Below are 115,343 nucleotides of genomic sequence, written 5' to 3' on the forward strand. Positions count from 1 at the left end.
ACGATAAAGTAGGCGCTCAGGGAAGGTTGAATATTCTGGCCAGCGGGTCGGTGCATTTGCCGGTAAGTTATGAAGGCCGGCTAAGTTTCGGCCTGGCCGGCGGCGTAAGCCAGTATTCCATAGACGGCAGCATGCTGAAAACGGTAAACCCCAACGATCCGGCCATTCCGAATTCGAAGTTCTCCTCCCTCTTGCCCGATGCCCAGGCAGGAGTTTATTTCCATACCGAACAGTTTTATGCCGGTTTTTCCGGAGCGAATTTAATTGGCGCTAAAAGCGATTACGTGCTTACGCCGGAACGGCATTATTTTTTAACTTCCGGCTATGTTTTTAACCTGGGAAGCATGGTGAAGTTTAAACCGAGCTTTTTGCTGAAAAGTGATTTTAAAGCGCCTACCAACCTGGATCTGAATACCTTTGTGCTGTTTGCCGAACGCCTTTGGCTCGGAGCCTCGTACCGCACGGGCGTACACCTGCTGCCGGAAGCCTCTCTGGACAAAGACCTGGGAATGAAGAATGCCGTGGCGGGTATCGTGGAGCTTTACCTTACGAAGAAGATCAAGATCGGGTATGCGCATGATTTTACCCTGACCGGCCTGAGCGAATATGCCAGCCACGAATTTTCCCTGGGATATTATTTCCTTAAAAAAGATGATAGCCGGATGCTTACACCCCGCTACTTCTAACCTGATCGCTTTTTCTGCCTGCATCTTCCCATGAAACTGAAACCGCTTTTTTTATTTTTTACCCTACTGTTTTGCCTGCTCGGCAGCCAGCCTGGCCGGGCGCAGCTTCCGCTGAAAGCAGCCAACCGCCTGTACGAGGAAATGAAATATCCCCAGGCAATTGCCGCCTATAAAAAGCTGCTCGACGAAAAGGAGCCTTCTCTGGAAGTGCTGGAAGGTTTAGGGAACAGCTACCGGCAAATGAACAACAACAAGGAAGCCGAGTTCTGGTATGCCCAGACCATGAATTTCCCGAAGGTGAGCGTCGAAACCCAGTACAATTACGCCGAGGCGTTGCGACGGAACGAAAAATACGAACGCGCCAAAGAAGTATTTCAGCAGGTACTGGATAAAGATAAAACCAAAGCCGAACAGGTAAACCAGCTGATTACGGCTTGTGACCAGGCTTTGGCGTGGCAGGCCAATCCCAAAAGAATAGACATCAAAAAGGAGCATTTCAATTCCGAGAATTCCGATTTTAGCCCGGTTTTCTATAAAAAAGGCCTGGTGTTTTCCTCTGACCGCGACCGGAAAACCAAAATGGGCATGTATAGCTGGACGGGAAAACCTTACCTGCAACTCTACACCATTCAGCAGGATTCTACCGGAAACTGGAGCGCACCGGCGGCTTTGCCAAACCGGATAAACTCATCCTTTCATAATGCGGCAGCCACATTTTCGGCCTCCGGCGATACCATTTTCTTTACCCGTACCAACAAAGAGCCGGTGCGCCGCCGCAACGGCAACTCCGACCCTACGAGCTGGCAACCCGTTCCGGCCAAAGACCAGTTCCTGAACCGGCTGGAGATCTTCACTTCTGAATTTAAAGGCGATGCCTGGACTGCCGCCAAACCGTTTGCATATAATAACCACAAAGAATATTCGGTGGGGCACCCGGCGCTTTCTCCGGATGGCAAGCTGCTTTATTTTGTTTCGGATATGCCGGGCGGAAAAGGCCAGACCGATCTGTATTTCTGTGAACGGCAGGCCAATGGTTCCTGGAGCAAACCGGTTAATTGCGGGCCAACCGTAAATACTCCGGGTAAAGAAACATTTCCGGTAGTAGCAGCCGATGGCACTTTATACTTTTCTTCCGACGGACATGTAGGAATGGGCGGTTTGGATTTGTTTTCGGTGCAGGGTTCCCGCGACCAGTGGAATGAAGTAAAAAATATGGAGCCGCCATTTAATTCCGGAGCCGATGATTTCGGGATCGTTTTTGAACCGGGTACTGAAAAAGGATATTTCTCTTCGAACCGCAACAGCGAAACCGGGGTAGATAATATTTACAGCTTTAAGCCGGAACAACTGCCCTGTAAGCTCGATGGCCGGGTTATGGAGCAGCCGGTGGCGCAGCAATTGCAGGCCAAACCCAAACCTATTGCCGGAGTAATGCTTCGCCTTTATAAACCCGGCGATTCCATTCCTCAAACCACCTATTCCGACGCCGATGGTAACTTTACCTTCCCGATTACCGCTGGCATTGAATATACCATTAAGGGTGTGAAGTCGGGTTATTTAACCAAATCCTCTACCATTACGCCGGATTGCAAATCGGTGGTGGATATGATCAAAATCGATATGGCCATGAACAAGAATAAGATGAATTACTCTTACGTGGTGGAGAACATTTACTACGACCTGGACAAATTCGACATCCGGCCGGACGCAGCCAAAGAACTGGATAAAATGGTAGTGATGCTGAAAGACAACCCGAACATTAAGATAGAACTGAGTTCGCATACCGACAGCCGCCAGACGCAAGGGTATAATAAATTGCTGTCGCAGTTGCGCGCCGAGGCCGCCGTGAAATACATGATCCTGCAGGGGATCGATGCCCGCAGATTGAAAGCAAAAGGCTACGGCGAAACCAAACTCCGGAATCGTTGCAAAGACAACGTACAATGCTCGGAAGAAGAACACCAGCTTAACCGGAGAACCGAATTTAAGCTGATCCGGTAGCGGGTTTTTCAACCGAAAAGGCTACAGTTTTAGACAGAAAAAGTGCCCTAGATTATGAGCCTGTGCTGAAAGGCGCAGGCTCTTCTTGTTCCATTTCATTTCTGATTTATCATAGCCTGTTATCAACCTAGGGCATATCCACCTCTTTAATAACCAACATCACCTCGGTCTGTGCCCCCACAGACCGAAGCAGAGGCCTGAAAAATTAGCAATGGTTTTGTTATCTAAACTATGAAAGAGGCAAGAAATTCCGCCATTTCCGGGCAAAGCGTTTATTATGCATTAATGAGCAGGTAGCTTTTTAACTTTTAACTGCAGTGCTTCGGTCTGTGAGGGCGCAGACCGAGGTGAAAGGACAGCAACTAATCATAGCAGGTTTTTTCAACACTGCTAAGTCGGAATTTCTTCTTCAAATTCATCACGTTACCCATAGTTACCATCAGATTTTAACCAACTCTATAAAGCTTGCTTTATGGGAATTCATTGCCGTCTGCTTTAGCTGACGGAAAGCAGGATGTTTCATTAGAAGGCTTTAGCCAAACGATTCATTTGCAGAAAACATTTAGACTAAAGCCATGAATAAAGTTTGCCTGAAGTCCGTCAGCTAAAGCAGACGGCAATGAATTTCTAAGTTAAAGGCAGGCTTTGATGGAAGAAAAAAAACACGCTCTATCCATTCAATAAAATAAGAAGAACCCAGGGCCTTACTCCCGGAAATTTATCTCCGTATTATCCCCGATGTTCAGGCTATGGCTTAAACCTTTCAGGCTGGAATCGTTACCGATGATGGAATCGTGCATGACCGTATCGTGCAGTTCGCTGTATTCGCCGATAATGGAATCGCGAAGAATGGTATAGTCGATTACCGTATGCTGACCAATGGCTACGTTCGGGCCGATCACGGAATTGGAAATGCTGCAGTTCTTTCCGATGCTTACCGGCGGAATGATGATGGTATTGGGGAATTCGGGATAATGGGAGTTTTGAAATTCCGGGCGGTTCAGCAACACGGCGTTGGTGTGCAACAAGGTTTCTTTGCGGCCGCAATCGTACCAATGGTCCACCTCGCAGGTCGTGATTTTTTCGCCGTTCCGGATCAGGTCCATTAACGCATCAGTCAGGTGGTACTCGTTCTGGGTTTTAATGCCTTCCTGCACAAGGTACTCCAGGCTTTGGGCCAGCTTTTCCGGGTGCATCAGTTTATACAAGCCTACCAGCGCAAAGTTCGATTTCGGGATGCGCGGCTTTTCAATAACCTTGGTAATAAAGGAATCTTCGCCTATTTCAGTTACGCCGAAAAGGCTTGGCTGATCCACTTTTTTTACGCACAGCACCGAATGGGGCGAAGCCAGGATCTTTTCCAGGTCTACGTCCACAATGGCGTCGCCGAGCATGATCATGATGCTGTCTTCGTGGCGGAAATTCTCGCGGGCTACCCATAGGGCATGACCAAGGCCTTCGCGCGGTTCCTGAATCACGAATTCGGCGTGCAGTTGCGGGTAATTCTTCTTTACGTAGGCTTCAATTTTATTTCCCAGGTACCCGATAATAAAGACAAAATCCTGGATGCCGGCGTGTAAAAGCTTTTCGATGATGTGGCCCAGAATGGTATTCCCCGCCACCGGAATCAGCGACTTGGGTTGGGTGTGGGTGTGCGGGCGCAGCTTGGTGCCAATGCCGGCAACCGGAATTACAGCCTTCATACGTGCAGCATTTTAAGGCAAGGTAAGCATTTTAAGCATTCGGTAACCGGAAGCCGGCAGGTTTTACACATTCTTTACATTGCCTTGAGTTGTAGAAGCTTGTGCGGGTATTGGCTTTGCATTTCCGGCCAGAAAGTATACTTGCAAAGCATTGTTTTGGTTTTGCCGGAAAACTGTAAGCAAATTAATGCGTAGCTATGCGAGGCAGAAACCCGTTGGCCGAAACGCTATATTTTTGCCTTAAAAACCCCGGGTTTCTTTATATTGCCGGTTCTTACAATTTACATCACTTACAAACACTATGAAAAAATTATTGCTTTACTTTTTTGGTCTGGTAGTGCTGCTTTCGCAGACTTCCTGTGGTTACAACGAAATGGTGGCAAAGGATGAAAATGTGGCTGCTAAATGGGCGCAGGTACAAAACGCTTACCAGCGCCGCGCCGACCTGGTGCCGAACCTGGTGAATACCGTAAAAGGGGCCGCCAATTTCGAAAAAGAAACCCTGACTCAGGTAATCGAAGCGCGTTCCAAAGCCACCAGCATTCAGTTAAGCCCCGACCAGCTTACGCCGGAAAATATGCAGAAATTCCAGGAAGCCCAGGGACAGTTAAGCGGCGCCTTGTCGCGGTTAATGGTTACGGTGGAAAGATACCCGGAACTGAAAGCAAACCAGAACTTCCTGGAATTGCAGGCCCAGCTGGAAGGTACCGAAAACCGCATTTCCGTGGAACGCATGAAATACAACGAAGCCGTACAGGACTACAACACCTACGTGCGTTCGTTCCCGCGCAACATCATTGCCGGCTGGTTCGATTTCGAGCGTAAAACCCCATTCGCCGCCGATCCAAACGCCCAGCGCGCCCCAAGCGTACAATTTTAAATTGAATGATTAATGATTAATGATTAATGATTAATAACTCTGTCAAAAGAATGTTAACTGCTAGGAACCCTATAATCTTTGATCTGAAAAGCCTTGTTGGGATTTCGGTTAAAACGAATTATTAATCATTATTCATTAAACATTAATCATTAGAAGAAAAACATGCGCGACATCATTACCGAAGACCAGGAAAAGGAGATAATTGAAGCCATTGAGCAGGCCGAAGCCAATACGTCCGGCGAGATCCGCGTGCACATCGAGAACAAGTGCCAGATAGACCCGCTGGACCGGGCTGTGGAGGTTTTTGCGGCCCTGCACATGCACCAGACCAAATTGCGGAACGGCGTGCTGTTTTACGTAGCCCTGAAAAGCCACAAGTTTGCCGTGATCGGCGATGCGGGCATAAACGCGGTGGTGCCTCCTAATTTCTGGGACGATATAAAAACCAACGTGCTGGCGGCTTTCAAGAATGGCGATTACGGGAAAGGCCTTTCGAAAGGAATTTTAATGGCCGGGGAGCATTTGCGCACTTTCTTCCCCTTCGATGCCCAGACGGATACGAACGAACTGAAGAACGATATTTCCTTCGGCAAAGACGAAGACCATTAACCGGTTTGCTGGTTTAAACGCCCGGCTCTGCCTTTTTAATTGCTGCTTTGCCTGCCGGTCTCCGGCGGCGGAAACGCTATAATTTCTTTATGAAAAAGTACTTTCTTTTAATCTGTTTCAGTTTCCTGACCTTTCTGGCTTTCGCCCAGGAGGCTTCGGATATTCCGCCGCGCCCCAATCCGCCGCGGCTGGTAAACGACCTGGCCGATATGTTGCGCCCGGAAGAAGAACAGGCCCTGGAACAGAAACTGGTAAACTACAACGATACTACTTCTACCCAGATCGCTATTGTAACCATTACTTCTTTGGGGCCTTATGAAATTGCTTCCTATGCTTACCGGATCGGCGAAACCTGGGGCATTGGCGGCAAAGGTAAGAACAACGGCATTCTGATACTGGTATCGAAAAACGAGCGGAAAGTAAACATTTCTACCGGTTATGGCCTGGAGCACGTAGTGCCCGATGCCTATGCCAAACGCATCATCGAGCAGATCATTAAACCAGCTTTCCGGCAAAACGATTTTTACGGCGGCCTCAACAGCGCTACCGATCAGCTCATACTCCTGGCCAGTGGCGAGTACCAGGCCGAACCTAAAAATTACCAGGACGGCGGCGATTCGCCTTTACTTTTCTGGCTCATTATTGGTTTGCTGGCCCTGTTTATTATCTCCCGTATTTTCCGGGGCGGTGGTGGCCGGAGGGGCGGCGGCATGCGCACGCTCATGAACCCATACGGTGGCTTTGGTACCTTCGGCGATTTTTCGGGCGGTCGTGGCCCGTTTGGTGGAGGCGGCTTTGGTGGTGGTGGTGGAGGTTTCGGCGGTTTTGGCGGCGGCAGCTTCGGCGGCGGCGGCGCCAGCGGCGACTGGTAACCCTATACCCGTAAGCCTGATCAAGCATTCTTTAAAAACACCTGTCAGACCAGCAGGTGTTTTTTTATGCCCGGCAGTTATGCCGGAATCCAGGAATCAGCGGCTTTGGTTTACTTATGCTGAAAAAGCGGAAGAGCTTAAAACTTCTTTGCCCTGCTGTGGTTATCAGTTTATGTTTTTAACCGGTGAGCCTGGCAATGTAAAGGAACGAACCCTGGAGCAGCTTGCCGGAACTTTCAGCTTGTATTAATGTAAATCTTCGCCTATGAAAAAGCACCATTTTTCAGTTCTTTTTGCGCTTGGTATAATCTTATTGCTGCTGGCATATTCCTGCTCCGATTCCAAAGGACCAAATAAAGACTACGGCCAAACAAGCGCTACCGAAGAAAATAAACCACAATTAGCCGGAGAGGAAGCCACAACCTTAAGTCCGGAAGAGCTCAGAACCAAAGGCGAGCATTTAGTAGCCTCGGTAGGTTGCGACGACTGCCATTCTCCCAAGAAGCTGGGCGGCCCCATACCCGAAGTGGACAAAGATTTGCGCCTTTCCGGCCACCCGGCCAATATGAAACTTGCTCCCTATAATCAGGAAGCCCTGAAAAACGGCTATGTACTGGCTAACCCGCATTTTACCGCCTGGATCGGCCCCTGGGGCATTTCCTACGCCTCTAATTTAACCCCCGACAAAGAAACCGGCATCGGGAACTGGCAGGAAGAACAATTTACACGCGCTCTTAAAGAAGGGAAATACCACGGCCTGGAAAATTCCCGCACGCTGCTGCCGCCCATGCCTTGGCCTAATTATAAGAACTTTACCGACGAAGAACTCCGCGCCATTTTTACCTACCTGAAATCCATAAAGCCGGTTAAGAATGTGGTGCCAGCTTCCGAACCAAAGGGGGCTTGAGGGTTTGGGGACAGACCTCACCCCAGCCCTCTCCTAAAAACAGGAGAGGGAGCTTTTTGTCTGAATCAGGATTTTCAGGATTATAGAATTTTCAGGACAATTGTCTGAAATCAGAATTTGCAGAATTATGAAATTAGCAGAATTTCCCTTTAAAGCTGATTTTACACATATCGCCAGCGCAGCGTCGCGCGAGCCTACAATATCTGATTTTACATCTGAAGAGAAGAGTCAGATCGGAGGAATGCTGATCCCAGTTTTTGTGAGAGCGGCCTCCTATTCATACGGTGCCGGAGGCAGGCCGCTAGGCCAGTTTGAATAGAAGACGCGAACGCAAAAACGAAGCCACCCGGCTTGAGGGAGAAAGCTAATTAGGAGTTAAAAGTTAAAAGTTTAGAGTTGAATCTAATAGAAAGCAATATTGTCAGAACAAGATTTTAAAGATTAAAAGGATATTCAGGATTTAATTTCTAAAAAAACTGAAGTCGAGTTTTGTAATTTTTCCTACACAACTGCCTTAAATTACAGGCTAAACCAATTCCAGAAGTATCTTAATCGCAACAAGCCAACAAGGCTTTTCATTACCAACAGGAATGAAAAAGAAAAAGACTCAAAGAATATCCAACTAAAGCTTCAGGTACTTTTTCACCTCAAAACCTACCCTTTCCAGTGCCAATTTCTAATTCGTAATTTCTAATTTCTAATTAGAAGAATTACCTTTGGAAATGGCACGTAAAAAACTCTTCCTGCTGGATGCCATGGCCCTGATTTACCGGGCCCATTTCGCATTCAGCAAAAATCCGCGCATCAATTCCAAGGGCATGAACACGGGCGCCGCGCTCGGTTTTACCAACACCCTGGTAGACGTTCTGAACCGCGAAAAGCCCGACCACATTGCCGTAGCCTTCGATGGTCCGGAGAAAACTTTCCGCCACGACAATTTTGTGGAATATAAAGCCAACCGCCAGGCCATGCCTGAAGATATTTCGGTGGCCATTCCGTACGTAAAAAAACTGGTGGAGGCCTTCAATATTCCCATGCTCATCATGCCCGGTTTCGAAGCTGACGACATCATTGGAACGCTAAGCTGCAAGGCCGAAAAAGCCGGCTACGACGTGTACATGATGACGCCGGATAAAGATTACTACCAGCTCGTGACCGAACACGTTTTCGTTTACAAACCCGCTTTCCTGGGCAATGCCATCGATATTATAGACGTGCCCAAGGTGCTGGAAAAATGGGAAATTTCGGATGTAAAACAGGTAATCGATATTCTGGGTTTACAGGGCGATGCGGTCGATAATATTCCCGGCATTCCTGGTATCGGTGAGAAAACGGCCAAGACCTTAATTCAGAAATATGGCTCCGTAGAAAACCTGATCGCGCACGCGCACGAGCTCAAAGGCAAGCAGCAGGAAAACGTGATGAAGTACGCCGAGCAAGGCCTGATGTCGAAAGAGCTGGCTACCATTCATTTAGATGTTCCCATTCATTTCGACGAAGAAAAGTTTGAATACAATGGCCCGGACGAAGAAAAATTGAAAGCCCTTTTCGATGAACTGGAATTCCGAACGCTTGCGCAACGCATTTTCGGAAACGCTACGGTTGCCACGCCAAAAGCCCCGAAAGCTGCGCCTCCGACCATGGTCAAGGGCAAAAAATCCGATCAGCAAACTTCGCTTTTCGACGACCTCGATGACCTGGCCAATGTACCGGATTCCGGCGAATCCCTGGCAGGTTTCCGCCGCAACATTACCAATTCACCGCACGATTACCATTTAATAAATACCCCGGAATTACGCCAAAGCCTGATCCAATATTTAAAACAGCAAACCGAAATTTCCTGGGATACCGAAACCGACAGCATCGATCCGATCACGGCGCTTCTGGTAGGTATGTCGTTCAGTTATATTCCCGGCGAAGCGTATTACGTAGCCATTCCGGAAGATGAAAGAGAGGCCCAAAAAGTAGTGGAGGAATTCCGGGAAATTCTGGAAAGCGAAACAATCTTAAAGATCGGGCAGAACATTAAGTACGACATCCTGGTACTGAAACAGTACGGAATTTCGGTGAAAAAGCCGATCTTCGATACCATGATCGCGCACTACCTGCTCGAGCCGGATATGCGTCACAACATGGATCTGCTTTCGGAAACCTACCTGAACTACACCCCTATTTCCATCACCGAACTTATCGGCAAGAAAGGCAAAAAGCAGGTAACCATGGCCGATCTTGCGCCAGAAGAAATTTCGGATTATGCCTGTGAAGACGCCGACGTAACCCTAAAGCTGAAACAATACTTCGAGCCGCTGCTGGTAAAGAATAACCTGAAAAAACTCTTCGACGAAGTGGAAATGCCGCTCATAACGGTATTAGCCGAAGTCGAAAAAGAGGGCATCGCCATCGATTCCAAAGCCATGGCCGAAAGCTCGAAAGAACTGCAGGGCTACATCGAAGAAATTGAAAAGCGCATTTATGCATTGGCCGGTCAGGAATTCAACATCGGCTCCCCGAAACAGTTAGGCGAGATCCTGTTCGATAAAATGGGGCTGGGCGGCGCAAAATTGAAGAAAACCAAAACCGGTCAGCACGCCACCGGCGAAGAAGTGCTTTCGAAGCTCGCTGCCGAACACGAAATTGCGCAGCTTATTTTAGATTACCGCCAGCTTTCCAAGCTGAAATCCACGTACATCGATGCGCTGCCACAACTGGTTTGCAAACGCGATGGCCGGGTGCATACTTCTTTCAACCAGGCCGTGGCGGCCACCGGGCGTTTAAGCTCCACCAACCCGAACCTGCAGAACATCCCGATCCGGACCGATAAAGGCAAAGAGATCCGTAAAGCGTTCGTGCCGCGCGACAAAGACCACGTGCTGCTTTCCGCGGATTATTCCCAGATCGAGCTCCGCATCATTGCGCATTTCTCCGGCGATGCTACCATGAAAGAAGCCTTCCGCACAGGTATGGACATTCACACCAGTACGGCTGCCAAAGTGTACCACGTGAAACCTGCGGAAGTAGATTCGGAAATGCGCCGCAAAGCCAAAACCATCAACTTCGGCATCATCTATGGTATTTCCGCTTTCGGTCTGGCTGAACGCCTGAAGATTTCGCGCCGCGAAGCCGCCGACATCATTGAAGCCTATTTCCAGGAATTCCCTGCCATTAAGGAATACATGGATGAAGTGATAAACCAGGCCCGCGAACAGGAATACGTGGAAACCGTTTTAGGCCGCAGAAGATACTTGCGCGACATCAATTCCCGGAACCAGACCGTGCGCGGGTACGCCGAACGCAACGCCATTAACGCGCCAATTCAGGGAACCGCCGCCGATATTATTAAAATTGCCATGATCAACATCCAGGACTGGCTCGACAAAGAAAAGCTGCAAACCCGCATGATCCTGCAGGTGCACGACGAATTGGTGTTCGACGTACCGCTGAACGAAGTGGAAATAGTAGCGCCCAAAGTGGAAGAGCTCATGAAAAACGCCCTGCCGCTGAGCGTACCTATGGAGATCGGCATCGGTACCGGCTCCAACTGGCTCGAAGCCCATTAAAAAAGTAGGGACAGGTCGCGACCCAATGCTGTCAACTTAAGAAAAGTAACGTCATTTCGAGCGAAGCCGAGAAAACTTATGGGAATTACAATGGGCTGGCGAGCGTAGCAAGACAGGCCTTACAATAAAATCTATCTGGAATGGCCCCATAAGCTCCCTCAACTTCGTTCGGGATGACGCAATATTTCAATTCATTTTTTCTTAAGTTGACGGCATTGGGTCGCGACCTGTCCGCAAACGCCGTGACCCGATGCAAAACGCCCTGAGCAGCCCGTAAAACAGTAGGTTTTATGCTGAAAAAGTAAACGTATGAATTTTAAACACGTCTTTAAGATTTCCCTGTTGCTATTGCTGGGCTTTATGTATCTGGGTTTTAAACCGGCTGCTAGGGAGAAAGCTAAAACCGACGAACAGGTTTTGATCGAGCTTATCCTGCACCGGGGCTTGGTGGAGCGGGATAAAGTAGCAGATTACCGTTTATTCAAAAACAAAAAGAAGTTCTATATCAGCCGCCGCGTTTATGAATCCGTTTTTAGTGAGCTGGATGCTGACTTTGTGTTTGCGGATTATGCAGCGGAACGTTTCCCTAAGAGAGTTGGTAAAATAAAAATAGCAGCCCTCACAGAAGAAGAGTTGCAGAAAAAAGCTGATAAAAAAGGCGATTTCCTGTATCTGAGTATCAGCGATATTAAAATTGAAGGCGATCGTGCCCAGATCGGATTATCTTTAAACTGGAAGGTTTCTAAAAATACCAAAGGTATTATCCATATGAGTGGTGGAGGCTATATCCTGGAATATGTAAAGGAAAACGGCCAATGGAAGTTTAACCGGGAACTCCGGAACTGGATTTCCTGAAGTTATATCAACGATTTACAATTAAGAAAACAGTACGGGTTTGATCAGGAAAACCGCACAAAAAAGCGAAGGCTAAAACCTTCGCTTTTTTTATAGGAAGCAAACGGATGATTATGGCTGAGGCGTAAAGATGTAATCTCAATTACAGAAACAGGGAAACCATTAATGGTATCTTTCTCGGCCATGGAAAGAACCAACCTGGTGCTTCATAACTCAGCAAGTTTGAAATCACGATGCTCCCCATCTGCCATTAATCAAATCATCGATTCATTGTTTTGAAAGTTTTAAGCTTGTTTCTGCGGCAGCCCAAATCCCCTGCAGCGGGCGAATGCCTCCGGCCTTACTGCGCACTAAAAGTAGCTACGAACTTGTTAGTGCTGGTGCCGGCGGTTTGAGTACGGCTCAGCACCATGGTAGTAGCGCTTAAAGATTCAACATCGAAGTCGCCGGAGATCAGAGAAAGCGTAGGAGTAGGAATTACCAGGTTTATCTTAGTCTCGTTCTCTTTAAATTCCCAGGTTCCCTGCGAGGCGCCGGGTTGCGAACAAGTCATGGGGCCTTCTTCTACCGTAACCGTACTATCAGCATTGAATTTGTAAAGATCGTCTTTATTGCAGGCCGGAAACAAAGGGTTGCTCAGAAAGTCGTTTCCATTATTGGTTAACGAAGCTAGTTTCCATTTTTTACCCGTCAGCATTTGGGTTTTGGCCGATGGCTCCGGCGCGGTTGGCTGGGGCTTATTATTATCATCATCGTCGTCTTTGCTGCACGAAGTAAAGCCCAGGCAGGTACCCAGCACCAGCAGCAGTAAATATCTTTTCATAAAGGATTTCTTTTAGTTTTTGCCTAAATATACAAAATTTCAAAGGCTTTGTTAAAAACTTTGCGAAGCTTGTTGCGGAGCCAAAAGAAAATTTGCAGGTCAATAAAAAAAGCTACCCCTAAAGGTAGCTTTTTCTGAGGTTTATAAAGGTCAAAGCCTACGGGAATAGAACAGTGTTGTAATTTGTTTCATTAACCGTTGGAATGCTGGACTTATATTTCTCGTTTATCGCTTTAATGAATTCATTTGCTACGATAGCATTTCCACGAGGTGAGAAATGGAGGCCATCAAGGCTGAAAATGTTTCCGGTTACCAGTGCCGTGTTGTAAGTAACCTGATTTCTGCTGATTCCGCCAGCTATCTCGTTAAGGATAGAATAAGCATCCACGAAGGCCAGGCTATTCGGTTTTGCAGCATTTGCATTATCAACCAGCCTTTTAAGTGCTTCATTGTAATCCGCAACTGCATTTCTAATGGCATCAATCTCAGGTTTGGAGAGCACCAGGTTATCCGGGATTGGAGTTCTGGAGCCAAGTCCCTGACATTTAATAGCTGACGAAGCTGGTAAAAGAATTAACTCTTCCGAGGTTATTGGTCTTACCGTTCCATCTTCCACAACCATAAATGGATTTTGGCCAACTTTAAAGTTAACAGCACCGCGGTAAGCTGCTTTAAGCGAATCGGCTTGGCCTTGGCGCTTCAGCACTAAGCCATTATAAGGAACTGTTGTGAAAAAGGGAGCTTTAGTCAGGTCCGGAATATTAGCAATTACACCTTTAACATTTTTTAATGCCATGGCATTAATTATCTGATTAATTGCAAATTCGAAATTGGCTTTTGGAGTAATAATCTCATCACCGTCTCCCCCTTGAGTAGCATACCCGAGCACATCATTATTCCCGATCCATAGTGAAAGGAAAGTAGGGTTTTGTGCCATTGCCTGTTCTAGAATTGTTACTGAGGGCGATGCAGCGAATCGAACAAAGAATGGGTTAGCTGTACGAGGATTTGCAAATATCCCCATAGGGTCACCATAATTCGGAGCAATCAGGTGAAAAGATTTAGCTCCCGGAACACCCAAATTATTATATGGGCCTTGATTAGTTGGGGCAAATTTTACAAATAACTCTTGGGCGGTATAGGTAGTTGACCCGGAAACCACCGGGCTTAAAGAAGTACCCATGCAGTCGGTTACAGAGGCTAATTTAAGTCGGTGGTCAAGTATGATGTTGCTCCCGTTAATTTTGGGAGAACTGGCTTCTACAGCCTCTGCCAGTAATGGCTGCCGGAATTCCCCGCCCCCGACCAGTTTAAATTGTTGCGCTAAGATGTTTGGATAGGAAACCTCCTGGCCTCCCCGGTACAATGCACCATCGGCAAAGCCTGCTGTCAAAGAGTTACCTAAAGAGACGTAACGCTCAAAATTTGCTTCCCCGGCACTTGCTTTCGGCGCATCTATTTCGGGTTTGCAGCTGCTTAAGAAAGCGGCCAAAGCCAGTGCCGCCAGTCCTGATTTGTATAAAAACTTATTCATGGTCTTTTCTGGAATTAAAATTTATAACTAAGCGCTAAACCCGGAATGTAAACATTGGTTTTGTAAGTGCCCGCAATGCCGCCGGATTTATCGGCCTCATCGAAACGTTCTTCCTTGGTAATGTACAGGAACGAAGCATCTACCTGGAACTTGTCGCTGAACTTGTAGCCCAGGCCGCCGGAAATTCCGATCGCATTTGCATCCGGCGTTTCCGGGGTCAGGTAGCCGGCCTGCACCGGGGTATTGTCGTAGTAACCACCGGCCCGCAAAGCAAAAGCATCGGTAACCTGGTATTGTGCGCCTAAGCGGTAAATGTAAACGTCTTCGTAATTCCGGGCGCTTTCGGTAAAATTATTGCCGCCCACGGCTTCCTTAAAATCAAAGCGTAACTTTTCGTAAGCGCTCCAGTTTACCCGCTGCACATCGGCGGCAAGGGTAAGTTTTTCGGTCGGCTTAAATCCTAGTCCTAAAGTAATGTTGCTGGGCAGTGGTAAGGTGGCGTCAAATTCCGTATTCGGGAACCGGTTTGCCAAACTCGGAGCCACTTTGTTGGTTACATCGCCGCCCTCTACCTCCATTTCTACTTTAGAACGGTAAGTAACGCCCACCGAAAGCTTCTCGGTTGGCTGAAAGAAGATACCGGCATTAAAACCGAAGCCGCTGGCCCGGCCGTCCAGCTCTATGCTGCCTTCTTCGCCTTGCCCGTTCTGCACCGGCAGGTTTCGCTTCAGGTTTACCATGCCGGTAGAGTACACAAAGCCGGCGCCAATACCAACTTTATCGCCGATCTTATAACTTACCGTCGGCTGAATAAAGATGGCCTGCAACGTAAGCTCATTCAAGCCAAACCGGCCGATCCATTGGTTGCCCCATTTTACGCTGCTGCCGAAAGGCGTATAAACCCCCAGTCCGAATTTCAGCGGGCTTTCGTCTTTTCCATAAACGCCGTAGCCGGCAAAGGGCGTCCCCAGCGGGTTGTCGCTCTCGGCGGTGGCATTTCCGGGGGCTTTCTCGAGGTAGGCAATTTTAGAAATAATGCCGCTTACCCCAATCTGGAAGCCATTTTCCCGAAGGTGGCTCATGGCGCCGGGGTTAAAGAAAACGCTTGCTTCATCCAGGGCCAGGCCTGTGCCGGTGTGCCCCATTCCGATTTGCTTCTGCCCCTGCAGGTTCACCTGGAAACCGCCGGCCTGCGCTGCTCCGGAAAGCAATACGCTACCCAGCACAGCCATTAATTTACGTTTCATAGTTTTAGAAAAAGTTATATGCTCACCGGCTAAAGTAAAAAATAATTTCAGATAAAACAGAGTTTCCGCCTTTAATTAATTCGGTATGCCTAACAAATAAGGTATTGTTCATAAAATCTGAAGCCGCGGCTAAGTTTTTTTTAAAAATTTATAAATAGGATTATTTTATCCGGTATTTGATTATCCGGATTCCTTGCCTCGCTTTCAGGATGGCAGGCATTGTTGAAGAAGAGTGAAAATGATAGTCTTTTTATAGGGTAAATTATATATAGAAGGGTTGGTTTATATACTGGAGAACGGATAAGGAGTGTTGTCAATATTGTATATTATAAAGGCCTTGAGGAATTTTGTAGCCGTTAGTATTCTGATTGTCAGGTTAAAGTGAATCGTGAGACTTGTTTTGATGTCAACGGATGCTTACATTTAAACACTTATCAGTCACCCTGTATTACCTAACCTATGAAAAAACGCATACGAAAACTTCTGGCTTTATGCGGCCTGCTGGCCTGCAGCCATTTGGGCTTTGCCCAGTACAACCCCAACCTGCAGTTCAATGCCGGCAACCCCCGCAACCTCAACACCACCGCCGATACGGCTACGGTGGGGTGGCTGGCAATTACGGCCGGCGGCGAAGCTACCAACAGCTGGAGCGCTGTGCAGGCGCTGCCCTTCAATTTTGCTTTCTATGGCAACCCGGTTACCAATTTTAAAGTGAGCCGCAACGGTTTACTTACCTTTAACACGGCCACGGCCTTGCTGCCCAACAACAACGCCGACCTGCCTACCAACCTGCTGCCCGACAAAACCATTGCCAGCTTCTGGGATTCGTTTTCGGCAGCAGCGCCTTTGCCGGCCAATTCAAAGATCTATACCCGCGTATTCGGCCCGGCCGGCTCGCGGCAGCTTTGGGTAAAGTGGATCAATTACGAGATCGGGAATCCGGTTTGCGCCTTTGCCAACTTTGCCTGCGTGCTCGAAGAAGGCACCAATAAAGTGTACATGATCGACATGAACTACAGCAGCGCGGCCAACGTAACGGCTACCATCGGTTTGCAGAATACCAGCAGCCATGCCATTCAGTTCGGTTCCAGCACTTTCGGCTTTTTCAGTACCAATTCCGGGCCTGCCGCCGCCGATAACGATTATTACGAGTTCACGCCGCAGGTTACTTCCGATGCCGGCGTGCTCTCCATCGATGCGCCTACCGTGCCTTTTGGTTCTGGTATTTCCAACGTGGTGGTAACGCTTAAAAACTTCAGCCAGTCCACGCTCAGCAACGTAACCGTAAAGTGGAAAGTAAACAATGTGCAGCAGCCCGATTTTGTGTATAACGGCAGCATTGCCCCGAACACTACTTTAAGCAACGTAAACATCGGCTCCTTTAACTTTGCCGATGGCGCTACCTATAGCATCGAGGCCGAAACGTTCAGTCCGAACAGTTCTTCCGACATTAATCCGGCAAACGATAAAGCCACCAAATCGGTGTGCCCGATGCTGCTCGGGAATTACGTGATCGGGGGCGTAACCGGCCGGTTCAATACCATTACCGAAGCGGTGAACATGCTGCACTGTGCGGGCGTGGAAACAGCCGTGAAATTTACTCTTGCTCCAGGAACCGGTCCTTTTAACGAAAGCGTTTCCATTAATCCTATTTACGGCGCTTCCGGCAAAAACACCATCACCTTCGACGGCGGCACTACCACGGAGAAAGTTACCAGCACCGGATTATATACTTTCCGCTTAAACGGCGCCGACCACATTGTTCTTCAGAACCTGACCATTGAGAACCTGAACCCCACTACGTCCAGCAACATTCTGCTGGTTAGTCAGGCCGACAGCAACATCATCCGCAACAATGTCATTCAGGTTAAAACTGGTGGAACCGGTACCAACGTATTCGCCGGTATTACCTTAGGTACTACCAATTTTACCGGAACGCCAAACAACGGTAGCTTTAACCGGATCGAAAACAACGAAATCGAGAACGGTACTTACGGCATAATAATGCGGGCTGTTGCCGGCGGTCTTGATTCCAGAAACCGCCTTGTGGGCAATACTATTACCGGTGCCGGAACAGCAGCTATTCTCAGCGCATACCAGCAAATGCCCTATATTCAGAAGAATATTATTCAGCTCGTAACTGGCGCTACGAATGCTACCGGTATTCAATCCGATAATAACGATAACTTCGAAATTTCTTTTAATACAGTCAGAAATTTCAGCGGCAGAGGTATTGCAGTTAGCAATGGTAATACAATTAGCGGAGGAGTAAACAGCCGGGCAAAGATTGTAAATAACATGCTGAGCTCCGCGCCAGGTTCGTTTGGCGACGGAATAGGCTTTAATTCGGCTTCTTCATTTATCGATATCCTGCACAACAGTATTAGTATAAATGGGGGCAATGGCGACGGAATTTTTATCAATAGCGGAACTTCTATTACCGTAAAAAATAACTCTATTGCCCTCTTCAATCCTACCGGCACTTTCAGCCGGGCCCTCTGGGGGGGCGCCAGCGTTTCTTTTGCGGCCTTCGATCATAATAATTTCTTTGTTACCGGTGGTGGCAATATAATCCGGCTGAATAATACGGATCTGACTCCTTCAACCTACAAGGGTTTTGCCGGGTTTAATGCTAATTCGCAAGATGGTAACCCGGGCTACCTCGATCCGGTTAACGACCTGCATGCCATTACCCCGCAACTGAATAATAAAGGCGACAATACTGTAGCCGTTACTACCGACATCGACGGCGAGGCCCGTCCGGCTACGGTTGGCGGCCAGGTAGATATCGGGGCCGATGAGTTTACCGTATTTCCGAACGATGTGGCCGTTACCGCCCTGGTGGCACCAGGCCTGAACGGCCGCCAGTTTACTTCCAAAAGCCTTACCGCAGCTCAGGACGTAACCATAAAAGTAGTGAATACCGGCGGTACGGCGCTCAGCAACATTCCGGTGTATTACAGCCTGAACGGCGTAGTTTCGGCCGTTGAAACCATTCCGGGGCCGCTGAGCCCGGGCACCAGCACCAACTATACCTTTACGGCTAAAGCCAATATGGCTGCCGTAGGAACCTACAACATAAACGCCTTTGCTGCCTTAACCAACGATGATGACCGGAGTAACGATACTTTGGGCATATTACAGGTGAAGCAGCTGGAGAATGCACCGGTGCTGGTTTTTCCGGTAGCCGAAGATTTTGAAGCTGTGCCAACGCTTGTGCTGAAAGACAATCAGGTTGGCGTACCCGGCGCCGAGCGTTTCGATTATGAGAATAATTCGGCCGATGGTCGCTTCCGGAGTTTTGCCGGAACCGGCTTTGCCAAAAGCGGTACCCGTGCTGTCACTTTCGATAGGGTCGGTTTTACAGGGGGAACAACTCCGGTAAATTACCTGCTCCTTACCCTGAACCTTTCCAATTATACCACTACCGATGTACTGATGCTGGATTTTGCTTATGCTTACCATACCACTTCTACTATCGATAACCCTCAGAGCCGGGTTTGGGTAAGAGGCAACGATACCGCTCCGTGGGTGGAAGTGTATAATTTGTTTGCCAATAAGATCGGGGCCGGTAATTATAAGCCGGTAACCAACGTGAATATGTCGGCTGCCCTGGCTGCCGCCGGACAAACCTATAGCGCCAGCACGCAGATCCGGTTCGGGCAATCCGGTACCGGTTCTGCCACCAGCACTACCTGTTGCAACGGTACCAGCTTCGACGATATTGCAGTGCGGAAGCTGTTGCAGACCGACCTGAGTGTTACTGCTTTGTTGAAGCCGGTAGCCAATGCCTGTGGCGACAGCACCCAAACGGTATCGGTTACGGTTAAAAACCTGGGAGTTGCTTCCAAATCGAATATTCCGGTTACCGTTAATGTAACCGGACCGGTAACCGCTACCCTGAACGCCACCATTCCTGGTCCGCTTACTACCGACCAGGCCATTACCATTCCTCTAGGCACTCTGAATACCTATGCCGGCGGCAGCTACCGGTTCAAAGCGTACACCAGCATGGCCAACGACGAAGACCTGCGCAACGATACCCTGACCACTACCTTGTTCCTGAACGCCATCCCAACCATGCCGGTGGCTACAAACGCTACTACCTGCGAAGGCGAAAGTGCGGTGCTTCAGGTTAGCGGTACGGCCGATAGCTATAATTTCTATGCGGCTAAAACCGGCGGCGCTGTATTAGTGAATTCGGCAGCGGGTACGTTTACAACGCCACCCCTAACGGCAACTACTACCTATTACGCATCCTCGGTTAATTCTACAGTTGCGGAAGTAGGTCCGAAAGACATGAACATAGGCGTAGGCGGAAGCGTTACACAGTTCGATGCCGGGCTGGAATTTAATGTACTCCGGGAGCTGATCCTGGATTCGGTTTTTGTCTATCCGGCTTCGGCAGGAAACGTGAAAATAAACCTGCTTAATGCCTCCAACGTGGTAATTGCCACCCAAACGGTAGCTGTAACCACACCAAATCTTAAAACGCCTATTCCGCTGAACTTCCGCATTCCGGCCGGCAACGGGTATAAACTGAATGCGCAGGGAAGTACAGTTACAGCCTTGTTCCGGAACACCAACGGTGCTATATATCCTTACCAGATCCCGCAGGCGCTTTCCATTACCGGCGGTACCTTTGGCGTAGGCCCGTTCTACTACTTCTTCTACGATTGGCAGGTAACCGTGCTGGAGTGTGAAAGCAAGCGCGTAGCCGTTACTGCAACGGTAACTCCTCGTCCGGTAGTAAACCTGGGTGCCGATATCCGCGATTGCAGCGGCGGTCCGGTTACACTGGATGCCGGAAACGCTGGTTTAGGATATGCATTCCAATGGTCCCAGGGCGGCACGGCACAGACTTTTTCAGCTACCACTTCCGGTCAGTATTGGGTTAAAGTGACCAACCCGATAACCGGCTGCTTCAAAACCGATACCATCAATGTATTCATCGGAACTTCGCCGGTAGTGGATCTGGGAGCCGACATTACTTCATGCGGAGTAGTTATGCTGGATGCCAGTAATGCCGGAACCGGTTTCGACTACAGCTGGTCGAACGGCCTGGCTACGCAAACCATTGGCGTAACTACTTCCGGAACGTACTCGGTAACGGTAACCAACCCGGCTACCGGTTGCAGCACCACCGATCAGATACAGGTAACCATTAACCAGAGACCAACGGTAAGCTTAGGCGCCGATAAAGTGCAGTGCGGCGGCACCGTAACTCTCGATGCAGGGAATGCCGGTTCCGGTTTTTCTTACCTCTGGTCTACAGGCGGCACCACGCAAACGGTAGGGGCAGCAACTTCCGGCCAGTACTGGGTGCGCGTAACGAACCCGGCTACCGGTTGCTTTAGTACCGATACTGTAAACGTAACGATCAATGCTGCTCCGGTAGTGGATCTGGGTGCGGACGTAATCCAGTGCGGCGGCACGGCTACCTTAGATGCAGGCAATCCGGGCTTTACCTATCTTTGGTCGAATGGCGCTACTACCCAAACCATTAATGCAACTGCTTCCGGAACGTATTCGGTAACGGTAACCAATCCGGCAACCAACTGCAGCAGTACCGACCAGGTGCAGGTAACCATTAATGCCTTGCCGGTAGTAAACCTTGGCGCCGATATAAACCAATGCGGCGGAACGGCTGCTTTAAATGCCGGCAATGCAGGCATGACGTATCTGTGGTCTACCGGCGCTACCACGCAATCGGTTTCTGCAGCCACTACCGGCCAGTTTTGGGTAAAAGTTACGAATCCAACAACCGGCTGCTTCAGTTCCGATACCATTAACGTAACCATCAACAACAAACCAGTGGTGAACTTAGGCCCGGCTATTTCCCAGTGCGGCGGCACGGCCACGCTCGATGCCGGTAATGCCGGTTCCGGTTTCACATATTTATGGTCTACAGGGGCAACTTCCCAAACCGTTAATGTGAGCACCAGTGGCACCTATTCGGTAACGGTAACCAACCCGGCAACCAACTGCAGCGAAACCGCTCAGGTACAGGTAAGCATCAATTCTGTGCCGGTAGTAAACCTGGGCCCTGATGTAACGCAGTGCGGCGGTTCGGTAACCCTGAATGCCGGCAATACCGGTTCAGGCTTTAACTTCCTGTGGAATACCGGCGCTACTACCAATACCATTTCGGCTGCAGCAACCGGTAAATACTGGGTGCAGGTAACCAACCCAACGGGTAATTGCGTGGCTACCGATACCGTTAATGTGCTTATTAATCCACTTCCGGTGGTTGCCGTTTCTACCAGCAAAGCGCCAACCATCTGCCAGGGAGACAGCGTGCTGCTCACCGCCAGTGGCGCCGGTCCTTTCCTGTGGTCGAATGGGGCAACTACGCAGGCCATTAAAGTGAAAACTTCCGGAACCTACTCGGTAACGGTGACCGATGGTTTGAACTGTTCGGCAACTTCCACTCCGGTAACAGTAACGGTAACCCCGCTGCCGGTAGTCAGCATCGCCGACCAGACCATTTGTGCCGGTGGTTCTGCCACTTTAACCGTAACCGCACAGACAGGGGTGACTTATACCTGGTCTAACGGCCAGACCGGCAGCTCCATTACGGTTTCGCCTGCGGCTAATACCACTTATACCGTTACCGCCACAACCGCCGGCGGCTGTACTTCCTCCGATCAGGCTACGGTTACAGTTAATGCCCTGCCGGTAATAAATGCAGGCATGGATGTATCGGTTTGTCCGGGAGCCAGTACTACTTTAACCGCTACCGGCGGAACGACCTATACCTGGACTGATGGCACAAATACCTTTACCGGCAGCAGCATTACGGTTACGCCTGTGGCAACTACCACCTATACCGTAACTTCCGGACCAAATGCCAATAATTGCTCCGGCACCGACCAGGTAACGGTTACCGTATTGCCAGCTCCGGCAGCACCGGTTATTACGTATACCGGCGGCGTACTGGCTTCCAGCGCTACTACCGGAAACCAGTGGTACCTGAACGGCACGGCCATTCCGGGCGCTACCGGCCAGACCCATACGCCTACTGCCAGCGGGAACTATACTGTAACGGTAACTTCAGGAACCTGTCAGACTACTTCGGTAGTGTTCGTATACAACCCGACCGGCCTTGCCGACTCTATGTTTGCTAACCAGTTGCAGGTGTATCCGAACCCTACCACCAGCAGCTTCCAGGTAAAACTTACCGGCTTTGCCAAACCAGCTACCCTCATGCTTTACAACTTAACCGGCCAGCTGGTAGATAAAGCCGAAGTAAAGCCGGACCAGAACAAGGTACTGAACCATAGCTTCGACCTAAGCCACAAAGCTTCCGGCGTGTATCTGCTTCGCCTGGAAACCGAAGGGAAAGTAACCTACCGGAAAGTGGTGAAAGAATAGTAGCGTTTCCGAAGGAAAAAGTAAAAGCCCCGGCCAGCAGGTCGGGGCTTTTTGTTTGTCTGAATCAGAATCAGGATTTTATGATTTTTATGATTTCCGTGACGAATGTTTGTAGGGACAGGTCGCGACCTGTCCGCACGATATCTGATCAATTCGGTATTTGATTGGGATGGTCTGAATCAGAATTTTCAGAAACGAAGTTCGGCGTAGCCAATTATAAAATTAGCAGAATTCTCCTTGCTTTATCTTTTCACGCATATCTCCAGCGCAGCCCCCCGAAATCACGTTTGCGGATAAAAATTAAAGCCTACGGCGATGGTAAAATAAGCTGGTAATAACTGAGATGGAGTGTCGCATAGTAGGGAATCCTTTTGCAAATACAACCACCCCCGAACTCCTTCCCTCCTTTGTCGGGACAGGCTCTTGAAAAGGAGGGGAGCTGCAGTCTGCTGAATTTTAGCTTTTCTGCAAGCTCACATACACTGGAGAATTCAGAATTTAAGATAATAAGCCTGATTAAGTGAAATGAAAAGCTCCCCCCCTTTTCAAGAGCCTGTCCCGACAAAGGAGGGAAGGGGTTGGGGGTGGTTATTGCACGCCTTGCAAAACGCTATAATTTTCGGCTAAAAAACCCTTATCCATTTTTACGTGCAATCCGTTAAGCGGAAAGCAAAACAGGATCTGGATACATGTACGATGTAATTATAGTAGGCGGCGGTCCGGCGGGACTAAGTGCTGCCATGGTTTTAGGTCGTTGCCGCCGGAAAGTAGCGCTCTTCGATACGGGTAAACCACGCAACCGCTGGTCCGAATCGATGAACGGCTTTATTACGCGCGATGGCATAAATCCCGGTAATTTTATTAAACTTGGCCGAAAGGAATTGGGTAAATATGGGGTGGAAGTACACGAGCGGGAAATAGTGGAAGTTGATTATTCTTCCGAAGGTTTTAAAGCCGTAGATGCCAAAGGAAATGAATACCGGTCGAAGAAACTGCTGCTGGCCACCGGGCTGAAAGATCGCTTGCCGGACCTGCCCGGTATTGAAGAAATGTACGGGAAAAGCGTGCACCATTGCCCGTATTGCGATGGCTGGGAAAGCCGCGACAAACCCATTGCTGCTTATGGAAGAATGCGGAATGGTTTCGGCTTATCGCTTTCCCTGAAAACCTGGAGCAACGACGTAATGCTGTTTACCGACGGCACTAACAAGCTTACTGACCCGGAAATCTCAGAACTGGAACGCAACGGCGTGCAGTTAAACACAAAGAAAATAAAGCGGTTGGAAGGGGAGAATGGCCGGCTGCAGCAGATAGTGCTGGCCGATGGCACCTCCGAGCACCGCGAAGCCATGTTCTTCAGCACCGGTACCGAACAGCAATCGCGGCTGGGCGAGTTATTAGGTTGTGAATTTACGAGCAAGGGCGTGGTAAAAACCCGGAAGCTGCAAATGACCAACATCAAAGGACTGTTTGTGGCCGGCGATTCGGCGCGCGACGTGCAGTTGGTAATTGTGGCCGCTGCCGAAGGTACCAAAGCTGCCGTAGCAATTAACATGGAGCTTCAGTCCGAAAGCAGGAGGTAAAAACGGTAGGTTTGGCCGCAAAAAAACTGTGCAGCAGAATTGTTGTTTTGCCGGTGCGGTCTTTTCGGAAGGTTCGCATATTTTTGTACCTTCAGGCCATGTTGATCATTCCGCTTATTCTGGCCCTGACCGGTATTTTGCCGGCTAATAATTTACCCCCTAATGAGCCTGTTTCCCAGATGCTTGCACCTTCTGCTGTGAAATTAAAGGCTGGCGACCCTTCCGTAGGTTACCGGAAAGCTTACCGCTATAAAGGCAAAATAGGTTCGGCGGAAGTTACGGTCTGGCTGGAAACTGATTCCCTGACCGGCAAATTGAGTTCCGGAGAAGACCTGCTTTGCGAAGGGTTTTACTTCTACGATAAGCACCGGAGAAAATTAACTTTACGAAACCAGAAATTCGACCCCAGGCAGCCCCTGGTGCTGGAAGAATCCGTGATTGACCGGGAGCAGGATAAGCTAACGGTAACCGGCCGGTTCATGACAGCAGGGCTACCCGGTAAAACCCTGAACGGCACATGGCTCAGCCCCGACGGCAAACGAAAACTGCCCTTCAGTTTGCAGGAAGATTATACCGGTGCGGTAAAGTACCTGTCGGTAGGCAGGGCTATTTCAGGGCGGCCCTGTAAAGATGGTGGAGTGGAATCTGGTTATGAGGCAGAATATTACCTGAGCTATCTGCTGGTGCAGGTTCCGGGAAGGCCGGAAGTAGAGGCCAGGCTTCGGAAGATATTGGGCGGCCCCAAACCAGAAGAACAGATGCCCGCTTACCTGAAAAACCTGATGAAATCGGGCGAATACGATTGCCAGGAACTCAGCGAAACGGTTCTTGTAAAATACAACGGCGACGATATCTTATCGGTAGAGAATCATAGTTCCTTTCACGGTTACGGGGCGCCGCGCTTTTACCATTCCTTTACCGGCACAAATTTGAATCTCCGAACCGGGGCAAAACTGCACCTTTCAGATCTGCTGAAGCCGGGATTTGAGCAGGACAGCAACATCCCGCCCCGCAACGACGAGAACTACTATCCGGAGGACCCCAACGACTATTTTACGATAGAACCCGACGGTTTAACGTTCTACCTGAAATATGGCGCCAACGTGGAAGAGAAATTCGTTCGTTACGAAAATATCCAATACCTGATCCGGCCGGAGGGCCCACTAAAAGGCTTCCTTTACCGGAAATAGAATTGCGCCGAATTTATAGCAGGTCTCTCAGTTTCTGGCGGACTTTAATTTATCCGCATTTTCCTTTTTCCGGAAGGCCACGATCCGGTCGATCAGGTCGAAGGGGATGGGCTGGTTTAGCGGAAACTGCACCGAACCTTTGCCTTGCTTGTATGGCGCGAGTTCGGTGGCAAAAGCTTCGTGACCGGTGGGCGTGGCGTAAAAGCCGAGGTGATTTTTGAAGCCGGCAAAATACACCAGCGGTTTTCCGTTCGTTTTATAAGCCGGCATGCCGTAGCTGATGCTTTCCACGGCTTCCGGGGCTTGCGCTTTAATTACCGTCCGCACCTGTTGCAGGAGCGCCTGCACGTTTTCCGGGAAATCAGCGATATACGCTTCTACGCTTTCCGCTTTTACTTTGCTTTCCATTTTTGAATGATCTATGCGCCGCCCTCCCGGTTACAGCGATTCGAGCCAGCGCCGGGCTTGCTCCGGATCGGTAAAGAATTGTTCGTTCGGCCGGCCGAAGTTGGTTTGGTAGCGTTCTATTTTGGTGGCATCCTGGTGGCAGTGCGCGGCGGCTACGCATTTTATGCCCCGCGTGCTGGAATAGTTCAGGCTTTTCGCTTCCTCCTCGAACAGGTTTACGTAGCCCACTTTCCAGCCGTAAGCGGCCAGCGTGAGCGGCCCAATGGTGCGGAAGGTTTTATGCGCCTCTAGGTCTGCCGCCTGAAACCCGTAAATGTTTACCAGGATCCGGAAGGTGGAGTCGTCTGGAATTTGAGCCAGGGCTTCCTGCAAAGACGCTTCCCAGGTTGCAATATCGGCTTGTTCGGCTTCGCCGCTGAGGTGCGTTACCACCAGTTGCTTCTCCGGGATCCAGGTTGTTTCGGCAATTAGCTGATCGGTCATGGCTTTGTATTGGTTTAGGTTCTTTGTAGGTAAACCGCGATCCGATCAATTGGTTTAAGTAGAACTCTGCTACGCCACCTTCCGCTTTGTACCAAGGCTTTTTAGGGCAGCAGAATTAAGCCTTTCTCACGAATTCTGATTTAAGCGCCATGGAGCCGAAGCCGTCAATTTTGCAGTCGATATTATGATCTCCTTCGGTCAGGCGGATGCTTTTTACCTTGGTGCCGGCCTTTATTGGTTTGGGAGCGCCTTTTACGGGTAAGTCTTTAATTACCACCACCGAATCACCATCCTGGAGGATATTGCCGTTCGCATCTACAACCTTCAGACCGGTTTCTTCCTGGACTTCATTCAGGTTCCACTCGTTGCCGCACTCCGGACAGGCATAGGTTTCTTCTCCCATGGCATAACCGTAAGGCGAATTACATTTCGGGCAGGGTTTCATTTCTTCAGGCATGGTATTATTTTGTTTTATTGATTTGTTTACTTGCGGACTGCAACCGGAAAGGACAAAACAGGCCGTTTTCGGGTACAGGTAAATGCAGCGGCAATATTACATAAAAAGAACAGGAAAACAGGTTGGTAGTTAGGATTGTAGCGTTATCCGGTTTGCAAAACGAGAAAGGTTCCTGTCCCGGCTATCTGGCTTTAACTGCTACCGGCAAATTCAAAGAAGCATCATCCAGTTTTCGCATTCGGTAGGCGTTCATGGCAAAGCGGCCCAGCTTGTCGGTTAGCCGGTAATTCACCACCGCACCCACCGGCGCCCCGATTATGGGAATAAGTTGTGCCATTTTCGCCAGATCGATGTAATCGCGATACTCCTGCTGAAAACTCCGCCAGTCGAACTGGTTTATATCCGAAGGCAGGTGCTGTTTTTGTTCGTCCCAGTTGGTCATATTCAGGTAAACTTTCCGGCGCTGCTGCTGGCTACTGAAGGTGAGCTGGAAAATGAAGAGGAGGTAAAGCCGTTCCCGGTAATCGTCGGTAGCGTAGCCGTAAAGCGCCGCAATATCGAAAAGCATTTTCAGCTTCAGACTCAGGAATAAGGGGAAATCGGCCAACCCCATCAGGAAACCACCGGCACCTGTTACGCCGCCTTCCGCCGCGGCTGCCGTCCGGTAAATGGCGATCCGCTTCTGCACCTGGGTTTCAATCTGTTCCAGCGAAGCCGGTGCACCGGGGCGGGCCGTAGTAATACGCGAACCAAAAAGCACCGCCCGGATCATCTGTTTCAGGGTAGTGGTAATGGCCGTGTGGATCTTCTCGGGAATAAAGCTGTTCATTTTATCCTGAGTTGCCTTCGAAAGCATATTCAGCAATGATGGGCTTTTCTGCATTTCCCGCTGCCACGCCTGTAATTCCCGCAAAGCCAGTTGATCGTAGGTTATATTTTCCATGCTTCTCTTACGTACAGGTTTTTCCCGAAAAAGGATAGCGTTACCTCACCCCAGCCCTCTCTTAAAAACAGGAAAGGGAGTTTTTTATCAGAACAGGATTATCAGGATTAAAGGATTTTCAGGACAATTGTCTGAATCAGAATTTTCAGAATTATAGAATTTTCAGAATTAAGAAGTAATGGTTTATCGGTAGGGGCACCTCTTGTGGGTGCCCTGGTACATTATCAATTCCACGCATATCGCCAGCGCAGCGCCCCTGAAAACCACGTTAGCAGATTTTTAACAAACCAAAAGGAAAGCCCAATCGGAGGAAAACTGATCCCAGTTTGTGCGTGCGCGGCCTCCTATTCATTCGGTGCCGAAGGCAGGCCGCCAGGCCAGTTTGAATAGAAGACGCAAACGCACAAACGAAGCCATCCGGCTTGAGGGAGAAAGTCAGCTTAACGTTAAAAGTTAAGAGTTGAAGCAAATAGAAAAAATGAAAAGTCTTACTTTCCAACCCTCTCCCCAATGCGCTGAAACTCCCGCTCCGTAAGGCAGAACCGGTGCCCTTCCACCAGAATATGCATCACCAGATTTTCCACCGCTACCGGGCTCCCGAAGTCCACATCTTCCAGGTTGGTGTATTCAATTTTGCTGCCATCTAAAATAGTAACCACGCCGTAGCCGAACACCTCCAGGTAATTGCCTTCCTTAATCACCACGCCCGTTGCTTCGCCCAGCCCAATGCCAATGTATTCCGGCCACTTCGCTACCGCAATGGCTAACCGGCCGAAACGACCACGCTCGGTAAAATGCGTATCGATGTACACGTTATGGATGAAAGAAAGTGCGGTGCTGGTTTTGGTGCGGCCTTTTTCCAGCGAGTAAGAACCGTAGCCTTCGTAGATCATCCGGTCGGACATGGCCGTAGCCCCGGCGCTGGTGCCCGAAATAACGATGTTGTCGGTAATGTAACGTTCCCGCATAATTTGTAAAACCTGGGTGCCCCTCAGGAAATCGGCAATGCGCCTTTGGTCGCCGCCGGTAAAAAAGATCACGTTGGCCCGGCGGATGCGCTCCAGGTTTTCTTCGGTATCGGCTTCGTTGTTTTCATCGATGTGCATATAATGCACGTGGCGTAAACCCAGGTCCCGGAAAGCCTCTTTGTACGCCTGTCCCGATTCTTCCGGTTCGGTGGCCGCCGTAGTAATAACCTCTACGTAAGAACCTGCTTCGCAGTATTCCGAATGAATAAGCCGGAGGAGGCAATCGTCGTCGCCGCCGCCCAGCGCAATTAAAGTACCCTTTATTTTTATCTCTTTTATTAAACTCATATATGCTCTTTACCTACTCCTTAAACGCAGAATCGCCTTTTGGCAGATGCCCCGGTTGTAAGGTTAACGGTTTTTCGCCGAAAATCTCCGGAATTTCGTATTATTAATTTCCGGTAAAGTAACTAAAACCTGATTTTTATGAAAACGCTGAAATTCAAAACCAATATAAACTGCACCACCTGTATGTTCACCGCCAAGCCCTTCCTGGACAAAGTTCCGAATATAATGGGCTGGGAAGTAGACCTGAAAGATCCGGAAAAGACCCTGACCGTAAAAGGCGACCACGTAAATTCCGGTAACGTGATCGATATGGTGCAGCAGGCCGGGTACCAGGCCGAAGAAAAGAAAGGTTTTTTAGGCAAGCTTTTCAGTTAAAAAGGGTAGGGTTTAGGCTGAAAAAACCGTTAGCATTTCCGGCGCTTATCACCGAACTTTGCCCGGTTCAACCACCAATTCTCACGCCCGGAATAATTTTATGGAAAATACCGCTTTTAAAATATACCAGTTCGAAGACAAAGGCCTGGCCCATTATTCGTATGCCGTTCTGAGCGAAGGCGAAATTGTTTTAATCGATCCGGCCCGCAATCCACAGCCCTACTACGAATACGCCACCCTGCACGACGCCCGCATTGTAGCCGTAATCGAAACCCATCCGCACGCCGATTTTGTAAGCAGCCACCTGGAAATTGCCAGCAGCAAGGAAGCCCTTATTTACGCCAGCAAATTACTGGGAGCTACATATCCGCACGAATCCTTCGACGACGGCGATTTCTTTCAGGTCGGAAAAGTTACGCTGCACGCCATCAATACCCCCGGCCATTCACCCGACAGCATTACCATAGTTCTGAAAGATGAAAACCAGAAAGAAGTGGCTGCCTTTACCGGCGATACCCTCTTTATTGGCGATGTAGGCCGCCCCGATTTGCGCGAAAGTGTAGGCAACTTAACCGCTAAACGCGACGAACTGGCCCGGCAGATGTATCGCAGCACCCGCGAAAAACTCATGAAGCTGCCCGACGATGTATTGGTTTACCCGAGCCACGGCGCCGGTTCGCTTTGCGGCAAAGGCCTGAGCAGCGCCAACGTAAGCACCATCGGCGCCGAGAAACTGAGCAACAGCGCCCTGCAGGAAATGACCGAAGAAGCCTTCGTAGAATTCCTGACCGCTGACCAGCCTTTTGTGCCGAAATATTTTGGTTACGACGTAGAACTGAACAAGCAGGGTGCCCCGGATTACAACCCATCGGTAAATGCCGTGCCGCGTCTGGAAGCCGATCATGCCTTGGATAGCAATGCCCTGGTGATCGATGCCCGTCCGCAAACCAGTTTCCGGAAAGGCCACCTGACCGGTGCTATCAACCTGATGGACGGCCTGAAGTTCGAAACCTGGCTGGGTTCCATAGTTGGTCCGGACGAAAAATATTACCTGATTGCCGAAACCGAAGATGCCCTTGAAAAACTGATTGCCAAAGCCGCTAAAATTGGGTACGAGCTGAACATTGCCGGCGGCATTGTAGCCAAAGAACTCGGCGAGGAAACTTCCCCGGAAACCGATGTAAACGCCTTCACGCAAAACCCGGACGCCTTTACCATTGTCGATATCCGCAACACCGGCGAAGTAAAAACCCGCCAGATCTTCCCGAACGCCATCAGCATTCCGCTGCCTGAGCTCCGCGAACGCGCCCACGAAATTCCGGCCGATAAACCCGTGCTCGTGCATTGCGCCGGCGGTTACCGCTCCGCAGCCGGCGCCAGTATCATCCGCCAGGCCGTTCAAGACCAGCCGGTGTACGATCTGGGAGAAGCCATTACGAAGTTCTAGGTTTTAGATAAAGGTAGAAGGAGGAAGGAAGAAAGATTAAGAGTTTTTCTTCGGAAGAGTTACCGTTTTAAGCTGAAAAAGTGAAGCCGCACTGAAGTAACTTCGGTGCGGCTTTTTTATGCAGAAAACATTATAATATTCTCAACTCCTCAGTAGCGTAGGGTTTAAACCCTACGCTACTGAGGAGTTGAGAAAGAAAGCTTGCGCTGAAAAAGCTGCTGTTTGTAGTCTTCCGGAGGAGGACTGCAAACTTTAAATGAAACAGGAAGTCTCCGACTTCCCCACGCTACCACAAATTTCCCGGAACTGCTTGTTCGCGTGGAGCAGCAGAAACGGAAACGGCTGCTTTCATTATTGCTTTGCAGTCGTCCTTCAGAAGAATACAGGAAACGGATTTTCAGAAAATAACTTTTATTTTCTCCAGCTGTTTTTATCTTTCTACCTTCATCCTTCTACCTTCATCCAGAAAATATGTGTGGCCGTTATTCCGTAAACCCCAAAGCCAAAGGAGCCAGTAGGGCCGTAAAGCTGCTTCAGAAAGCCGAGGCCGAAGCGCATTACAACGCAGCGCCCAGCCAGGGCCTTCCCGTAATTACCGACGAGAAACCCAACGAAGTACAGTTCTTTCAGTGGGGTTTGCTGCCGCACTGGGCTTCCGGTCCCGACTATCATCCCAAATCCATAAACGCGCGCGCCGAAACCTTAGCCGAAAAAAATACCTTTAAACAACTGCTGAAACGCCACCGCTGCCTGGTACCCGCCGATGGTTTTTATGAATGGAAGAAAGTAGGCAAAACGAAGATCCCGTATCGCATCCTGCTCAAAAACGAAGACCTGTTTACCTTTGCCGGCCTCTGGGACGAATGGGCCGACAAAGAAACCGGAGAGGTGCGCCACACCTTCACCATTATCACGACCGACGCCAACGAATTAGTGAAACCGCTGCACGACCGCATGCCCGTGCTGTTGCATCCCGGAGAAGAAAAACTGTGGCTGCAGGAGGCCCCGGATGCGGACCACTTAAAACTGCTGCACCCCTATCCGTCCGAAGAAATGAAACTCTACCAGGTATCACCACTCGTAAATTCCCCCACCCACGAGTCGCCGGAAGTAGTGGCTCCGGATACCACAACCGGCACCCAGGGCAGTTTGTTCTGATCGGAAATTCGCTGCAAAAAATATCCTGCCAAGCGCCTTCGGCAAAAGACAGACTGGCGCAAGTATTAAACAGACTGGCGCAAGTGTTAAGCGTAAGCGTCACTTGGGCCTGACAGACAGAAGCCAGTCTCCAGACTGGCGTTAACGGGAGTACAGAATATCTGCCTTTAAAGCCACGGAAGTCTGAAGACTTCCTCCTGTTCTTTAGGCCCAAGTGGCGCTTTCGCTCAACACTTGCGCCAGAAATAACCAGTAGAAAAGCACAAAGAAAACTACCAGCTTTGCCAGCCGTTGCGGCGGCGGGAGTAATGCTTGCGCCGGTAAGAGCGGAGCGCATAGTACTGCCTTTTATGAATAAAGCTGATATAAGCTGATTTGAGTCGTGGTACCCGCAAAACGCCTCCTTTCCCTGATGTGCAACATTTTAGGCTATACGCCGCTCTTTTTCCGGCAGCAGGTACATTGCTTTAAATTTCCGTTAAGAAACCGCTTTTAAAAGGGAATAACTTTCAGCCATGAAATCGTTAGCGTTTTTGGGCTAAAAAGTAGAATTAATCCATACTATTTCTGAATGCACCTGCTTGTAACTACGCAGAACTTGGTACTTTTGCGGCACGAACGATTTTAATACCGGAATGTAGAACAAGATGGAGCACGCGAAGCTGGCAGAAATAAATTACCTCATCGGGGAAGGCGAATTCTATACGCTTAAAGACATCCTGAAGGAACTGGAACCTGCCGAACTGGTGGAGCTCATCACCGAACGGGAAGAGGAACGGGACAGGGTCATTATTTTCCGGCTGCTGCCCGTAAAACTGGCGGCCCGCACCTTCGAGTACCTCGATTTCGAAACGCAGGAATATTTCCTCCACGCGCTCAACAACGACAAGGTTGCCGCTATCCTGAACGATATGTCGCCCGACGACCGGACGGCTTTGCTCGAATACCTGCCCAACACCGTCGTAAAAGAACTTATTGCTATTCTTTCGGAAAAAGAGCGTAAAGTTACCCTGGAGCTTTTAGGTTATCCGGAATTCAGCGTGGGCCGCCTCGTAACCCCCGACTACGTGGCCATCAAGGAAAACATGACCGTAGAGGAAGTGATCGACCACATCCGCGAATACGGCCACGATTCCGAAACCATTTCCGTGCTCTACGTGGTAGATGAAAAAGGCATCCTGATCGACGACATCCGGCTTAGGGAAGTAATTCTTGCGCCCAAAGGCTCCGTGATCCGCGACCTGATCGACCACCGTTTTGTGGCCCTCCGCGCCATGCAGGACCAGGAAGAAGCCCTCGAAATTTTCCGTAAAAACGACCGTGCCGCCTTGCCCGTGCTTGACGAGGAAGGGCTGCTTTTCGGCATCGTAACCATCGACGACATGCTTTCGGTGCAGAAAGAAGAAGATACCGAAGACATTCAGAAACTGGGCGGTACCGAAGCTTTGGAAGAACCTTACCTCACTATTCCGCTTCTGGAAATGGTAAAAAAGCGTGCCGGCTGGCTCGTGATCCTGCTTTTAGGCGAAATGCTTACCGCCTCGGCCATGGGTTTCTTCGAAGATGAAATTGCCAAAGCCGTAGTGCTTACCTTATTCATTCCTTTAATTATTTCCAGTGGCGGCAATACCGGTTCTCAGGCTACCACGCTCATTATCCGGGCCATGGCCATTGGCGAAGTGTACCTTTCCGACTGGTGGCGGGTGATGCGGCGCGAATTGCTGCTGGGTTTTATGCTTGGCGGCATTCTGGGCCTGATCGGCTTCTTGCGCATCATGATCTGGGCCACCTTCATGGATTCGTACGGACCGCACTGGCTCGGCATTGCCTATACGGTTGGCTTCTCGCTGGTCGGGGTCGTGTTGTGGGGGTCTTTAGCCGGTTCCATGCTCCCGATCCTGCTCAAACGCCTGAAACTCGATCCGGCCACTTCCTCCGCGCCCTTTGTAGCTACGCTCGTAGACGTAACCGGCCTGGTAATTTATTTTTCCTTCGCCTTCCTGTTTTTAAGAGGAACGTTGCTGTAACCCAAAATGGTAGGTTTGGGCCTGAAAAAACTATCTGAAAGTTATTCTTAAAAAGTCTAAAGCTCTTCCGGGCACAGATGTCCAAAAAAGCATTATGATGGGACAAGTGCAAGTGAGCCCTTTCGAGGGTTTTTGTTTCCAATGCAGCTAGCAGAATATTTCCGCAATTCCATTAATTTGCCCGCATGAAAATACTGGCAATTTCCGGCAGCCTTCGCGAAGCTTCCACCAACACCGCAATCCTGAAAAGCCTGCAGAAGCTAGCACCCGGCACCACAGATTTTACCATCTACTGCCCCGATCCCGCTATTCCGCATTTCAGTCCGGATTTGGATAAACCGGATGCTTTTACCAGCGTGGAAACGCTACGGAATCTGGTGAAAAATGCGAATGGAGTAATTATCTGCACGCCGGAATATGCTTATGGGGTGCCTGGTACCCTGAAAAATGCGCTCGACTGGCTCGTTTCCTCCGGCGAACTGAACGAAAAGCCAGTTGCCGCCCTCAGCGCTTCGCCCATGTACACCGGCGGCGAAAAAGCGCTTACTTCTTTGCTCCACACCCTTACCGCTTTGGGTACGGTACCGGCCGGTTCGCTTTCTATTGGCAGCATAAATACCAAAATAAATGCTGCTAAAGAAATTACCGATTCCGAAACCGTAGAAGCCTTGAAAATGCTACTCCAGAAGCTGGAAAAAGTAGTGGCTGAGAAGGTTTCGGGTTAGTTAATAAGTGACAGTTCAGGGGCAATACTCGAAATTCCAATACAAACTATTCATTGCCGTCTGCTTTAGCTGACGGATCTGTGAGCTAAAGCAGACGGCAATGAAAGCGGAAAGAAAATGCCTGGATCTAATAGTTCTTCTATTTTTCAGCCGTAGGTAGCATTTTAATTCCTATTACGTCAGTTTATAATTCCTTTCCCCAAAAATTAAATTCCTGTAACCATTCGGATTAATCAAACGTTTGATTAATATTGTGCTGCATAACGAGCAAAGTGGATAAACGCGAACACATTTTAGAAATAGCCGAAGGGCTTTTTGCCGAATATGGTTACGAAGGCGCTTCCACGCGGATGCTGGCCAAAGAAGCCGGCGTGAATGTGGCCATGATCTCGTATTATTTCGGCTCGAAAGAAAAACTATTCGAGGCGCTGGTAGAAAAACGCACCAGTTTTGCCCGTGAACAAATTGCCAGCCTGAGCCGGGAAGAGCAGGATCCGTGGCAGAAACTGAATGCGGTGATCGACCTGAACGTGGACCGTATTTTATCGGATCAGCAGTTTTACCGCATTCTTTACCGGGAGGTTTCCCTGCAGCAACGCTCCCAACTGGGCGCGAACCTGGTGGCGATTCTGATGAAGAACGTAAAGGGGCTGATCGCCTTAATTCAGGCCGGCATTAAGGCGAAAGCTTTCCGGCCGGTAGATCCGGAGCTGACGGTGGCCACGCTTATTGGTACTATTTTTCATACTACCATGACTACCGCGTTGGCGCACTTATTGCTGAACGGGAATCCGGATGGTAGCAGCGTAACCGACGAAAAATTCGCGCAGCGGCTGAAAGACCACCTGAAGGATCTGCTGCAGGCGCATTTAAGACCCATTTAAGACCTGTTCAACCTTAATCAAACTATAAAGATCTCTCACAGCAGGGGCCGGATTCTGAAAAGAGCCGGCCTTTCGCTTTCAGCACTGTCCGGTTGCGGAGGCTTAAGCGTTTGTTTTCGTACACGTTGCCCCCGGAAGATCGCATAAAAACCTCTTTCTTCCGCTAAATTCCTACTCTTTTCATACTGGCATATTTCGTGTAAAGCATGCAACCGGAGAAGTTTTCTTTTCCGGTTCACTTACCTACCGTTTTGCGCTTATGCTGAAGAATTATTTCAAGACTGCCTACCGGAACCTGATGCGCCACAAGTTCTATTCGGCCATTACCATGCTGGGTTTAGCCACAGGCATTGCCTGCTTCCTGCTTATCTTCCTGTTCATTCAGGATGAAGTGCGCTACGACCGGTTTCACACCAAAGCCGATCGCATTTACCGCCTTATTAGTAAGCTCGATTCCGAAGAAGGTCAGGGCGAAGAATCGTCGAGCGCCTCGCTGCCGGTGGCCAAAGCCCTGCAAACTGATTATCCGCATTTAATTGAGGCTACCGTAAGGTTTTTCAATTTTCAGCAGCCAACCCTTACCCTGGAACGCGGCGAGAAAAAGCTGAACGAAAAACACCTGTTCTTTGCCGATTCTACGGTTTTTAAGGTCTTCGATTTTCCCCTGGCTAAAGGCAACCCGGCCGAAGCGCTCTCTCAGCCCAATACCATTGTGCTAAGTCAGGAATTAGCCGAAAAATACTTCGGCAACGAAGACCCGATGAACCAAGTGCTGAAGTTCGAAGGCCTTTTCGAGCTGAAAGTTACCGGAGTGCTGGCTCCGCTGAAGCACCCGACCCATATTCCTTTCGAAGGCCTGATCGCGTTCCGGACGGCGTATAAAATGGCCCCGCATCTGGACCGCAACTGGGTCTGGAACCCGGCCTGGACTTACGTGCTGCTGAAAGACGGCGCCAGTCCGCAAGAACTGGAAGCGCAATTCCCCGAGTTTGTAAAGAAATATTACCCGGAATTTATTCAGCCGCAGATCACGCAGTATTTACAGCCACTCAAAGATATTCACCTGCACTCCGACCTCGATTATGAAATGCAGCCGAACGGCGACATCAACAACCTCTTTATTTTTGGGGTGATCGGGATTTTCATTCTGGTTATTGCCTGCATCAACTTTATGAACCTGGCTACGGCGCGGGCTTCCGGCCGGGCCAAAGAAGTGGGCATCCGCAAGGTTTCGGGCGCGTACCGTTCGCAACTTATCGGGCAGTTTCTGGCGGAAGCCGTGCTGTTGAGTTTCTTCGCCGTGCTGTTAGCTTTGGCATTGGTAGAAGTGTTGCTGCCGCTTTTCAGCGGAATTTCCGGCAAAGCCCTCGACTTCGACCTGCTTACCAACCCGGCCTTGCTGACTGGTTTGATCGGAATTGGCTTGCTTACGGGCCTGGCTTCGGGCTTGTATCCGGCATTTTTCCTGTCGGCTTTTGAGCCGGTAAAAGTGTTGAAAGGGCAGGCGGCCAAAACCGGTTCCGGCAGCGCGGCCTTGCGCAAAGGGCTGGTGGTACTGCAGTTCGCGATCTCGCTGGGGCTTATTATCGGCACGTTTGTGGTAAACCGGCAACTGGAATACATGCGTTCGGTGAATCTGGGCTTTAATAAGGAACAGGTCTTGGTGCTGCCGTTGCGTCCGCCGCTGGTTTCTAAAACCGAAGCCATTAAAAATGAATTGCTTACCGGGAAAGGGGTGGTGAGCGTAACGCACATGAACGAGATTCTGGGCGAGAGCCACAACACGCACGAAGTAAACTACGAAGGCATGCAACGCGGCAAGTGGATCTACTTCCCGGCTTTAATGGTGGGCGAAGATTTCGTAAAAACCTTCGGCCTCGAAATTATTGCCGGCCGCGATTTTTCCCGCGCCCATCCATCGGATGATTCCCTGGGAATTCTGATAAACGAAGCCATGGTAAAACATTTGGGTTGGGGCACGCCGGAGCAGGCTTTGGGCAAGCGCTTCAGCACGGCCGGCAGCAACGAGAAAGTGATCGGCGTGGTGAAGGATTTCAATTTCGTTTCGGTAGCCAATACCATCGGGCCGTTTGCGCTGGACATTCCCAAAAAGCGGATGGGCGGTTTCTTTACCAAATATTTAGCCCTGCGCGTTTCTCCTGCCAATTTTGATGCTACCGTAGCGCACATCGAAAAAGTCTGGGGCAAATTTTCCCCGCAATACCCGCTGGAATATTTCTTCCTGGATCAGCGCCTCGATCAGCAATACAAAACCCAGGAAAACTTAGGCAAGCTGGTAGGCTATTTCTCGATCCTGGCCATTATGATCGCCTGTTTAGGTTTGTTTGCCCTGGCTTCGTTTACGGCAGAACAGCGCACCAAAGAAATCGGCATCCGGAAAGTGATGGGCGCTTCGGTGCAAAGCATTGTGTACCTGCTGACCAAAGATTTCGTGAAACTGGTTTTTCTGGCGGCTATCATAGCGTTTCCGGTAGCTTATTTCGGCACGTACCGTTGGCTTGAGAACTTTGCTTACCGCATTCAGGTGCCAGTGTGGGTATTTGCCCTTGCCGGAGTTTTAGGCTTGCTCATTGCCGTGCTCACGGTAAGTTACCAGGCCATAAAAGCCGCTTATACCAATCCGGTGAAGAGCTTGAAGTGGGAGTAGGAACCTGTAGCGTAGGGTTTAAACCCTACGCTACTTTTTATATTAGCAGAGTGCTGCTCAGCTGCTCTTCCGGACATCTGTGTCCGGAAGTAACCTGCCGGGGATATTCTTATCCCCGTATTATTGCTCTTCCGTTATTTGCAATCCGGAAGGATGGTACTTCGGATCTGTGATTGGGGTTTTTCAGCAGAAAAGCCTACTGCTTTGCCGGCGTTCGGGCAAGGCGGATTGCAAATCCGCGGCTCGTGCATCCGGATTCAGAAATCCGGATGAGCGCTGATGAGCGATGATGAGCGATGACGTTTGACGTTCCGCCTGAATTAAGATGCTATGGTTTCGAAATGAAAAGCTATTAAGAAGAAACATGGAAATGATAAGCTATTAAGAAGAAACATTTGCGTTTCGCCTTCATTGCCGTCTGCTTTAGCTGACGGTTCCGTCAGCTAAAGCAGACGGCAATGAATAAGCTGATTGTATTTGATTAAAGCAGCGGCCGCTTTCCCTTCCCTGAAAACTCCCGGCCGTTCACCGATTAGCTGCTAACTGAAATTAATTTCCGTAGTTTTGCTATTATGCTAAGGGGTAATTTTCAGGTGCTGAAATACGGGTTGGGCGTCACGGCGTTGGTGTCGGGCTTTCTGCTGCTGGCGTTTCTGCTGTGGCCCTATGTGGAGCTGCAACTGCTTTTCCGGCAGTTCGAAGCCGAAAAAGACTGGCTGCTGCCCTGGAACAGTTTTACCGGGCGCTACGGGTTTAGCAAAGCCGCTTACGTAGCCGTAAAGGTAGATCTGGCCATTATCCTGCTCAGCAGTTTGCTGGGGCTTTATAAACTGCACCACGGCACCGCCAGACAATTTCTGCATTCGCTTTCGCCTGTAAAACCCATAGCTTTTTTCTGGCAAAAACTAAAGCAAACTTGGCAATGTTTGCCGCTGCCGGAAAAGTGGATCGTGGGTATAACCGGCCTTACGCTGCTGGTGGTCCGGACGTACTTTTTGTTTACCATGCGCATCGGTCAGGACGAAGCGGCTACTTACATGCTTTTCCTGACGAAGGGCCCGCCGGGAATCATCTTTTATTATCCGCTGCCCAATAATCACATTTTCTATAACCTGCTTTGCCTGCCGTTGCACTACCTGTTTTCCGATCCGTATTGGGTGGTACAGTTGCCGGTTTACTTCATCAGCATTATTAGCACGGTGGTAATTTACCTGGCTTTGCGGAGTTTCCTGCCGTTTGCGGCGGTCTACCTGGCGGTGAGCGGTTTCAGCTTTTCGTACATGGCCCTGTTTTATTCGGTGCACGGGCGGGGGTATTTTCTGGTGGCGGTTTGCAGTGCGCTGGCAGCCATCGCCCTCATCAAGATCCTGGAACGAAAGGAAGATATTTACTGGCTTGTTTTCCTGGTTTGCACCATTGCCGGATTCTATACGGTGCCGGTTTTCCTGTACCCCTTCGTAGCCATGCTGCTGTTTGCCATTAAGGTATTCGTGCACGAAAACGACCGGTATTCGCTCGGGAGATTAGCCCTGGTCACTTTTTTTGCCGGATTTGCTACCATTCTGCTTTATTTGCCCGTGCTGATGGGAAGCGGTTTTAAGCTGCTTTTCTTTAACGATTACGTTTCGCGCATGCCCATGACGGCGTTTTTCCAGAACCTGCCGGGCAAGATGGCGCACATGCAGGGAGCCATCCTGGGGCAGGAAACGGTCGGCTTCTATCTCTGGCTTTTGGCAATTGCCGGTATCACGTTCCTACTGGTTTTTCCGCACCCCGGCGAAAAAATTATCCGCAAGGCCGGACTGCATACTTCGGAGCTTTTCCTGGTTTGGTGCGGTTCGGTTTTGCCCTGGGTAATGCTGGTGTTGCAGCGGGTTTCGCCGCCGGAGCGGGTTTTCTTTTTTAAATCCTTTTTCGATTTTCTGGCTATCGGGCTGGCGGTTTACCTGGCCGGCTTTTACCTCCTGAAACGCCGCAAGCAATTCTGGTACGGCATTGCCGGCGGTTGGCTTTTGCTTTTCGGCGCCTATGAAGTTACCAAGCAGGTCCGGGCTGAAAGAAGTATAGCCGTGCTGGACGAACGTTTCGATGACCGGCTGCAGGCCATCCGGCAAACCAATGCCCGCAAAATTTTTGCCACCGATATTTACTACAGCGGCTATTTGCGTTACGAGTATTTCAAACACGGCGTGCCGCACTTCATCATCGACGAACACCGTTTCGAGCCGACCCGCAATTACGACCTTCTCATCCTGAACCGCCGCCGCGACAGCATCCCCGGCCTCAATCTTTCGGCCTACAACCTCTGGTTCCAGGACTCCATTGTAAAGATCTACCTCCGGAAGTAATCCCTTCAACGTCATCCCGACGTCAGGAGGGATCACAGGAATATAGTAGTATGTCTGAATAATTAGGTACTACCAACTGTATGAGATCCCTCCTGACGTCGGGATGGCCGAGCCTTGATTTCGAGGCTTCCTTCTGATTTCTCTTTTTCTTTAAATTCAACTGCTTATACAAGCGAAATTGTCTGAACACGATTATAAGGATTAAAAATATAGACAGGATTTCATTCTGGAAAAGAATTAATCCGAATTTAAGAAAAAGCGGGCTTGCTCCTTGTGATGAAAGCCTTTGAACGATCTGAAACCAGCACTGAACTTCCCTCAGTAGATTAAGCTACCCGGTAACTTCTCTTTTCTTCTCCTTCCGGGTCCGATTCATCGTGATTCTTTTGGCGGAAAATCATGCAAATCCTTTAATCCTATGAATCGTGTTCAGACAATTTCTTTCTATTCTTTAAAAGCCAGTCTTACCAATAGAAGCTACTTCAAAAAACGGTCATGTTGAGCGGTAGCGAAACAACTCATCGGCTTTTTGCAGTAACGTTACTACAGCAAGCCGACTAGGTCCTTCGCTGACGCTCAGGATGACAGGTTTACTTGCGCTTTATATGCAATCACATCAATATCAATAAGATACAGCCTCAGTAACAATCTTCTTGAAATTTATTACGAAAATTTTCGTAGAAAATAGTTCCTTTTACGAAACTCTTCGTATAATTGCACATACGAAATGATTCGTAAGATCAATTGCTCAAGAAATATGGCTGAGAAGACACCCCCGAATAAACCTACCGAATCGGAACTGGAAATATTGCAGCTGCTTTGGGAGCATGGCCCCAGCACCGTCCGGTTTGTGAACGACGAGCTCTCTAAAAACAAGGAAACCGGTTATACCACTACCCTGAAATTAATGCAGATCATGCACGAAAAAGGTTTTGTGGAGCGCGACGAAGCCGGCCGTTCGCACGTGTACAAAGCCGCCATCGAAGAATCCGCCACCCAGAAACAATTGCTCGACCGGTTCCTGGAAACCACCTTCCGGGGCTCGGCGCTGAAACTGGTGATGCAGGCTTTGGGCAACCGCAAAACTTCGGAGCAGGAACTGAACGAGATCAGAAATTTATTAGATAAACTTAAAGGGAACGCAAAATGAACTACGTACAAACCTTTCTTTCGCAGGAAGTTGTTCAGGCCCTCGGCTGGACCATTCTGCACTCGCTCTGGCAGGGCGCCCTGGTAGCGCTGGCGCTTTCCGTGCTCTTGCTTTTCCTGAACCGTCAGTCGGCGCAAGTACGGTATTTTATTTCCGTTACGGCTTTGTTCACCACTTTGGCCTTAGCGGTTATTACTTTTTTCAGTCTTTACCGCAGCCCTGCTCCGGAAACTGCTAAACAGGCAACTACCGCTTTTTCAGCCGGAAACGCTACTATTTTAGTTTCCAAAACCGAAACCGTTTGGTTCGAGAATCTGTTCAGCACTACTTTCTTCTCAGCGTATTTCGAAAAGCATTTACCTTTACTGGTTACGCTCTGGTTTATGGGTTTACTCGTAATGGCGTTGCGCATGCTGGGCGGCCTGGCGTACGTGCAGCGAATCAAGAATTACCAGACCAAACCTTTAGGAGACCGCTGGCAAAACAAGCTTCATGCGCTGCAGCAGGAACTGGGTATGAAAAAGCCGGTAAAACTGCTGGAATCGCTACAGGTGAAAGTGCCCATGGCCATCGGGTATCTGAAGCCGGTAATTCTTGTGCCGGTAGGCGCGATTAACGGGTTGTCGGAAAAGCAGGTGGAAGCCATTCTGGCGCACGAACTGGCTCACATTTACCGCCACGATTATGTGTTCAACCTGATCCAGTCTTTAGTGGAAACCATTTTCTTTTACCATCCGGGCATGTGGTGGATCAGCGCCACGGTGCGGGCCGAACGCGAGAACTGCTGTGACGATATTGCCATTACCCTGTGCGGCGATTCGCTGACCTTTGCCGGCGCGCTGGCCGAACTGGAAGAAATGAATTACGCCGCCGGTCCGGCGCTGGCCATGGCGTTGGGCGGTAGAAAAGGATCGCTGCTGAGCCGCATCAAGCGCCTGGTAAGCCAGCCGAAACGGAGCGCCAGCTTTACCGAAGGTTTCCTGGCTGCCTGCATTGTAATGGTTAGTTTGAGCATGGTATCGTTAAGTGCCATGGCTAAATTCGGACCAGAGTTCGAAGAATTCCCGGCCTTCATCATCGGGGTTCCAGCCAAAAAAGCCCCGGTAGCTGCCTCAGAAAATACGGCTAAACCGGAAATAAATATGCCAAAGCAGGCGGCATTGAAATCTGCAAAAACCACCCCGGCAGAAACGGAACCGGCATCTAAATTTGCTTCCGAAGATTATGTGCTTTCCGTTTCAGTAGCGCCGGATTCTTCGGGCAAAGACATCATTATTGTAAAAGATAAAAAAGGCCGCATTCAGGAATTATACGTGGACGGCAAAAAAGTGCGGAAACGCGACATGCCGGAATTCCAGCGCATAATTGAGGAACGGGAGGCGAGCAACAAAAAAGGCTTGTTCGCCAAGGGGAAGAAAAAGAAAAAAGAATACGCTTCCCGTGAAGACCTGGAAGAAGCGCGCCGCGTGATCCAAAGGGCAGGCACAAGGCCGGGCAGACCGAATGTGTACGTGTACAATTACCCTTCAGCCTCCGATTACCGTTCCCATTACAAATATAAGTATGACGGCCTGACTGCTCCACCAGCCCCGCCTGCCCCACTCACTCCGGAACTTCCCATGCGCCCCATGAAACCCATGAAGCCCATGAAACCGATGCGCCCGATGCGGCCTATGAAACCAATGAAACCAATGGCGCCGATGGGTGACGCTTCTAAAGCTGATCTGAAAGCCTACGAAAAAGAGCTGAAGGAATATGAAAAGGAAATGGCCGAATATGATGCAGAAGTGAGCGCTTACGAAGATAGAAACAGCGGGGAATGGAAGGAGTTCGAGCATGAAATGGAGGAATTCAACCGGGAAATGGAGCAGTTCGGCCGGGAAATGGCCCGCTATGCCACCGCCCAGGTACAGATGCACATGGACAGCCGGAATCCGGAAGACGAAGCCCGGGTGCGGGAAGAAGCCCTGGCCCGTGCCGCTGAAGTGAGAGCCCGCGGTGCCGCCGAAAGAGCCAGAGAAGCGGAAGTACGCGCCAAAGCCGCCGCCGACCGGGCCAAAGCAGCTGAGCTCCGTGCGAAAGAACGGGCCAAAGATGCGGAAGAACGGGCAAAAGAAGCCAAGGAGCGCGCTAAGGAGGCCAAAGAACGGAGCAGTCGTATGGAAAAACTAAAAGCCGAATTAAAGAAAGACAACCTGATCGGGGCGAACACGAAATCATTTACTTACAAGATCAGCAAAGAAGGCTTGTACGTGAACGGGAAGAAACAACCGGAAGCCCTTTTTGAAAAATACGGGAAGATGTTCCACCAGAAGTTCGATCCTAAAAACAAGAACAGCAATTACAACGAAGTTTATAACGTTAGCGAAGATTAAATTCTTTGGTTTTTGATTTCTGTTTCAAAAAGTTTACCCCAGGCGCTTCAGGCTCCTGGGGTTCTTTTTTTAACCAACGCTACACTAATACCGGATCATATTTAGCAACTTCCATTACTTGAAATAGCCCAAGCGTCCGCTTAATCCAGACCCATAACTTTTCTGAAAAAGGCGATAATTATTGAAAAGCTGAAGCTGGTTATTTCACGTCCCCTTTGGATGGGGTAGGGCTGTTTCATTCTGGCTAATGACTATCCCCTTGAGGGGATCATAGGGGTGTTTACACCTGCTGATATTTATCAGATTTCGTATTAACACCTCTCTACCTCCCCTCAAGGGGAGAATCGGGTAGAATGAAACCATCCTGCTTTGGAGGGGCAAGGGGAGGATTTTACAGTATTTGATTTTTGATCAGAAATGCTTGAACCTCCCCCTACCCCCTTCAAAGGGGGACTTTATCCAATATGCGTACCTAAATGGTTGTTCCAGAAAAGTTTTGGAACATAATAAAGCGGACGCTTGCGCTAGAATCTGCCAAAGTTTTTATCAAATGGGATCCGGTATTCACGAATTGGTATAACAGTTAAATGATAATCTTCCCAGACCGTCGGTACTTTTTCGGCCTGAAAAGCTACCGTTAAAGTTTCTGTAAAGCGCCCTTTGTGGTATAAAGTTTAGTGGAAGCATTGAATGGGTTCAGGTGCTGGGATTCGGTGAACGGCGGTGGCGCCTGAACGAGGTAATTGGGCTCGGCAAAAGCGACCTTAGGCAAGGCGTTAAAGAAGGTGCACATCTGCAGCACGTTGCCGCGGGAATTGCGGTCGGCGGCCAGAATGTAGAAGCTGTCGTCGAAGGTGTAAACAATGCGGGTGCGGGTAAGGGCGGTCAGGCGTTGGATGTCGGCGGCAGGATTGCTGGAATTAAGGCCTACGAAGAACTCTTGCGTTAAGCCCAGCCAAGAAGGCATGTAGGCGTCGCCAAAACTGGGCAGAGCATACATGATGGTTCGGGGATTCTGCTGCATCAGCTGCCAGAGGAATTTTTCGAGATCGATGCAGTTGTTGCCGTTCTGCAGTTTCACGATGGTAGCAAAAGACCCGTCCTCCAGCGGATATTCCGATTCAATTTGTTCGACAAGGCTGTATTGGGAAAGGATCCGTTGTTTTTCGGCGGAAGATACCTGATCAGCAAAGCCCACGGTAACCAACACCTGGCAGGTTGGCGTCAGAAATACCGGCCCGGTTTTGCTGATGAAAAAATGCGGCGGACAGCCTTGGTTTCCCGGGTGCATGCGGGCCTCAGAATTAACTTCGGTTGCAGGGGCCGGCGCCGGCGCTACCGATTCTTTCTGACAGGAAATTAAGATAAGGAACAATAAACCCAGGTAAGTTAAGTAGATTAATCGCTTCATAATGAACAGATAAGGTAAAGGTGAGACATTACCTGTTCATACGGCTTTTGTTCAAAATTTGGTTAATAAATTTGCGTCTTCTACGCTTTTTTTCTTTACCTTACCTTTCTACTCCTTTCCGCAAACGGTACTTTTTTAAGCGAAAACCTACCGTTTGCGGCCCTGCTTCTGACTTGGTTGTATTTAACTCATCAGCGGCATAGCGTGGGTTTTAATTTAATTCAACCTCCTGTTTTGTGGGATTCCGGAAGGCGATTAGGTCGGGGCTTGTGAGTGGGGTAAGCGGCCCGTTCAGCGAGGCATATTCCACGAGGTCGGCATCGTTAAAGAAACTTACCATTTCAAACACGTTGCCGGCAGCGCTCTTGTCGGCGCTGAGCAGGTAAAGGCGGGAGCCCAGTTCTTCCGGGTAAGTTACGATGTGGGTGCGGGTATCGGCTACGAGTTGCAGGAATTCGGTTTCCGAAGCGTTTACCTGCAGCGATACCACAAATTCGTCGGAGTAAGTGCCGGCCTGCAAACCCGGCAACGAAAACCGCACGGCCGGCAATTGTTCCAGTTCGTGCATCAGCTTTTCGGTTTCGTGGCAGGTAGTACCGGGTTTCAGGGTAATGAGGGAAACCGGGCCGGAAGCCGTTTGCACCTGTCCGGAAACGGCCTGAAATGCCTCACAGGTAGCTAATAGTCTCTGCTGCTGTTTAAGAGGGAAATTCTTGCGGAACCCAACCAGTAATTCAGCGCCGGTAGCGGGCCCTAAAGCCACGGGTTCCGTTTTGGTCTGGTAGCCATACGACGTACAGCTTTCCTGTTGTTTTTCGGGTAGCGGGGCAGCATCGCCGGGTTTTATGCCTTCTTTCCTACATCCGGAGAAGCCCAGGTAAAGGCAGCACGAAAACAGATATAGCATTTTTTTCATAAGCTCAGGAGATAGTGCTACCTGTTCTTACGTTTAATTTTGTGAATAATCAATGTTTAGTTGTAATATTTTTATTTTAGAAGGCCGCGCTATATAGTGAATCCGATAATCAGGGTTCTGCCGTTTTCGTGCATTTTAAGCGAATAGAACTTTAAAATGAGTCCGCTACCGCGAAGGCAGGTTGGAATCTTCGGGTTTGGTAGCCAGAAAGAAATCGGGTTCGGCATTTTCTACGAAAGGTTGCTCATGAAAGTAATTCGCCATTTCCAGCGCATTGCCTTTTGCATTTTTTGTAGCCCCGATCAGGAAAGTCGTTTCGCCTAAGGTATCCAGTAGTTCAGTTCTGGTTTCGGTTAGCAGGGCTTTGAGTTGCGGCATTTGATCGGCGCTTTTCAGGGTCACCAGAAAGCCGGAGGTTAAACCGACCCATAAATAGCCGCTGCCCAGATTGCTTACCGGATCGAAAACGGGGTTAACAAACGTGAGCTCATTTTTTTGCTGCAGCTGCTTTATGATTTGCAGGACCCGGTCACAGGAAGTTGCGTTGCGAAGCTTCACCACGTTAAACGTGCCGGCGCTGCCGCTTTGGTCGGTGCTGAGGTTTTCGAATTCGGGAACCGTTTTCAGAATACTGGTTTTTGCTTCTTGACTTAAACCCGGCTGAAAACCGGCCAGCAAATAAGCAGGCTTTAATTTTAACGGTACTTTTTCCTGCTGGTAATAATAGAAATATTCGGGACAGGCCGTTGTACGGGCCGTTTGAGGAGTTGCGGTGGTGGTTTTCTGGGCAGGTTTCGTGCAGGCAAAAGCGAACAGGAGGCAAAACAAACCAAGGGTATAAAAAGAACGCATAAGTAGCAGGGCTAAAGTAAAACAGTAGGAACTTCAGGCAAAAAAGTAAAACGCTTTAAATAACGTAAAGTTTAAGCAATTTGGCCGGAAAACAAGCAGCAGGGTTGCAGCTTTGCCCGGCTTGCCGTAGCTTCGGGCACCGGAATAAATTAAACTGTGGGTATGGCAGCAATGCAATGGGAAAAACTCTTCTCTAAAAAACGTTTCGAAGCACAAACCAAAGAACACGAAACCGATGAATCGGTACGGGGCGAATTTCAGCGGGACTACGACCGCATTGTTTTTTCTTCGGCCTTCCGGCGGCTGCAAAACAAAACCCAGGTTATGCCCATGCCCGAAAGCGATTTTGTGCACACCCGTCTTACGCATAGTCTGGAAGCTTCGTGCGTAGGCCGGAGTTTGGGCCGCATCGTTGGCAAAAGCATTGTAGAGAAATATCCCGAACTTTCCGGGAGTAAAAAGATCCTCGATTCCGATTTCGGCGATGCCGTAGCCGCAGCCTGCCTGGCGCATGACATCGGCAACCCGCCGTTCGGCCATTCCGGCGAAGATGCTATTTCGGCTTATTTCCAAAGTTCTGAAGCGGCGCCGTTCATGCGCTCCCTTTCCGAAGGCCAGAAAGCCGACCTGCAACGCTTCGAAGGCAACGCTGCCGGTTTCCGCATCCTCACGCACACCTACCCGGCCCAGTGCGACATGGCCGGCGGCTTGCGCCTGACCTACACCACGCTGGCCACCTTCACCAAATACCCGAAAGAAAGCGTGCCGCATTTTCCGGGTTCCCGGTTTTGCAGCGAAAAGAAGTACGGTTTTTTTCAGTCCGAAAAGGAGCGTTTCAACAACATTGCTGCTGAACTCGGTTTGCTCCGGAAAAGCAGCGAATCGGGCGTGTTCTTTCACCGCCACCCGCTGGCCTTCTTAGTGGAAGCTGCCGACGACATCTGCTACCGCATCGTGGATTTTGAAGACGGCTGCAAACTGGGCTTGATTCCGGCCACAGAAGGCAAAGCCTTGCTGAAAGAACTGCTGGAAGAACCGCCCGGCAAAGTATCGCGCATTCATTTCTCCGACTGGCGCGAAGAGATCGGTTTCCTGCGGGCGCGCATTATCGGGAAGCTGATCGCCGAAGCCGCCGAAGTATTTTTGCTCGAAGAAGAAGCCATTTTAGGCGGCCGTTTCGATAAAGCCCTGATCGGGGAATTAAGCTGCAAACCGGCCCTCGACGAAATTAAAAAGCTTTCCATTCAGAAGATATACAAGAACCGGCCGGTACTGGAAATTGAAGCGGCCGGTTTCGAAGTACTGGGCGGTTTGCTCGATGCCTTTCTGAAAGCCGTATTTTATCCTCAGGAAAAGCGCCACCAGAAACTCCTCGATCTCATTCCGGACCAGTTCTTAGGTTTGAACCGCGAGCTAAGCTCCTCCGACTACGAAAAGATCCTCAACATTACCGATTTCATTTCGGGCCTCACCGACCAGGCGGCTATTACGTTGTACCGGAAAATTAAAGGAATTTCGCTGCCGAAGATGTACTAAGTAAAAAGGCATTGGTATCTGGATATTAGTATCTAAACTGAAAATGCCCAAGACTTTGTGATTCAGTAGATTATATGATCGTGTTCTCCATAAAGCGATGCGATTATTTTTATCTTGCTACTTCATTTAAAAGCGGCTGCGTTTTTCTTTTGTAAAAGGCCTGAAGGCGCTATGGCAGCGCTCAGGCGTTTATTTGGCCTTTCGGATCGCCTCATCCAGTTGCCGGGCCTTTTCCAGGTGCCTTTCCACCACAGGTAAAGTTCTGCCGGCAAAAGTCCTTACTTCCGGATCGAATTCTTCATCTTTGGCGGCCCTCCGGAAATGGTCGGTGTCCTTTCGATGATCTTTCACCATCATGCTGATATATTCTTTGTCGAATTCAGGGCCGCTGAGTTTGCTTAACTTATTAATGTACTTCTGATCTTCGTTTCCCACGGTGGTGGGCAGAGCTATATTTTTTGCCGCCGCAATTTCCTTGAGCTCCTGGTTTGCTTTGGTGTGGTCGTTCACCATGCTTTTGCCGAAGGCTTTTACGCCTACATTAGAGCCGAGCTTTTCTGCCAGCCTGCCGGCCTCCACTTCCATCATGTTGGCGCTGGCCGCGCGTACCATAAACGCTACCTGATCTTCCCGCACTACGTTCATAGTAGAATCGTTTTCGCGGGCCTTGTTTTCTTCTTCGGCTATTTCTATGCTATCTTTCCGCATGGCCGCTTTTTCGCAACCAGCATTCAGCAATAAAGAAACTACAAGCAAGCCGGCCGGAATACATCTTTTCATAGGTAATTAAATAAGTGTGAAACCCTGTTTAAAAACTACGCTTCCGGTTGCGGGCAGTTCGGGGTAAAGGGCAAGCCTGTAATTTCTCCGGGCTGAACGGACGGGAAAGGAAGTTAAGTAAAAGGACACTGGTATCAGGATATTAGTATCAGGACTGAAAACTATCTTAAAAAAACCTGTCATGTTGAGCGCTAGCGAAACAACTCGTCGGCTACTGGTAAATCCGTTAAATCTGGCTTTTGTGCTGAGAGCCAGCGAGGTCCTTCGCTATCTTTACCCATGACATAATTAGAAACTACAAAAAATATTGCGTCATCCTGAGCACAGCGAAGGACCTCGTTGGCTCTCAGTAAAGGGCATACTACTATATTCCGACAAGGTCCTTCGCTATCGCTCCCCGGAATGCTCCGGGACAGGCACGATGATAGTTTTTTGTGATTGCTTCTAAAAACCAAATTCTGTTCAGTGGAAGGGGTAATCAGGTTCTGACCGGTTTCCTTTAAAATAATCAGGCAGAATTTCATTGCCGGGGAAAACGGTAGTTCTGAGTTGGAATTACCGAATGCACGCACTGGCACGTTTAAAAAAAGCAGAAGCGTCTCCGGCGGCTACCCGGAGACGCTTCTGCTTTTGAGAGCGCTTTACGAATGGAACGGACTGAAACTGCCTATTTGGTATTCTTTACCATGTCGTTTACCTTACGGGCGCGCTCCAGGTGTTTTTCCAGTACCGTCAACGTCTTCGTGGCAAAAGCTTTCACGTCGGGATCGGTTTCGGTGTCCTGAGCAGCCTTTCGGAAGTTATCTACATCTTCCTGGTGATCATCCACCATCAGGCGCATGTATTCCCGGTCGAATTCCGCTCCCTTGAGGCCGCTCAGCTTGTCGATGTGTTTCTGGTGTTCTTCTCCTACCGAGGCCGGCAGCGTTACATTTTTAGCGGCCGCCAGTTTCTTTAGTTCCTCGTTGGCTTTGGTGTGGTCGGTGACCATCATTTTGCCGAAAGCTTTCACCTCGGCATGTGAAGCCTGCTTTTCGGCCATCCGGCCCAGCGCTACTTCCATCATGCCGCCGCTGGCCGCTTCGATCATAAAAGTGGCCTGATCGATTTTTTCATCGCCTCTGGCGGTGCTGTCCATCCGTTCTTCGGTTCTTTCTTCTGCTACTTTCACGCTGTCTTCCTTTTTGGCGTTTCTTTCACAGGCAAGGCTGAACAGCAGGGCGAAACTCAGCAGGCCGGTTGTAATTGTTTGTTTCATAATATTTTAACTTAAAGAATAACATTGTTTTAAGTTACGGACATATCGCTACTTGGTTTGCCGGAAAAAGATGTCCTTACTTCTTCTTCCGGCGGGTTGGCAAATGAAAAGCAGCTCTGATAACCGTTGCGATAGCATTTTGTTTTTCAAACGGGTTTTTGGTGGATTTTTGAAGCTTTTTTTAATAACAGCACCAGCCAAAACGGTTTATTGCTGAAGGGTCTTATACCTTATATATAAAGAAAAGGCGCACCCTCAGAATAGCTTCCCCTGAACTTCCTGAGGCAGCGGTTTGCACAAATAACTCAGGTCTAAATGGCAGATCTTGTCCAGCTCTTCAATTAAATACCGGATAAGCGTAGGCGCGTGCTCGATGTGGTGCTGGTGCATAAAGAAGTAAACCGTTTGCAGGCCTTCCTGAAACCAGTACTTAAAGCGCTTCACCCAGGCATTCACGCGGGTATAATCCGTAGGGTGCAAGGAATAGCCGTTGAAGCGGAAGAAAACCGTGGGCGTGGTCAGGCGCATGTGCAGCACGTCGCGGCGGCCGGCGGTATCGGTAAGCACGGTGCTTACGCGGCAGGCTTCCAGTAAGGCAAAGGCTTCGCGACCGGCTTCAAAATCGGTAAACCAGTCCGGATGGCGGAATTCTACGGCTAAAGGCAGGGCTTCCGGCAAGCTCAGCAGGTAGTGCTCTAAAATCGGTAGCTTTTTCGGCCCGAAAGTCGGCGGCAATTGCAGAAAGCTTACGCCCAGGTTTTCTTCCAGGCACAGAATAGCGGAGCAAAAGGCATCGGTCAGGTCGGCGGTATTTACTAACTGGTGTTCGTGGCTTATAACTTGCGGGAATTTCGGGCAGAACTTAAACTCCGGAGTAACGGCTTCGCGCCACCGCTTGATGGTTGCTTCGTCCGGGATGCGGTAATGGGTGGTGTTGAGCTCGATGGTGTTGAACTGCCGGGCGTAGTGGTGCAGGAAGTCTTTTTCGGGAGCTTTGGCCGGGTAATAAGTGCCCCGCCAAGGCTTGTTGTGCCAGACCGGGCATCCTAGGAAAACGGTTGGTCTCCGGCTTACGTCGCGAGCGTTGGAGTGAAGTTGCCGGAGCGTATCGGGATGATCGGGTGGCAGCCGGAAATCGACCGCGCTTAAATCGGGTAAATAACCAAAATCCATGAGGCAGTTTTCGGAATTACGTCCGGAGTTTTCGTAAAATAAGCAGAATTGGTGTGTCCCGAAGAAAAAAAAGTAAAAATTTTTCAAGTTTTTTTTGACAAATTTTCATGTGTATCGTGTTTTGTACATCGCACCGATAAATGTACCTCTCCGCGGCGTATGGAAATATTTTTTTTGAATTATAACGTTTATAAAGGCGCGTTTTAAAAGTGCATATCCCCTCTCAGGTTCTCCGGATCAAGCGCTTGTAGGGCTTCTAAATTAGTTTTTTAAAAAATGGTTTGTAGATTTGTGGTTCACCAATAAAGGAACACATGAATTTATGCAGACTAAATTATGTTTTCAGCTTTATTTTAACCCTGCTCTTCGCGCTGAATTTGTCAGCGTTTGCCTCCGGAACCGGTAAAACCCAGACCGGAACTGCCTCCTGGTACGGTTCGAAATACCACGGCAAGAGAAGCAGCAGCGGAGAAATTTACAACAAAAACAAAATGACGGCCGCGCACCCTTCCCTGCCTTTCGGTACGGAAGTAAAAGTGACCAACCTGTCGAATAACCAGGTAGTAGTTGTGCGCATCACCGACCGCGGCCCTTTCAGCAAGTACCGCATTATCGATCTGTCGGAAGCGGCGGCCCGTAAAATTGGCATGATCCGGAGCGGCACCGCCAAAGTTACCATGGAGATCCTTTCCAAACCGGAATCGGAAGTGCCGCCTACCGTAGCGCTGGCCGATTCGGTGGCTTCGGATGTGTACTTCGTGATCCAGGCCGGTTCATTTTCCGACTTTAAAAATGCGGAACTGCAATCGGAAAAGATCAAAACCCTGCAGGCCGACCTGCCGGTTATCTTAACCAAAGAAACGGTAGGCGGGAAAACCATTCACCGGGTACTGGCTGGCCGCTTTTCCGACCGCCAGGTAGCAGACCGGATAAAGCAGAATTTAGACAAAGCCGGGATCCCGACGCTGGTGCGCCAGGGTAACGGTTAAAAGATTTTATTGCCCCTTTAATCTTATTAGCCTGCAAACTTCTGGTATGCAGGCTTTTCCCTTTTCAACTGAAAGCTATTTATGTAAAGATGGGGGTTTGGCTGAGAATCGCATTTGCTTGACGGGATTTGTAATTTGCTTGACGGGATTTGTAATCCCGTCTTAACCGAGCCGTGGGATTTGTAATTCTACTTTTCTAAAATTAACTTGACTATGTGCTAAGTCGGTTGAAGTTCAAACTTAGCTGAAAACCTTCCGGCCAGTTATGGATTTGCAGCCCAAATGCCAAAATCCTTATCTTTGAGCATGAACCGACTTTTTTATGCTTTTCTGCTACTGTTTGCCCTTCTGGGTTGCCATAAGGAGTCTACGCCGGAAGAACAGAAAGAATTGCGGCGGCAGCTGGAAGCGGAAGTGCCCAAAGACAAGGTGCGCGAATTCCTGACCGAGTACGGCAAAGAAAACCCCGAAACGGAAGTGCTGATCTCCACAAGCCTGGGCAAAATGAAAGTAAAGCTGTACGAAGATACGCCCCTGCACCGCGCCAACTTCATACGGCTCGTTAAGGGCGGCTACTACGACAATACGGTTTTCTATCGCATTCTTCGGGGCTTTATGATCCAGGGCGGCCACGGCAACGAGCTGGAAAATACCCCCGATCTTTATACCGTTCCGGTCGAAATAAAACGCCACCATTTTCATAAGAAAGGCGCTCTGGCCATGGCCCGCTACGACGACAAGGTAAACCCCACCAAAGCATCTTCGGCCCATAATTTCTACCTGGTGCAGGGCACGCCCGTAAGCATTCCGGAACTCGAAGACATTGCTCAGGAAAAAGGCCTCACCTTAACCCCCGAACAACGAAAACTATACCCCGAAATCGGCGGCGCGCCCACGCTCGACGAACAATACACCGTTTTCGGCGAAATAACCGAAGGCCTTCCCGTACTCGATAAAATTGCCAACTATCCCGTGAATACTGAAGATCGCCCCCTAAAACCGATCTATGTAACCATGAAAGTGCTGGATTGATTTTTAAGGGAAGAAAGAGGAAAGATAAAGCAAGTAGGACTTTTTTAGCTGAAATTATAGCGTTTTAAGTAGTGGCGCCTTAATTAGAGCTACGAAGAAGTCCCCCTTTGGAGGGGGCAAGGGGGAGGATTTTACTTTATTTGATTTTCAAAAATGATCAGATAAATCTCCTGTCCTCCCCCCTTACCCCCTCCAAAGGGGGACTTAAGAAAACGGGTTTTTCAGGTAAAACCATAGCGTTTTGCTGGTAAAAACAGCACATTAACACATTAAAAAATTAGTACATTAACCCACATGAACCGCATTACCGAACTTTTCAAGATAGAATTACCCATTATTCAGGCCGGCATGATCTGGTGCAGCGGCTGGGAGCTGGCTTCGGCGGTGAGTAACGCCGGTGGCTTGGGCCTGATCGGCGCCGGCTCCATGTACCCGGACGTGTTGCGCACGCACATTCAGAAATGCAAGGAAACTACTTCCAAACCTTTCGGCGTAAACGTGCCGCTGTTGTACCCCGATATTGAAAAGCACATGGAGGTAATTATGGAAGAAGGCGTAAAGATCGTTTTCACTTCCGCCGGCAACCCGAAAACCTGGACCAAAACCCTGCAGGCGCACGGTATTACGGTAGTGCACGTGGTTAGCAACGTGAAATTTGCGAAGAAGTGCGAAGAAGCAGGGGTAGATGCCATCGTAGCCGAAGGCTTTGAAGCCGGCGGGCACAACGGCCGCGAAGAAACCACTACGTTCTGTTTGATACCCTTGGTACGCCAGGCCGTGAAGCTTCCTTTAATTGCGGCCGGCGGGATTGGTACGGGTCGCGGTATTTTCGGTGCCTTGGCTTTGGGGGCAGAAGGCGTGCAGGTAGGTAGCCGGTTTGTAGCCAGCGAAGAATCTTCGGCGCACGAACATTTTAAAGCCAAAGTAATAGAAGCCGGCGAAGGCGATACCGAACTATCGTTAAAGCAACTCACGCCGGTGCGCCTGCTCAAGAATAAATTCTACCAGGAAGTAAAAGCTGCCGAAATGCGCGGCGCTACCGCTGCTGAACTGGAACAGCTTTTAGGCAGTCGCCGGAGCAAACGCGGCATGTTCGAAGGCGATCTGGAAGAAGGCGAACTGGAGATCGGGCAAATTGCAGCCGCGGTTACCAGAATTCAGCCGGCCGGGGAGATTGTCCGGGAAATGTGGGCGGAGTTCTTGGAGGCGAAGGCGGATTTTTGTAAGATGCAGTTCTAAAACAAAACTTTGTCATCCTGAGCGGTAGCGAAGGACCTTGTCGGCCAACAGCAGAAAGGCCAGAAATAACGGGCACTATTAGCCGACGAGTTGTTTCGCTATCGCTCAACATGACCGCTTAAAATGTGCGTTAGCGGTGGCACTTAAAATCTTCTTAGCATCTTCAGATATTCCTTCTCAGAATTTACCGTTCCGCACTTGATCATCTCACCGTTCTTGTAAATAGCTACAAAAGGCACTTCGCGCTGTTTAACCAGGTTTTCGGCAATGGTGCCCGGCTGGGCCAGCATTAAACCAAACTTTATGTGCTGGTAGGCAGGCTCCTGAGAAAGTTCTTCATAAACCGGCAGCAGATCCTCGCACCCTTCGCATTCCTGTTCCAGGTAATACGTAATAATGGCTTGTTCGCTGCCTTCGAAGAAAGCGGTTAATTCCTGTTCGTTGTTTATGGTGGTCATGGGTAGGTTTCTTTCAGGTATTATAGTTTTGCTGTATTCCGGCTTTTTATAAGAAGTAAGCTAATTCCCCAAATGCCGTAAATACAACTCGGCGCAAGCCAGCGCATCGCTCAACGCATCGTGGTGGTTCAGTTTAATTTTATGTTCCCGGCACAATTCAGCCAGGCCTTTTTTGTAAATCTTCAGGGTGCAGGCCTGTTGGTAATCCGGGTGCGTAAGGCTGTAGTAATCCAACGTTTGGCGGAGGCAGCTGAAATCGAAGGCACCGTTGTGAGCTACTACCGTCTGGTTCTGAATGAAAGGCTGGAGTTCCGGCCATAAAGCGGCAAAAGCCGGGGCATTCCGGGTGTGGTGCGGCGCAATGCCGTGGATGCCGGTGTTCATGGGGTGGTAGAAATTATCGGGCGGACAGACCAGTTTGTTCAGTTGTTCGGTTACCCGACCGTTTTCTACCCGTACCAGACCAACCTGGCAGATGCTCCAGCGCTTGCCCTGGGCGGTTTCAAAGTCTATTGCAGTAAACGTATGGCTCATAAGTTGTCTTAATTTTCAACGAACAAAAAGCCCTGCAAACTGCAGGGCTTTCTTAATTCAAAAACGGTAAGATTCAGGGCAAGAAAGTCTTTCTTCCTTCGTCTTTTATCTTTCTTCCAAACTACTGTTTACCGGTGTGCGTCTGGATAATGGTACGCAGCCACTTCAGCATGGCAAAGATCGCCAGGGCGGCCAGTAAAGCGCCGGCACAGTTCACCATGAAGAAGTATTGCTTGTCGTCGTATTTATCCCAGAGGCTGGCCAGTACGCCGGAAAGTTTGTTACCGATGGAAGTAGACAGGAACCAACCGCCCATCATCAGCGCCGTTAAGCGCGGCGGGCTCAGTTTCGATACCAATGATAAACCCATCGGGCTCAGGCAAAGCTCCCCAACCGTAATTACCGCGTAGGTGCCCACCAGCCACCAGGCCGAGCTTTTGTCCATGCCGTTGTCGGCTGCGAACACGGCGCCTACCATGATAAGCGTAGAAGCAGCAGTAATTAATAAACCAAGGCCAATTTTAGCCGGGGTAGAAGGTTCGGCTTTTTTGCGGCGAAGGAAGGCGAAAAACGCTACCACTACCGGCGTTAAAAGTACTACGAAGAACGGGTTCACGCTCTGGAAAAGCTCCGGCGAGATCAGCGGCTGCTCTTCGCCGGCGGCCGGCCACTCTTCTTTCGGCAGGTTGTTCAGGTACGGGTCTACGCCTTCTTTGGTAACTACTTTGCCGCTGGCATCGGTAGTCGTGCGGAAGTTCTGGTCGTAAGCTTCTACGGTGCGGGTAGTATTATCTACGTACTGCACCATGCCCAGAGCCTGAGCCGGTTTTTCCAGGCTTTCCGGCAGGCTGCGGTCGGTGTAGTATTGGGCCCAGGTAGTTAAAGCGGTACCGTTCTGTTTAAAGATGGCCCAGAAAATAACCACCACCGCAAAAATTGCCAGCATGGCCGCGATCGGGCTTTTATCTTCTTTAGAAGCTTTGGCCCACAACGAAACGTAGAAGAAAACAATTGGCAGGGAACCGAACAGGAACGCATCGGTAGAGTCGGAGCCGAAAACGTTACCCGGAATAAAGAACCAGGCTGCTATACCCGCCAGTAAGGCCGGAAGAATTACAATGGCCAGAATGCGGTTAATGCTCATGTCGTTGGCCTGCACCGGCTTCAGCACATCTACGTGTTTGTAATGCTTGTTGCCCATCCAGAAGATCAGTACGCCAATGAACATCCCGATGCCGGCTGCAGCAAAAGCATAGCCCCAGCCGTAGTTGTTCCGCATGTAAGAGGCAATGAACGGCGCCGCAAAAGCTCCGACGTTAATACCCATGTAAAAAATATTGTAACCGGAGTCCTTTTGGTCGGCATACTGGGGTTCAGAATATAAATTACCTAAAAGCGTAGAAATATTCGGTTTAAAAAAGCCGTTACCGACAATGATAAGACCCAGCGAGCCGAACAGGGCTAAGTTGCCCGGTAAAGCGAGTCCGCAATAACCCAGCGCCATCAGAAGGCCACCCATGGAAATCGCTTTGCGGTAACCCATCTTTCTATCTGCCAGCAAACCGCCGATAAAAGGCGTTAAATAAACCAGCGCGATAAACGTTCCGAAAATATCCGAAGCCTCCGATTTTGGCAAAGCCAGTCCCCCGTTCTGGGCATCGATCATGTACAGGAAGAAGATCGCCAGCATGAGGTAAAAGCCGAAGCGTTCCCACATTTCGGAGAAGAACAGGTAGTAAAGCCCCTTGGGGTGTTTGGAGGTTTTGGTGCCCGGCGCCGTATCGGTGCCCTGCGGAGATTGCGTAATTGCCATAAAAAGTACTGGAAGTGTGTTTTCTGAACGTTGAAAATACGGTTTTCTGTACAAAGTGCCAAACCTGCCGGAGAAATGGTGTATTTTCAGGAAGAAAGCTACTCTATAGGCCGCTCTCTAAATCAAGGTGCCAATGTGAAGTAAAAACCTCCATTAATATTAAGTTTTTCAGAATACGGAATTTTGTGAAAAGAATAAACTGCCTGGAGTTGTACTTTTGTTTGCTTCCAGCCGCCCCGGATAGTTATTGCGGGTTCAAAAACCAGGAAATGGTCTTCTTGAAAATCATTAAGAATGAGGCGTTCGTTGTTTTCTAAAATCGGATATCCATAAATATCAGTAATATATTTTTTGCCGTCATATAAGTCCGGATACTTAATTAACACAATCCTGGGTGAAAAAGCGATGTCTACCTTATTAGAGGTATATCCAAAATTAGGCTGAAAATATATCTTTTTTAAATCGATGGAAAACGGGTTGTCTGTTCGTTTATTTACCACCTTCCCGGTTCCGGCTCCAATGTAGGTTTCGAATACTAAATTCTTGCCCAGAGTAGCAAAGTAACCAGTTCCGGCTTCCAGCAAATAACCATATCCCCGAGGTGAATTGTCTGGAGTTAAGCCGGAAAGGTAAGTACCATTTGCAATTACCCCAAAATGGTTTGCAAAAGCATAGCCAACTTGGGCCTGAGGTCCGGAAAGATCCGCCGTGCATGCTAAGGATAAATTTGCACTTACTTCATTTTTTTCCTGAAAGAGAGGGACGTTTATTCCAGTTGGAGCGTAATACTTTGGAACACAGGCAGGAAATAAAAATAAGCCAAGCGTAAGCACTGTCATAATTAACTTTATTTGTGTCATAAAAGCCTGATTTTGGATATGCTTTTAAAGTTTAAACAGTAGCATAAGGTAATAAGAAAATCGAAATAACAAAAGGTTTAAAAGGTGTTGGTTCAGAATGAAATCACTTTAACACAGGTTTTTTTTAAATTCAGCTTTTTAAGCTTGAAGAGAGTTCAGATAGAGAAGAAGGGAAGCGCTAAACAAACAGCATTAAACTTCCCCCGATAACCAAGCCTGTGAATAAACCGGCGTACACCTGGGCGGGCGTGTGTTCGTTCAGCGCCAGCCTTGCCGATAATACCGCGCCGGCCACCAGCACAAACAGAATAATGAGGTAAAGCAAGCCGCTTTCCGGCAGCAAGTGATTCAGCAGGGCGAGTAAACCCAGCAACCCGCCGAGGCCTACGCCGTGCGCACTGATCTTCCAGAAAAGCGAAACAAGGTACGTGGCAAATACCGAAAGCGTGATGAGCAGCATCAGGTAATAAAAAAGCTCGCTGAAGCCAAGATTCCGCTGGAAAAAATAAGTAACTGTCGCGTAGCAAAACGAAGTGAAAAGCAACGGAAACCTTCTTTGTACCCGGTCGCCGAGCTCCAGGGAGTTAACCAGGCCGTAGCGGAACATGGCGTAAGTACCGATGCCCGGAACCAGGAACGTGCCGAAAAAGATGAACGTGAGCAGGATCCAGCGTTTATCCAGGGGAAAGGTAAGCGCCGATTCCGGCAGCCAGTAAAGCACCAGGTAAAACAGATACGTGGGCATCAGCAGCGGGTGAAAAAGTACAGACAGAAACCGGGCCAGTGCAGCGTTCACGTAGATGGGGAGAAACTAAAATATTTCTCAAAATTATGCATTGCCCCCCAATACCACAACCCGAATTAAACAACGGTAGCTTTTTCTTTCGCAAACCCGGGCTTCGGTGGAGTTAACTGTAGTTTCTGCCGCCATTGCATTGTTGAACGTGCTATTAAAACGGTGCCGATCAAGGTCGGACCAATCCATATGAGCCACTGCTGCCCGATCTGCACGTTATTCACCAGGAAACCCGTAACGGTAGAAATGTAAGCCCCGCCCATCATGCCGATGTGTTTCAGCAGCCAGGCTTTATTGCCCGGCCTGAAAAGATCCGGCTTCCGGAAAGAGATCAGGTCGCCTGCACTGCTGCCCAGAAGGACCAAGCCGAAAACAGCCAGCACCGGCACAAATAGTTTGCCGGAGATTAATATTTGAGCTATCGGAAAGCCGATCATGAGCAGGCCGGTTAGCAAACCGGCTAAGGAAGGAAGTTTGTCCTGCAGGCCGGGCGTGTAGGTTTCGCGGAGCCGGAAGTAGAAAAGGGCACGCTTGCCGGTGTAGGTTAAGTAAAGCGCAAAAACACCAATAGCCAGTAAGGACGGATTGAACTTTAAGGAGCTTAGCAACAAGGCCGAAAGGGCTACGGCGTACATGGAAAGCTCGTAGGTGCGGCCGGAGCGGTTGTGGTTTTTGCGGCCTTTGGCGGCGAAGATGGCAAGCAGTCCGCTACCTAAGGCTACGGTGCCGGCCAGAATGTGAAATAGAAGAATTGCTTTGTACATGGTGCGTAAATTTTTTCTACAAACTTACGGCAGGGGTAAAGCGGGGTCAAGGCAAAAGGGACGGAAAACAAGCTCCCGGGGCGAAAAGCAAAGGTTTGGGATGAAGTGCAGGTTTCTTAGCCGTGCAGCAAGCTTTTAATTTCAGGAACCATTTTCCGGGAAACCGGGATTCGTTCCGAAGTACCGTACAGTTCCAGTTTCAGGCCCTGGGCATTGCCGGAAAAATTATGGACCTGTGCCAGGTTCACCAGGTAAGCCCGGTGACAGCGTACGATCTTAGGCTCCTCTTTTACCGCTTCTTCCAGTCGGGTTAGGGTGCTTCGGATTAGACTTTTCTTAGGAATACCGTTTTCAAGATAATGTAGCTCCACGTAATTGTCGGCGGCCATCGCAAAAAGAAAATCGGACTTGGGTAGGCTGATCTGTTCGGAGCCGGTTTCGGAAGTAAAAGTAAGCACAGAAGCTTCGGGTAACTCCGGCATTTCAGAAACAGGTAAATAAGCCGGTTGCGGAATTGACGTCGGAGCATGTTTTCTCAGCTCCGAATTCATTTCCTGTGCCAGTTCCAGGTTTTTGGTGAGCAGGCGGTTGTGCCGGAAAAGTACGATCACAGAAACCGGTAAAATGCCCACGGCCAGCGTAATGCTTTCGAAATACAATAAATGGCTTAAACTGAAAGGCTGCCGGAAAATAAGAAACGTGTAAAGCGTATTGAAAAAGCCGATCAGCAGAAAGTTGAAAAGCGTGATCTGGATTTCCCTGCCAACCGTCCAGTTTTCAGCTTTAAACCAGCCGGGGAATAATCGGGAGAAAACAATCGAAACCAGACTGATGCAGCCGAACGTAACCAGGCCGTACCCGGAAATAGCCAGGTATTTTGTTGCGCCTTCCGAAGCTTCGCGCATGCCAAACGGTTGAAACACCAGCAGAAATAGCGCTACAAACAAACCGATTACCGCCGCCATCCGGATAGAACCGGAAAGCGTGTGGGCCGGAAAAGGTTGTTTAAGGGTTGAAAGCATGGGCAGGTTTTTTGGGCCGGAAAGATAGCGTTTTTCCCTTAACTACACCTGACAGCTAAGAAGGAGCGTTTATGGCAGGTCTTTGCAGGTGAAGCGGTAGAACTTTCCTTTTTCCAACGGTTTCTCAAATTCCAGGAAGAATAGTTTACCTTCTTCTATGTTTAACCCGCAGAAAGATTCGCAAACCTTTTTAAATACCCTGGTTTCCGGATAGAAAGGTACGTTCAGCTCTTCCAAAGACCACTTATTTACATCGATGATCTGCCCGCCCTGCAGGTCTTTGCTTTGCAGAAAATAAGCACTTAAACGTTGGTCGATTTTAAGTAATTCGTCTTCAGCTACAATGATATAGTATTCATTTATTTTTTCGGAATATAAACTGAAAGCCAGATAACTATCCCAATAACCGAAAAAGTTAAATACTGGCATGAACCAGGCCAGCAGCAAAATCAGCAAGCTTAACAGTTTAGATTTTAAGCTAGTCCCTTGCCAAGTAAACGAACTGCCTTTTACCTGGAGGAAGGACAATATCACTAAGCCGATCATGGCAATGTTCCAGGGGTACACAATGTAATTCCCGTCAATTCCCAGCGGGCTTAGATAGACCAGAATAAACAAGTGCGTAGCTAGCGCAAGGAATACGCCAATAGTCCTGGTTCGGGGAATTAAAAGCGCCATTGACGTGATGATCTCCAGGGCCGGAATACTGTAACCCCAGGGTTTTAACGCTTTTATAATTTTGGGATCTGCTATTCTGAACAGCCCGGTAAGCATGGGTTCAAAAGTAAGATCCAGAAAGTTTGTACTGCATTTATGGATGCCGCTCCAGAAATAAATTCCGGCCAGCAGCAATTGGAAATATTGCAGGGAGGTATGCTTCGAGCCATCATCTTTCCGGGCGAAGGAAAAGGGCACCAGGCATAAAAAATAAAGATAAACCCAGGGCTGCCACCGGTTCTGGTCCTGCAGGGCCAGGAGGAATACTAATCCTAAAACCAGATGATTGACGAGCTTCTTCTTTACAAAGCAGTTAAGTAGAAGTAAGATCAGGAGTAAGCCGAGGAAAATAAAGTCAAAGGGATGCCGGAAGCCGGCGAAGAAATCAAAAGCAGGCGCCAGGGGAAAGAGCCGCTCGGAATGCCAGAGGTTCAAAGAAAAAAGAATTCCTGTAAAAAAGAAAAAGCTTGCTACAGCTTTTATGAGCCTTAACCGCGTGGCAGGAGGTAAATTCTTGAGCATTTCCGGAAGCATTGCTACTTTTCAGCCGCCTGATCTTCCAGCATAAACGGTTACCTGGGATCCGGGAAAAAACGGCAGAGCAGCAAAGATAACATATCTGAAGCGGTTTGCTAAAGAATGTTGCCGGCAACCTGAAAGGAGCAGGTGCTTTCATTTGTCCCGGCTGCTCTGCCGCATGGTTATTAACTTAAAAACGCCGAATACATCCACACCGATTTTTCCTGCTCCCGGATATAGTCGCTCATCAGGGCCAGGGTGCCTTCGTCTTCGGTTTCCTGGGCCAGGCTCAGGATCTCGCGCTGCAGCAGAATAATGGTTTTAAACGAATTCAGGATATCTTCCACGGCTTTCATGCCATCGCGGCTCTGGCTGCTTTCCTTTATCTGCGAGGTTTTCATATACTCCGAAAACTTATGATCTGGTGCGTAACCCAGGGTTAAAATACGTTCGGCCAGTTCATCTATTTTCAAAAACAGGTCGTTGTAAAGCTCTTCGAATTTGGCATGCAGCTCGAAGAATTTCTCGCCTTTAATGTTCCAGTGGTAGCCGCGCACGTTCTGGTAAAAAGTAGAATAGTTGGCTAAGAGGTCGTTTAATTTATTGGCCAGTTCCTCCGATTTGCTCTTGTCGAGGCCTATTGCGTTCAGGTTTTCCATAGTAGTTGCTTATTAAATTCGTGTAAGGCCAATATACGGAAGGGAGCGGGAAAGTTTTTATGATAAAGGTCATGTAATTCATTTGGCTAAAGCCTGATATAAAATGCTTTCGCTCCCCTGCCTGAAGGCAGGGGCAATTCAATATTCGTATAAATAATCTCTGAAAAGCAATTTGTAAGATTTCAATTGCCCTTGGCTTCAGCCAGGGGAACCCAGCATTGCGGTAAAATGGCTTTAGCCTAATTTCTTAAAACCATATCTGGAAATAAACTCATCGTATTCTTCCTGAAACGATTTGGTTTTATGATGTTCCTCCTGCTTCCTGATATAATTGCGTACTTTCTCCAGCATAGATTCAGAAACTGAAACTGCGTAGTAATCATTTTGCCATTCAAACTTCTCGTCGCAAAAGCCCTTCTGATTGATCCAGAAAGATGATTCGCCTTTCAGCAGATTCATAATTTTGCTGATGCTTTGGTCAACTCCTAAAGAAACCAGGCAATGGCAATGTTCGGCGTAGCCATTGATAAAGTCGATGTAAATGCCCTTCTCTTTCGCGTATTCATAGATGTGGCGCCAAACTTTTTCTCTTATTTCCCTGGTAGTCAGAAGTGGCTCACGGTTCTTGGTGCTCCAGACAAAATGAATGTAAACTTTTACAAAAGGCATAAGCTTTATTTTTTAGATTAAAGCTACACTTTGTTCTCGGGGATTGGTTTGGCTAAAGCCTGGAAAGGGAATGTATTTTATCCCCTGCCTAAAGGCAGGGGCAATTGAAATTGCAAATTTTGATAAATATTCAAAACGAATAATTTCTGCTTCCTTCTGAAATTATTCTGATCTGTTCAGCCTTTTGAGCCAAGCCAGGATTATCTAAAATAGCCGCTAAAATTGCTGAATTAAGGGCATACAAATTTAAAATACCAGGTAACTCTGAAACTCGGTTGGGAGCCTTCATGATTAAATGAATATCGCTCTTGACCTTAATCCATTCATTAAATGCATTTTCAATTCTCTTTTCCTTTGAAAAGAACTTTAAAAAGAAGGGTTTAGCATAATAATTACTAAGTTTTCCCTTAATCTGAATTTCAATTTCTGAATTCAATTCCTCAAAAGACGATTCAATTTTATTTAACCGTTTAACCAAATCATCCATATTTAAAATGTTGAATTGCCCCTGCCTTCAGGCAGGGGATAGCAAAATGTCATATTCGGCTTTAGCCAAATCTCCATTCCTGAAAAAACCTAATAATCGTGTTCAAAAACTCTACAACTCCTTTCTTAACCGCGCTACCGGAATATTCAGCTGCTCCCGATATTTCGCAACCGTTCTCCGGGCAATGTTGTAGCCTTTTTCGTTCAGCATCTGCTCGATCTTCTCATCGCTCAAAGGTTTTTTCTTGTTTTCCTTGTCGATGATCTCTTTCAGGATGTGCTTTACCTCGCGGGAGCTGGCATCTTCGCCGGAATCGGTGGCGATGCCTTCGGAGAAAAAGTATTTGAGCGGGTAAATGCCGAATTCAGTCTGGATGGATTTGGAATTGGCAACGCGCGAAACCGTGGAAATATCCATGCTGATCTCTTCGGCAATGTCTTTCAGGATCATCGGGCGGAGCTTGCTTTCGTCCCCTTCCATAAAGAACTCGCGCTGGTATTTGATGATGGCCTCCATGGTGCGCAAAAGCGTATTCTGGCGCTGCTTAATGGCATCGATGAACCATTTGGCGGCGTCGAGTTTTTGCTTTACGAAGGTTACGGTTTCCTTTAGTTTCTTGTCGGTTTTGGCGCTTTTTTCGTAGGCATCGAACATTTCGGCATAAGAACGGCTGATACGCAAATCAGGGGCGTTGCGGGAATTCAGACTTAAATTCAGGTTGCCGTTATCGTTGGTTAAGATAAAGTCCGGAATTACGTATTGAGCGCGGCCGGAACTGGCTACCGAGCCGCCCGGTTTCGGGTTCAGCTTTACAATTGCGTTTATGGCTTCCTTCAGATCATCTTCCTCAATGCCGAGTTTGTTCTCTATTTTGGAATAGTGCTTCTTGGTGAACTCTTCGTAGAAATCGCTCAGGATCTTTTCGGCCAGCACCGTAGCATCGTCCTGGTCGCGGCGTTCGAGTTGCAGCAGCAGGCATTCCTGCAGGTCGCGGGCAGCAATTCCCGGCGGGTCGAAGCTCTGGATCAGGTGCAGTACTTCTTCAATCTCATCTTCGCTGGCCTCGATGTTCTGGGAGAAAGCCAGATCGTTGGAAATAGAACTGAGGTCGCGGCGGATGTAACCGTCGGCGTCGATCGAGCCGATGAGCTGCATGCCGATGGCCTGCTGTTTTTCGTCTAAGTTCAGGAAACCCAACTGGTCGATCAGGGCGTCGGTAAGGGTAGAAGAACCCACGATCGGCATTTCGCGGTCTTCTTCGGTGTCGCCGCCAGTATCGCCCTGCATTTTATAGCCGGCAATGTCGTCGTCCTGCAGGTAATCGGCTAAGTCCAGATCGTTATTTTCTTCGGCGCGCACTTCTTCTTCCTGCCGGAGGTCGTCGGTAGCGTCGGAGGTTATTTCGCCTTCAAAATCATCGTCCAGGCCCTCGTTTTCGTCGAAATCGGCATCTTCGTCGTTCAGCAGGTCTTCATCGTCGGAGCGTTCCGGTTCGTCTTCGTCGCCTTCTTCCAGAGCCGGGTTCACTTCCATTTCCTCCTTTATCCGGGCTTCGAGTTCGGCCGTGGGGATCTGCAGCAGCTTTATGAACTGAATTTGCTGCGGCGAAAGCTTCTGGGAAAGTAGTTGTTTTAGGTCGAGTCGCTGCATAAGGTAAAGTTGCGGGTAAAAGGCCGCTAAGTGGTCAAATTTAGCTTTTTTTACTTCTCTTTGAAATAAAAGGTTAAATAATTGGCTGCGCGGGGCACAGCTAATTAGAAATTAAAAATTAGAAATTAAAAATGCTCCTTCTGGTTTAAAAACTTCATGTTAAAGGAGCGTTGTTAGTGAGTACCCCTTTGGAGGGGTGGGATTTTTACATTTATTGATTATTTATCAGGAATGCGTGTGTCCTCCCCCTACCCCCTCCAAAGGGGTACTGCCGTAAATTAATTCGTGCTAAATTTCACAAAGCTGCTTTCTATTGCTGGCGCTACTTTTTAATTCTAAAAAATTCATTACTAATTTCTAATTTTGAATTTCTAATTAGAAGTAAAGATGTCACGGACGAACGTAAAAAAACTACTAACTTCCACCGAACTGGTAGGCCAGGATGTGCTGGTGAAAGGCTGGGTACGCACCAAGCGCGGAAACAAATTTGTAAGCTTCATTGCCGTTAACGACGGTTCTACGATAAATAATATCCAGGTGGTGGCCGATGCCGAGAAATTTCCGGAAGAAAGCCTGAAAGAAGTTACCACCGGCGCCTGTATTGCCGTAACCGGAAAACTGGTAGAAAGCCAGGGTAAAGGCCAGACGGTAGAGATCCAGGCCGAAAAAGTAGAAGTTTTGGGCACGGCCGACGTAGAAACCTACCCGCTGCAGAAAAAAGGCCACTCGCTGGAATTCCTGCGCGAAATTGCGCACTTACGTCCAAGAACGAATACGTTTGGAGCTGTGCTGAGAATGCGCCACGCCATGACGTTTGCGGTGCACAAATTCTTCAACGACCGTGGTTTCTTTAACGTACACACACCCATCATTACCGGTTCCGATGCCGAAGGCGCCGGCCAGATGTTCCGCGTAACGACCTTAGACCCGATCAATCCGCCAAAAACCGAGACCGGCGAAGTAGATTACAGCCAGGATTTCTTCGGCAAAAACACCAACTTAACCGTTTCCGGGCAGCTGGAAGGCGAAGTAGCCGCCATGGCTTTGGGGCAGATCTATACCTTCGGGCCAACGTTCCGCGCCGAAAATTCCAATACCTCGCGCCACCTGGCCGAGTTCTGGATGATCGAGCCGGAAGTTGCTTTCAACGAGCTGACCGACAACATGGACCTGGCCGAAGAGTTTCTGCAATACCTGGTAACCTACGCGCTGGAAAACTGTGCTGACGACCTGCAATTCCTGAATGACATGTACGACAAGGAACTGCTCAACCGTCTGCACTTTGTGGTAAACAACAAATTTGAGCGCGTAACCTACACCGATGCCGTAGAAATTCTGAAGAACGCCAAAAAAGCCAAATTCGAGTATCCGGTAGAGTGGGGAACTGATTTACAAAGCGAACACGAACGTTACCTAGTAGAAAAGCACTTCAACAAGCCGGTTATCCTCATCAACTACCCGAAAGACATCAAAGCGTTTTACATGAAGCTGAACGACGACGGCAAAACCGTGCGCGCCATGGACGTTTTATTCCCGGGCATCGGCGAAATTATCGGCGGTTCGGAACGCGAAGAAAGCTACGAAAAACTGATGACCCGCGTAAAAGAAATGGGCATTCACGAAGAGCAGGTTTGGTGGTACCTGGAACTGCGCAAGTTCGGTACTGCGCCGCACTCCGGTTTTGGCTTGGGCTTCGAGCGTTTAATGCTGTTCGTAACGGGTATGGGCAACATCCGCGACGTAATTCCTTTCCCACGTTTCCCGAAAAGCGCGGAGTTTTAATTTTTCAAATGCTGGATTATTAGACATTAGACCTTAGACCTTAGACTTTCTGTGTCTGGTAATATTTGCGGGCATACAGAAGGTCTGAAACATAATAGGAGTCTCTGAACTCCTGCAAACCAGTAAAACCCTATCGGGAGAGCCGGAAAAACTGTTAAAGTTTTTCCGGCTTTTTTATTTATAACAACCTTTTGTAATTGAAGATTAAGTTTTCTATCTTACCAGCAGCTTTTGTTGTGCTTTAACCGCTTAACTATGGAAAACAAACGAGGCCTTGTTGGCATTGCTATTCTTTTTACCTGCCTGTTGTTCTCAGCCTGCCAGAAAGACAAAGCAGATAGGGATTTGGAGAACCCTGCCCCTGAACCGGGAAAAGCTACGGAGCCCTGCCGGCTCATGAAAGAAATTACTTACGCTTATATTTCTAACGAGATTGTTTCTGTTGAAGAATATATCTATGATCATAACAATTTAATAAAAAGAATTAACCGACTGAAAGGTGATACTCAACTTGTTTCCTTTTTAACTTACACCTATAATGGTCAGGGCAAGGCTGTTGAAGAGGTTTGTTATAATGCGGACAGCACCGTAATTGGTAAGCAGCTATTTACCTACAATGCAGTCAACTTATTGAAAAGCATTATTTTTCAGGGAGGTTCCTATGGGAATTACTACCCTATGCCGGGACGAATAGATTTGAATTATAATTCTATGGGGCAGCGGATCAGAGCTGATTTTTATAGTGCTTCCCAGCCAAATTTACTGGAGCGATTTTTTGAGTATACCTATGGCTTCGGAGTAGTTCATGCAAAAGAATACGACGCAACTACCAACCCAGCAAAGTTCCATCAGAATATAGAGTTCAAATATGACAGTAAAAAAAGCCGCTATCACAGCCTGGGTTATCTAAACGGCTATATTCCTGGTCTGGAGAAGAATAATCTTTCCCTGAATAAAGAGTGGTTACCAGGTTATAGTAATCATAGAGGCATGGCCTACGAGTATAATGGGCTGGGATTCCCGGTTAAAGGATATCCGTTTGCAAGTTCAACCTTTTGGGAGGACCCTACAATCGAATATCAGTATGCCTGTCAGTAAAAGACGCTGACAACATTAATTGTAATTCCCGGTCAGGCGTTGTAACTTGGCCGGGAATTTTGTTATATGATGAAGACGCTATGAAAATGCGGAAAAAAGGAAATGCTTTGGTTTTAGGGTTGGCTTTTCTGTTGGCTGTTGGTTGCGGAGGCGATGAAAAGAAAAAAGGAGATCCAGCCCCGCAGCCCCTTGTTTATGGAAGTAGAACGTGTGTGCCGGTAAAATTTACCAATCAATCAGGAAACGAAGTGAATTACGAGTATAATGCAAACGGCCAGTTAATTAAAGCTATTTTCGGAAGTGTTTATGAAGTGGTTAAGTACAATAGCGCAGGTCAGGTTAGCAAAATCAGTACCTATGAATCAGGCGCAAATCCATTTAGAAATCATGTCCTTTTTACCTATTCATCCAATGGAGTACTCGCTTCCGAAATAACTTATATCCCGACAACTCCCTCTGATTCAACCACCAATAAGCCAGCGGAAGTAAGAGAATATACCTACGATGGTACAAACCGTCTTATCGAAATAGAAAGCCACCCGTATCGCAATCCTAATATTATTTCCTCCCGCGATACTTATACCTATCATGCCAATGGAAAAGTTTTGATATCTGAATTTAGGGGTTCAAGCCTTACGTTAAACCAAACCAGAGAATTTGAATTCAGTGGTGGTAAAGGCCCGGCAGGAGTAGTACCTTATTTAAAGCTTCAAATGACTTATGGCAATCAAATTATTTTCAACAAGTTGCCTAAAACGGTAGTGCTCACCTCGTACTATCCGGATGGAAGCGTAAACAATCAGAATACTTTTACTTTTAATTACAGTTATACTTTTAATTCAGACGGATATCCAACGAGCTAGACAATGACCAGAACCGGCCTTGCTCCGTTAACGGGTACCTGGACCTACAACTGCCAGTAAAAACACTATCTGGAGAGTCGGGAAAACTACTTTGCAGCTTCCTTCTTTTTGTCTGTAACAATTATTGTAAATCCCGGTCAGGTTTTCTAACTTGTCCGGGGTTTTGTTATAAGTTGAAACGCTATGGATTTGATGAAAAAAGGGAATGCTTTGATCTTAGGCTTGGCAGTCTTGCTGGCCTTTGGCTGTGGAAGTGACAACGATACAGTTGCACCCGATAATGCTAACCCTGCGCCACAAAATTTTACGAAGTGCCAGCTTATAAAAGATAGGGAAGATACCCTGACCAGTAAATATTCTTACGATTCTCAGGGAAGATTACAGGAAAGGGTTTACGCCTATGGAAGGGAGAGATTTACATACAACAGTTTAGGTAAAATATTGAAATGGATAAGGTTCACTGAAAGTCTGGACACTATAAATGTTAGGACCTATGAATATAATAATGATTCCCTTCCCATTAAAGTAACAAGCCGCTCTGGAATGACTTCTGCAGGTGGTATAATTGCCTATCATACTCAAAGTATGGTTTACGATTCCCAAAAACGGATTATCAGCAATACCACATATAATACAAGCTTGGCAGCCATTACCAATAAGGTCAACTATAGCTACCCGGCCAATAATAAAGTGGAAATTGAAGGATGGGAATTAAACCGGGGAACCAATACGCTGCAACTGCATTACAATGCTCAGATGACATACGATAATAACAAAACGCCTTGGGGTGACTATCCTTTTTTTGATCCTATCGTGAATCATAATGAGCTAACTTACGCCATTCAATTTCACCAGCCATATCCCTATAGCCACTCCAGGACTTCTACTTATACCTTTAATGCTGCTGGTTACCCCATTCAAAAAATTGAGGTAACCGATGGCCGATACACCATGGTATCTACTTACACCTACAACTGCCAGTAAAACCGCTATAAAAATGCTGAAAAAAGGAAATGCTTTAATTTTAATGCTGGCAGTGTTGTTGACTGTGGGTTGTGGGAAAGAAGATGCAAATAATGATCCGAAGCCAAATAATAGTACGGGCAATATAACCGGACAAAGAACTTGTGTGCTGGTTAGTACGCAAAGCTATAACTTAGAGGATGCATGGAGGTTTTTCTTTAACGCGCAAGGGCAAATTATCAAAGCCCTCAAGGGAACTTCTAATAATGGCCTCCAGCTGATTACATATAGTGCTACTGGTAAAATTAAAAATGTACGGCGATATAGAATGCCTGCAAAGGAAATTCAGGAGAGTAGCTTTTATCAGTATAATTCAGATTCGCTGTTAAGTAGGGAAACCATATTTATACCGGCTACTCCCGGTGACTCAGCTTCGCTTTATGCCGTACGGGAAAATTACTTTGAATACGACCCAGGCAAACGATTAGTAAAAATAACCAGCTTTTTATTGACTCAACCAGGTGGCTCTGATGGCTATATTACCTTTACCTATAATCCCGATGGCAGCTTGTTGGAAGAAAGATTTGGTGGTATCCCCAGTCAGCTGGGATGGAGGAAAAAGACAAAATTCGTCAGCGGTAAAGCGCCTGCAGAAAAGCAGGCTTTCCTGAATTTACCATCTATGTTCCTTTATTCTTCTCATGGTATCGTTTTTAATCGGTTGCCAGCAACCATAGAAGAAACCCAGTATAGTTCTAATGGGGTTGGACACACCAGTATTTTCAATTATTCATATCTTTTTAATACGGATGGCTACCCAACTGAACAAATAATGACTTTCCCCGGGCAACAACCTTTAACCAATTACTGGACCTACAACTGCCCATAAAACGCTATAAAGATGCTGAAAAAAGTAAATACAGTACTTCTGGGTTTAGCAGTTCTGCTAACGGTAGGTTGCGGGAAAGATGATCCGGAGCCAGATCAATCCGGTAATCTGCCTGTAGCAGCAGCCCGGAATTGCCAGTTGATCAGCGCCAGTTCGCATGTGTATGGCTATGCGTATGAATACGAGTACAATGCGGCCGGGCAAATTACGAAAGCTATCCTTACCTCGCCACTCACTTACCTGAGCAATTATGATGTGGTGGAATACAACAGCATAGGGCTTTTGAGTAAGGTAACCAAATATAAGCCTGATAATGTTTTCCTGGAATACCGGGTCTATGAATATACGGCAGACTCTTTAATTAAAAAGGATACCAAATATACCCGAACCGACCCTGCCGATTCAACTTATATTGGCCCCTTTTCTTTTAATGAGTATAGTTACGATGCCTCAAAACGACTTACTAAAATAACTTACTATTCTTCCGATCAGCCGGCCACGCCCAGGGGCATTACTTCCTACACCTATCGGCCCGATGGCAGCATTCTGGAAGAGCTAACTGGTAATACATTAAATAGTTTAGGTACCGCTACCGAGTATTGGTTTACCAATAGCAAAGCACCGGTGCAAAAGGTGGCCTATTTCAACCTTCGGGAAACCCTGAAAGCACCAAGCGCCGGCATTATCTTCAACAAAGTACCCGCCACCATCAGGCAAACCAATTACGATAATAATGGCAATGTATCGAGCCAGTACACCTTTAACTATACCTATACCCATAATGCAGATGGTTATCCGGTAATTCAGGCTATGGGCAATCCTGGTCAGCAACCCCTGATAAATACATGGGCCTACAACTGCCAATAATACGCTATGTAAATGCTGAAAAAAGTAAATGCTTTGGTTTTAGGGTTGGCCGTGTTGTTGGCAGTTGGTTGTGGGAAAGATGATCCAGAGCCTCAACCAGATTCACAAACCCCGACTCCAAAAAGCTGCAGGTTGGTAAAATATGTTTTTCCTGGGTATGGAAGTAACGATGGTATTGTAGAGAAGTATGTATATGATAATTCAGGGAAAGTAATTCAGAAAAACATAGCACGATCAGATTCCAGTAAATATATAGAAGATATAGTTTATAGTGCGAATGGGAACGTAAAGGAAATTATTCTGTCATCAGGAAATAGAAGTGTGAAGAGTTCTTACCATTATAATGGCGCTAATTTAATCGATAAGATACTTTTTTATGATCAGGATGCAGGAGGAAACTATTACTTACAAAGCATTTATCAACTTCAGTATGATATAATAGGTAGGTTAATAAAACATTCAAATTTTGGTCCGCAGGATACCGTAAGCGGTGGTTACATAGATTACTTTTATCCGGCAGCTAACCAAATGAAAATAATGGTTTATAATAAAAACCAAGCGGGAAATTTAGGATTGCATTATATAACTTTTTGGGAATACGATAGCCATAAGAATCCTGTAATCATAGATGGGAATTTTATAGGAAGTGGGCTCTATAAGTCAAATTTTATCCCTCAGAATATAATAAAATCAACAACCACTGAGGTTGCAAGTGGATATACAGGAGAACCGTTTTTTTATAATACTATTTATAATCCTGCAGGCTATCCTATTGAGCGAACAACTGTAGTTGGAAACCAAATTTTATCAAAAGAAAACTGGTACTACAACTGCCAGTAAAAGGCTATGTAAATGCTGAAAAAAGTAAATGCTTTGATTTTAGGGTTGGCCGTGCTGCTGGCAGTAGGTTGCGGGAAAGATGATCCGAAGCCCCAGTCAAACCCGCAGACACCCGCCCAACGGACCTGCAAGCTAACCAAGTATGTTCTCTCTTATCCGGTAGTTGGGAGTTATTACGAGGAGCATTATGTGTATGATAATGCTGGAAAGGTGATTTGGATTAATTATGTTAATTTTAGCAGTGGAAGTACAGTTCCAGCTAAAGATAGCACAAGGAACGAGATAATTTATCACCCTGACGGGAGAGTTAAAGAAACAGTACAAACTTCCTATTCTGGAACTTATACTAAGCGAAATTTTTATTATTATAATAATGCAGACCTGCTAAAAGAAGTCAGCGACTATGATCGGAATCAAGGCACGCCTTCTTTCTGGAATTTTTCTTATAAGTATGAGTATAATGCTGCAGAACAGTTAATTAAAAGTACTTCTTTTACCTTTCTTGACACGGCCTTTAAGTCTGAAATGCATTTTTCTTACCCAACTGCTAACCAGGTAAAAAGCATGCATTATAGTACGGATTCCTCAGGAGTAACGCATTTAGATGCTACTGTAATATTCCAGTCCGATGGCAGCAAGAGTCCTTATATCATTGCGGGTAATTTTATGCAGGGTGGTTATCTTCAGTTAAATAATTTTTTACCGGGCGCTACTCCTTTTGGAAAGAATGTAATATCTTCCTCTTATACAAACTATACCAATGGCCAAAGCGGCACCCAATTTTACCAGAATACCTATAATGCCCACGGGTATCCGATTGAGCGAACCACCTCGGAAAATGGCCGCATCTTTATAAAAGAGAAATGGTATTACTACTGCCAGTAAAATGCTGCCAAACTAAAAGTAAAACCCCATTTATTAAAGCCATCTCCTTAACACCGTAAATAAATATCCCGGCAAGTTTTCTTAAATTTGCCGGGATATTTATTCGTTATCTTTTTGAAAACACTTTTTACCCTTCTTTTAGTAACGCTTTTTTCCTGCCATCTGGCTTTTGCTCAACACGAGCAACCGGTCTCCACAGCCTTTAAACCGGTCCGTACCGCTGGAATTAAGGTTGGCATAAACTTCGCTTCCGTTTCTAACCTGGCCGAGTCCGATGTTTACATGGGGGTGCATGCCGGATTTTTTGGGAACGTTCAAACCTCCGAAGGTGTTGGCTTTGGCGGCGAACTCAACTACTCCCACCAGGGCGTAACGGCCAGCAACCTGGATGTAGGGTTAAACTATTTAAGCATTCCGATGCTGGTAAACCTTTATAGCGGACCGGTAACTTTTCAGGGTGGTATTTACGGCGCATATTTGTTTAGTGCCAATCTTAAAAATGGTCAGGCCAAAGGAGATATAAGCGGTTACTTGCGAGATACAGATTATGGCTTATTGGTAGGGATAAACCTCAACCCCTTAGGCGCAACTTTTGTATATGCCCGGTTCAACCTGGGGCTGAAGAACATAAACAAACAGCTAATCACGCCTGCCCATGTGGAGCTATATAACCGGAATATCCAGTTAGGACTGGGGTACCGTTTTTAAATGACCAGCCCTGAAAATTGCTACCCTTTCCGCCCCAAAAACTCCATTTGCCCAACCCGGCTTAAACTTCTATTTTTGAAGCCGAACGCATAACCCCGAAAACCATGTACGAATGCCTTTTATATACCGTCGAGAACGGCATTGCCACCATTACGCTTAACCGCCCCGACGTATTCAATGCTTTTAACGACAAGCAAAGCTACGAGCTGCAGGATGCCCTGAAACAGGTTACCCGCGATGCCAACGTGCGCGTGGTGATTTTAACCGGCGCCGGCAAAGCCTTCTGCTCCGGCCAGGACCTCAAAGCCATTGCCTCCGCCGATAAACGCGACTTGTCAGAATCTTTGGAAAAACGCTATAACCCGATCATCCGGGCCATGCGCAATTTGCCAAAACCAATCATTTGCAAACTGAACGGCGTAGCCGCCGGCGCGGGTTGCTCTTTAGCCCTGGCTTCCGACTTAATTGTAGCGAGCACCGAAGCCAGCTTAATTGAAGTATTCGTAAACGTAGGTTTAGTATTAGATTCCGGTTCTTCGTATTTCCTGCCGCGCATTGTAGGTTCCATGAAAGCGTTTGAACTAAGCACCCTGGGTTCTAAAGTAAAAGCCGAAGAAGCGCTTGCCTTAGGCATGGTAAACAAAGTGGTTGCCCCGGAAGAATTAGACAACGCCGTTAACGAACTGGCCCAGCGTTACGCCGTTGCACCAACCAAAGCCATTGGTTTAATGAAAAAAATGCTGAACAAAAGCTTCCATTCTTCTCTAGACGAAATGCTGGATTACGAAGCGCACTGCCAGAAAATTGCCGGCAACTCCGCCGATTACAAAGAAGGCGTAACCGCTTTCAACGAAAAGCGCAAGCCGGCTTTCAAAGGCGAATAATTTTAATTGTTTAATGGCTAAATTGTTGCATTGTTGAGAAAGCCTTCCATCCTGAACACAAGTAAGCGCAGATGCGCAAAGCTTGCGAGCGTAGCGCTGAAGTAGCTTGTTGGCTTTAAGCAGAAACTTCACTACAAATCGCGGAGAAGATATTCGTTATCGATCAATAGGCTATCATTCAATTTCTATACATAGGAATTAACAATTTAGCCATTAAACAATTAAATAATTAAACAATTTAAAAAGCATACCCAACTGCCAGGTTCAAATGCAGAGCCGGTGCGCCGGCCAGGGTAGAGTTTTTATCGGTAACTTTTACCGGGCCAATTACCCGGTCTTCGGTGCGGCCTTTGCTGAGCTGGGCGGTGGCCAGTTTCGCGCGTGCCCCCACGCCGCCGAAAAGATCGAGGGAAAGGTGTTTGGCCAAAATAAACTGGTAACCTAACTGGTAGTGAAAGGCCAGCACGTGCTGGTACATGCGGCCAATGGTTTCGTTCTCGTAAGTGCGCAGCAGGTCCGGATCGAAGGCAATAAAACGGTAGGTAATAGCCGGACCGTGGTAAAAACCGTTGGGTGCCCCTTTGGTTAGCGAGGTATAGTTGCGCTGGCTCATGCGCAGCACAATGCCGGCCGTTTCAGAAATAGCATATTCCTCTTCGTCTAAAAAATTGCCGTAAAAGCCACCCAGCGTGTTCCGGTCTTTTTCCGTTGCCCGCACAAAACTCCGGTGAATAAAGCCCAGGCCTATTTCATTACTCTGGTCGCTTTCCTTTACGTTCTCATAAGAAATATAATATTCCCCGAATTGCAGCGGTCGCACTTTCCAGATGCCCGAATACGTGCGCTCCGGGGCTTCTGCCTGCGCATACGCGTTCCCGGAAAGGAACCCAAGCAGCAAGGAAGATAAAATAACGAGCAGGAAGTTGTTTTTTTTCATAGCCGGGAAGTTTTCAGGTTAGTACTTGCGGGAAAAAAGCTCTCGCCGCTTATTTTACGACCTTCGCGAAGAATAGGTACTAGCAGAAAACAAAAAATCCGCTCTTCGGTTGAAGAACGGATCTTTAGAATTTGAAACGGTAAGCTGCTACCGCAGGGTAATGGTTCGCGTTTTACCGTTTACCGTTACCGAAGCGGTTTTATCGCAGGCGCCGGTACCGGTTGGGTCGTAATTCAGGAGCATGCTTTTTTGTTTGCTGTTGGTAATGGTAACCGTGCCGGAAATAAAATTGCGGAAGCAGCCCGGCCGGAAAACCTTGCGGAGCGGCTGCCCGGTGGTAGTGGTAAACTGTACGCCCCGGCGGTTGGTTCCCGAGGAGGTTCCGCTTACCAGGTATTCATCGTCCAGAATAGTTGCGGTGCCCTGGCCGGCTACCCGTTCTACCTCGCGCAGGGCATTCCAGTTGCGGGTGGTGCCGTCGGTAAACGCAATGGCGGCATTCTGCACTTCTACCCGGTATTTATAATTAACGCTTGTTTCAGTTTCGTTGCTCAGGTTGGTTACCAGGCGGGTGCCGCTGTGCTGGTTGTTGTTTACAAAGTAGTTGTTCAGGGTAATGGTTACGGTAGAACCGGCTGTGCGCCACGGTCCGTTAAAAACGGCAATTATCTTGCCGCGCCGGTACGCGCCATCTTTGCAGAGGCAGTTCACGCTGCCGAAATCGATGGTAAGCGTTTTGGTGGCAGCATCCCAGGTACGGGTAACGCAGGGAGCAAAAACGCCGGCTGCCACCTGCTGGCCCGGCGCACCGAACCGCTCCGCCGCATCGGCTTCCACCATATTGTGCAGGGTTTCCATTTCGGTTTCTATCCGGGCATTATCTTCGGCAGATGCCAGGCTTTCTTCCGGGGCGGCATCTTCTTTATCGGTATTCCGGCAGCCGGAAAATACCAGTGTGCCGGCTAAGGCCAGCATGCCCAATTTGTGCAGTAAAAGCTTTTCCATAAAAGTGAATTTTTAGAGATGATGAAATGAAGTTTGCCGGTTAGATAAATGTAACTAACAGAAGTTTAAACCGGAAATATATTTTTTTTGCTAAACTATCATAAATACCCAAGGCAGCTTTTGAAATTGTTCCAGGCAAGCATTCTCTTCGTAGCGCAGGTTTAAAGCCAATGCCGTAAACTTAAGGTAAAAGGGCTCTTCCAGACATCTGTGTCTGGAAGTAAACTGCCGGGGACATCCGTGTCCCCGTAGGCATTAACGCGGACACGGATGTCCGTACCAGAATAAGTTTCAGACACAGATGTCTGAAACAGCGATTATTATCAATTCATAATCCTTAAGTTGACAGCATTGGGTTTAAAGCCTACGCTACGAAGAGAATTTTGATTTATAATCCAACTTCCACTTCGGAAAGCAATCAGGAGCATAGTATAAAACAAGCTGATTTTAACTTTGTTCTTAACCCGGCGTATAAAAGGCCCTGGTAAAATATTTTTTTTGTACTAAACCCTGAAAACTATGAAAAAGATCGTGTATTGCAGTCTGATGGCTTTTGCTGTCTGCTTTGGTTCGTCCTGCGAAAATAAAGGGGGCGGTGATAATTACAGCACTTCCACCGAAAAAGTCGGCAGCGGCGAAGAACTGAATACTGAGCCGGCCGACAATGCCAACGTGCAAACCGAAGCGCCTCTCGACAGTACCCAGATCACAACCGGCAACCCGCCTATCCCGACGTATACCTCCGATGCCGATTTTGTGGCCACCGCAGCCAGCGGCGGCATGATGGAAGTGGAACTCGGGAAGGTGGCCGCGCAGAAAGGCGCTTCTGCCGAGGTGAAAAAATTCGGGCAGCACATGGTAGACGATCATTCCAAGGCGAATACCGAATTAAAGCAACTGGCCGCTAAAAAGAAATGGAACGTGCCCGCCAAAATGAACGCCGAGAACCAGGCTACTTACGACCGGCTCTCTAAAATGAGCGGCAAAGATTTCGACCGCGATTACATGGCTGAAATGGTGAAAGACCACACCGTGGATGTCGGCTTATTTGAACAGGCCACCCAGAAAGCGAAAGATGCCGACCTGAAGGCCTTCGCCAGCAAAACCACGCCTACCTTTCGCATGCATCTGGATATGGCCCGGGAAATAAACGCAAAAACCTATAACCAAAAGTAAATTTTTTAAGTATACATAACGTGTTTAAAGTGAAAAGCTGCAACCCGATGGGCTGCAGTTTTTTTTATGCCCTATCCGGTTAGGAGCCGTTTCTTTCTCAATTTAGGTGGTTCAAGTTTGAGCGAAGCGGTAACTTAAACCTATCAATGATCTGAAGTTTTCAACTTCAGTGAGGCGAAAGCCTGAAAATACGGCTTCTGAAGCTGATTTTGAGCAGAAAATCATCTCGTAAATTTCAGAATAGCAGCATGAAACGACCCGACATGCGGCCTTTAAACTTCATTTCCTGAACCGCTTCAAGATGCCATAAAAAAGCCGGTCTTGTTCTAGGCCGGCTTTTTTAGCTGAAATCATAGCGTTTTTAAACTTCTATTTCTGTTACACAGTCAACTTAATCTTTAGAAAGTGGGATTACAAATCCCACGGCTCAGTTAAGACGGGATTGCAAATCCCGTCAAGCAAACTCTAATAATTAACCTGACAGTGTATTAGCCGCGCAGTTCTTCGGTTGCAACCTCATTTTCCAGGCTGGCCATGTCGATCACGAAGCGGTAGCGGACATCGCTTTTCAGCGTGCGTTCGTAGGCCTCGTTTATTTTTTGGATCGGAATTACTTCCACGTCGCTCATAATGTTGTGTTCGGCGCAGTAATCCAGCATCTCCTGGGTTTCCTGTATGCCCCCAATCATGGAGCCTACCAGGCGCTTGCGCTTGCCGATCAGGTGGAAAGCAGCAACCGGCGTTGGCTCCGGCGGCACACCCAGCAAAATCATGGTGCCGTCGCGGCGAAGCATGCCCAGGTATAAATTATAATCGTGCGGCGCCGAAACCGTATCTACAATAAAGTCAAAAGTATTGCGGAGCTGCTTTACCTGTTCCGGATCTTTGGTTACGGCAAAGTTGTGGGCTCCCAGCGCTTTAGCGTCCTGCTCTTTGCCCGGCGAAGTGCTGAGTACGGTAACGTCGGCGCCCAGGGAAACGGCTAGTTTTACGGCCATGTGCCCCAAACCACCCAAACCTACAATGGCTACTTTATGGCCTTTGCCCACTTTCCACTGCATAAGCGGCGAGTAGGTGGTAATGCCGGCGCACAAAAGGGGAGCAACCCGTTTCAGGTCCAGTTTTTCCGAAACCTTCAGGGTGTAATTTTCATCTACTACGATCTGGCTGGAGTAACCGCCATAGGTTGGGGTTTTCTTGTCTCTTTCGAGGCTGTTGTAGGTGCCCACATTGTGTACTTCGCAATATTGCTCCAGGCCTTCCTGGCAGCTGTGGCAGGTGCGGCAGGAATCTACAAAGCAGCCTACGCCGCCCAGATCGCCCACTTTAAACTTGGTAACCTTGCTGCCCACCTTGCTGATGCGGCCTACAATTTCGTGGCCCGGCACCATGGGGTAGATCGAGCCGCCCCACTCGTTGCGTACCTGGTGAATGTCGGAATGGCAAACGCCGCAGTACTGAATGTCGATCAATACGTCGTGTTCGCCTACTTCGCGGCGCTCGAAATTGAAGGGCCCTAAAAGCGAGGTGGCATCGTGGGCGGCATAGCCTTTTGCTGGTATCATAGTTTTTATATGGTTTTTATAGCGTTTTAATTAACTGTGTGCTTCCTGCTAAATTTGGGCAGAACCTTATTTATGAAGCAGGCAGGCAAGGTTTTACGGACTTCCCGGCAGTTTGGATAAATTGGCTTGTAAAGCAGCGGTCCTCTTTTCTTTCAGAACTTAGCTCATACAGTCTGCCTGCTAAAAGTTATGGTTTGAGTTAAATACCTGTTTGCAGGCTTATTGTTTCGGGCAGTTGCAACAGTGCAGGATACTTTTTCAACGGATTTGTTTCTTCAGGAAAGCTTCCGCCCAGAGCAAATCTTCCGGCGTGGTTATTTTAATGTTTTCGTAGCTGCCGGAAACCAGGTTTATGTTTTCGCCCAGTTTTTCCACCACCGAGGCATCATCGGTAAAGGTGTTTTCTTCCGGCAAGGCATACGCTTTTTGTAACAGTTCAGGTCTAAAGCATTGCGGTGTCTGGATCAGCCGGAACTGCTCGCGGTCTACGGCTTTGCTAACCTGCCCGCTTACCTGCCGGATAGAATCTTTTAACGGTACGCTTACCACGCCATTGCCTTTTTCGCGGGCAATGGCAAACGCTTCGCGGATAACTTCTACCGGCACAAAAGGCCGCACACCGTCGTGTACCGCTACAATGCCTTTGTTTTTAACCGCTGCCAGGCCATTCTTAACCGATTGAAAACGGGTGGCGCCACCAGTAACGACAGTATGAGAAACAGAAAACTGCTTTTGAATACACAGGTCCTGCCAGTAGCTTATCTGGTTTTGGGGCAGAACCACTACCATTTCCAGCAAAGGGTTGTAGGCATGGAATTGCTGAAGCGTATGCATTAAAATGGGTTTGCCGGCCAGTTGCAGGAATTGCTTGGGAATATCGGATTGCATGCGCGAGCCCGAACCGCCGGCTACAATAATAACGGAATCTGTTGTTTCTGCCATGCCTCAAAGATACTAGCCGTAGCCATAATTACCTGCTTTTGCCCCAGCCTTCAACTTAAGGCAAGAGCGCTCTTCCAGGCCTCTGTGTCTGGAAGCAACCTGCCGGGGATATCTTTGTCCCCGTAGGCATAAACGCGGACACGGATGTCCGCACCAGCATAAGTTTCAGACACAGAGGTCTGAACCAGCAATTATTCTTAATTCATAATCCTTTAAGTTGACAGCATTGGCTTTTGTCCTTTTATGCCAAACCCGGTGAATTTGATCGAATACCCAATGCTGAAAAGTTTTTCGGCTGGTTTAATCAGGATGTCATCTTTGTCATTCATGAATTTTTATAATTCTTAAATACGGTCCTGATCCTGTTCGCCCATCTCATTCCTGAATTTCCGATCCTAAACCCGACGGAGAGCATCACTTTACCGACCAAATCTCATATCCCCCTAAATAAAGACCAACATTTCCTTTTAACTTGTAATAGTTATATGGAAACGCCGTAAAAGTTAATAATTTAAAGAAAAAAGAATATGCGAGCAACCCTTTGGTAGAATCATTGACCTGAGTGGGGCTATCAGTTAAATGTCTATTGAGATACGCTGGTCCTGAAAAGGTCAGGAGCTATCTTTACAAACGTATAAATTAGGAAGTATGAGAAAATTTACATTTTTGCTGATCTTGATCTTGCTTCAGGGCTTCTATGGAGTGGCACAGGTTACCCTGGTGCCCTTTGGTTCTGCCTGGAAGTATAAAGACAACGGCAGTAACCAGGGCCTGGCCTGGCAGGAAAGCACCTTCAGCGATCTCAGCTGGAAAAACGGCATAGGCAAGTTCGGTTACGGCATTACCGATGCGGCTACTCCCATTAGCTACGGCCCCGATCCGAATAATAAATACATTACCACCTATTTCCGGAAGACCATTGCCATTCCCGATATAAATAAATATGGCTCCTTTACCGGCTCGGTGAAAAGGGACGATGGCGTGCGCGTTTTCGTGAATGGCAAAGAAGTGTTCCGCAATAACCTTCCCTCGGGAACTGTTAACTATCTCACCACAGCTTCAAGCGCTGCCGATGGATTCTCTGCCTACAACTTTACCATAAACCGCTCGGGGTTTATTAACGGTAATAACGTAATTGCCGTGGAAGTGCATCAGCGCGACAAGACTTCCAACGATATGGCGTTTGATTTCAGGCTGGTAGGCAATCCGGTAACCTTAACCCGGGGGCCTTACCTGCAAATGGGCAGCCAGACGGGCGTAACCCTCCGCTGGCGGACCAACGCGCCTACCAACTCGCGGGTAGAAGTGGGCACCGTTTATGGAACTTACCCGATAATTGCCGCTAACTCTACAGTTACTACGGAGCACGAAGTCCGGGTAAACGGCCTCGTGGCGGGAACCCGGTATTTTTACCGCATTGGCAGCACCTCGCAGGCGCTTCAGGGGGCTTACAGCAACCAGTTTAAAACCGCACCGATGCCAACCTCCACCGATAAAGTGCGCATTGCGGTATTTGGCGATTGCGGGCTGGACGCGAGCGGCAGCCAGGCGGCAACCTTAAATTCGTATTTAAAACATGTGGGCTCGAACCCGGCCGAAATCTTGCTGCTGCTGGGCGACAATGCCTATGATAGCGGAACGGATGGAGAATACCAGAAGAATTTTTTTAAGCCTTACGGCAGTACATTGCTGAAAAATCATATCATTTTCCCGACTCCCGGCAATCACGATTATGGGGTGCAGTCCTCCCGGTCCGATCCCTATTACAAGATATTCTCCATGCCGGCCGCAGCCGAATGCGGGGGGGTGGCCTCGGGCACCAAAGCGTTCTATTCCTACGACTGGGGCAACATCCATTTCATCAGCCTCGATTCCTACGGTACTGAAAGTCCCGGAAGTACCCGCCTTTACGATACCCTGGGTACGCAGGTGCAGTGGCTGAAGAAAGACCTGGCTGCCAATACCAAAAAATGGGTGATTGCTTACTGGCATCATCCGCCCTACTCCATGGGAACGCACAACTCCGATACCGAAGACCAAATGGTGAAGATCCGGCAGAACTTTATCCGGATTCTGGAGCGCGGCGGGGTAGACCTGGTTTTGTGCGGCCACAGCCATGTATACGAACGCTCTTATCTGCTCAATAATTATTATAGCATGGAAAAGAGTTTTAACAAAGCGGTTCACGCCAAAAGCAGTTCCAGCGCCAAATACGACGGTACCACAAATTCCTGCCCGTATATTATTCCAACGGGCGGTAAAAACCACGGAACCCTGTATGTGGTTTCGGGTTCGGCCGGGGGCGCCGACGGACAGGTTGCCTCTGCCTGGCCGCATAATGCCATGCCTTTTTCTTTTAACCGGGGCGGTATGCTGTACCTGGAAGTAAAAGACAACCGCCTCGACGGCAAATTCCTCCGGCAGGATGGCCTGATAGCCGACCAGTTTACTTTAATGCAAAACGTTAGCAAAACCAGCACGAAAACCATCGCGGCAAATCAACCTATTCAGTTAAAAGCCTCCTGGATCGGGAATTACCAATGGTCTACCGGCCAGACGGACCGCAGCATTACCGTTGCCCCGAATCTGGATACTGAATACTGGGTAACCGATGGCAGCAACTGCCTGAAAGATGTTTTCCGGGTGAAAGTTATTTCTACGGCCCGGCAAACGCTGCCGGAAGAGGGACAAGCCGAAGACCCGGCAGCCTTGCCGCGCCTTTTTCCGACTCAGGTACAAAGCGGTACCAGCATAACGGTGGAAGCGGAAGGAAACGAAGAAGTAAAAATGCTGGTAATTGATAGTAACGGAATGGAAGTAAGCTCGTCTGTATTCCGGGGTACTACCGCCATTGAAACCGGACACCTGGCTTCCGGCATTTACCTGGTAAAAATATGGGGAAAAAGCGCCTCTAAAACTCGCAAATTCATTGTGTTACATTAAGCATTCCGGCATTTTTGGGTTGGTTGCTACCGGTACCAAACCCGTTCTGTTTCGCGGAACGGCTTTTGGTTTTTGTAGAACTTGTGGGGAAACAAAAAAGCCTGCCCCGTTTCCGGAGCAGGCTTTTTCGGCTGAAAACATAGCGTTTTCTTACAGGATCAGCATCACGTCGCCGTAGCTGAAGAAGTTGTATTTCTCTTTAATGGCGATTTCGTAGGCTTTCATTACCAAGTCGTAACCGCCGAAGGCAGCCGTCATCATTAAAAGGGTAGATTCCGGCATGTGGAAGTTTGTTACCAGGGAGTTGGCAATTTTGAATTCGTAAGGCGGGAAAATGAACTTGTCGGTCCAGCCTTCGTTCGGCTTCAGGCGGCTGTTGGCCGAAACCGAAGACTCCATGGCGCGCATGGTGGTGGTGCCGATCGCGCAAACGCGTTTTTTATTATCCAGGGCCTTGTTCACCATAGTAGAGGTTTCCTCGGTAATAATAAACTGCTCGGAATCCATTTTGTGCTTCGTCAGGTCTTCCACATCTACCGGACGGAACGTGCCTAAGCCTACGTGCAGCGTAACGGGCGTTACATCTACGCCTTTAATTTCGAGGCGCTTCAGAATTTCTTTGGTGAAGTGCAGGCCGGCAGTCGGGGCCGCTACGGCGCCGGTATGCTTGGCATAAACGGTCTGGTAGCGTTCTTTGTCTTCCGGTTCGGCTTCGCGCTTAATGTATTTTGGCAGCGGCGTTTCGCCCAGGTCGTGAATGGTTTTGTAGAATTCCTCGTCGGTACCGTCGAATAAGAATTTAATGGTACGGCCGCGCGATGTGGTGTTGTCGATCACTTCCGCTACCAGGTCCGAATCGCCGAAATAAAGCTTATTGCCAACGCGGATCTTACGGGCCGGATCTACCAGCACGTCCCACAGGTGAATGTCTTTGTTTAGTTCGCGGAGCAGGAAAACTTCTATTTTAGCGCCGGTCTTCTCCTTGTTCCCGTACATGCGGGCCGGGAAAACCTTGGTGTCGTTCACTACCATCACGTCGCCATCGTCGAAATAATTCAGGATGTCGCGGAAGATCTTGTGCTCGATTTCGCCGGTGGCACGGTTAAGCACCATCATGCGGGCTTCGTCGCGGTTCTTGGCAGGGTGGGTGGCCATAAGTTCGGCCGGCAATTCGAATTTAAATTCGGATAGTTTCATTTAATAATTACGGTTATTAAAACGTTAATTAGAAATTACGAATTAGAAATTAGAAATTGGTTTTTTTAAGAAAAGAACCAAAGAACCGGATCAGAAAAGAAATCTACTGCCAGCACAAAGGCAATAAAGAAGATTTTATTTCTAATTCGTAATTTCTAATTTTTAATTTCGCAATCAGCCTGCAAATGTACGCTTTTTGGGCGGATAATGCTTATTTTTAGGCAATTTTAATTCACGCGCTTAGTATCCTCTCTAATGATCTACCTTCGCCTTTTTCTGGAAAGTATTGCTTTTGCCGGCCAGGCGCTGCGCGCCAACCTGCTGCGCACGCTGCTTTCTTTGCTTGGCGTAACCATTGGCATTTTTGCTATTATTTCCGTGTTCACCATCGTCGATTCGCTGGAACGCAACATTCGCAACAGCATGAGCTTTTTTGGCGAGAACGTAATTTACGTGCAGAAATGGCCCTGGAGTTTTGAAGGAAATTACCCGTGGTGGCGCTATTTTAAACGTCCGGTAGTAAACCTGCGCGAGTACCGGATGCTGGAACGCCGCCTGGAACACCAGCAGGGCGTGGCCATTTTCTGGAGCAAGAACAGCAATACGCTTAAAAACCAGAGCAACAGCCTTTCCGACGTGAACGTGCAGGGCGTTTCGTATGCCTTTAACATGGTATCGGATGTACCGGTAGCAGAAGGCCGTTATTTTACCCAGCAGGAAGTGGAAGGCGGCCGCAACGTGGCCCTGATCGGGGCCGACATTGCCGAAAACCTTTTTCCCGGCCAGGACCCGATCGGGAAAGAATTCAAGCTGAAAGGTTTGCGCTTTAAAGTGATCGGGGCCATGGAAAAGCAGGGCGAAAACATGATGGGCATTCCGGGCAACGACAAAAATGCGATTATTCCTTACAGCGCTTTCATGAAAATTTACCCCACCGGCCCCGATGGTTTGGAGCCGGCCATTGCGGTAAAAGGCTTGGAAACGGACATCGGCCTGATGGATCTGGAATACGAAATACGCGGGGTAATGCGGAGCCTCCGGAGTTTGAAGCCGCGCGACGAAGATAATTTTGCTCTGAACCGTCCGGAGCTGCTGGCCGATGCCATTACGGGTTTGTTTAAGATAATTGGGGTGGCCGGCTGGATCATCGGGGGCTTTTCCATTCTGGTAGGTGGTTTCGGCATTGCCAATATTATGTTCGTATCCGTAAAAGAACGCACCAACATTATCGGCATTCAGAAATCTTTGGGGGCGAAAAACTATTTTATTTTGCTGCAATTTCTCTTCGAAGCCGTTTTTTTAAGCCTTATTGGTGGCGGTTTAGGTATTTTATTGGTTTTAGGTATAACCCTAATCCCTCAGGATGCGTTGGAGATAATCCTGAGCGCCAAAAACATCTCGCTCGGCTTAACTGTTTCGGTAATAATCGGCTTGCTTTCGGGCATTATTCCGGCTTTAATGGCCTCGCGCCTCGATCCGGTGGTAGCCATTCGTTCGAAATAACAGGCGTTACGCAAGCAGGAGAAAAGTCCCCCTTTGTCGAGACAGGCTCCCCAATGGGGAATCTCGCAAAACTTGCATAAGGTCAGTAAATAAATAATAAGATTATTTGGCAGCGTTGAACTTTAAACATATCTTGCAGGGTTTTTGCCCGCGCAAATTTTAAAACGAACTATATTTTTCAACCTTTAGCAGCTTTCGGACCAGGCTTTTGAAAAAAAGAGCCCGGACGTTTAGCGCTTTTTGAATTTGAATACACAATGACAAAACTTAGAAAAACCAGCAAAACAAGGCTGAACGACGAGGTTACCAACATCGGCAGCGGTAAGACTATCCTGCAACCGGAGATCAACGACAACAAAGCAGTATCGGTGAGCGAACTGACCGGCTCGCGCGCGGTAGCCACAGAAGAAGATATCCGTATCCGTCAGGCTTTTGTAGATAAAGACTGGAACGAAATTAAAATTGCCGATTCCTGGCAGATCTTTAAAGTAATGTCGGAGTTTGTGGAAGGCTTCGATAAACTGGCCAAGATCGGTCCCTGCGTTTCCATTTTCGGTTCGGCGCGTACCAAGCCCGATAATCCGTATTACCAGATGGCCGAAGAAATTGCGGCGAAACTGGTGCGCCACGGGTACGGCGTAATTACGGGCGGTGGCCCGGGTATTATGGAGGCCGGCAACAAAGGCGCGCATGCGGAAGGCGGTAAATCGGTGGGTCTGAACATTGAGCTGCCGTTCGAGCAATTCAACAACATTTACATCGATTCCGACAAGCTTATCAACTTCGATTATTTCTTTGTACGCAAGGTAATGTTCGTGAAATACGCCCAGGGCTTTGTGGTAATGCCGGGCGGCTTCGGTACGCTGGACGAATTATTCGAAGCCATCACGCTGATTCAGACCAAAAAGATCGGTCGTTTCCCGATCATCCTGGTGGGGCGTCGGTACTGGCAAGGTTTGTTCGACTGGATCCAGGACATCATGCTTACCGAGGAAAGCAACATCAGCCCGGAAGACCTGAACCTGGTAAGCATTGTAGATACTCCGGCCGATGCCGTACAAGTGATCGACGATTTCTACAACAAATACCTGCTTTCTCCGAACTTCTAATCTTTGGGAAGAAGGATAAAAGACTTCAGAAAACAGTATCAAAAAGCCTTCGAAAGTGTTCGGGGGCTTTTTGTTTTATGGTGCTTTTTGTTTCGCTTCGGAGGGCTGATTTGTTAAGGGCGAAGCAATAAAGCAAAATGCAACTCTTTACTTAAGTCACTACAATATTTTTCTGAAAGGATAGCTTTTTTAAATTGATTTTTACTCTAAATTCATAGCTTTTAATTTTTGAAAGAGCTTTTTCCCTCAAGCCGGGTGGCTTCGTTTCTGTTCCAAAGCCGTGGAGGCAAACTGGCCTAGCGGCCTGCCTTCGGCACCGTAATCCTCCAAAGTCTTTGGAACGGAAACTGGGATCATTTTCCCTTCGTAGCTGTCTTCCTTTTGATTTGTTTAAAATCCGCTAACGTGGTTTTCAGGGACGCTGCGCTGGCGATATGCGTGAAATTTGATAATGCTAAAGAGTATCCACAAGGGTGCCCTTTCATATAAATTCTTATCCTTGATTCTGTGAATTCTAAAATTCTGCAAATTCTGATTTAGACCGAATTGATCAGATATCGTGCGGACAGGTCGCGACCTGTCCCTACAAACATTCGTCACGGGAATCATATCAATCAAAAAAATCATGGTTCAGACAATTGTCCTGAAAATCCTTTAATCCTGAAAATCCTGATTCTGATGCAAATAATTTCCTTTGAAAATTGGAGAAGCAATCTCTTCTATATAAAACGTGCAGATGCTATACTACCCTAAAGCAGGTTCAGCTCTTTCTGCAGTTTTTTGGTCAGTTTGCTTTTTACCAGTTCGTATGATTGCCGCACGTAGTGCTCCCATTCGGCTGCCGATAATTGATTGGGGTCTTCTGCCAGTACCCAGAAATTGCGGGCCATGTACGGCGCCGGAACAATGCCTTCGCGGGCGGTCAGTTCTTCGAATTGTTCGGGGGTAACTTTAAAGGAAACCGTGAACGGGCCGTCTACGCCGGTTACGGCGAACATTTTGGCGCCTACGGAAAAGCACAGGTCGTGGCCCCATTTTATGTCTTCGGTAACCGCCGGAAAGCCCAGGCAAAGCTCCCGTAATCTTTCAATATTCATATTCTGAAAAATGTTTTATGCTAAATGCAACCAAATTTACATATTTTACTTATAGCATGAGGCAACATTGCATTCCGTTTAAATAATATTCTTTTCCCTGGAAATGTTGTACATTCGTTAGTCTTATTCTAAAAAGCATCAGGAGGTTATTGTATGAAGAAAGCTTTACTTTTTATCTGTTTATCTATAGCATTTTCTTTTGGCGCGCTGGCCCAGACCGCGGAAGAATATTTTCAGCGCGGCAATACTAAATATCAGGCTCAGGATTTTGCCGGCGCCCTGCGCGATTATACCACCAGCATTTCCCTGAAACCAAACCAGGCGCAAACCTACTACAACCGCGCGCACGTGCAGGAAAGCCTGAAGAATTACGCCGGAGCCATGGAAGATTACGGATATGCCATCAGTCTGAATCCGAAGTACGCCGAAGCTTATCTGGAGCGCGGACTGCTTTATTTCGGCCGGGAGCATTACAAAGCAGCCATCGCCGATTTCGACCTGGCCATTGCCCTGAAACCGAATTACGCGAAAGCCTACAACAACCGCGGTCTGGCCAAATACCGGTTAAAAGATTACCAGGGGGCCCTGGCAGATTATAACCAGGCCCTGAAACTACAGCCCCAATTTGCCGACGCCTTGTTTAACCGCGGCGCGGCCAATTATAATTTGCAGGACCGCACCAATGCCTGTTCCGATTGGGATACGGCTCAAAAATTAGGTAACAAAGAAGCCGGCAAATGGAAACAACAATATTGCGGCCGCATGTAAGTTTTGCTGGTATTTCAGGGAATATGCTGCCGGCGCCAGCGGAGGAAGTTGTATCTGAAAAAGGCATGAAACCAGCCGATTATCAGAATGAAAGCCGCTAGAAGCAAACTAAGCAAACCAAAGAAAAAGTAAACCAATCCGCCCACAATACAGCCCGAAAAGAAAAAGGCAATAATGGTCAGGCGGAGTTTTATGGAACCTTTCAGGGCTTTCTGTTGGTCCGGATGCCGGTAAAAGATCAGTTTCGAGAATTCAATTCCCAGGTCGGTAAACAAACCGGTTAAATGCGTGGTGCGCACTACGGCGTTCGATAAACTGGTTACCAGCGCATTCTGCAAACCCATAGCAAAAAGCAGGCTGCAGGCAATCAAATGTCCGTGTGCCTGCAAGGCTTCCGGCGACAAAAACGCGATAAAAATCAGGATAAAAACCTCGATGCCGATGGGAAAAGCAACGCCGTAGCGATTATTGCTGCGCGCCGTAATTTCAATTAAAAAATTAGAACTGAACGCCCCGGCGGAAAACGCTATAATATACACCAGAAAAACCGCGGCACTGCTGAAATTACTTCGGGCAACTTCGTCGGCAAAGTAGGCGAAATGGCCGGTAACGTTGGTGGTAAGGGTTTGCAGCGCAAAAATGCCGGTCACGTTCACAATGCCCGCCACCAGACTCAGCAACGAAGCCAGCTGCAGGTTATGAATTAAAGTACGGCCTTTCCCGCGGTGCCTGAACATGGTATTTCCTCTTGTTTCCTGCGCGTTATTCCGGCGGTAAATTAAGAAAATTATGATAGCCTCTATTGAGATTTCATTCTTTCTTTTCCGCTTTCGCTAAAATGTGCCGCACGATCTGCTCCGCATGTACCCGTGAATTTTCGATGAACCAGATATGCGTATCGAGGCCACCGCAAATTACGCCGGCTAAATACACGTTCGGCAGATTGGTTTCCTGGGTTTCGGAGTTATAAACCGGGTGCTTTCGTTCGTTATCTTCTAATTGAATTCCGATCTTTTCCAGGAAACGGAAGTTGGGCTGGTAGCCGGTCATGGCCATGACGTAATCGTTCTTCAAGGTTACTTTGCCGGCCGGTGTCTGAAGATCTACTTCCTTTTCGCGGATGGCGGTAATGTTGCTGTTGAAATACGCTTTGATGCAGCCTTCCTTTATCCGGTTTTCGAGGTCGGGTTTGGTCCAGTATTTTATGCGGCCGAGCTCGCTTTCCCGGATCACCATTGTCACTTCAGCCCCTTTCCGCCAGGTTTCCAGCGCCACATCTGCCGAAGAATTATTCGCTCCCACCACCAGCACTTTCTGCCGGTAATAATAATGCGGATCGAAGTAGTAATGTTTTACTTTGGGAAGCTCTTCGCCGGGTACGTTTAGCAAATTCGGAATATCGTAAAAGCCGATGGCGACGATTATGTGCCTGGCCCGGTATTCGGTTTTGCCCGTTTTTACCAAGTACACTTTTCCGGCTTCCGGCACTACGGTTTGCACTTCCTCGAACAAAGCCAGATTAAGTTTTTCTGAATCGGCTACGCGGCGGTAATATTCCAGGGCTTCCGCGCGGCCGGGTTTGGCGGAAGTACAGGTAAACGGAATGCCGCCAATTTCCAGCCGGTCGGCGGTGGAAAAGAAGGTCATGTTCAGCGGGTAGTTATAAAGCGAATTCACCAGACAGCCTTTATCTACAATTAAGTAAGATAAGCCTGCTTTTTTTGCTTCCAGCCCGCAAGCCAGCCCTATTGGTCCGGCGCCGATGATGAGGATGTCGAGGATTTCAGTGTTCAAGGTTTTTTATCGTTTTTTTTTCCTGGCTCAAAGGAAATAATTTATGGGCCTATAAACCGGAACGCGTTTATGGTCGAATTAAATATGCAGTACGAAACTTAAGGAACTCGGCGAGTGCTTTATAAAATTTTATTTGACGGGCAAAAGCAGGCTGAAGTATAGTTGTTGGTGAAAATACCATCGCTGTCAGGCTAAATACCGGAGCCCCTGTAGAGACGTAATACATTACGTCTTTCACAACATTGCGACAGTATTGTGTTTTCACAGCATTGTGACAAATCATCATATCTGGTCTCAACCGCTGCTAGTTGCATTTGCAACTTAATGCCGCCGTTTGTACCCCGAATGGAGACGTAATATATTACGTCTCTACAGTCTCTACAGTCCGAAATCATAAATTTCACTCAGCCTGACGGCTACGCAACAACGGCGAAGGGCTGTACCTGACAGTTTATAGTTTATAGTGCATTAGCGCTGACTTGACCTGAAATAAAAAACCACAGCCCAGAGAGCTGTGGTTTTCCTTCTTATTACTACTTAACTACCTTATTTTATGATGAGTTTCTGCACCATGGCCTCTTTCCCGGCTTTCAGGCTGATGAGGTAAATACCAGGTCTCATGCCGTAAGCTTTGCCGTCGAGGCTGATCTCAGTGGTATTTCTTACTTCTTTGGTGTGCAGCACCCGGCCGCTGATGTCAGTAATCTGCAGGGTGGCAACTTCTACCGGCTGCTTGGTTCTTACGTTGAACACGCCGTCGGTGCTTGGGTTCGGATAAAGGGTCATACCACCTTCAGTTTTACCATTTGCGCTTACTCGGATCACTTTGCTGAACTCGTGAGCTCCGCTGAAATCCACCTGACGTAAGCGGTAGTAGTTGGCACCGTTGGCTGCTGTTTTATCCAGGAAGCTGTAGTTCATCTGGCGGCTGCTGGTTCCGTTACCTTTCACTGTACCAACAGTTTCGAAGGAACGGCCGTCGTTGCTACGCTGCACTTCAAAACGATCGTTGTCTTTCTCGGTGGCAGTGGCCCAGTTCAGGGAGATTCCTTCGGCAGAAGCAGCACCCTTAAAGCTTATCAGTTCTACCGGCAGCGGGTTAATGATGCCGCATTCTTCGTTTACGAACACATACTCAGTATCGGTTGCAGTGCCACAGTTGTTGGTTACCGTTACGCTTACATCACCTGGTTCAAAACCTGCATATACCGTGATGGAGTTGGTACCGTCGCCTGAATCGATGAACCAGTCGGCAGGTACGGTCCAGGTGTAAGTGGCGCCTGCCTGAGCAGGAGTGGTAAAGGTGTAAGGATCGTCGTTGAACGCACAAACAGTGTCTGGTCCGGCAATATTAGCGGTGATGGTGCAAACCGGTGGCGTTCCGCAATTGTTGTTCACGTCTACATCGATGGCGTCGGAAGCGTTGGTGTTGCAGTAGCCTTTGTAGCCGCCTACGCCATTACCGTTGTTGCCTTTTCCTGGTTTGCCGGTATAAGTTGCTGTTACTGAAACTTTACCGTCGGTAGCGCCTGGAGTTACTACAATTCTCTGAGTGCCTTGTCCGCTTACAATTACCCAGCCGGCAGGAACAGTCCAGTTGTAGTTGAAGTCGCCTTTGGTATTGCCTTTTCCGTTGCCTTTTCCTAAAGAGTCTGCCACATGAGCGGTGTAAGTCTGGTTAACATTCACGCAAACTGAATCAGGACCGTTTACATCTACAATAAAGCCTTTGCTTGGTTTAACCGGCAGGGTTGCTACTTTGGTGCCACAGATCGGATCGTTCACTTTCACTTTCATGGTTCCGCTTTTGGTACCTACTCTTACGGTTACGCAGTTGGTGCCTTGTCCGGAGATGATCTCCCAGCCGGTTGGTGGGTTGCCGGCGTGTGCTCTGGGAACATCCCACACAAAGGAGGTGTAGCCGCGGTCATTCTCGATGCAGTAGGTTTCGATGGTGCCCGGGCAGGGATGCTGGTTGCCTGTTATCGGACGTGGCTGCGAGGTGTTGCAGGGTCCATTGCTTTGGGCAACTGCGAGCTGGCTGGTAAAAAGAAACAGAATAAGATAAATAAACGGAAGTAGGTTTGTTTTCATGGCTCGGAATAGTTAAAAAGCTTTTATTGAAAAACTTTTGGTTTAAGTGCTAAGTTTTGTTGTAATTTGCTTACAGGGGGTTTAACGCCGGGCCTTCTTAACGGTTGTTCAGATGAAACTTATAAGATTAATAATGCCATTTAAAAATTGAAAAAATACAATTTAATATGCTTTTGTAGGCATATAAGGCTTGTGAGGGCTGTAAAAAGCCAATGAGAGGGCCGCTCTTTACTGTTTGGAATCCTGGTATTTGCTACCTGAGATTGATTGAATTGTGGAAGGGTGAGGAAGGAGGCCCCAAAGTAGCGATTGAATAGGCTGTAAAGCGCGATGCTTAATTAAGTACAATTCGAGTGCTTTGAAAGCTGTTGCAATGGGGCATTCTTTAAAGTGAATGTATTCCTTTTATTTAAAGCAAATGCACCCGGGAATGGATTATCAGAGGCCGGTATCGGAGCTTAAGAACGCTAGCTTTTTGGCCTGAAAAGTAAAAACCTCTGACCGGAGCGGACAGAGGTTTTTTGTTTGGATGAGAGAGGTGGTGGCAGAGCAGTGTGTTCCTTAATGCGCGTAACCTTCGCCGTCGTGGTCGTAATCTACTTTCGGGTAAGTTTGCTGCAGTTCTGCCAGTTTCTTTTTTCCGTAAGCAAAGCGGGTAATTACCACGAATAATACCGGCACCACGAAGATCGCCAGGAAGGTGGCGGCCAGCATCCCGCCCACTACTGTCCAGCCGATGGTCTGGCGGGCTACGGCGCCGGCGCCTCCGGAGAAGGCCAGCGGCAACACGCCCAGAATAAAGGCCATGGAAGTCATGATGATGGGGCGGAGGCGGAGTTTCACGGCATCGATGGTGGCTTCCAGCAGTTCCATGCCGTGGTCTACGCGTTCTTTGGCAAACTCCACGATCAGAATGGCGTTTTTCGCCGCCAGACCGATCAGGGTAATGAGACCGATCTGGGCGTACACGTTATTCGAAAGTTTCGGCAATAGCGTAAGGGCTAAAATAGCGCCGAAGGCTCCCAGCGGAACGGCCAGTAAAACTGAAAACGGTACCGACCAGCTTTCATAAAGGGCAGCCAGGAACAGGAATACCATTAAGATGGAAAGCGAGAAAATGATCACGGTCATGTTGCCGGAGGAAAGCTCTTCGCGGCTGAGGCCGGAGAATTCGTAGCCGTAGCCGGCCGGCAGCGTTTGGGCAGCTACTTCTTCCAGGGCGGCAAGGGCTTGTCCGGAACTGTAGCCCGGCGCGGCATTGCCGTTAATTTCGGTGCTCCGGAAAAGGTTGTAGTGCGAAATTACCGGGGCGCTTTCAATTATTTTGTGGGTTACCAGGGCGCTGAGCGGTACTTGTTCGCCCTGGCGGTTATTCACATAGAACTGACCCAGATCAGAAATGTCGTTGCGGTACATGGTGTCGGCCTGGGCCACTACCCGGAAATTCCGGCCATAAATGGTAAAGTCGTTGATGTACTGGGAACCCATGTAGGCGCTCATCGTGGAGAAAACGTCGGATAGATTCACGCCCAGTTTCTTTACTTTTTCGCGGTCTACTTCTACCTGGTAGCCCGGCGTACTAGCAGTAAAGAACGAGAACGCTCCCGAGATTTCCGGACGTTTACGCACTTCGGCCAGAAAAGCCTGCACCGTGCGTTCAAAACCTTTAATATCGTCGGTGCTTTCGCGCTGCTGCAGCATGAAACTGAAACCGCCCGTCTGGCCCAGACCCGGAATGGCCGGCGGAGGCACAATTACCACGCTGGCGTCTTTAATGGTGGAGAACTTTCCGCGGAGCGCGCCCATAATGCCTTCGAGCTGCTGCTCCTTGTCTTTGCGTTCGTCCCAAGGCTTGAGCTGCACGAAGAAGGTACCGCTGTTCGATTTAATAGAGAAGTTAATTACGTTCAGACCGGCAATGGCCGAATAGTTGTTCACGCCTTTGGTGGTGCGCAACATTTCCGACATCTGCTCTAAAACGGCGGAAGTACGGTTGCTGGAGGCAGCCTGCGGCAATTCGAACGAAACGAATAAACGGCCTTCGTCTTCCGTAGGAATAAAACCGGTTGGTTTGTTGGCAAATAATCCGAAGGTTCCGGCGTACAAGCAGGCCAGTAAAATGAGCACCAGCGGCGTGGCTTTTATGCTTTTTCGCACGCCCACCGAATAGTTTTCCGTGGTACGGGCAAACCACCGGTTAAACTTATAGAACCACTTGTTCAGGCCTTTCGAGTTTTCGTCGAGCTTCATGGGTTTCAGCATCATGGCGCATAGGGCCGGCGTTAAGGTAAGCGCTATAAACGCCGAAAGCAGCACCGAAATGGCGATGGTAATGGCAAACTGCTGGTACAAACGCCCCACAATTCCCGGAATGAAACCTACCGGAATAAACACCGCCGCCAGAATTAAGGCAATGGCAATTACCGGCGCCGAAATATCCTTCATGGCTTGCAGGGTTGCTTCTTTGGCAGTCATGCCTTCGTGGTCGATGTAATGCTGCACGGCTTCCACTACCACAATTGCATCGTCTACCACAATACCAATGGCCAGCACGAAACCGAATAAGGTAAGCGTGTTGATGGTGAAGTCAAGCGGAATGAAGAAGATGAAGGTTCCGATAATGGAAACCGGAATGGCCAGGATCGGAATGAGCGTGGCGCGCCAGTTCTGCAGGAAAAGGTACACCACAATAATTACCAGTATCAGCGCTTCGATGAAGGTCTTGATTACCTCTTTAATGGAAACCTCCACGACCGAAACCGACTCGAAGGAAACTTTGTAATCCATGTCGGCGGGGAAGGTTTTTTTGATCTGGCCCAGCGCGGCATAAACGCCATCGGCTGTTTCCAGGGCGTTACTTCCCGGCGCCTGGTAAATAAGCAGGAAGGTGGCCGGCTTGCCGTTCACGAACGATTGGCGGGTGTAGTTGAACTTACCTAGTTCCAGCCGCGCAATATCTCTCAGGTACACCAGAGAACCGTCTTCCGGCCGCGTGCGCACGATAATGTTTTCGAATTCTTCCTGACTGGTAAGTTTGCCGTTTACGGTTATCGGGTACTCAAAAGCCTGCGAGGAATACTGCGGCGCACCGCCTACGGAGCCCGCTGCTACCTGCACGTTCTGCTCGCGTAACGCGTTGGAAACATCGGCCGGCGTAATGCCCAGCTGCGACATCCGGTCCGGTTTCAACCAGATCCGCATCGAGAATTCTTCCCCTACGGTATTGATATCTCCTACACCCGGCACCCTTAATAAAGCGTCGCGGATGTAGATGTTGGTGTAGTTGTCGAGGAATTTAATGTCGTGGGTGCCGTTCGGGGAATAGAAGGTTACCACCATCATGATGGTCGGGTTCCGCTTCCGCACCGTTAAGCCCAAACGCCGTACTTCTTCCGGTAAGCGCGGTTCGGCAATGCTTACCCGGTTTTGCACGTCCAGGGTAGCAATGTCAATGTCGGTTCCCACCTCGAAGTTCACGTTCATGGACATTTGCCCGGTACTGGTGGAGTTGGAGGAAAGATAGGTCATGCCGGGCGTACCGTTCACCTGCGTTTCCACGGGCGTGGTTACGGTCTGTTCTACCGTTTGCGCGTCGGCGCCGGTGTAATTTCCGTTAATGGAAACTACCGGTGGCGTAATGTTCGGGTACTGGCTCACCGGCAAGTTCAGGATGGCCAGCGTACCGCAAATTACCAGTACCAGCGAGATCACAATGGACGTGACGGGCCGTCTTATAAATACTTCTGATATCATTTGTTTTCTTTTCGCTTCTTAATTCAATGTGCTTCCGGTACTTCTTGGCCCGAAAGCCTATCGTTTTTCTAGTGTTCCGGCAGGCCGTTTTTTTAGTCGTCATTCCGAGCAACGCCGAGGAATCTTATGGGGCCATTATCTTGATGCAGGCTTGATAAGTTTCATTGGTTGGCGCTCGGGATGACGCAATGCTTTGTTTTTCAATAGTTGGTTTCAGACTTTTCAGGCCTGAAAGCATAGCCTTTGTGCTGCTTTAAACCCCGCCCCTAGCCCCTCCGGGGAGGGGAATTGGAATACGTGACTTTTAAATCGAAATCAAATCAAATTCAATTTCACGTTACCCGATAATTCCCCTCCCCGGAGGGGCTAGGGGTGGGGTTTCATTTCTACTTCCCTTGTGGCGGGCCTTGGGGTTGCGGCTGACCGAGCGTGATCTTGGCGTTCGGTCGGAGTTTCTGGGTGCCTTCCACTACTATTTTATCGCCGGGTTTCAGGCCTTCGCGCACTACAATTTTATTATGGACCTTGGTGCCTAAGCCTATCTTCTGCTGCACCACCGAATCGCCCTGAATTTTATAAGCGTAGTATTCGCCCATTTGCTCGGTTAGTGCCGTTTGCGGAATTACCAGCTGGCGGCCGATGTCCTGGTTGCGGACGCGGAGCACTACGGTCATGCCGGCAATGAGCTGGCGTTCCGGGTTTGGGAAACTTACGCGCACGGTAATGGTTCCGGTCTGGCGGTTCACGGCGCGGTCGATGGCTGCGAGCTTGCCGGGATATTTGTAAACCGAATTGTCGGAAAACTGAATGGTGAAGGTGGAATCGGATGCACTTTGCTGGTTTTGTATTCGGGTGAAGCGCGGGATTTCTTTTTCGTTGATCACAATGTCTACCGAGATCGGGTCTTCGGCTGAAATGGTGTTCAGCAAGGTTGTGCCCGGCGAAACCTGCGCTCCGACTTTTACCTGCGAAATGCCTATCGTTCCGGACATGGGGGCGGTAATTAGCGAATAGCTTAACTCGTTGGCAGCACTGGAAACGCCGGCTTTGGCGGCGGCTACCTGGGCCTTCGCGGTTTCCAGGTCGGTGCGGGCGTAATCTACGCGCTGGCGGGCAATGGCATCCTGCCTGGCAAGGTTTTCATAACGTTCCAGGTCCTGACGCATTTTTTCCAGGTTGGCCTGGGCGCTTCTTAAGCTGGCCTGGGCTTGGTTGTAACTGGCCTGGTAGCGGGTGCGGTCTATTTCGTAGAGCTTCTGGCCTTTGCTTACTTTCTGGCCGTCCTGCACATAAATGTTGGTAATGTAGCCGGTAACCTGGGCCCGTAATTCTACTTCCTGCAAGGGTACTACGGTGCCGGGGTAGGTATCGGTGCCTACTACATTTTCTTCGGAAACGGTATAAGCGGTTACCGGCACGGGGGCATTCATGGGGTTCTGGCCTTGCTGCGCGTCTTTTTTGCCGCAACTATAAAGCAAGGCAACGCTTAAGATTCCGGCCGAAAGGTTGTATAAGTTTATTTTCATGGGTCAGGTTATTTCGATTCGTAGGCAGCTACGTTTATGGTTCCGGTTACGCGTTCCACTTCCAGTTTGCTGGTAAGCACCCGGTAAAGCGCATTGTAATAATTCAGCTGGGTGGCCCGGATCTCGGCTTCGGCCAGAATCAGGTCGAGGTAAGGTTTAATGCCTTCGTCGTATTGCAACTTAATAATGCGGTACACGTCTTCGGCAACCTGCACGTTGTGCTGCACGGTTTTCAGCTCGTACAGATCGCTGCGGTAGGTGGCCATTGCCGCTTCGTATTCGGTATTGATGCGGTTTTTGATGTTGGCAATGTCGAGGTCGAGGCGTTTGTCCAGCAGCTGCGCGCGGCGCAGGTTTTGCAGGCGGCGCGTACCCGTAAACAAGGGCACCGACATCCGTAGGCCAATAGGCGAGTTGGGGTAAGACTGTTTGTAGAGCTGCTGAAAATCGTTGTTCTGGTACACAATATTGTAGCTGTAGTACGCCGAAAAGCTGGGCATGAAACTCCATTTGTAATAATTTACCGAAAGCTCCTGGATCTGTTTCTGGGTTTGCAGCTGCTGGAACTCGATGCGGTTGGCATAGCTGACCGGCTGCAGGGTATCTGCGAGCATGTGGTGCTGCATTTCTACCGGATTAAAAGCGATCTGAAGTTCTTTTTCGGCGGGATAACCGATCAGCTCTTTCAGGAATACATACTTCGGCCGGATTGCTTCGAGGGTACGTTTGCGGGTGCTGCGCACGTTGGTAAGCGAAATGTCGGCGCGTTGCCAGTCGGTTTTATCTACCAGGCCCTGTTCGTATTGGGCCCGCGCATCTTTCAGTTGTTTTTCCTGCCGGATAATGTCCTGATCCAGGATCTTAAGCTGCTCCTGCGATAAAAGCACATCGTAAAAGGCCCGGCTCACGTTTACCACGATGTCGATCTTTTCGTTGTAGGTGTTCTGTTTGCTTTGCAACCGCACGTACCGGCTGCCCCGGGAAGCAAAAAAAACATCGTTGTTAAAAATTACCTGGTCGGCAACCAGCGAAAGGTTAGAGCTATTAACCGTACCGATCTGGCGCGGCACCAGCACGCCGGCCTCGTTCGGGAAAATCGTAACCGGCATTTTCAGGTAGTGCTGCAGGTTAGCGGCAACGCCCAATTGCGGAAACCAGTCGGCCAGGGCCGCTTTAATTTCGCGTTCGGTAATCTGCTCATCCAGGTAAGCCTGCTGCACCGATGGTTTGTTTTTCAGGGCGTAGGCAATGCATTGATCCAGGGTGAGGGCCTCGGCCGGCGGGGGCGTTTGCTGGGCTTCCGCCTGAAAAGGGATAAGCGCGCCGGCAAAAAGCAGGATGCGTAAGCGTTTAACTATTTTCATACCGAAGCGCTGCATTTATAAGTTTGTTTCATGGTGGTTGGTTCTAAAAAACAGTAGCCGAAACGCTATCAGAATACTGTTAAAAAGGTTTATTGTTTTATGCCGTCCCAGATTACCTGCGCAACCTGCTGCAATTCCGTTTCGCCGATTTCTACTTTTTTGGTTAGCGAAACTTTGGCAGTAGTTACCACGCTGCTGTGTACCAGAATGCTCATCAGTTTCAGGTTCATTTGTTTCAGTACGCCGGTTTCAATGCCCGTTTTCAGGAATTGCGCAATGATGTTCTGGCAGCGGTCGTTCTCTTTCTCGGGGCAGCGTTCGTAATACGGCGAATTCACGAACTGCTCGATAAAATAAAGGGCGTTCGGGTTTTGGACGTAAAAATGATAGTGTTTTTTCCAGAAGGTGAAGAAGCGGCTTTCAAAGTCCCGGGTTTCGTCATCGCCGTCGAGCATGGTCTTGAACATGCGACTCCGTAAATAGCCGTGCAACGCAATGATCAGCGTATCCTTGCTGTCGAAATAATGGTAAATGGTACCCGCCGCTACGCCCGCTTTTTTGGCTACCAGACTCATGGGCGTGCCGTGGAAACCATTCTCGCGCACCAGCTCTAAGGTACTTTCAAAAATGGCCTTTTTCTTCTCCGCAAGTATCTCTTCCTGACTCATGTTTTTCCCAATTGAACGTTCATTCGGTAGGCAAAGTAAAGCAGGATTTCCCGGAAAATTTAGGAATTGCAGGAATTTTGATCGTAAGTGATTGATTGTTAGGTAGTATATTTTGGGAAACCGTAGTCCGTAAGCTAAAGCAGACGGCAATGAATTTGGGGATGGTTGGAAAAAGGTTGGGCTGCCTTTTTACTCCGGAAATGCTATCGTTTTACGGACTAAAGTCCGTGCGGGCGGCTCCATTTTAAAGCATCCGTAGCGTAGGGTTTAAGCTTTAAGCTTATGCCGTTTGTCTGATAAATTCCGTTGACTAAAGTCAACGGCAATGGATAACAATGTGTTTACAGGTGATCTTAAACTTTTAAAGTTGTTACTTATAACTTCAAGGCACCTCACAAGTAGTAAACTTATTTCTGATTATTCTAAATCTATTGCCGTTGACTTTAGTCAACGGAAGTTTTGGAAAGCAGGAAAAAGAAAATTCATAGCCGTCTGCTTTAACTGACGGGCTGCTGGCGGAAAATTTGTAGCTTCGCCTGAATCATGAGACCTTTAAACGCTTCCGCCAGACATTTCCTGGTGCAGAAACTGCGCCTTTCCAACAAGGAAGCAACTGCCCTTATTTTAGCGAAACGCTTCCTGGTGAACGGCCAGCCTGCGCAACTCAACCAGCCTTTGCAGCCCGAAGACGAAGTAAGCTTAGACGGCAAAATCCTGAAGGAAGCGCAGCAGTTCCATTACCTCGCCTACTACAAACCGCGCGGCATCGAAACTACTTTAAATGAAGCAATCCCCGATAATTTAACCCAGGCCCTGAACTTCCCGGTACGCGTGTACCCCATTGGTCGCCTCGACAAGGATTCGGAAGGTTTACTGCTGCTCACTAACGACGGTTCCATTTTCGACAAAATCCTGCACAGCGAACAAAAACAGGAAAAGGAATACGTGGTGCGGGTAGATAAACCGTTGACTTCGGAAGTTATTTCTGCGCTGGCTTCCGGGGTGGAAATTATGGGGAAGAAAACCCGTCCGGCGGAGGTGAAGCAGCTTGATGAGTTTACGTTCAATATTATTCTCACCCAGGGCCTGAACCGGCAGATCCGGAGGATGTGCTATAAACTGGGGTATGAGGTTTTAGAGCTGAAACGGGTTCGGATTGTGCATGTGGAGTTAGGGGGTTTGCAGGTTGGGGAATGGCGGGAGTTGGGGAAGGAGGAAGTTGCGGGATTGAAGAGTTTGGTTTGACAATCTCATTCTCCAACAACTGGCTAATTTATTGGTTATACACTTCTAACCCAGAAGCTATACCTATGAACAAGCTACTCAAAACCGAACTGGATTTCCAAGCCGGAAGAGGCACTTTAAAAGCAGAAGCCATCGGGGCATTTTCCGCCGGAGCTTTTGCGGCCGGCGCGATGGCAGTTGGGGCTTTAGCTGTTGGTGCCCTAGCGATTGGCAGTATGGTTATTGCCCGCATGGGAATTAACCTGGCGCGCATCCGGAAACTGACTATTGATGAATTGACGGTGAAACGGTTGCGGGTTGAGGAGGAGTTGGTTAGGCCGGGAAAGTAGCCTTATTTAAGCCAATCAGGCTTTTCATAATAAGATTCAACGATTCCTCGCAAATAGTTGCTGCGTTCATTCCCGGATGTAAAAATAGCTTTAATAAAGCTTTTTAAAATCGCTCGGTTTTGTTTGGAATTGATAGTTGAGAAGACCTTTAGCTTATCCGGGGTTGCTGGTAATTTAAAATCAGCCGGATTTATATTAGCAGCCTTAGCAGTTTCTAACAACCATGTTTCAGCAGCTGGACTTAATTGGATTAGGATTTTGCTTTCGTCTTGTTGGTGCTTCAATACGGCAACGCCATATTCTGCTTGCTGCACAGTAAACTCATTCATGTAAGCAAAGGTCAAATGCTTGTCATTATCGATGCATCCAATTAAAGTTTCAAAAGGCAAATCCTGGAATTTTAAGCTTTTCAAAACTTCATTAACACCATGCCTATGGGTGTATAGGTGGCTTTGATCATAAAGCAATGTCGAATACAGAAGAGTTTCGGTATAACACTCAGAAAGAAAAAGTACAGACATACCCTTAACTGTATTTCTCCAGGTTAAAGAAAATTTCCTCCCGCATATTCTGTACGTTCGCTAACTCTTCTTCCGATAAGGTTCGGATATGCGTCTGATCATCTTGGTAACTGCAAACGTGAACGGCAATTTCATCTTTGCCTAATCTCTCCAACAGTGTATCGAAAATGTAAGGACTATGCGTGGTAATGAAGTATTGATTGGAAGTATCAGCCGCGATCCGGGAAGCCAGCATTTGCACAAACGGCGGAAAAGAATGCGCTTCAGGCTCTTCGAATAATAAAACTGAATTTTTATTGGAATAAATGGCTGCTAAATAAAAAGCTAACCGCTGAATGGTGTCGGCAATAGATGTATAAGGGAATGCATAAACTTTAGCGCCTTTCTTCCGCTGAACCTCAAGTTTTCTTTCTTTTACACGAAGAACAAGTTCTAAATCATTGCTAGCTAAGAGCTGATTTATATTATTATAAAGATCCTCATTTAATTCAAGGATGGTAAATAAGTTGTCTCCGAAAGGTGGTAATAAAAAATCAGAATATTTATTTTTAAAAGTATCATTTGATTTAAATTCGTACTTTTTTACTAGTTGTCCACCTTTAGGATTTGAAACAACAAAATTATATCCTGACTGATCACTTTTTTCCTTATATACCCCATTCACATCCATTTTATATTGTAAAGCATTTCCAATCTCATTAAATCTTCTATTTCTAGCTAGTTGGCTTTGGATATGCTTTATTAAAGCATTACTTCTACTCTCCTTATCAAGTAAACTTTCAATATAGTCACCAGAAATAGCTTCTAATAAAAGACTATATATAAATTCTAAAGAATTCACTCCCTGTTGTTCTAAGTAAGCTACACCAACATTAGTTTCAACTTTAATTGTTTCCGAGGAGTCATTCTCATAAAATAGGTTTTCAATATCATCATACCGAACATAGCCCCGCATAAATTTTTGAGAGTGCTGGTTTGAAGATAATAAGGATAATGCCTCTAGGACATTGGACTTTCCAACATTTGGGTAACCAATAAGAAGGTTTACCCGCTTTGTCTTTAAAGAAACGAGTTTTAGAGATTTAAAATTTCTGATTATGAGGTCAGTAATCATAGTAATTCTATATATACTGTATATTTTTCAAATTTACCGGAATTAAATTCACAAGCAATAATTTTAAGACAACTTCCCTCAGACCGCTATCCTCCGCACCCCAAAATCTCCCTCCCAATTCCGCAACCTAAACCCCTTCAAATCTGTTAGGAAGAGTTACTTAAACCACCTGCAAATCTGCGCGTTTATGCGTACCTTTGCAGATTAATTCTTACCAGATACATGGCTGACAAAAAGCTTGATCCGGTTGCGGCAACAGGCATAGACGTACCTTTTATTGAAGTGTACGGCGCCCGCGAGCACAACCTTAAAAATATTTCCCTTACCATTCCGCGCAACCAGCTGGTGGTGTTCACCGGCATCAGCGGCAGCGGCAAATCGTCGCTCGCCTTCGATACCATTTACGCCGAAGGGCAGCGCCGCTACATGGAAACCTTTTCCGCCTATGCCCGCTCCTTTCTGGGCGGACTGGATCGTCCGAACGTCGATAAGATCGAAGGACTTTCGCCGGTAATTTCCATTGAGCAGAAAACCACGAGCCGCAACCCGCGCTCCACGGTGGGCACCATCACGGAGATCTACGATTTTATGCGCCTGCTTTATGCGCGTACCGCCGAGGCTTTCAGTTATGTGACCGGCAAAAAAATGATCCGGCAAAGCGACGAGCAGATCGTAAACCACATCCTGGAAAATTTGAACGGCAAAAAGCTGATCGTGCTGGCGCCGGTGGTAAAAGGCCGGAAAGGCCACTACCGCGAACTCTTCGAGCAGATCCGGAAGATGGGTTTTGTGCGCGTGCGCGTAGACGGCGAACTGCTGGAGCTGGTCCCGAAAATGCAGCTCGACCGCTACAAAATTCACGACATCGAGATCGTGATCGATAAAATTGTGGTGAACGCCGATGATCGTTACCGTTTGTCGAATTCGGTACAGAATGCGCTCACGCACGGCAAAGGTACCATCTTGATTCAGGATGCCGAAACCAACGAAACGCAATTCTTCTCCCGCTTTTTAATGGACCCGGAAAGCGGCATCGCCTACGACGATCCGGCCCCGAACACCTTTTCCTTTAACTCCCCGTACGGCGCCTGCCCCAACTGCAACGGCCTCGGCGAAATTCAGGAACTGACCGAAGACGCCATTATTCCGGACAAAACCAAAACGATCCGGCAGGGCGCCATTGCCCCGCTCGGTGAGTACCGCGACCTCTGGATCTTTCACCAGGTAGAAGCCCTGCTGAAGGAATTCAAAGCGAAACTGACCACGCCCATCAAAGACCTGCCGGAAGATGCTTACAAAATTCTGCTGTACGGTTTAGACGAAGAGCTGGAAGTTAAAACCAAAAAAGGTACTTACGCGGTAGAGTTCGAAGGCATCGTAAATTTCCTGCGCAAGCAAATGGAATCCGATTCGGAGAACATTCGTGAATGGATCTCGGAATATACCCGCAAAGTTACCTGTCCGGAATGCAACGGTTTGCGCCTGAAAAAGGAATCGCTGCACTTCAAGATAGACCAGAAAAATATCGGCGAACTTTCCAATATCACGATCGATAAACTGGCGGCCTGGTTCGAAGGTTTGGAAGATCGGATGAACGAACGCCAGAATGTAATTGCGCGCGAACTGCTGAAAGAGATCCGCAAACGCATCGGCTTTTTACTGGATGTCGGTCTGGATTACCTGAGTTTACACCGTTCCGTGCGTACCCTCTCCGGCGGCGAAAGTCAGCGGATCCGGTTGGCCACGCAGATCGGAACGCAGCTGGTTGGCGTGCTTTACATCATGGATGAACCCAGCATCGGCCTGCACCAGCGCGACAACGAGAAACTGATCAAAGCGCTGCAAAACCTCCGCGACTTGGGTAACTCCGTAATTGTGGTGGAGCACGACAAAGACATGATCCTGAATGCCGATTACGTGCTCGATATTGGTCCGGGCGCCGGCGTGCATGGCGGACAAATTGTAACTTCCGGAACCCCGGAAGAAATGATGAAGTCCGGCAGCTTAACCGCCGATTTTTTAAGCGGCCGCAAAGGCATTGAAGTAGACAAAACCAAACGCGAAGGCACCGGTAAAGAACTGAAGCTTTTCGGGGCAACCGGCAACAATTTAAAGAACGTAACGGTAGCGTTTCCGCTCGGAAAATTCATTGCGGTAACCGGCGTTTCGGGCAGCGGCAAATCCACGCTCATTCACGACACACTTTACCCGATCCTGAACCAATTCTTCTTCAACGCCAAACGCGATCCGCTGCCATATAAGAAAATTGAAGGTCTGGAATTTATCGATAAAGTAATTGAAGTAGACCAAAGCCCGATCGGAAGAACGCCTCGTTCCAATCCGGCAACGTATACCGGCATGTTCACCGATATCCGGAATTTGTACGCCCAATTACCGGAGTCGAAGATTCGAGGGTATACCGCCGGCAGATTTTCATTTAACGTAAAAGGCGGCCGCTGCGAAGTCTGCGAAGGCGCCGGTATGCGAACCATCGAAATGAACTTCATGCCGGACGTGTACGTGCCCTGCGACGCCTGCAAAGGTAAACGCTACAACCGCGAAACCCTGGAAGTACGCTTCAAAGGCAAATCGATTACCGATGTTTTGGAAATGACGGTAGAAAAAGCCGTGGAGTTCTTCGAAAACCAGCCCCGCATTCAGCGCAAAGTGAAAGTGTTGAACGAAGTGGGTTTGGGTTACATCACGCTGGGCCAACAGGCTACCACACTTTCCGGTGGCGAAGCGCAACGGGTAAAACTAAGCACCGAGCTTTCGAAAAAAGATACCGGCCGCACGTTCTACATTCTCGATGAACCAACTACCGGTCTTCACTTTCAGGACATTCAGCATTTAAGTGAAGTGCTCCGCAAACTGGTAGACAAAGGCAATACGGTTCTGATCATTGAGCACAACTTAGACCTGATAAAAGTAGCCGACCACATCATCGATATCGGTCCGGAAGGCGGCGATGCGGGCGGGACGGTAGTAGCGCAAGGCACGCCGGAAGAAGTTGCCAAAGTGAAAAAAGGCCATACGCCACGGTTTATTAAGGAAGAACTGGCTACGAGTATTTACCGGGAGAAACAGGCTTCTTAAAAACGCTATCTTTTTGCCCTGAAAACCAAAGCCGGTCCGGAATAATCCGGCCGGCTTTCACTTTTAATCGGTATGCTTTCAGCCCAGGAAGTTACTTTTTAGCATCCAGGTTTTTCATAATTGCCCGGGCTTTGGTAAGATGGTCGCGGAGAGACGGTTCTGTCTGGATAGCATACCGGCGAAGCTCCGGGTCGGTGGCGTTCTTTATCGCTTCCCCAAAAAGCGCCACGGCTATCTCATGATCCCGGATCATCTGTTCCATGTAACGGCGGTCAAATTTATCACTCCTTATCTGCAACAGGTTAGCATAAGCATCTTTGTGTTCCGCATTCACGTTTTTCGGGGTATACCATTTTTTTTCGTTGGATAAGTTTATCAGGATGCTGTTGGCGCGTCGGTGCTCTGCCTGCATCTCTACCCCGTAGTCTTTAACTGCCGGGTCAACCGCCTGATCCTCGGCCAGCAAACTCAGCTCTACTTCTGCCATTCCCATTTCTGCCGCCTTGGCCACAAAAGCGGTATCTGAAAATGGTCCGTTTTTTATCTGTTGAATAGCTTCTTCGGAAGACAGCCCCGGGTTTACCGGCTCGATCGTGACCTCCTCTTTAGACGTACTTACAGCAGGCGATACTGAAGCCGGAGCTGAACTGGAACGCTGCGATTCACAGCCCATTTCGCCCAGGCTTATTCCGATTGCCATCAGGCCAATTAATCCTCTTTTCATAGTTTACAGATCGGTTTAGCACAAAAACATTTAGGCTGATCCCGCTATTACTTCCGCCTACCATTCTCTTCCGGCTCTTTTCTTCGGCTTTTTGAATAATAGTTAAATGCAAGGGCAAGGAATTCGGCCGACTATTATAAAGAACAGAATTAGTAGTCCTTGGTTTATTTGATATCAATACCTGCAATAACCGGCCGGGTAACCCACGCAAGTTGCAGGTTTAAGTGCCGCCGTTTTTGAATTAGCCATAAAGCAGGCTTGCAAAGGCGGAAAATTCTGAGCAGGTACTGTTTTGTGTGTATTTTAAAGGAGGTTATTGGCTTTGCAGGCAGGGCCTCTATAAACTGAATAACTATTTGCCTGCAGGTTACGGCTTCGCCTGAACCTGCAGGATGGGAAGAAGTTTTTTAGCGTATCGGTAGATTGGCTACAGATTTCCTGAGTTGTTAATAATAAATCTGCAAATAGTGTAACTGAAGCTGCAACAAGTCTGCCGGTAACGGCGTCAGGTAGCTGATTAATCTGTGAAAAACTACTATGAAAAACCTGCTACTCTTACTGGGTGTGACTGCTGCTGCTTTAACGGCACAGGCGCAAAACCAATACCTGATCACGTTCAAAGACAAAGGTCCGGAAGCGGCCTATTACCGGCAGCATCCGGAAAAGGTGTTGAGCGAAAGAGCCCTGGCAAGGCGGCAAAAGCATAACGCTCTCTTAAAAGAAGAGGATTTGCCGGTCAGCAATACTTATCTGAAGCAATTGCAGGAAAAAGATATCGAAATCCGGCAAAAAAGTAAATGGCTGAATGCGGCTTATATCGAAACTTCCCTGGACAGAAACGATCTCCAAAAGCAATTCCCCGCCATAAAAACCATTAAAGTTTACGGCAGCAAAACCGAAAAGCCGGCTCCGGCTAAATTCCCGGAAGTCAGAACAAACCAAAGCAATACCCGCCTGAGTTACGGCGCTTCCGCCGCTCAAATCGATCAGCTGAACCTGGACTGCATGCACGATAAAGGGTATCAGGGAAAAGGCATTTTAATTACCGTAATCGATACCGGGTTCCCGGGCGTGAATACCAATGCCGCTTACGATTCTTTGCGCCTGCAAAACCGGATACTGGCTACGCGTAATTTCGTGAGCAAGCCAACCACGGTTTACGGCAGTTATTCGCACGGTACCTTCGTGTTTTCTACCATGGCCGCCAACAAACCGGGCGTGTATGTAGGCGCGGCAGCGCAGGCAACTTATGCGCTGGCACTAACGGAAAATATGGCCTCCGAAACGCATCAGGAAGAACTGAACTGGGCGGCTGCCGCCGAGTGGGCCGATTCTTTGGGAGCGGATATCATTCAGTCTTCGCTTGGGTATAAATTCTTCGATGCCGGGCAAGGCGATTATGCCGATACGGATCTGGACGGCGATACGCCCATTATTACCCGGGCTGCCGATAAAGCAGCCCAAAAAGGAATGCTGGTGGTGAGCAGCGCCGGAAATGAGGGAGCAAGCAAACCACCCCGTTCCAACCGTATTAACCCGCCTTGCGACGGCGATTCCGTTCTTTGCGTAGGCAGCGTAACCAGTGCTAACCAATACAGCTCTTTTTCATCGGTAGGACCAACGGCCGATAACCGGATCAAGCCCGATGTGGTTGCCCGCGGCACCTTTACTCATCATTTAAGCGTAGCCGGCGGACCGGCAGCCAGCGACGGGACTTCGGTAGCTGCTCCTTTAATTTCCTCTGTGGCAGCGGCTTTGATTCAAGCCAATCCGGGCGCTACCAACATGCAGGTTCTCAACGCCATAAAGCAAAGCGCCGACAAATTCAGTAACCCCAATAACCAGTTTGGCTGGGGGCTGCCGGATGCCTGTAAAGCCGATTCCCTGCTTCGGAACATTATGCACGTTCAAAAGGAAAAAGCTGCCAGACCGGTTAAAGTTTACCCCACCGTTTTCAAAGAGCAGTTAACCCTGGAAGTTCCGGCCGGGCTGCACCTGCTGCAGGCTGAATTATTTACTGTTACCGGCCAGCGGGTTTTCTTCAGCTATTTAGAGAAGGCTGATAAAATGATCTTGCATCCGGGGCAAAACCTGCCGAAGGGCTTGTACCTGCTCCGGTTGCAGGATACTGCCGGAAAGATGCTCCAGTATAAGGTGATAAAAGAATAAGTTTATAGTCGCAAATCAAAAAAGCTGCAGCCCGTTCAGGTAGCAGCTTTTTTTTAATAAAATGGTAGCGTTTTCAGAAGGGAAGTTTCATTCTGGCGGATTCTCCCCCTGAGGGCAGAGTTGGTTCATTCTTAAGATTCTCCCTTGCGCATTTAGAAGGGGGTTAACTACCAGTCAATCGTTGCATAAACCGCTCTTTTTGAGGCTGTCGCTTCACTGATTTAAAAACTTCAGATTATATAAAGGCCAAAGTTATAAACTTAGACCAGCGATTTTGAGAATAAAAACGGCTATAGCGTTTATCAGGAAAGAGCTGCTTCAGAACGGGGCGCTTTCCAGAAATTCCCGGTTTTCGGTAACGGTTTCCGGGGTTATTCTTTCCAGTTGCGGGTTTGGTTTGGAAAGGTTCAGGATGTAGCCCTGCATGAAGTTCAGGTTGTGCAGGTCGTGGGTGATGCAGAGGACGGTTTTCTGTTTTTCCTGTACCCATTCAGCTAAAATCCGGAATACTTTTTTTTTGTGGTACACGTCAAGCTGCTGGGTAGGTTCGTCTAGAAGGCAGATGGCGGCATCCTGCAGCATAAGCTGGGCCAGCCATACGAGTTGTTGTTCTCCGCCGCTCAGGTCCGGGAAATTGCGTTCGGCCAGGTGGCTGATCTGGAGTTTCTGGAGTAAAAAAGCTACCGTTTCGTAATCCTGCTGCTCGTAATTCTGAAAGAAGCTTTTCTTCCGGAACATTCCCATTACCACCAGGTCTTTCACTTTTACCGGAAAGGTAACCACGTTTTTTTGCGGTAAATGCGCCAGTATGCCCTGGGCGGCAGCATTGGGAATTTGCTTCAGGTCCTTCCCCTGCAAAAGGATCTGGCCGGAATAGGGGAGTTGGTGAACAAACGTTTTGAACAGGGTACTTTTGCCGCAGCCGTTATGCCCTAGTACGGCAATAAAAGCCGGCTCCGGCACCGAAAAAAAAAGGTTGCGGATAAGCTTTCGCTCATACCCCGCAACCAGATCTTTAACTTCTAAAACCACTTTTTAATGATTAATGTTTAATGATTAATGATTAATAAAAAGCAATTAATAATTGCAGTTTTCAAACTATTAAACATTAATCAATATTCATTAACCATTAAATTCTAGTACTCGTCTTCGTTGAACATGAAATCTTCTTTGGTCGGGTAATCCGGCCAGATTTCTTCAATGTTTTCGTACGGCTGGCCGTCGTCTTCCAGAGCCTGCAGGTTCTCTACCACTTCCATCGGGGCGCCGGAGCGAATAGAGTAATCGATCAACTCGTCTTTCGTGGCCGGCCAAGGCGCATCTTCCAGGTAGGAGGCTAATTCCAATGTCCAATACATAGTAATCTGATTTAAATGAAATATCGGGTTTTTAAAATGGTTTGCAAAAATAAAAGAATCCGGGTAAATACCAACTGAAATGGCTTTATTTAGCCCGTTTTTCTGTTTTTACCCTCACAACGTACAAAGCCCGGAAATGTTGGGTGTTTGCTTAAAAAAAAGTATGCTTTGGCTATGGTTTCTGGAAAAAGTAGTGTAGCCCTACCTGCAGGCCGCCCAGCACGTTGTAGCGGAGCGTATATTTGTCCAGATCGTTGGGGTGGGCCACTACTTCATCATCGTTTATGTTGGTCCAGCTGTAATTGAAACGCAGGTTGGCCGTTAAGTAAAGCTGGTCCGAAAGATCGTGCTCTACGCCGAAACCCAGTACTATCGAGGGGGCTATGTTGTTCAGTTTGTAGACGCCGGCATTTGCCGGATCCTTGTCGGATATGGTATACGTGCCGGCAGGTATGGTTTGTCCGTTATTTGGCATGTTCGGGTTCGAAACCACTACATTTTCATCGAAGGTATTCACTTCTTCGCCGCTCAGCAGGAAGGCTACCTGGGGACCAACGTGGATGTTAAAGCGGGTAGTGCCCGTGCCGGATAACTTAAAAAGCAGCGGAACCGCCAGGTATTTCAGGTCTATTTCTTTTTTACCGATCACCCGGTTGTCGCTGTTAAGCAGGTCGTATTTGGCGCCCTGTTTGGAGTAGGCACCTTCCAGCTGCAACGAATGCCTGTCGTTGAACTTGTAGCCCAGTACCAGGCCGCCGGCCGGGCCGAAGGTTGCTTTATGGTCGTGGTGCTCGTTATTCTGCAATTCGTTGTCGATAATGATCCAGGTATTGTTGATGGCGGCCGCTGCCCCGATGTAAGGGCCAACCCCTTCGGATTGCGCACTGGCCAGGAACGGCATTATTCCGAAAAGGAACGCTAAAACAGGTAAGGCTTTTTTCATAGTTGTACAGGGTTAAGAAGACATACAGTTTTCTCCCTACCGTACTACCGAAGGACCGAAATTGTTGTTAAATGCCCTGCTTTTTTAGTTTAGAGGCTACCGTTTTGGGTTTAAAAAGTGCTGGCATTTTTTAGGAAGGCCATTTTTCAGAACAGAAACAGAACAGCCTTAAAAGAAAATTCTTCTGCAACCCAGGCAATGCCCGTAGCTGCAGAAGAATTTATAAGTTTTAAGAATTGGTTTAGAGGAAAGGCCTAAAGATCGAAACGGTAGTGCAGGCCTAACTGGAACCCGCCGGTTACATTGTTGCGTGACTCGTAGTAGCCCCGCTCTTTCTCCATGTTTATCCAGCTATCGCTTCTGATATCGTTAAATCCGTAATAGAACCGCACGTTGGCGCTCAGGTATAAGTTGTCGATAAGATCAGCTTCTAATCCCAGACCTAAGGCTGCGCCGATATCCGTTTTGTTGAAATTTGCTTTATCGTCGTTCTTATAAGTAGCATGGTCCGGACGGTTGTAAGTGCCGGCATTTAATACAATGCTTTTATTCGGTATTTCGAGATCAAGGGAAGTAGCAGGTGCATTTTCATAAACTTCCACATCCCCCGCCGTAAGGTCTGTGCTGCTCAGGCCGGCTCGCAAAACCGTACGTTCAGTTACCTGGTTTACTTCAGAACCCTTGCGCAGGAAATTGAACTGGGGGCCGAAATGAAAGTTAAACCGTACTTTTTCGCCGGTGGTAAATTTATAGAGCACCGGTACCGATGTGTATTGCAGTTCAATGCGTTTTTCCCCAACGGTTTTGGTATCGCCGCCGAAAATATTGCTTCCTTTAATATCGTATTCAGCTCCCATGTTGTTCTTGAAAACCTCTACCTGAATCGTAGAGCTGGGGTTGAACTTGTAGCCCAACACAACGCCGAATGGAGCGGAGTTCCAGGTGGTGCGGCTGTCATAGTTCGGGTCGTCATAAAGCTTGGAGTCGATCACCCAGGTGGTGTTGTAACCGGTTATCAGGCCAATATGCGGGCCTTTCTGAGCATTGGCTGCAAAGAACCCGCAGCTTAATAAGGCAGCGGCCAAAAGCGACTTTAATTTCATAGATTTTTAGTAGATAGAAGTATTATTGCAGCAGTTTTTATTCCTGACGGGTAGCGTTTTCGCTGCCGGCTTCCACGGTGGTTTCGGCGGAAGCGGCCGGACTGTTGTTCAGGCGGCTTTTCAGGAAATCGATCAGTTCGGTTTTGGTGGTTATTTTCCGGTTAAAGTTGCGGATCTTGCCCTGCAGCATGGTCCGGAAGGTTTCGTTGCTTGGCGCGGTGCTTAGTTTGCCTAAGTTGGTTTCCAGCACGTCCACTTCCTGCTTGTCGTACTTAATAAAGTCGCGAAGAGCGTTTATACGGGCATGGATCTGGTCAGCCGGGGAGTTCTTTTCGGCCGGCAGCGGCTTTTTGCGCATGTAGTGCTCCAGGCTGCTCATTTCAAACACTTTGTCGCAGGCAATCATGAAACGTTCCCACACGCGGTCGCTTTCGGCGCCTTTGGCCGGGCCTACTTTTTTCCAGGTAGCCTGCAGTTCTTTGGCTTTGGTGGTGGCCTCCTGCATGTTTTTCAGGTTCAGTAACTCTTCGGCTTCAACCACCAGTTGCTTTTTGCGGTTCAGGTTGTCTTCCATGAACTTCTCCTTGCTTTCCACCTTGGTTTCGGTAATGCGGTTTTTCAGGCGCTCAAAGAAATAGTTATGGGCGGCGCGGAATTTGGTCCAGAGCTCGTTGGAAGTTTTGCGAGGCAGGTTACCGCCCACTTCTTTCCACTGGTTCTGCAGTTCTTTCAGCTTTTTGGTAGTGCCTTCAAAGTCGTCGGAATGTTTCAGTTCTTCCGATTGTGCGATCAGGGCCTTATA

The 115,343-nt window shown here is 48.3% G+C and carries 93 protein-coding genes (2 of these 93 cut by a window edge); 45 read left to right on the forward strand and 48 right to left on the reverse strand.

The window, feature by feature from the left end; genetic code table 11:
• Nucleotides 1-686 carry the 3' portion of a PorP/SprF family type IX secretion system membrane protein gene (locus F0P94_RS07360; RefSeq protein ID WP_225307146.1) on the forward strand. 274 nt of this gene lie to the left of the window's left edge, so only the last 686 of its 960 coding nucleotides appear in the window; its start codon lies beyond the left edge, outside the window; the stop codon is at nucleotides 684-686.
• 30 nt (nucleotides 687-716) lie between these two features.
• A complete protein-coding gene (locus tag F0P94_RS07365) occupies nucleotides 717-2,687 on the forward strand; it encodes an OmpA family protein (protein ID WP_225307147.1) in 1,971 nt (656 codons plus the stop codon).
• 704 nt (nucleotides 2,688-3,391) lie between these two features.
• Here F0P94_RS07365 and F0P94_RS07370 read toward each other — a convergent pair.
• Nucleotides 3,392-4,390, reverse strand: coding sequence for a sugar phosphate nucleotidyltransferase (locus F0P94_RS07370; RefSeq protein WP_150903231.1), 999 nt, complete (start codon nucleotides 4,388-4,390; stop codon nucleotides 3,392-3,394).
• 301 nt (nucleotides 4,391-4,691) lie between these two features.
• On the opposite strand from F0P94_RS07370, the gene F0P94_RS07375 reads away from it, so the two are divergent.
• From F0P94_RS07375 to F0P94_RS07405, 7 genes are all read left to right on the forward strand, one after another.
• Nucleotides 4,692-5,270 (forward strand): LemA family protein, encoded by a 579-nt coding sequence (locus F0P94_RS07375; RefSeq protein ID WP_150903232.1) that lies wholly within the window; start codon nucleotides 4,692-4,694, stop codon nucleotides 5,268-5,270.
• Nucleotides 5,271-5,432: 162 nt separating this feature from the next.
• Nucleotides 5,433-5,879, forward strand: coding sequence for a TPM domain-containing protein (locus F0P94_RS07380; protein ID WP_150903233.1), 447 nt, complete (start codon nucleotides 5,433-5,435; stop codon nucleotides 5,877-5,879).
• An 89-nt stretch (nucleotides 5,880-5,968) separates the two neighbouring features.
• Complete coding sequence (locus F0P94_RS07385) at nucleotides 5,969-6,751, forward strand: TPM domain-containing protein (protein ID WP_150903234.1); 783 nt, start codon at nucleotides 5,969-5,971, stop codon at nucleotides 6,749-6,751.
• A gap of 265 nt (nucleotides 6,752-7,016) precedes the next feature.
• Nucleotides 7,017-7,658 (forward strand): c-type cytochrome, encoded by a 642-nt coding sequence (locus F0P94_RS07390; protein ID WP_150903235.1) that lies wholly within the window; start codon nucleotides 7,017-7,019, stop codon nucleotides 7,656-7,658.
• 127 nt (nucleotides 7,659-7,785) lie between these two features.
• Complete coding sequence (locus tag F0P94_RS07395; RefSeq protein WP_150903236.1) at nucleotides 7,786-7,977, forward strand: hypothetical protein; 192 nt, start codon at nucleotides 7,786-7,788, stop codon at nucleotides 7,975-7,977.
• A 403-nt stretch (nucleotides 7,978-8,380) separates the two neighbouring features.
• Nucleotides 8,381-11,215 carry a DNA polymerase I gene (polA, locus tag F0P94_RS07400; protein ID WP_150903237.1) on the forward strand — a complete coding sequence of 945 codons (2,835 nt, stop codon included), beginning with the start codon at nucleotides 8,381-8,383 and terminating at the stop codon, nucleotides 11,213-11,215.
• 309 nt (nucleotides 11,216-11,524) lie between these two features.
• A complete protein-coding gene (locus tag F0P94_RS07405) occupies nucleotides 11,525-12,070 on the forward strand; it encodes a nuclear transport factor 2 family protein (protein WP_150903238.1) in 546 nt (181 codons plus the stop codon).
• A 340-nt stretch (nucleotides 12,071-12,410) separates the two neighbouring features.
• On the opposite strand, the gene F0P94_RS07410 is transcribed toward F0P94_RS07405, so the two are convergent.
• From F0P94_RS07410 to F0P94_RS07420, 3 genes are all read right to left on the reverse strand, one after another.
• Nucleotides 12,411-12,893, reverse strand: coding sequence for a lipocalin-like domain-containing protein (locus tag F0P94_RS07410; RefSeq protein ID WP_150903239.1), 483 nt, complete (start codon nucleotides 12,891-12,893; stop codon nucleotides 12,411-12,413).
• Between the two features lie 157 nt (nucleotides 12,894-13,050).
• On the reverse strand, nucleotides 13,051-14,427 hold the full coding sequence (locus tag F0P94_RS07415) for an SGNH/GDSL hydrolase family protein (RefSeq protein ID WP_150903240.1): 1,377 nt from the start codon (nucleotides 14,425-14,427) through the stop codon (nucleotides 13,051-13,053).
• A 14-nt stretch (nucleotides 14,428-14,441) separates the two neighbouring features.
• Nucleotides 14,442-15,674, reverse strand: a complete 1,233-nt coding sequence (locus tag F0P94_RS07420; RefSeq protein ID WP_150903241.1) for an OmpP1/FadL family transporter — start codon at nucleotides 15,672-15,674, stop codon at nucleotides 14,442-14,444.
• 459 nt (nucleotides 15,675-16,133) lie between these two features.
• On the opposite strand from F0P94_RS07420, the gene F0P94_RS07425 reads away from it, so the two are divergent.
• The 3 genes from F0P94_RS07425 to F0P94_RS07435 all read left to right on the forward strand — a co-directional run bounded on the left by F0P94_RS07425 (nucleotide 16,134) and on the right by F0P94_RS07435 (nucleotide 25,821).
• Nucleotides 16,134-23,048 (forward strand): Ig-like domain-containing protein, encoded by a 6,915-nt coding sequence (locus F0P94_RS07425; protein WP_150903242.1) that lies wholly within the window; start codon nucleotides 16,134-16,136, stop codon nucleotides 23,046-23,048.
• A 689-nt stretch (nucleotides 23,049-23,737) separates the two neighbouring features.
• Entirely contained in the window at nucleotides 23,738-24,631 is an 894-nt protein-coding gene (locus tag F0P94_RS07430; RefSeq protein WP_150903243.1) for an NAD(P)/FAD-dependent oxidoreductase, read from the forward strand.
• Between the two features lie 98 nt (nucleotides 24,632-24,729).
• The gene (locus F0P94_RS07435) at nucleotides 24,730-25,821 is read left to right on the forward strand and encodes a hypothetical protein (protein ID WP_150903244.1); all 1,092 of its coding nucleotides are present in this window, start codon (nucleotides 24,730-24,732) and stop codon (nucleotides 25,819-25,821) included.
• Nucleotides 25,822-25,848: 27 nt separating this feature from the next.
• On the opposite strand, the gene F0P94_RS07440 is transcribed toward F0P94_RS07435, so the two are convergent.
• The 5 genes from F0P94_RS07440 to F0P94_RS07460 all read right to left on the reverse strand — a co-directional run bounded on the left by F0P94_RS07440 (nucleotide 25,849) and on the right by F0P94_RS07460 (nucleotide 29,428).
• Nucleotides 25,849-26,229 carry an iron chaperone gene (locus tag F0P94_RS07440; protein WP_150903245.1) on the reverse strand — a complete coding sequence of 127 codons (381 nt, stop codon included), beginning with the start codon at nucleotides 26,227-26,229 and terminating at the stop codon, nucleotides 25,849-25,851.
• Nucleotides 26,230-26,259: 30 nt separating this feature from the next.
• On the reverse strand, nucleotides 26,260-26,712 hold the full coding sequence (locus F0P94_RS07445; RefSeq protein WP_150903246.1) for a hypothetical protein: 453 nt from the start codon (nucleotides 26,710-26,712) through the stop codon (nucleotides 26,260-26,262).
• Nucleotides 26,713-26,827: 115 nt separating this feature from the next.
• Complete coding sequence (locus F0P94_RS07450; protein WP_150903247.1) at nucleotides 26,828-27,169, reverse strand: zinc ribbon domain-containing protein YjdM; 342 nt, start codon at nucleotides 27,167-27,169, stop codon at nucleotides 26,828-26,830.
• Between the two features lie 181 nt (nucleotides 27,170-27,350).
• The gene (locus F0P94_RS07455; RefSeq protein ID WP_150903248.1) at nucleotides 27,351-28,112 is read right to left on the reverse strand and encodes an EcsC family protein; all 762 of its coding nucleotides are present in this window, start codon (nucleotides 28,110-28,112) and stop codon (nucleotides 27,351-27,353) included.
• Nucleotides 28,113-28,600: 488 nt separating this feature from the next.
• The gene (locus F0P94_RS07460; RefSeq protein WP_150903249.1) at nucleotides 28,601-29,428 is read right to left on the reverse strand and encodes a cyanophycinase; all 828 of its coding nucleotides are present in this window, start codon (nucleotides 29,426-29,428) and stop codon (nucleotides 28,601-28,603) included.
• A gap of 138 nt (nucleotides 29,429-29,566) precedes the next feature.
• Here F0P94_RS07460 and F0P94_RS07465 point away from each other — a divergent pair, with 138 nt between their 5' ends.
• From F0P94_RS07465 to F0P94_RS07510, 10 genes are all read left to right on the forward strand, one after another.
• Nucleotides 29,567-29,803 carry a heavy-metal-associated domain-containing protein gene (locus tag F0P94_RS07465; RefSeq protein ID WP_150903250.1) on the forward strand — a complete coding sequence of 79 codons (237 nt, stop codon included), beginning with the start codon at nucleotides 29,567-29,569 and terminating at the stop codon, nucleotides 29,801-29,803.
• 100 nt (nucleotides 29,804-29,903) lie between these two features.
• Nucleotides 29,904-31,250: an MBL fold metallo-hydrolase gene (locus F0P94_RS07470; protein WP_150903251.1), complete on the forward strand. Its 1,347-nt coding sequence runs from the start codon at nucleotides 29,904-29,906 to the stop codon at nucleotides 31,248-31,250.
• A gap of 471 nt (nucleotides 31,251-31,721) precedes the next feature.
• Entirely contained in the window at nucleotides 31,722-32,408 is a 687-nt protein-coding gene (locus F0P94_RS07475) for an SOS response-associated peptidase (protein WP_150903252.1), read from the forward strand.
• 647 nt (nucleotides 32,409-33,055) lie between these two features.
• The gene (gene mgtE, locus F0P94_RS07480; protein ID WP_150903253.1) at nucleotides 33,056-34,435 is read left to right on the forward strand and encodes a magnesium transporter; all 1,380 of its coding nucleotides are present in this window, start codon (nucleotides 33,056-33,058) and stop codon (nucleotides 34,433-34,435) included.
• A 185-nt stretch (nucleotides 34,436-34,620) separates the two neighbouring features.
• Nucleotides 34,621-35,160 (forward strand): NADPH-dependent FMN reductase, encoded by a 540-nt coding sequence (locus F0P94_RS07485; RefSeq protein ID WP_150903254.1) that lies wholly within the window; start codon nucleotides 34,621-34,623, stop codon nucleotides 35,158-35,160.
• Between the two features lie 272 nt (nucleotides 35,161-35,432).
• A complete protein-coding gene (locus F0P94_RS07490; protein WP_191906962.1) occupies nucleotides 35,433-36,044 on the forward strand; it encodes a TetR/AcrR family transcriptional regulator in 612 nt (203 codons plus the stop codon).
• A gap of 259 nt (nucleotides 36,045-36,303) precedes the next feature.
• Nucleotides 36,304-38,712 (forward strand): ABC transporter permease, encoded by a 2,409-nt coding sequence (locus tag F0P94_RS07495; protein ID WP_150903256.1) that lies wholly within the window; start codon nucleotides 36,304-36,306, stop codon nucleotides 38,710-38,712.
• A 572-nt stretch (nucleotides 38,713-39,284) separates the two neighbouring features.
• Nucleotides 39,285-41,060 carry a hypothetical protein gene (locus F0P94_RS07500; RefSeq protein ID WP_150903257.1) on the forward strand — a complete coding sequence of 592 codons (1,776 nt, stop codon included), beginning with the start codon at nucleotides 39,285-39,287 and terminating at the stop codon, nucleotides 41,058-41,060.
• Between the two features lie 757 nt (nucleotides 41,061-41,817).
• The gene (locus tag F0P94_RS07505; protein WP_150903258.1) at nucleotides 41,818-42,210 is read left to right on the forward strand and encodes a BlaI/MecI/CopY family transcriptional regulator; all 393 of its coding nucleotides are present in this window, start codon (nucleotides 41,818-41,820) and stop codon (nucleotides 42,208-42,210) included.
• The gene (locus tag F0P94_RS07510; protein WP_150903259.1) at nucleotides 42,207-44,585 is read left to right on the forward strand and encodes a M56 family metallopeptidase; all 2,379 of its coding nucleotides are present in this window, start codon (nucleotides 42,207-42,209) and stop codon (nucleotides 44,583-44,585) included. The genes F0P94_RS07505 and F0P94_RS07510 overlap by 4 nt, the downstream gene beginning before the upstream one ends.
• A 637-nt stretch (nucleotides 44,586-45,222) precedes the next feature.
• Here the strand turns inward: F0P94_RS07510 and F0P94_RS07515 are convergent.
• From F0P94_RS07515 to F0P94_RS07525, 3 genes are all read right to left on the reverse strand, one after another.
• Nucleotides 45,223-45,996: a hypothetical protein gene (locus tag F0P94_RS07515; protein ID WP_150903260.1), complete on the reverse strand. Its 774-nt coding sequence runs from the start codon at nucleotides 45,994-45,996 to the stop codon at nucleotides 45,223-45,225.
• Nucleotides 45,997-46,207: 211 nt separating this feature from the next.
• Nucleotides 46,208-46,912, reverse strand: coding sequence for a hypothetical protein (locus F0P94_RS07520; protein WP_150903261.1), 705 nt, complete (start codon nucleotides 46,910-46,912; stop codon nucleotides 46,208-46,210).
• Between the two features lie 165 nt (nucleotides 46,913-47,077).
• Nucleotides 47,078-47,764, reverse strand: a complete 687-nt coding sequence (locus F0P94_RS07525) for a hypothetical protein (protein ID WP_150903262.1) — start codon at nucleotides 47,762-47,764, stop codon at nucleotides 47,078-47,080.
• A gap of 162 nt (nucleotides 47,765-47,926) precedes the next feature.
• On the opposite strand from F0P94_RS07525, the gene F0P94_RS07530 reads away from it, so the two are divergent.
• Nucleotides 47,927-49,300, forward strand: coding sequence for a deoxyguanosinetriphosphate triphosphohydrolase (locus F0P94_RS07530; protein ID WP_317133059.1), 1,374 nt, complete (start codon nucleotides 47,927-47,929; stop codon nucleotides 49,298-49,300).
• A gap of 189 nt (nucleotides 49,301-49,489) precedes the next feature.
• Here the strand turns inward: F0P94_RS07530 and F0P94_RS07535 are convergent, their stop codons facing one another.
• From F0P94_RS07535 to F0P94_RS07545, 3 genes are all read right to left on the reverse strand, one after another.
• Nucleotides 49,490-50,080: a DUF4142 domain-containing protein gene (locus F0P94_RS07535; RefSeq protein ID WP_150903263.1), complete on the reverse strand. Its 591-nt coding sequence runs from the start codon at nucleotides 50,078-50,080 to the stop codon at nucleotides 49,490-49,492.
• A gap of 667 nt (nucleotides 50,081-50,747) precedes the next feature.
• Nucleotides 50,748-51,338, reverse strand: coding sequence for a DUF4142 domain-containing protein (locus F0P94_RS07540; RefSeq protein ID WP_150903264.1), 591 nt, complete (start codon nucleotides 51,336-51,338; stop codon nucleotides 50,748-50,750).
• A 255-nt stretch (nucleotides 51,339-51,593) separates the two neighbouring features.
• Nucleotides 51,594-52,511, reverse strand: a complete 918-nt coding sequence (locus F0P94_RS07545; RefSeq protein ID WP_150903265.1) for a DUF72 domain-containing protein — start codon at nucleotides 52,509-52,511, stop codon at nucleotides 51,594-51,596.
• Between the two features lie 314 nt (nucleotides 52,512-52,825).
• Here F0P94_RS07545 and F0P94_RS07550 point away from each other — a divergent pair, with 314 nt between their 5' ends.
• The 3 genes from F0P94_RS07550 to F0P94_RS07560 all read left to right on the forward strand — a co-directional run bounded on the left by F0P94_RS07550 (nucleotide 52,826) and on the right by F0P94_RS07560 (nucleotide 55,771).
• Entirely contained in the window at nucleotides 52,826-53,500 is a 675-nt protein-coding gene (locus F0P94_RS07550; protein WP_150903266.1) for a septal ring lytic transglycosylase RlpA family protein, read from the forward strand.
• A gap of 306 nt (nucleotides 53,501-53,806) precedes the next feature.
• Complete coding sequence (locus F0P94_RS07555) at nucleotides 53,807-54,532, forward strand: peptidylprolyl isomerase (protein ID WP_191906963.1); 726 nt, start codon at nucleotides 53,807-53,809, stop codon at nucleotides 54,530-54,532.
• Nucleotides 54,533-54,826: 294 nt separating this feature from the next.
• The gene (locus F0P94_RS07560) at nucleotides 54,827-55,771 is read left to right on the forward strand and encodes an NAD(P)H-dependent flavin oxidoreductase (protein ID WP_150903268.1); all 945 of its coding nucleotides are present in this window, start codon (nucleotides 54,827-54,829) and stop codon (nucleotides 55,769-55,771) included.
• A 143-nt stretch (nucleotides 55,772-55,914) separates the two neighbouring features.
• Here F0P94_RS07560 and F0P94_RS07565 read toward each other — a convergent pair whose 3' ends face one another.
• From F0P94_RS07565 to rpoN, 12 genes are all read right to left on the reverse strand, one after another.
• Nucleotides 55,915-56,229 (reverse strand): thioredoxin domain-containing protein, encoded by a 315-nt coding sequence (locus F0P94_RS07565; RefSeq protein WP_150903269.1) that lies wholly within the window; start codon nucleotides 56,227-56,229, stop codon nucleotides 55,915-55,917.
• Between the two features lie 60 nt (nucleotides 56,230-56,289).
• Nucleotides 56,290-56,763 (reverse strand): 3'-5' exonuclease, encoded by a 474-nt coding sequence (locus tag F0P94_RS07570; RefSeq protein WP_150903270.1) that lies wholly within the window; start codon nucleotides 56,761-56,763, stop codon nucleotides 56,290-56,292.
• A gap of 121 nt (nucleotides 56,764-56,884) precedes the next feature.
• Nucleotides 56,885-58,576, reverse strand: a complete 1,692-nt coding sequence (locus F0P94_RS07575; RefSeq protein WP_150903271.1) for a peptide MFS transporter — start codon at nucleotides 58,574-58,576, stop codon at nucleotides 56,885-56,887.
• Between the two features lie 122 nt (nucleotides 58,577-58,698).
• Complete coding sequence (locus F0P94_RS07580; protein ID WP_150903272.1) at nucleotides 58,699-59,436, reverse strand: hypothetical protein; 738 nt, start codon at nucleotides 59,434-59,436, stop codon at nucleotides 58,699-58,701.
• Between the two features lie 178 nt (nucleotides 59,437-59,614).
• Nucleotides 59,615-60,181: a hypothetical protein gene (locus tag F0P94_RS07585; protein ID WP_225307148.1), complete on the reverse strand. Its 567-nt coding sequence runs from the start codon at nucleotides 60,179-60,181 to the stop codon at nucleotides 59,615-59,617.
• Between the two features lie 116 nt (nucleotides 60,182-60,297).
• Nucleotides 60,298-60,996, reverse strand: coding sequence for a hypothetical protein (locus F0P94_RS07590; protein ID WP_150903274.1), 699 nt, complete (start codon nucleotides 60,994-60,996; stop codon nucleotides 60,298-60,300).
• A 116-nt stretch (nucleotides 60,997-61,112) separates the two neighbouring features.
• The gene (locus F0P94_RS07595) at nucleotides 61,113-62,018 is read right to left on the reverse strand and encodes a LytR/AlgR family response regulator transcription factor (protein ID WP_150903275.1); all 906 of its coding nucleotides are present in this window, start codon (nucleotides 62,016-62,018) and stop codon (nucleotides 61,113-61,115) included.
• Between the two features lie 69 nt (nucleotides 62,019-62,087).
• Nucleotides 62,088-63,170 (reverse strand): MauE/DoxX family redox-associated membrane protein, encoded by a 1,083-nt coding sequence (locus F0P94_RS07600; RefSeq protein ID WP_150903276.1) that lies wholly within the window; start codon nucleotides 63,168-63,170, stop codon nucleotides 62,088-62,090.
• A gap of 269 nt (nucleotides 63,171-63,439) precedes the next feature.
• On the reverse strand, nucleotides 63,440-63,913 hold the full coding sequence (locus F0P94_RS07605) for a Dps family protein (protein ID WP_150903277.1): 474 nt from the start codon (nucleotides 63,911-63,913) through the stop codon (nucleotides 63,440-63,442).
• A gap of 234 nt (nucleotides 63,914-64,147) precedes the next feature.
• Nucleotides 64,148-64,582, reverse strand: coding sequence for an IS200/IS605 family transposase (gene tnpA, locus F0P94_RS07610; protein WP_150903278.1), 435 nt, complete (start codon nucleotides 64,580-64,582; stop codon nucleotides 64,148-64,150).
• Between the two features lie 130 nt (nucleotides 64,583-64,712).
• A complete protein-coding gene (locus F0P94_RS07615; RefSeq protein ID WP_150903279.1) occupies nucleotides 64,713-65,069 on the reverse strand; it encodes a hypothetical protein in 357 nt (118 codons plus the stop codon).
• Between the two features lie 111 nt (nucleotides 65,070-65,180).
• Nucleotides 65,181-66,719 (reverse strand): RNA polymerase factor sigma-54, encoded by a 1,539-nt coding sequence (gene rpoN / locus F0P94_RS07620; RefSeq protein WP_150903280.1) that lies wholly within the window; start codon nucleotides 66,717-66,719, stop codon nucleotides 65,181-65,183.
• A gap of 387 nt (nucleotides 66,720-67,106) precedes the next feature.
• On the opposite strand from rpoN, the gene asnS reads away from it, so the two are divergent.
• From asnS to F0P94_RS07670, 10 genes are all read left to right on the forward strand, one after another.
• Nucleotides 67,107-68,501: an asparagine--tRNA ligase gene (gene asnS, locus F0P94_RS07625; RefSeq protein WP_150903281.1), complete on the forward strand. Its 1,395-nt coding sequence runs from the start codon at nucleotides 67,107-67,109 to the stop codon at nucleotides 68,499-68,501.
• Between the two features lie 255 nt (nucleotides 68,502-68,756).
• On the forward strand, nucleotides 68,757-69,599 hold the full coding sequence (locus F0P94_RS07630; protein WP_150903282.1) for a hypothetical protein: 843 nt from the start codon (nucleotides 68,757-68,759) through the stop codon (nucleotides 69,597-69,599).
• Between the two features lie 80 nt (nucleotides 69,600-69,679).
• Complete coding sequence (locus F0P94_RS07635; protein WP_191906964.1) at nucleotides 69,680-70,462, forward strand: hypothetical protein; 783 nt, start codon at nucleotides 69,680-69,682, stop codon at nucleotides 70,460-70,462.
• A gap of 183 nt (nucleotides 70,463-70,645) precedes the next feature.
• Nucleotides 70,646-71,446, forward strand: coding sequence for a hypothetical protein (locus F0P94_RS07640; protein ID WP_150903284.1), 801 nt, complete (start codon nucleotides 70,646-70,648; stop codon nucleotides 71,444-71,446).
• Nucleotides 71,400-72,314, forward strand: coding sequence for a hypothetical protein (locus tag F0P94_RS07645; protein WP_150903285.1), 915 nt, complete (start codon nucleotides 71,400-71,402; stop codon nucleotides 72,312-72,314). Before F0P94_RS07640 ends, F0P94_RS07645 begins: the two co-directional genes overlap by 47 nt.
• Nucleotides 72,315-72,326: 12 nt before the next feature.
• Nucleotides 72,327-73,181 carry a hypothetical protein gene (locus F0P94_RS07650; protein ID WP_150903286.1) on the forward strand — a complete coding sequence of 285 codons (855 nt, stop codon included), beginning with the start codon at nucleotides 72,327-72,329 and terminating at the stop codon, nucleotides 73,179-73,181.
• Between the two features lie 12 nt (nucleotides 73,182-73,193).
• Nucleotides 73,194-74,021, forward strand: coding sequence for a hypothetical protein (locus F0P94_RS07655; RefSeq protein WP_150903287.1), 828 nt, complete (start codon nucleotides 73,194-73,196; stop codon nucleotides 74,019-74,021).
• 12 nt (nucleotides 74,022-74,033) lie between these two features.
• A complete protein-coding gene (locus F0P94_RS07660; protein ID WP_150903288.1) occupies nucleotides 74,034-74,906 on the forward strand; it encodes a hypothetical protein in 873 nt (290 codons plus the stop codon).
• A 114-nt stretch (nucleotides 74,907-75,020) separates the two neighbouring features.
• On the forward strand, nucleotides 75,021-75,614 hold the full coding sequence (locus tag F0P94_RS07665) for a porin family protein (protein ID WP_191906965.1): 594 nt from the start codon (nucleotides 75,021-75,023) through the stop codon (nucleotides 75,612-75,614).
• A 104-nt stretch (nucleotides 75,615-75,718) separates the two neighbouring features.
• Nucleotides 75,719-76,498: an enoyl-CoA hydratase-related protein gene (locus F0P94_RS07670; protein WP_150903290.1), complete on the forward strand. Its 780-nt coding sequence runs from the start codon at nucleotides 75,719-75,721 to the stop codon at nucleotides 76,496-76,498.
• A 238-nt stretch (nucleotides 76,499-76,736) separates the two neighbouring features.
• Here F0P94_RS07670 and F0P94_RS07675 read toward each other — a convergent pair whose 3' ends face one another.
• Together F0P94_RS07675 and F0P94_RS07680 are read right to left on the reverse strand one after the other, a co-directional pair.
• Complete coding sequence (locus tag F0P94_RS07675) at nucleotides 76,737-77,435, reverse strand: hypothetical protein (RefSeq protein WP_150903291.1); 699 nt, start codon at nucleotides 77,433-77,435, stop codon at nucleotides 76,737-76,739.
• Nucleotides 77,436-77,582: 147 nt separating this feature from the next.
• The gene (locus F0P94_RS07680) at nucleotides 77,583-78,440 is read right to left on the reverse strand and encodes a hypothetical protein (RefSeq protein ID WP_150903292.1); all 858 of its coding nucleotides are present in this window, start codon (nucleotides 78,438-78,440) and stop codon (nucleotides 77,583-77,585) included.
• 519 nt (nucleotides 78,441-78,959) lie between these two features.
• On the opposite strand from F0P94_RS07680, the gene F0P94_RS07685 reads away from it, so the two are divergent.
• Nucleotides 78,960-79,616: a DUF4142 domain-containing protein gene (locus F0P94_RS07685; RefSeq protein ID WP_150903293.1), complete on the forward strand. Its 657-nt coding sequence runs from the start codon at nucleotides 78,960-78,962 to the stop codon at nucleotides 79,614-79,616.
• Nucleotides 79,617-80,104: 488 nt separating this feature from the next.
• Here the strand turns inward: F0P94_RS07685 and F0P94_RS07690 are convergent, their stop codons facing one another.
• The gene (locus tag F0P94_RS07690) at nucleotides 80,105-81,181 is read right to left on the reverse strand and encodes an NAD(P)-dependent alcohol dehydrogenase (RefSeq protein ID WP_150903294.1); all 1,077 of its coding nucleotides are present in this window, start codon (nucleotides 81,179-81,181) and stop codon (nucleotides 80,105-80,107) included.
• 258 nt (nucleotides 81,182-81,439) lie between these two features.
• On the reverse strand, nucleotides 81,440-82,123 hold the full coding sequence (locus tag F0P94_RS07695; protein ID WP_150903295.1) for a 2-C-methyl-D-erythritol 4-phosphate cytidylyltransferase: 684 nt from the start codon (nucleotides 82,121-82,123) through the stop codon (nucleotides 81,440-81,442).
• Between the two features lie 648 nt (nucleotides 82,124-82,771).
• Between F0P94_RS07695 and F0P94_RS07700 the strand changes: the two genes are divergently transcribed.
• The gene (locus tag F0P94_RS07700) at nucleotides 82,772-85,066 is read left to right on the forward strand and encodes a metallophosphoesterase (RefSeq protein WP_150903296.1); all 2,295 of its coding nucleotides are present in this window, start codon (nucleotides 82,772-82,774) and stop codon (nucleotides 85,064-85,066) included.
• 150 nt (nucleotides 85,067-85,216) lie between these two features.
• On the opposite strand, the gene queA is transcribed toward F0P94_RS07700, so the two are convergent.
• Entirely contained in the window at nucleotides 85,217-86,263 is a 1,047-nt protein-coding gene (gene queA, locus F0P94_RS07705) for a tRNA preQ1(34) S-adenosylmethionine ribosyltransferase-isomerase QueA (RefSeq protein ID WP_150903297.1), read from the reverse strand.
• 255 nt (nucleotides 86,264-86,518) lie between these two features.
• On the opposite strand from queA, the gene F0P94_RS07710 reads away from it, so the two are divergent.
• Both F0P94_RS07710 and F0P94_RS07715 read left to right on the forward strand, forming a co-directional pair.
• On the forward strand, nucleotides 86,519-87,766 hold the full coding sequence (locus F0P94_RS07710) for an ABC transporter permease (protein ID WP_150903298.1): 1,248 nt from the start codon (nucleotides 86,519-86,521) through the stop codon (nucleotides 87,764-87,766).
• 257 nt (nucleotides 87,767-88,023) lie between these two features.
• On the forward strand, nucleotides 88,024-88,875 hold the full coding sequence (locus tag F0P94_RS07715) for an LOG family protein (RefSeq protein WP_150903299.1): 852 nt from the start codon (nucleotides 88,024-88,026) through the stop codon (nucleotides 88,873-88,875).
• Between the two features lie 749 nt (nucleotides 88,876-89,624).
• Here the strand turns inward: F0P94_RS07715 and F0P94_RS07720 are convergent.
• Nucleotides 89,625-89,972 (reverse strand): MmcQ/YjbR family DNA-binding protein, encoded by a 348-nt coding sequence (locus tag F0P94_RS07720; RefSeq protein ID WP_150903300.1) that lies wholly within the window; start codon nucleotides 89,970-89,972, stop codon nucleotides 89,625-89,627.
• A 153-nt stretch (nucleotides 89,973-90,125) separates the two neighbouring features.
• Here F0P94_RS07720 and F0P94_RS07725 point away from each other — a divergent pair, with 153 nt between their 5' ends.
• The gene (locus tag F0P94_RS07725; protein ID WP_150903301.1) at nucleotides 90,126-90,740 is read left to right on the forward strand and encodes a tetratricopeptide repeat protein; all 615 of its coding nucleotides are present in this window, start codon (nucleotides 90,126-90,128) and stop codon (nucleotides 90,738-90,740) included.
• A gap of 14 nt (nucleotides 90,741-90,754) precedes the next feature.
• Here the strand turns inward: F0P94_RS07725 and F0P94_RS07730 are convergent, their stop codons facing one another.
• The 7 genes from F0P94_RS07730 to F0P94_RS07760 form a co-directional block, all read right to left on the reverse strand.
• Complete coding sequence (locus tag F0P94_RS07730; RefSeq protein WP_150903302.1) at nucleotides 90,755-91,477, reverse strand: YoaK family protein; 723 nt, start codon at nucleotides 91,475-91,477, stop codon at nucleotides 90,755-90,757.
• 73 nt (nucleotides 91,478-91,550) lie between these two features.
• Nucleotides 91,551-92,534, reverse strand: coding sequence for a YpdA family putative bacillithiol disulfide reductase (locus F0P94_RS07735; RefSeq protein WP_225307149.1), 984 nt, complete (start codon nucleotides 92,532-92,534; stop codon nucleotides 91,551-91,553).
• A 546-nt stretch (nucleotides 92,535-93,080) separates the two neighbouring features.
• Nucleotides 93,081-94,628, reverse strand: coding sequence for a T9SS type A sorting domain-containing protein (locus F0P94_RS07740; RefSeq protein ID WP_150903303.1), 1,548 nt, complete (start codon nucleotides 94,626-94,628; stop codon nucleotides 93,081-93,083).
• Between the two features lie 561 nt (nucleotides 94,629-95,189).
• Entirely contained in the window at nucleotides 95,190-98,381 is a 3,192-nt protein-coding gene (locus tag F0P94_RS07745; protein WP_150903304.1) for an efflux RND transporter permease subunit, read from the reverse strand.
• A 386-nt stretch (nucleotides 98,382-98,767) separates the two neighbouring features.
• Entirely contained in the window at nucleotides 98,768-99,907 is a 1,140-nt protein-coding gene (locus tag F0P94_RS07750) for an efflux RND transporter periplasmic adaptor subunit (protein WP_150903305.1), read from the reverse strand.
• 8 nt (nucleotides 99,908-99,915) lie between these two features.
• Entirely contained in the window at nucleotides 99,916-101,271 is a 1,356-nt protein-coding gene (locus F0P94_RS07755) for a TolC family protein (protein WP_150903306.1), read from the reverse strand.
• Nucleotides 101,272-101,360: 89 nt separating this feature from the next.
• Entirely contained in the window at nucleotides 101,361-101,939 is a 579-nt protein-coding gene (locus F0P94_RS07760; protein ID WP_150903307.1) for a TetR/AcrR family transcriptional regulator, read from the reverse strand.
• 543 nt (nucleotides 101,940-102,482) lie between these two features.
• On the opposite strand from F0P94_RS07760, the gene F0P94_RS07765 reads away from it, so the two are divergent.
• Nucleotides 102,483-103,184 carry a pseudouridine synthase gene (locus F0P94_RS07765; RefSeq protein ID WP_150903308.1) on the forward strand — a complete coding sequence of 234 codons (702 nt, stop codon included), beginning with the start codon at nucleotides 102,483-102,485 and terminating at the stop codon, nucleotides 103,182-103,184.
• 65 nt (nucleotides 103,185-103,249) lie between these two features.
• A complete protein-coding gene (locus F0P94_RS07770) occupies nucleotides 103,250-103,513 on the forward strand; it encodes a hypothetical protein (protein ID WP_150903309.1) in 264 nt (87 codons plus the stop codon).
• A 2-nt stretch (nucleotides 103,514-103,515) separates the two neighbouring features.
• On the opposite strand, the gene F0P94_RS07775 is transcribed toward F0P94_RS07770, so the two are convergent.
• Together F0P94_RS07775 and F0P94_RS07780 are read right to left on the reverse strand one after the other, a co-directional pair.
• Nucleotides 103,516-104,034, reverse strand: a complete 519-nt coding sequence (locus F0P94_RS07775; protein WP_150903310.1) for a hypothetical protein — start codon at nucleotides 104,032-104,034, stop codon at nucleotides 103,516-103,518.
• A 4-nt stretch (nucleotides 104,035-104,038) separates the two neighbouring features.
• Entirely contained in the window at nucleotides 104,039-105,148 is a 1,110-nt protein-coding gene (locus tag F0P94_RS07780; RefSeq protein ID WP_150903311.1) for an AAA family ATPase, read from the reverse strand.
• Nucleotides 105,149-105,370: 222 nt separating this feature from the next.
• Here F0P94_RS07780 and uvrA point away from each other — a divergent pair, with 222 nt between their 5' ends.
• Nucleotides 105,371-108,244: an excinuclease ABC subunit UvrA gene (gene uvrA, locus F0P94_RS07785; RefSeq protein WP_150903312.1), complete on the forward strand. Its 2,874-nt coding sequence runs from the start codon at nucleotides 105,371-105,373 to the stop codon at nucleotides 108,242-108,244.
• A 91-nt stretch (nucleotides 108,245-108,335) separates the two neighbouring features.
• Here uvrA and F0P94_RS07790 read toward each other — a convergent pair whose 3' ends face one another.
• Entirely contained in the window at nucleotides 108,336-108,968 is a 633-nt protein-coding gene (locus F0P94_RS07790) for a DUF4142 domain-containing protein (RefSeq protein ID WP_150903313.1), read from the reverse strand.
• 537 nt (nucleotides 108,969-109,505) lie between these two features.
• Between F0P94_RS07790 and F0P94_RS07795 the strand changes: the two genes are divergently transcribed.
• Complete coding sequence (locus F0P94_RS07795) at nucleotides 109,506-111,137, forward strand: S8 family peptidase (protein ID WP_150903314.1); 1,632 nt, start codon at nucleotides 109,506-109,508, stop codon at nucleotides 111,135-111,137.
• Nucleotides 111,138-111,455: 318 nt separating this feature from the next.
• Here F0P94_RS07795 and F0P94_RS07800 read toward each other — a convergent pair whose 3' ends face one another.
• The 5 genes from F0P94_RS07800 to F0P94_RS07820 form a co-directional block, all read right to left on the reverse strand.
• Nucleotides 111,456-112,169 (reverse strand): ABC transporter ATP-binding protein, encoded by a 714-nt coding sequence (locus F0P94_RS07800; protein ID WP_150903315.1) that lies wholly within the window; start codon nucleotides 112,167-112,169, stop codon nucleotides 111,456-111,458.
• 104 nt (nucleotides 112,170-112,273) lie between these two features.
• Nucleotides 112,274-112,495, reverse strand: coding sequence for a DUF2795 domain-containing protein (locus tag F0P94_RS07805; protein WP_007652164.1), 222 nt, complete (start codon nucleotides 112,493-112,495; stop codon nucleotides 112,274-112,276).
• 172 nt (nucleotides 112,496-112,667) lie between these two features.
• Complete coding sequence (locus tag F0P94_RS07810) at nucleotides 112,668-113,438, reverse strand: porin family protein (protein ID WP_150903316.1); 771 nt, start codon at nucleotides 113,436-113,438, stop codon at nucleotides 112,668-112,670.
• Between the two features lie 254 nt (nucleotides 113,439-113,692).
• Nucleotides 113,693-114,541: an outer membrane beta-barrel protein gene (locus F0P94_RS07815; RefSeq protein WP_150903317.1), complete on the reverse strand. Its 849-nt coding sequence runs from the start codon at nucleotides 114,539-114,541 to the stop codon at nucleotides 113,693-113,695.
• A 37-nt stretch (nucleotides 114,542-114,578) separates the two neighbouring features.
• A protein-coding gene (locus F0P94_RS07820; protein WP_150903318.1) for a DUF349 domain-containing protein crosses the window boundary here: on the reverse strand, nucleotides 114,579-115,343 show its 3' portion. Its footprint extends 600 nt past the window's final position; only the last 765 of its 1,365 coding nucleotides appear in the window; the start codon falls outside the window, past its right edge — the gene reads right to left on this strand; the stop codon is at nucleotides 114,579-114,581.

Source organism: Adhaeribacter soli (assembly GCF_008727925.1).
In the GTDB taxonomy this organism is placed as follows: Bacteria; Bacteroidota; Bacteroidia; order Cytophagales; family Hymenobacteraceae; genus Adhaeribacter_A; species Adhaeribacter_A soli.

Bases quoted from the DNA above. Each gene is read 5' to 3' on its own strand.
- F0P94_RS07450 (WP_150903247.1), bottom strand. From the start codon at position 27,169: ATGCCTGAAGAAATGAAACCCTGCCCGAAATGTAATTCGCCTTACGGT.
- F0P94_RS07595 (WP_150903275.1), bottom strand. From the start codon at position 62,018: ATGCTTTCAACCCTTAAACAACCTTTTCCGGCCCACACGCTTTCCGGT.
- F0P94_RS07405 (WP_150903238.1), top strand. From the start codon at position 11,525: ATGAATTTTAAACACGTCTTTAAGATTTCCCTGTTGCTATTGCTGGGC.
- F0P94_RS07510 (WP_150903259.1), top strand. From the start codon at position 42,207: ATGAACTACGTACAAACCTTTCTTTCGCAGGAAGTTGTTCAGGCCCTC.
- F0P94_RS07570 (WP_150903270.1), bottom strand. From the start codon at position 56,763: ATGAGCCATACGTTTACTGCAATAGACTTTGAAACCGCCCAGGGCAAG.
- uvrA (WP_150903312.1), top strand. From the start codon at position 105,371: ATGGCTGACAAAAAGCTTGATCCGGTTGCGGCAACAGGCATAGACGTA.
- F0P94_RS07630 (WP_150903282.1), top strand. From the start codon at position 68,757: ATGGAAAACAAACGAGGCCTTGTTGGCATTGCTATTCTTTTTACCTGC.
- F0P94_RS07520 (WP_150903261.1), bottom strand. From the start codon at position 46,912: ATGAAAAAAATGCTATATCTGTTTTCGTGCTGCCTTTACCTGGGCTTC.
- queA (WP_150903297.1), bottom strand. From the start codon at position 86,263: ATGAAACTATCCGAATTTAAATTCGAATTGCCGGCCGAACTTATGGCC.
- F0P94_RS07550 (WP_150903266.1), top strand. From the start codon at position 52,826: ATGAATTTATGCAGACTAAATTATGTTTTCAGCTTTATTTTAACCCTG.
- F0P94_RS07695 (WP_150903295.1), bottom strand. From the start codon at position 82,123: ATGGCAGAAACAACAGATTCCGTTATTATTGTAGCCGGCGGTTCGGGC.
- F0P94_RS07765 (WP_150903308.1), top strand. From the start codon at position 102,483: ATGAGACCTTTAAACGCTTCCGCCAGACATTTCCTGGTGCAGAAACTG.
- F0P94_RS07590 (WP_150903274.1), bottom strand. From the start codon at position 60,996: ATGTACAAAGCAATTCTTCTATTTCACATTCTGGCCGGCACCGTAGCC.
- F0P94_RS07515 (WP_150903260.1), bottom strand. From the start codon at position 45,996: ATGAAGCGATTAATCTACTTAACTTACCTGGGTTTATTGTTCCTTATC.
- F0P94_RS07575 (WP_150903271.1), bottom strand. From the start codon at position 58,576: ATGGCAATTACGCAATCTCCGCAGGGCACCGATACGGCGCCGGGCACC.
- F0P94_RS07465 (WP_150903250.1), top strand. From the start codon at position 29,567: ATGAAAACGCTGAAATTCAAAACCAATATAAACTGCACCACCTGTATG.
- F0P94_RS07805 (WP_007652164.1), bottom strand. From the start codon at position 112,495: ATGTATTGGACATTGGAATTAGCCTCCTACCTGGAAGATGCGCCTTGG.
- tnpA (WP_150903278.1), bottom strand. From the start codon at position 64,582: ATGCCTTTTGTAAAAGTTTACATTCATTTTGTCTGGAGCACCAAGAAC.
- F0P94_RS07425 (WP_150903242.1), top strand. From the start codon at position 16,134: ATGAAAAAACGCATACGAAAACTTCTGGCTTTATGCGGCCTGCTGGCC.
- F0P94_RS07525 (WP_150903262.1), bottom strand. From the start codon at position 47,764: ATGCGTTCTTTTTATACCCTTGGTTTGTTTTGCCTCCTGTTCGCTTTT.
- F0P94_RS07815 (WP_150903317.1), bottom strand. From the start codon at position 114,541: ATGAAATTAAAGTCGCTTTTGGCCGCTGCCTTATTAAGCTGCGGGTTC.
- F0P94_RS07810 (WP_150903316.1), bottom strand. From the start codon at position 113,438: ATGAAAAAAGCCTTACCTGTTTTAGCGTTCCTTTTCGGAATAATGCCG.
- F0P94_RS07770 (WP_150903309.1), top strand. From the start codon at position 103,250: ATGAACAAGCTACTCAAAACCGAACTGGATTTCCAAGCCGGAAGAGGC.
- F0P94_RS07790 (WP_150903313.1), bottom strand. From the start codon at position 108,968: ATGAAAAGAGGATTAATTGGCCTGATGGCAATCGGAATAAGCCTGGGC.
- F0P94_RS07725 (WP_150903301.1), top strand. From the start codon at position 90,126: ATGAAGAAAGCTTTACTTTTTATCTGTTTATCTATAGCATTTTCTTTT.
- F0P94_RS07660 (WP_150903288.1), top strand. From the start codon at position 74,034: ATGCTGAAAAAAGTAAATGCTTTGATTTTAGGGTTGGCCGTGCTGCTG.
- F0P94_RS07635 (WP_191906964.1), top strand. From the start codon at position 69,680: ATGAAAATGCGGAAAAAAGGAAATGCTTTGGTTTTAGGGTTGGCTTTT.
- F0P94_RS07475 (WP_150903252.1), top strand. From the start codon at position 31,722: ATGTGTGGCCGTTATTCCGTAAACCCCAAAGCCAAAGGAGCCAGTAGG.
- F0P94_RS07385 (WP_150903234.1), top strand. From the start codon at position 5,969: ATGAAAAAGTACTTTCTTTTAATCTGTTTCAGTTTCCTGACCTTTCTG.
- F0P94_RS07555 (WP_191906963.1), top strand. From the start codon at position 53,807: ATGAACCGACTTTTTTATGCTTTTCTGCTACTGTTTGCCCTTCTGGGT.
- F0P94_RS07390 (WP_150903235.1), top strand. From the start codon at position 7,017: ATGAAAAAGCACCATTTTTCAGTTCTTTTTGCGCTTGGTATAATCTTA.
- F0P94_RS07795 (WP_150903314.1), top strand. From the start codon at position 109,506: ATGAAAAACCTGCTACTCTTACTGGGTGTGACTGCTGCTGCTTTAACG.
- F0P94_RS07605 (WP_150903277.1), bottom strand. From the start codon at position 63,913: ATGGAAAACCTGAACGCAATAGGCCTCGACAAGAGCAAATCGGAGGAA.
- F0P94_RS07485 (WP_150903254.1), top strand. From the start codon at position 34,621: ATGAAAATACTGGCAATTTCCGGCAGCCTTCGCGAAGCTTCCACCAAC.
- F0P94_RS07455 (WP_150903248.1), bottom strand. From the start codon at position 28,112: ATGGAAAATATAACCTACGATCAACTGGCTTTGCGGGAATTACAGGCG.
- F0P94_RS07560 (WP_150903268.1), top strand. From the start codon at position 54,827: ATGAACCGCATTACCGAACTTTTCAAGATAGAATTACCCATTATTCAG.
- F0P94_RS07685 (WP_150903293.1), top strand. From the start codon at position 78,960: ATGAAAAAGATCGTGTATTGCAGTCTGATGGCTTTTGCTGTCTGCTTT.
- F0P94_RS07730 (WP_150903302.1), bottom strand. From the start codon at position 91,477: ATGTTCAGGCACCGCGGGAAAGGCCGTACTTTAATTCATAACCTGCAG.
- F0P94_RS07615 (WP_150903279.1), bottom strand. From the start codon at position 65,069: ATGGATGATTTGGTTAAACGGTTAAATAAAATTGAATCGTCTTTTGAG.
- F0P94_RS07720 (WP_150903300.1), bottom strand. From the start codon at position 89,972: ATGAATATTGAAAGATTACGGGAGCTTTGCCTGGGCTTTCCGGCGGTT.
- F0P94_RS07535 (WP_150903263.1), bottom strand. From the start codon at position 50,080: ATGAAAAGATGTATTCCGGCCGGCTTGCTTGTAGTTTCTTTATTGCTG.
- F0P94_RS07580 (WP_150903272.1), bottom strand. From the start codon at position 59,436: ATGACACAAATAAAGTTAATTATGACAGTGCTTACGCTTGGCTTATTT.
- rpoN (WP_150903280.1), bottom strand. From the start codon at position 66,719: ATGCAGCGACTCGACCTAAAACAACTACTTTCCCAGAAGCTTTCGCCG.
- F0P94_RS07700 (WP_150903296.1), top strand. From the start codon at position 82,772: ATGAGAAAATTTACATTTTTGCTGATCTTGATCTTGCTTCAGGGCTTC.
- F0P94_RS07585 (WP_225307148.1), bottom strand. From the start codon at position 60,181: ATGCCCACGTATCTGTTTTACCTGGTGCTTTACTGGCTGCCGGAATCG.
- F0P94_RS07500 (WP_150903257.1), top strand. From the start codon at position 39,285: ATGCTAAGGGGTAATTTTCAGGTGCTGAAATACGGGTTGGGCGTCACG.
- F0P94_RS07420 (WP_150903241.1), bottom strand. From the start codon at position 15,674: ATGAAACGTAAATTAATGGCTGTGCTGGGTAGCGTATTGCTTTCCGGA.
- F0P94_RS07745 (WP_150903304.1), bottom strand. From the start codon at position 98,381: ATGATATCAGAAGTATTTATAAGACGGCCCGTCACGTCCATTGTGATC.
- F0P94_RS07565 (WP_150903269.1), bottom strand. From the start codon at position 56,229: ATGACCACCATAAACAACGAACAGGAATTAACCGCTTTCTTCGAAGGC.
- F0P94_RS07715 (WP_150903299.1), top strand. From the start codon at position 88,024: ATGACAAAACTTAGAAAAACCAGCAAAACAAGGCTGAACGACGAGGTT.
- F0P94_RS07440 (WP_150903245.1), bottom strand. From the start codon at position 26,229: ATGGAAAGCAAAGTAAAAGCGGAAAGCGTAGAAGCGTATATCGCTGAT.
- F0P94_RS07740 (WP_150903303.1), bottom strand. From the start codon at position 94,628: ATGAAAACAAACCTACTTCCGTTTATTTATCTTATTCTGTTTCTTTTT.
- F0P94_RS07460 (WP_150903249.1), bottom strand. From the start codon at position 29,428: ATGAGTTTAATAAAAGAGATAAAAATAAAGGGTACTTTAATTGCGCTG.
- F0P94_RS07415 (WP_150903240.1), bottom strand. From the start codon at position 14,427: ATGAATAAGTTTTTATACAAATCAGGACTGGCGGCACTGGCTTTGGCC.
- F0P94_RS07470 (WP_150903251.1), top strand. From the start codon at position 29,904: ATGGAAAATACCGCTTTTAAAATATACCAGTTCGAAGACAAAGGCCTG.
- F0P94_RS07680 (WP_150903292.1), bottom strand. From the start codon at position 78,440: ATGGAAAAGCTTTTACTGCACAAATTGGGCATGCTGGCCTTAGCCGGC.
- F0P94_RS07410 (WP_150903239.1), bottom strand. From the start codon at position 12,893: ATGAAAAGATATTTACTGCTGCTGGTGCTGGGTACCTGCCTGGGCTTT.
- F0P94_RS07670 (WP_150903290.1), top strand. From the start codon at position 75,719: ATGTACGAATGCCTTTTATATACCGTCGAGAACGGCATTGCCACCATT.
- F0P94_RS07755 (WP_150903306.1), bottom strand. From the start codon at position 101,271: ATGAAAATAGTTAAACGCTTACGCATCCTGCTTTTTGCCGGCGCGCTT.
- F0P94_RS07650 (WP_150903286.1), top strand. From the start codon at position 72,327: ATGCTGAAAAAAGTAAATACAGTACTTCTGGGTTTAGCAGTTCTGCTA.
- F0P94_RS07760 (WP_150903307.1), bottom strand. From the start codon at position 101,939: ATGAGTCAGGAAGAGATACTTGCGGAGAAGAAAAAGGCCATTTTTGAA.
- F0P94_RS07545 (WP_150903265.1), bottom strand. From the start codon at position 52,511: ATGGATTTTGGTTATTTACCCGATTTAAGCGCGGTCGATTTCCGGCTG.
- F0P94_RS07505 (WP_150903258.1), top strand. From the start codon at position 41,818: ATGGCTGAGAAGACACCCCCGAATAAACCTACCGAATCGGAACTGGAA.
- F0P94_RS07395 (WP_150903236.1), top strand. From the start codon at position 7,786: ATGAAATTAGCAGAATTTCCCTTTAAAGCTGATTTTACACATATCGCC.
- F0P94_RS07530 (WP_317133059.1), top strand. From the start codon at position 47,927: ATGGCAGCAATGCAATGGGAAAAACTCTTCTCTAAAAAACGTTTCGAA.
- F0P94_RS07445 (WP_150903246.1), bottom strand. From the start codon at position 26,712: ATGACCGATCAGCTAATTGCCGAAACAACCTGGATCCCGGAGAAGCAA.
- F0P94_RS07645 (WP_150903285.1), top strand. From the start codon at position 71,400: ATGGCCGATACACCATGGTATCTACTTACACCTACAACTGCCAGTAAA.
- F0P94_RS07655 (WP_150903287.1), top strand. From the start codon at position 73,194: ATGCTGAAAAAAGTAAATGCTTTGGTTTTAGGGTTGGCCGTGTTGTTG.
- mgtE (WP_150903253.1), top strand. From the start codon at position 33,056: ATGGAGCACGCGAAGCTGGCAGAAATAAATTACCTCATCGGGGAAGGC.
- F0P94_RS07435 (WP_150903244.1), top strand. From the start codon at position 24,730: ATGTTGATCATTCCGCTTATTCTGGCCCTGACCGGTATTTTGCCGGCT.
- F0P94_RS07775 (WP_150903310.1), bottom strand. From the start codon at position 104,034: ATGTCTGTACTTTTTCTTTCTGAGTGTTATACCGAAACTCTTCTGTAT.
- F0P94_RS07675 (WP_150903291.1), bottom strand. From the start codon at position 77,435: ATGAAAAAAAACAACTTCCTGCTCGTTATTTTATCTTCCTTGCTGCTT.
- F0P94_RS07380 (WP_150903233.1), top strand. From the start codon at position 5,433: ATGCGCGACATCATTACCGAAGACCAGGAAAAGGAGATAATTGAAGCC.
- F0P94_RS07370 (WP_150903231.1), bottom strand. From the start codon at position 4,390: ATGAAGGCTGTAATTCCGGTTGCCGGCATTGGCACCAAGCTGCGCCCG.
- F0P94_RS07710 (WP_150903298.1), top strand. From the start codon at position 86,519: ATGATCTACCTTCGCCTTTTTCTGGAAAGTATTGCTTTTGCCGGCCAG.
- F0P94_RS07750 (WP_150903305.1), bottom strand. From the start codon at position 99,907: ATGAAAATAAACTTATACAACCTTTCGGCCGGAATCTTAAGCGTTGCC.
- F0P94_RS07780 (WP_150903311.1), bottom strand. From the start codon at position 105,148: ATGATTACTGACCTCATAATCAGAAATTTTAAATCTCTAAAACTCGTT.
- F0P94_RS07540 (WP_150903264.1), bottom strand. From the start codon at position 51,338: ATGAAACAAACAATTACAACCGGCCTGCTGAGTTTCGCCCTGCTGTTC.
- F0P94_RS07365 (WP_225307147.1), top strand. From the start codon at position 717: ATGAAACTGAAACCGCTTTTTTTATTTTTTACCCTACTGTTTTGCCTG.
- F0P94_RS07640 (WP_150903284.1), top strand. From the start codon at position 70,646: ATGGATTTGATGAAAAAAGGGAATGCTTTGATCTTAGGCTTGGCAGTC.
- F0P94_RS07375 (WP_150903232.1), top strand. From the start codon at position 4,692: ATGAAAAAATTATTGCTTTACTTTTTTGGTCTGGTAGTGCTGCTTTCG.
- asnS (WP_150903281.1), top strand. From the start codon at position 67,107: ATGTCACGGACGAACGTAAAAAAACTACTAACTTCCACCGAACTGGTA.
- F0P94_RS07690 (WP_150903294.1), bottom strand. From the start codon at position 81,181: ATGATACCAGCAAAAGGCTATGCCGCCCACGATGCCACCTCGCTTTTA.
- F0P94_RS07430 (WP_150903243.1), top strand. From the start codon at position 23,738: ATGTACGATGTAATTATAGTAGGCGGCGGTCCGGCGGGACTAAGTGCT.
- F0P94_RS07495 (WP_150903256.1), top strand. From the start codon at position 36,304: ATGCTGAAGAATTATTTCAAGACTGCCTACCGGAACCTGATGCGCCAC.
- polA (WP_150903237.1), top strand. From the start codon at position 8,381: ATGGCACGTAAAAAACTCTTCCTGCTGGATGCCATGGCCCTGATTTAC.